The following is a 114,151-nucleotide window of genomic DNA, read 5'->3' on the forward strand; positions in this document are numbered from 1 at the left end:
AGGAGGATTGGGAGGCATGCGATCAGCTGCAGATGAACGGCTCCATCGCCGAACATGCGACGCTGCACGAAATCGGCGAAGTGGGCAGCCGCCTCTACCGGCGCGGCAGCGATCTGGCCAAACGGTTGGAAGTGCTGAGCGGCATCCCCACCTACTACTACCTCTACCGGGTGGGCGGGTTGAGCGCTGCCAAGGAGAAGGCGCGCCCCTGCCCCAGCTGTGGCGGTGAGTGGGCGTTGGCAGAGCCACTGCACGAGATCTTCGACTTCAAGTGCGACAGCTGCCGCCTGGTCTCCAACCTCTCCTGGGATTTCAAGGATTAAGCGCGTTCCCTGTACTCGATGCCATAAAAAAGAGCCTTGCCGCATGGCAAGGCTCTTTTCGTTCCGATGAGTAACCTTGGCTCGAACAGGTGCTATTGCGGCAACGTCTCAAGCCGTTCCAGAAACGCCGGTAAGGAGGGCGCCAACGTCAGACGGCGGCCGGAATCGAGCCACTCCAGCCACACCTGACCACTCTCGTTATCCAGCGAGATGAGCGTCATCTCGTTGCGGGTGGTGGCAATAAAGATGGAGGGGGTTCGTTTTAACTTGCGCAGCATCAGCAGGTGGCCGATGAGGTTCTCCCTGAGCAGGTCGAGATCCGCGTCGTTCCACGGCAAGATCAGTTCAAGGCGCAGCCCCTTGAAGAGGCAGGGGATAGGGCGACTGAACCAGTGGCCAAACAGGGCAATGGCGCTGGGATGAATTGTCAGCTCAAGGGCATCGGCCATGGCTGTAAAGTCGGCGGGCTCGGAGCGATGGTGAGGGCGCCAGGCCACCCGACCATCGGCGGGCTCACCAAGCTGGCAGGGGGAACGCCAGTCCGCCTCCCACTCGCACAGGGGCAGGCCTCGTCTGGCCTCGCCATCCCGTTGCCAGCGGGCAAAAAAGTGCTCTAGGGCAGACAAAACTTGATCCGACATCGAAAATCCCCACAATTGCTGGCAAAGTCCGCTATTGCACCACCAAACCCGGTAACAGACAAGGTTGCCAGCCGACCTTGCGACCCGGGAAACAGAACCCGGGATACAGAGAGGCCAACGCCCAAGCCAAGCGGCTGCAACCATCCGGCCCTGCAATGGCCCGTTTCATTCCACTCATCATGAGCACATTACGTGAGCAACCCTGTGAGCAAACAAGATAGATACGCCGGAGCCAGCGCCCTGACCGGCCTGAGCCTGGGCCAGCAATCCGATTACATCAGCCAGTACACCCCCTCCCTGCTGCAGCCGGTTCCCCGCAGCCTGAACCGGGATGATCTCCAGCTGGGCGATGACCTGCCCTTCACCGGTTGCGATGTCTGGACCCTCTATGAGCTCTCCTGGCTCAACGCCAAGGGCAAACCGATGGTGGCGGTGGGTGAAGTGACCATTCCTGCCACCAGTGCGAACCTGATCGAATCCAAATCCTTCAAGCTCTACCTCAACTCCTTCAACCAGACCCGTTGCGACTCTATCGAGGCAGTCGCCGCCATGCTGACCAAGGATCTGAGTGCCTGTGCGGGCGAGACCGTCAAAGTGACCCTGTTCCCCCTCGACAAGGCGCCGCACCAGATTGCCCAGCTGCCCGGCGAGTGCATCGACGAGCAGGATATCGAGGTAGACAATTACGAGTTTGATGCGTCCCTGCTGCAAGGTGCAGCCGGTAGCGAACAGGTAGAAGAGACCCTGCACAGCCACCTGCTCAAATCCAACTGTCTGGTGACCAGCCAGCCCGACTGGGGCTCTGTGGTGATCCGCTACAAGGGGCCGAAACTCGATCGGGAGAAGCTGCTGCGCTATCTCATCTCGTTTCGCCAGCACAACGAGTTCCACGAGCAGTGCATCGAGCGGATCTTTATCGACCTCAAGCACTATTGTCAGCCTGAGCAGTTGACCGTCTATGCCCGCTATACCCGCCGCGGCGGCCTCGACATCAACCCGTTCCGCTCCGATTTCGAAGCCGTGCCCGCCAACCTGCGTCTGATCCGCCAATAAAGTCGAGTTGCGACAGAGAGGGCAGTCGCACTGCCCTCCATGACTGGCAAAAAAGGTTTCAATCGATGCTTTACGCAGCAGGGATAAGGGTGCTGGATAATAAAATCCAGACGAAGCCCACTTGCCGGCCACCAGCAAACCACAGTAAACGCTGGACTCGCAGGGGGGGGCTTGGATAACATGCCAACACCTCTGCGCCGTCCTTAATCCAATGAATCAACTGTTTTTTCTGGCCATGATGATGTCCTCCCTGTCAGCTCCGAATCTGGATCTGGACAAGGAGCAACTCTCTATCGATCTGCAACAAGCGCAATCGATGGTACTGACCGATCCTGCCAGATGCGTCCAGATCACCACCGCCTTCCTGACGCGCGCAGCCAATAATCCCCAGCAAATCATCAGCAATCGCCAGGAGTTCGGTTATCGCGAACCAATCCTGAGTTACAGCACGGCAGCCCAGACCATAGGCGCCCATCTGCTCAAAGGGGAGTGTCTGCTGCAACTGGGCCAATATCAGGCCACCCAGCAAGCGCTCGACAAGGCGATGGCGCTGGCAGACAAAGAGCGGCAACCGGAACTCAAGGCCCACGGCCTCTATCTCAAGATCCGCAGTCAGGCCCTCAAACCGGATAACCAGAGCACCAGCCGCGCCCTGATGGATCAACTGGACGAGCAGCTGGCCGTCCCCACGCTCAAGCAGAGCCAGCTCCAGATTTATGGCCGCCTGCAACGCACCAGCTACGACATCGAGAACCAGCACTTCGATGATGCCAAGGCCCACTTGGCAGATGCGCGGATCTGGGCCGCCAAGACCCCCAATCCCCTCGCCAGTGCCTGGGTCAGCGCCATCAGCGGCGATCTTTATCGCGCGCTGCAGCAGCCGCAACTGGCGCTGGGGGAATATATCGATGCCCAGCAACAGGCCAAAAGCCTCAATGACCCGCTCTTTCTCGGCCTGCTGTCGAACCAGATAGTCAAACTCTACCAGCAGGAGCAGGAGCCACAGAAAGCGCTGCAGTATGCCAATGAGGCAGCCAACTACTTCCACTCCATCGGCAACCCCTCCTTGCTGTGTGACTCCCTGATGGTGCTGGCGCGACTCAACCGCGAGCAGGGCGACCTCAATATGGCGCTGGTCTACTTCTTCAATGCGCTGGATCTGCTCGATGAGGGGAGTAACCGACCGCAAGCCTCCCTGCTCAAATACGAAATCGGCAAGACCTACCTGCAAAGCGGCAACCTCTCGCTGGCCAGCAACTACCTCAATGCGGCCCGTCAGTCCCACGAGCTGAGCGATGCCAAAGAGCCGCTGATCGATACCCTGCTGCTGCTCGGCGAGCTCTATCTGAAGAAGCAGGAGGCCGCCATCGCCATTCTGCAGTTGGAGAACGCCCGCGCGCTGGCCAATCAGCTCGGTGATACCCGCCGTCAGTACGAGGTATTCCGCCTGTTGTCGCTTGCCTACGAGCAGAAGGGGTATCTGCGTCAGGCTCTCGACAGCTACAAGCGCTTCCACCGTCTTGGCGAGGAAGTGCGCCAGCAGGAGCAGGCTATGGAGCAGGCGGCGATCCGTGACAACTATGTCCAGGTCGAGCGGGTGCAACATATCAAGGAGCTGGAGCAGCGGCTTAACAACAGCCAGCATCAGCAGGAGCGCTATCTCTGGTCGAGCATCACCACCAGCCTGCTGCTGGCGCTCTTTATCTACCTCTTCTTCACCCTCTGGCTCAAGCTGCGTACTGCCCGCCTGCAACTGAAACGGACCAATGAGGCCCTGCTGATCGAGCCACGCTCGGGGCTAGCCAACTGGCAGCGACTGATGAACCGCTGGCCGCGGGAGATGGCAAAGCGCCAGCTGAAATCGGATCGCTGGTACCTCAGCGAACAGCCCTCCAGCGAGTTCGATGACAAGCTGCACTATCTGCTGTTCCGGGTGCCTTTCCTGGTCAACACGCTGGAGCGCCACGGCTATCAGGCCAGCAGAGAAATCGAGCAGGCCTTTGGTGCCTATATGGACACCCTGACCCCACAAGATGGCCGTATCTATGACTTGCGTGAAGGACACATGCTCTATGTGGTGCCACAACGCCACGTCACCAACCTGCATCAACTGGCGGGAGACCTGCTGACCGCCATCGCCGCCTTCCCTTGCAACTATCCGCTGGATCGCCAGATCAGCCTCGGGATTGTCAGTCACCCCTTCCTGCCGAAAGCGGCGACCGCGCTCGATCACAATGGCCTGTTTGACCTCTGCTATCTCGCCCTGTCGGGAGCCATTCAGCTCAGTGAAAAATGCCAACAAAACGCCTGGTTGGAGCTCGCGGCGATCGATTGCCAACAAGCGGCATTTTTTAATGGAGATGTGTGGCAATGCGGCCTGATGGCAATTGACAAGGGACTGGTAAAAGTCAATTCTTCTCATGAAAAGCAATGGGTTAATTGGCCCAGCCTTGCAAGGAAGCCGGCAGCCGATAACCACCAGGAAATAATGTAGATAACAGGCGAGGATCGAAACCAAGTTCGACCACTGTTGCTATCCAACACCAAAAACAATAATGACAACAGGGCGACCTGATAATGAATGACATCGCTGCCGTAGCAGGACAATTGGCAAGACTCAGGGAATCCCTTCAGCAGAAACAGCTGGAACTCGACGGCGTACTGTCGTTTTCCGATGCAGAGCGTGCCCGTGGTATTCAGTTTATCAACAAGTTGATGCTCTCCTGCCGTGGCTTCGACCGCGAGCTGGACAATCGCTTCGCCAAGCTCAAGCAGAAACTGGATAACAATCCCGCATTTACCGCGCTAGACGAGGATCTGCTGGCCATTGAAAAACTGCTGCAGCAGCACAGCAATGCGCTGGAAGAGTCGATCACCCTGACCCAGACCGCCATCGAACTTGGTTCCAAACAGCTGAAAAACATCAAGGGCTTCCCGGAAGAGACCCGCAAGTCCCTCAAGGAATTTCTGGCAAGTCCCGCCGGTTACGGCATTGCCGATCACCAGAAGAAGGTGATCAAGCTGCTGGAGTTCTACCAGCAGGCGATCAAGATCCAGCTGCTGCCAAGCCAACCCCTGTTGGCACCGTCAGGTGCAACTCAACAAGAAAGCGATACTGCCAGCAACGATGGCCAGCCCGATGTCGACCCGTTTGATCTCAAGGATCACGCCCGTATCGCCGATGAGCTGCAGCGGCTTATCACCGAACTCGACTTTGCCGGCGCCATCGGCGAGAGCCTGAGCGACATTCGCCGTCAGCTGCTGATCGGGATCAACCCTGCCCTGCTGGCGGAAACCTGCCTGCAGGTGATCGAGCTCATCATCGAAGGCACCCGTGAGGAGCGTAAAGCCTCCCGCGCCTTCCTCAGCTCCCTCAACGAGAGCCTGTCCGCGGTACATGTCGGCTTTACCGAATCCCTCGATGAGGGGCGTGCGCTGCAAAACGAAACCCGAGAGACCCGTGAGGCGCTGGTCAACGAGTTGCAGGCGATCGATCACTCCCTAGCCAGCCATAACTCCATCGATGCGCTCAAGCGCGCCATCTCCGGCCATATGGGCGCCATCAACCTGCTGCTGCAAGAGCGTGACAGCACGGCGGCGCGAGAGCGTCACCTGCTCACCCGCCTCTCCACCATGGAGTCCAAGCTGCGCTTGATGAAGGAGGAGACCGCCGAGTACAAGAAGCGGCTGACCATTCAAAAACACAAGCTGTTCCTCGACAGCCTGACCCAGGTACACAACCGGGCCGCTCTCGATGAACGGCTGGAGCAGGAGTACAAACGTTGGCTTCGTTACCGCACTCCGCTCTGCATGGCGATCATCGACATCGATCACTTCAAGAATATCAATGACAACTACGGCCATATGGCGGGTGACAAGGCGCTGAAAGTAGTCGCCAAAGCGCTGCAGAGCGCGCTGCGTGACACCGACTTCATCGCCCGTTTTGGTGGAGAAGAGTTCGTGGTGTTGCTGCCCAACATCAACCCGGACAAGTTCCAGAAGCCGCTGGAGACCCTGCGCCAGACCATCAAGAGCATCCCGTTCCGTTTTCGCGATGCCAAGGTGGAGATCACCATCTCCATCGGCGCAACCCTGTTCAAGGATGGGGACAACCCGTCAGATGTGTTCGAGCGGGCGGACAAGGCGCTCTACCACTCCAAGCACACAGGTCGGGATCAAGTGACACTGGCCTGACAAGCGGCTAAAAAAACAGCGAACAGTCGTCGCCCTATTTCCCTCTACCCTCTGTTACCACTACTATCGATCTCAGGGGATGCAACATAGCGTCCCCTTTTCTCCCCAGGGAAAAACACAACGATAACAAGTGAGTAAAGGGGAACCTATGATTACGCACATCAATCCCGTTGGCAGCATGGATTTGCTGTCACAGCTTGAGGTGGATCGCCTCAAGCAGACTGCCTCCAGCGATATCTATCAACTATTTCGCAACTGCTCGCTGGCAGTGCTCAATTCCGGCAGCCATACCGACAGCTCCAAGGAGATCCTGGAGCGCTTCAAATCGTTCGATATTCATGTGATCCGGCGCGAGCGCGGGGTCAAACTGGAACTGTTCAATGCCCCCGAGCACGCCTTTGTCGATGGCGAGATCATTCGCGGCATTCAGGAGCACCTCTTCTCTGTGCTGCGCGACATTCTCTATGTCTCCAATCAGCTCGAGTCCAACCGCCAGGTCAATCTGACCAACTCCACTCATATCTCCAACGTGGTGTTCGCCATTCTGCGCAACGCCAAGGTGATCCTGCCCGGCGCCGATCCCAACCTGATCGTCTGCTGGGGTGGCCACTCCATCAACGAGATCGAATACCAGTACACCCGCGCCGTGGGCAGCGAACTGGGCTTGCGTGAGCTGAACATCTGTACCGGCTGTGGCCCTGGCGCCATGGAGGGCCCGATGAAGGGGGCCGCCGTCGGCCATGCCAAACAGCGGGTAAGAAACGGCCGCTACATCGGCCTGACCGAACCCTCCATCATCGCGGCCGAACCGCCCAACCCCATCGTCAACGAGCTGGTGATCCTGCCGGATATCGAGAAACGGCTGGAAGCCTTCGTGCGCCTCGGCCATGGCATCATCATCTTCCCGGGCGGGGTCGGCACCGCCGAAGAGCTGCTCTATCTGCTCGGCATCATGATGCATCCGGCCAACGAGCGGCAGCCGATGCCCATCATCCTGACCGGCCCGAAAGAGAGTGCCGACTACTTCCGTGCCATCGACGACTTCATCAAGGCGACCCTCGGTGAACCTGCGACCAAACTCTACCGGATCATTGTCGGCGATGCGCCGGAAGTGGCCCGGGTGATGAAGGAGGCGATGCCGAAAATCCGCGAATATCGCAAATCAGTCGGCGATGCCTACTCTTTCAACTGGTCCCTCAAGATTGAGCCGGAGTTCCAGCTCCCCTTCGAGCCGGATCACGCCAGCATGGCCAGTCTGGATCTGCACCGCAACCAGCCGCCCCAGTTGCTGGCCGCCAACCTGCGTCGTGCCTTCTCCGGCATCGTCGCCGGCAACGTCAAGGAAGGGGGCATTCGCGCCATCGAGAAGAAGGGCCCCTTCAAGCTGCACGGCGACAAGGAGCTGATGCACCTGATGGACAAGCTGCTGGAGAGCTTCGTCAAACAGCAGCGGATGAAGCTGCCGGGCAGCCAGTATGTGCCCTGCTACGAAATCGTCCGCTAGGGTACAGATACATCATCGACAGAGGGGCGCATCGGCGCCCCTCTTTATTGGCGCTATGCCTTCCCGACCGCCATCAATCACCCATAAGGCGAGCGGTTTGTTACAATGGGGCGTCCCGACCGCCAAGAGTGCCCCATGTCAACTATCCGGCCACACCTGCTCATCATCGATGCCCTCAATCTCATTCGCCGTCTGCACGCGGTACAGGCCCAGCAGGCACTGACCCCTGCCCAGGCGCTGGTTGCAACCCGCGCCAACCTTATCAATACCTGCCGCAAGCTGCTGGCCAATAGCGAGCCGACCCATGTCATTGCCGTGTTTGATGGCGAGGTGCATAGCTGGCGCAAGGAGGTCTATCCGGCCTACAAGGAAGGGCGAACTCCCATGCCCCCCGAACTGCGTGAAGGGCTGGCGACCCTGCAGGATGCCTTTTGGGAGTGCGGGGTCGATGCCCTGCTCTCCGAGACCGATGAAGCAGATGACCTTATCGCCACTCTCGCCTGCGGCATCGCCAGCCATGGCCATCAGGCGACCATCATCTCCACCGACAAGGGCTTCTGCCAACTGATCTGCCCGCAGATCCGGGTGCGCGACTACTTCAACAAGCGCTGGCTGGATGCGGCCTTCGTCCAGCAGCAATATGGGGTAGCCCCTGCTCAGCTGGTCGACTTCTGGGCCCTGACCGGTATCAGCGGTTCCAATATCAAGGGGGTTCCGGGGATTGGCCCCAAGACCGCCACCCAGCTGTTGCAGAAATATGGCAATCTGGCAGCCATGCTCGAGACCTGCCAGCAAGAGGACGCCGCCAAGCCACTGATCAAGCTGCGCCAACATCAGGATGAGGCCCTGCTGGCCCAGCGGCTGGTGCGCTTGCAGCGGGATATTCCGCTGGGATTCAACCTGCGGGACATCCGCTACCCGCCCCAGCCAGACTAAAGTGCCGAACAAAAATGCAGGCAAGGGCGTGAACCATGACGAGACTCACCCTCGCTGTTGATAAAAGTGAGTAGAATGTAAAGGAATGTGGTTGGTTTGCTGAGTAAATGCTATAAAGCAGCCCCATCCTCCCCTATACCCTGGAAGTGGAACCCTCTCATGTCCAAAAGAAAAATTACCGTGATCCCCGGCGACGGCATCGGCCCCAGCATCATTGAATCAGCCATCCAGATCCTGACCCACGCAGGCTGTGACTTTGAGTACGAATACGCTGATGCGGGTCTGGTTGCCCTCGAGAAGCATGGCGAGCTGCTGCCCCAGGCTACCCTGGATCTGATTGAGAAGAACAAGGTGAGCCTGAAAGGGCCATTGACCACGCCGGTCGGCGGCGGTTTTACCTCCATCAACGTCTCCCTGCGCAAGAAGTTCAACCTCTACGCCAACGTGCGCCCGGTCATCTCCTTCAAGGGCACCAGAAGCCGTTACGACAACATCGACATCATCACAGTGCGCGAAAACACCGAAGGGATGTACTCGGGTGCAGGTCAGAAGCGCAGCGATGACAACAAGAGTGCCGAGGCGATGAGCATCATCACCCGCGAAGGGGCCGAGCGCATCGTCAAGTTTGCCTTCGAGCTGGCTCGTCAGGAAGGGCGCAAGAAGGTCACCATCATCCACAAGGCGAACATCCTCAAATCGACCTCCGGCCTGTTCCTCGAAGTGGCCCGTGAAATCGCCAGCCACTACCCGGATATCCAGAGCGAAGAGATGATCGTCGATGCCGCCTGCATGAACCTGGTGATGTACCCGGAGCGTTTCGATGTCATGGTCACCACCAACCTGTTCGGCGACATCCTCTCTGATCTTTGCGCCGGTCTGGTTGGCGGCCTTGGCATGGCGCCCGGCGCCAACATCGGCGATGGCGCGGCCATCTTCGAAGCGGTCCACGGCTCTGCCCCCGACATTGCAGGCAAGAACATTGCCAACCCGACCTCGGTGATCCTCGCCTCCATTCAGATGCTGGAGTACCTCGGCATGCAGGATAAGGCAGAGCGGATCCGCGAGGCGGTACGAGCCACCATCGAATCCGGTGATCGGGTCACCCGCGATCTGGGCGGCACGGCTTCCACCAGCGAATTCACCCAGGCTATCATCGATCGCCTGTGAGTTAATTCATTGATTTTAAAAGGGAGCTTCTGCTCCCTTTTTTATATTTCCGAATCCTTTGCCACTCCCCGAACAGCAACTATGTTCAATAGAGAAGAAGAACAGGGAGTGTTTTTCATGAAGGGATACGGGTGCTATCTGGTTTCGGGTCTGATGCTGGTGTGTGGTACTGCCAGTGCTTTCGAGCAGGATCAACAGACCCAAACCGCCAAACTGCCACAGCAGGAAAAACGGACTGCCACCGAGGTATGGCGCTCGAGCCTGAATACCAACGACCTGCTCAAGGCCCCCAAACCCCTGTCGTTTGGTATTGAAGTCTCCACCGACAACTTTGGTAATCAAAAGATCACCTCCTACCCGCAGCTCAATCTGACCCCGGAAAAGAGCGTCAGTCTGTCGGTCGAACGCTTCAGACCCAAGGTCAAGTTCAAGGCTGGCGGAATGAACACCGCCCTCAGGCTGAGAGGAGACGGGATAAAGATGCAATTCAATCCGGTCGACAAAACCATCCCGCTGCAGATAGAGATCAAGGTGACCGATGACGAATCCTCCCTTCGCCTCGATTACCGTTTCTGATATTTTCCGGCAGCCGAATAGCAAAAGGCCGACAGGTTTCCCTGTCGGCCTTGGTATTTATCGTACGGGCAGAACAGCTACATCACGCCTTGGGCTCGAGTTTGGAGACCCAGTACTTGTTGTAAACATGCACGGTGATCTCTTCTCGATCGTGATAGAGCTGCTTGGCCTGGATCACGAACGCGTTGTCGATCTCCTTGAGCATCTCGCGCAGCACTTCGATATTGTGTACCGACTCGGCATAACGCTTCTTCATCGGCAACTTGAGGTTGAACATCGCCTCCTGGCAGTCCCCCTCACGGAACCAGTCCGCAATCATGTGAACGACCCGAGCCGGTTTATCGACCATGTCGCACACCAGCCAGTAGGTGTTCTTCTTGCTCGGACGCCAGACGAAACCGTCATCCCGGATATGCTTGACCTGACCGGTATCCATCAGGGATTGGGCCATCATGCCGTTGTCGACCGCCGTCACCATCATGCCACGACGCACCAGCTGATAGGTCCAGCCACCCGGACAGGCTCCCAGATCCACCGCCTTCATGCCGGAGCAGAGACGCACATCCCACTCTTCCCGTGGTACAAACACGTAAAACGCCTCCTCCAGCTTGAGGCTGGAGCGGCTAGGTGCATCGGCCGGGAAGCGCAGGCGCGGGATCCCCATGTGGAATCCGGAGTTGTTGAACGAATAGGAGTAGCCCAGCAACACGTGATCATTGGCCATAAAGAAGGCGTGGAACACCGGACGGTTTGGCGTCTCCTTCTTGGTCAGGATCTCGTTGCTGCGCAGCGCCTGACGAAGCGGCACGGTGAACTTGCGGCAGAAGGCCGACAGCTCTTTCGCTTCGTTGGTATCCGCGGTTTCGACCCGCAGATCGCCGCAAATGGTGTAGTCACTCACCGCCTCAAGGATGGGGGAGATCCTGTCCGCGACATCCAGATCCTTCAGCTCATGGGTGACCACCAGCATCTGGCGGATGAAGATGAGCTCCCGGAACGGCAGCTTGCGAGCCAGCAGGTCCGCCTGCTCCTCGTCATACAGTTCGAAGATCACATAACCGCTGTCGTCCTTGACCCGGGCGAAACCGTAGCACTGCATGTTACCGGCACGCTCGGTGATCTCTGCAGCCGCCTCTTTCTCAAAACCGGGGCGGCAATAAAGCAGCAGATTATTCATTTTTTCCTCCAAGACGACAGCCAGCCCAGCAGAGGGCCGCCCATCCCAACATAAAACAGAGGCCACCGGCCGGAGTAATCAACCCCAGCCCCTTGCTGCCAAGCAGCACCATGGCGTAAATACTGCCGGAGAATCCGATGATCCCCAGCACAAAAGCGGTGCCAGCCAGGTGGATCACCCTGCTGCGCACACCACACCAGCCCAGAACCAGCAGGGCCAATGCGTGAAAAAACTGATATTGCACGGCGGTATTGAATGCCGCCAGACGCTCGGGCGTAATGCCGGTCGCCGCCAATCCATGGGCGCCATAAGCCCCCAGCATGGTGGCCGTCAACCCGAAGAGACCAGCCAGTATCAGCCAATGTCGATGGATCTGCATCCTCACTCTCCCTCTCTCATCACGGCTGGCAATCAAACCAACCCTCTCGTGCTATCCATGTCGAGCCACAAAATGGCTGATGGCCGCCGCTGCATGCTGCATATTCTCCTGCTCACTCACGCCACTGGCTTTACGCGGTTTGAAACCATGATCACCATCGGTCAACCAATGGACCGATACGGCGGGTGAGAAGGGGAAATCGGCCAGTTCGGCGCGACTACCGAAGGTATCGCGCTCCCCCTGCAACAGCAGGGTTGGTACTGCAATATGCTTGAGTACCTCGCCTCGCCAGCTGTCGGGCTTGGCCGGAGGGTGGAAAGGATACCCGAGAATGAGCAATCCTGCAGCATTCATCTCACCCTCGCCTTCGCTATAGAGTTCCGCCGCCATCCGCCCGCCCATCGACTTGCCCGCCAGAAACAGCCGTGGATGGGCAAACTCGCGGATCATGTCGCGCCAATGGGCGAGCAGTACAGGTGCTCTGTCCGGCGGGCGGCGCTTGCCATCCTGTGCACGCTTTGTCATGTAGGGAAAGTTGAAGCGCACCACTTCGATGTCGGGGCCAGCCAGCAGACGTGACAACTCGGTAAGAAAGGCATGATCCATCCCCGCGCCTGCCCCGTGGGCCAGCAAAATGCGAACGGGGGCATCAATTGCCCCCTCGCGGATCACCTCACGCATCGGCGAGCCTTGCCCTGCGACGCGCCTCTTCCTGCTCCACCAGCTCCAGCATCCAGTCGCGGAAGGCCACGATCTTGCCCTGATCCGACTGTTGTTCCTGGCACACCAGATAGAAAGCATTTTTGCTCACCAGCACCTGCTCGAACGGGCAGATAAGGCGGCCGGCCTCAATCTCGGGTTGTGCCAGCACGCTGTGGCCAAGCGCCACCCCCTGGCCGTGGATCGCCGCCTGGATCACCATGGTGGAGTGGCTGAAGATGGGCCCCTGATTGACGTTGGGTGCATCGATATCGAGCTGGCGGAACCAGGCCTTCCAGTCGCGGCGGGAGGTATCGTGCAGCAGGGTATGAAGAGTCAAATCTTGCGGCGTACGCAGTGGCTTGGGCCCGGTCAGCAGCAAGGGGGAGCAGACCGGGATCAGGTATTCGGTATGCAGCTTGTCCGAGCGCAGACCCGGCCAGTTGCCGCGCCCGTAATAGATAGCCACATCCACATCATCGGTAAGCGACCCTTCGTCGAGATCGACCGCCTTGATCCGCACGTCGATATCGGGGTGGCGCTCGCTGAACTTGACCAACCGCGGCACCAGCCACTGGATGGCGAAACTCGGCTGCAAACTGACAGTCAACGCCCCCTTGGCACTGCGGGCCAGCAGCTTGTCGGTCGCCTCTGAGATGGAGGCAAAGATGTCCTTGATATCCAGGAAATAACCCTGCCCCTCTTCGGTCAGCAACAAGGAGCGGTTTTTGCGGCGGAACAGCTTGATGCCAAGATACTCCTCCAGCGCCTTGATCTGGTGACTGATGGCAGCCTGAGTCACAAACAACTCTTCTGCTGCGCGGGTAAAGCTTAAGTGACGAGCCGCAGCTTCAAACGCCTTGAGGGCATTGAGCGGGGGTAAACGACGAGACATGACACCAGCCGACGATGAGTTTTTCTAATGGGGCGCATTATAATTTGTCGGTTGCGGGTCGACCAGTGAATAAACATAATTCGCCCAGCAATCAGTCGTCATATGGCTCACATTTTCTACTACGTGTTGGTTTACATGTGTTTTTAGTGAGTCTTTCGACTGCGATTGTGGTGTTGTGTTTCTTCCTCTGCGGGAAGAGGGGCTCAAATCTCACCGGTTTGACCCAGTCTGTCATCTGAATGTGTTTGGCGCCTCCAGCTGGATGGCGCCTTTTTTCATCCCTTCTATACCTTGAACTGCCCCACCAGCTGCTGCTGTTTATCCGCCAGCGCAGAGAGCTCGCGACCATTTTCGGCGGAGGTCGCCGCCTCGGCCCGGATGGTGTGGCTCACATCACGAATGTTGCTGACGTTGCGGTTGATCTCGTCCGCCACCCGGCTCTGCTCCTGCGCCGCCCGGGCAATCTGCTCGTTCATCTGATGGATGGTGGAGACCGACTGGATAATCTGCTCCAGCACCTGCACCGAGAGATCCACCTTGGCGAGCGTCTCGTCAGCCTGTTCGTGACCATCGCGGATCGCCTTGACCACGGCGCCGGTACCGGATTGCAGTTGGCTGATCAGGGTCTGGATCTCGACGATGGCATTCTGGGTGCGACCCGCCAGATTGCGCACCTCATCGGCCACCACGGCAAAGCCACGGCCCTGCTCACCAGCCCGCGCCGCTTCAATAGCCGCATTCAGCGCCAGCAAGTTGGTTTGCTCGGCAATCCCCTGGATCACGATGAGGATGTCATTGATGTTGTCGCTGTTGGCGGAGAGTCGCTCCACCACCGGCTGGGCATCGTTGATGATGGTCATCAGCTTGCGCATCGCCTCCTGGGTGTCGGCAACGACATATTTGCCCTCTTGCGCCGCGGCATCAGTGGTGTTGGCGGCTGCCACCGCCGAGCCGGCATTACCGGAGACCTGCAACGCCGTGGCGCTCAGCTCTTCAAATGCCGTTGCCACCAGATCGATCTCCTGATACTGGGCCTGCATGCCGCTGCTGGTGCGCTCGGCCACCTGCGCGGCTCGCTCGGCACTGTTGCGCGTACCGGAGACGGTATCAATCACCTGACTGATGGTGGATTGCAACTTGTTGAGGAAGCTGTTGAACCACTTGGCCAGTTCGCCGATCTCGTCTTGCCGCTGGATCTCGATACGCTGGGTCAAATCCCCCTCACCACTGGCGATATCCTTGAGGCGGGCAACCACGGCGCGGATGGGCGCCACAATCTGGCGCGCCATCAACCAGATAAAACTCAGGGCCACCAGCGAGATCAGCACCCCGATCGACAGTTGCGAGACCACGCTGCGATTGGCCTCACTGGCCAGCTCATCTTGCAGTTGCTGGGCCGAGGCCAGTACTACGGCCCGTGGCAATTCAATGTAGATGCCCCATTTACGGTCGGTGCCACGCATGGATACCGGGACAAAAGTCTGCAACAGGGAGCCATCGCTGCTCCAGCGAGTCAGCTCCTGACCCTGACTGAGCCAGCCTTTCAGCTCGCTGGCCAGCCCCTGATACTTCTGATCCAGCCCGCGTCCCATGGTCACATCGAACTCATCGGCTCCCGCCACGCGCCCCTCGTGACTGACCAGCAAGATTCTGCCCTTGCCCTCATAGAGCTCCTTGTCCATGATACTGACCAGACTCTGCAAGGTGGCCAGCGAGATATCGACCCCGACCATCCCCAGCAAGGTCTCCTGCTCCAGCAGCGGGACTGTCACCGAGGTCATCAATATCTGTTTATCGCCCACATCGTCCAGATAGGGCTCCAGCAGGCAGAGGGCACGTGTGCGAATGCTGCAGCGATACCACTCGTTTTCGATGCCACCAGCCTCGGTCGGGCTCTCATCGGCCAGTACATCCTCATTCTGCACTTCCGGCTCTATCTTGCCGTTGTCGTAGGCCCAGTAACTGGAAAAGCGCCCCTTGTCGTTGGAACCCAGCGCCGTTGAGCCCTGATAGTTGCTGTCTTCCCCATCCAGCTGGTCAGGCTCGAACACCGCATAGACACCAAGCAGATTGGTCGATGAGGCAACGGCATCGTGCAGTTGCTGATTGACGGCGCTGCGCAGCGCCTCCGAATGGACAAAGTTCTCGGCCGCATTCTTGCGCTGGAACAACACGCTCTCCGCCAGCAAACTGGCGCGGAAATAGGCCTCATCGAGATAGCTGGTCACCTTGGCCGCCTGCTCCGAGCCCATCGCCTTCATCCAGTTCTCGGCAGACTGCTGCGCCTCATGCATGGTGGCTTGGCGCACCTGCTGTTGCATCTTGTTCGCGTTGTAAATCGAAGAGGCAACCAGAGCGGCGGCTGTCACCAACAGACAGCAACCGGCGATCAGGGTAATCCGACCCTGGACAGAAAGAGCGCTCATGCCAATATTCCTACGTCATACAGATATGGATAGATTATCGACTTTATAAACAAAAACTTAACTCTCTCACAGCAAATCCAGCGAGAGTTGATTAACTTCACCCTCTTTTGGCAAACCCACCACCAAGCCCAGCAGGCGAACCGAACGCCCTTGCGCCCGCTGTAGCCCCTCTTTGAGCAGGGGAACGAACAAGGCTGGCTGATAGCCACCCTGACTGCGATAGACGGTAGTCTGGTGGAAATCGGCAAACTTGAGTTTAATCCCCTGCCCCATCACCTGCTCGGCAGGGCACGCCAGCTGAAATCGCCGCTCAAGCTCCGGCAACAGTTGCTGCAATACCGTCAGGCAGGCGGCTTCGTCACAAACATCGCTCGCCAGGGTGGTCTCCACCCCGATGGTTTTGCGGAGCCGGTGCGCCTGCACCGGCTGTTCATCCAGCCCCCAGATCCGGGTCGTCAACATCTCCCCCAGCTTGCCAAAACGGCTGCACAGCTCTTGTGCCGACAAGGCCCGCGCATCCTCACAGGTGTAAAGCCCCTGCGCCTCCAGCCGCTCGGCAGTCTTGCGCCCCACCCCGGGCAGTTTTCCGAGGGGCAACAGGCAGACAAATTCGGCCACTTCGTCGGGACGAATGACAAACAGACCATCGGGTTTGCGCTGCTCCGAGGCGAGCTTGGCGAGAAACTTGTTGGGGGCCACTCCGGCCGAGGCGGTCAATCCCAGTTCGGTGACGATGGCTTGCCGGATCTCTTGCGCCATCAGGGTGGCGCTGCCGCCACAACAGCGGCTGTGGGTCACGTCGAGGTAAGCCTCGTCCAGCGACAGTGGTTCAACCTGATCGGTATAGCGGAGGAAAATGCCTCTGAGCTGACGGGAGATATCCTTGTACACCGCCATTCGCCCAGGGATCAGTACCAACGGCGGGCAGAGTTTTTTCGCCAGGGCGCTCGGCATGGCGGAGCGCACCCCGAACCGGCGCGCCACATAGTTGCAGGTCGAGATGACGCCGCGCCGCTCGGAGGCCCCACCGATGGCGAGCGGCACCTCCCGCAACGCCGGATTGTCCCGCATCTCCACCGCGGCAAAAAAGCAGTCCATGTCGATATGGATGATCTTGCGCATACCACTGTATAAATAAACAGACATGGCACCATCTTACCCCAAGGATAATCGCAGCTCTATCTCTCTCGTTGCGGCTAAAATAGTAGACTCCAAGGAGACCTTTACTACCACAATGACAAGGAGCGTTCGGGATGAAATATCTTTGGTTGGGACTCTGTTTGCTGCCGTTGACCGGCATCGGCAAGAACAACCCGACGGCAGAGTGCCGCTGGCTGTACGACCGGATTGAGATACTGGAACAGGCTATCAAGAAAGGGGACAAGCTCGGCACAGAGCAAGAATTGGCACGCTGGAAAACTGAGTACAACAAAAAACAGTGCTCACAGTACGACTACTGAGCCGGACAAGATGGCGTGACCGACAACGGCAGATAACAAACGGGCCCCGATCAAGATGACCGGGGCCCATTTTTCAAAGCATGACCAGCTGGATTCTGCAGCAGAGTACGCTCAAGGCAGCACCATAGGGCCAGCGACAGTGGCCGCCACCTCATCCCCACGCAGCACCCGGACCAGTTCAAGGGCAAACTCGATGGCACTGCCCGGCCCCTGACTGGTGATAAGGCGATGAGCCTCATCCCTGACGACCCGCTCATGTGACAGCTGCGATGTCGGCAGTCGGGACTGAAAGCCGGGATGACAGGTGACGATGGCACCATCCAGCAGCGCGTGATGTTGCAACACCACCACAGGGGCGGCGCAGATGGCAGCGCGCCAGCGGCCAAGAGCGGCCTGCTCTTTGAGCAGATCGATGGCCAGCGGGGTATCGCGGATCACTTCGCTGCCGGGCAGACCACCGGGTACCACGATGGCTTCAAAGTCCCGACGGGTCAGCTCGTCGATATGACAATCGGCCACCAGCTGTACCCCGCGCGACGCTTTTACCTGCTGGGATCCGGCAGGGCAGCAAGAGGCCAGCACCACCTCGATGCTGGCGCGCACCATGGTATCGACAATCGCAACCGTCTCTATCTCTTCCGACCCGGGGGCCACCAGCACCAGTACACTCACGTTCGCCTCCTTGCAGCTTGCTCTGCCATATAAAAGATCAGACGGCCTGACTCTTCTCTTTAATCGCCTGATAGAGACCCTGATTGACCGGTACGGCAATGCCATGCCGGGCAGCCTTGGCCAACAGGAAGCCGGTGATGGCCTCAATCTCGGTCTCGCGTCCCAGCTCCATATCCTGATGCATGGAGGAGTAATTGTCTGCGGTCAGCTCCACCACTGTCATCACCCGGCGTTGCAACTCCTCTGCCGTGGTCGCAACTCCTTCGGCGCACATCACATCCGCCACTTCCACGCAGATCTGCTGCAGGGCATCGGCAAAACGGGGGCCTGCCAGTTCGCCATTTTTCAGCTTGTAGAGGGCCGTCAGGGGATTGATGGCACAGTTGATGGCCAGCTTTTGCCACTGGCGCGTCAATACCTGTTCATCCCAACCAGCCTGACCCAGTGCCAGCGCCAGCTCGTCCGCGAGCGCGGCATGGGCCTTGGCGGCATCGTTGATCGGGCCAAGCCAGGTTTCCCCCTTGCCAGTATGACGGAAGACAAAATGGCCGCACTGCATGGCACCATGACTGGTGACACCGGCAATCACCGGATTGTGCGGGAACATCTCGACCACCTGCTCGGCAATGCCCATCCCGTTGTGCAGCAGCACGATCGGCACGCCGGCATCCAACTTACCCACCAGCGGCGTCAGTGCGGCAATCACCTGACTGGCCTTGGTCATCACCAGCAGACGCTGGATCTTGCCGGGTTTGCTGACAAATCCGCGCTCGATATTGAGCAGCTGGACATGCCCCTCCAGCGAGGTGAAATCGATCCCCGGATGGAGCGTGGACTTATGATGTTCGCGCAACAAGACACGGGTGGATTGACCACTCTGGGTCAGCAGGGAGGCAAAAACGCCGCCGAGGGCGCCACAACCCAACAGTGACCACTTCGGAGTAACGGGTGGAATAACGGGCTGTCGGGAATTTTTTAATCCGCTTGGCATGGTGTGACTCTGTCAGGGTAAGGGTTGCAATCCTCTCAACCTGTTACCGGGGATAAGTGAAGATGTCGCTGGTGGACACTAACGGGTCCACCCGTCCTGTGCGCAGGGGATTCTAGCAGAGCAACCCCATCAAAATCAGCAAATTTGCCCGTTTTCTGGTAGATTTGCCCCCCGATAACGCAACATGAGGAGCTCCGGCTATGCCGTCATTCGATATTGTCTCTGAAGTCAAAATGAACGAGGTGTTGAACGCAGTCGACAACGCCAATCGTGAACTGGCCACCCGTTTCGATTTTCGTGGGGTAGAAGCCAGCTTCGAGTTGAACAAGGAAGAGGTAAAACTGGAAGCCGATGCCGATTTCCAGCTCAAGCAGATGGTCGAAATCCTGCGCGGTGCCCTGCTCAAGCGCAACATCGAAAACAGCTCCATGGAAGTGGGTGACTCAGTTCACTCCGGCAAACGCTTCCACCTGACCGTAAAATTCAAGCAGGGGATCGAGAAAGAGATCGCCAAGAAGCTGGTCAAGCTGATCAAGGACTCCAAGATCAAGGTACAGGTCGCCATCCAGGGTGATGAAGTACGTGTCACCGGCAAGAAGCGTGACGATCTGCAAGAGACCATGGCACTGGTCCGTGGCGCCGAACTGGGTCAACCGATGCAGTTCCAGAACTTCCGCGACTGATTTATCCACTCAGCCGTGGCGCACTTGATGACTCGCGCTACGCTATCTAAATCGCGGCCATAAAAAAACCGGAGCAGCTGCTCCGGTTTTTTGTACCCCAAGTTTATTAGAACTTGTAGGTAACAGAGAAGTAGTGGCCGAAACCGGTAGACTTGAACGCGTCAGAGTTGTCGATACCGTAGATTTCGTTGAAGTACTTCAGACCGTAGCCAACGGCATAACGGTCGGAATGCCAGTAGATACCGTGGAAGGTTCCCAGACCATCAGAATGACTGGTTTCTTTCATGCCCCAGGTGTAATCCAGATAACCTTGGTAAGAGACGAAGCTGCCATTGGAGAAGGTATAGAAAGGTTTGAACCAGTTCATGGAGAACTGTTGGCCGTTCCAGCCTTCGCCTTGACCACTGAAGGTTTCGTTAGCATGACGCTTGTACAGGTTCATACCAACTTTGCCAAACCACGGCACCATAACGTCAGCACCCAGACCTACAAATGCATCATTCAGGCCTTGTACACCACCGATGTTAAACAGGGTGGCAACGTAAACTTCTTGCACCGGACCAAAAGAGAGGTCTTGGCCAGTCAATGCATCCAGAGATACACGCGGAGCAAACTTCATGAAGAGGTTTTCTTGCTTGTGCTTGTCGCTGTGCTTGGAGTCAAAAATATCGAAGTAATCGACGTAACCATACAGGTCAAAAATGCCTGAACGACCACCAAACTCCATCTCAAAATAAGTATCGTTGTAACCATCCGGACCATGGGGCTTCTGATCGATGGTGTGCATGATATTGAACTGCATCCACTTGTAGTCATTCTTGTGGATATCACCGCTGTAGTCAGCAGCGAAGGCCGGGGTAGCGGCAGCAGCCAGCAGACCGGCAGCGATCAGAGTCTTGGTAAATTTGGCCATTTTATTGGTCTCTTGTGCGTTAGTTGAGGTTTTCCGTAGCCTGCCCACAAGGAGCGAGAGGGATTCTAATCAAATAAAATTGGGGGTGAAACAACTTCTCGGGAACTTTATCCGGAAGTGTGAATCTAATCACCCCCGATTCTACGCAAACGCTTGCTATTTGTCAGCCGTTGAGAGCAACTCACTCCCTTTTCTGGCGACAAGCACAATCAACAACAACACGGGCAAGCCCAGTAAACTGGTTCCGACAAAGAAGGCACTGTAGCCAATCTGCTCCACAACCTGCCCGGAAAAACCGGCAAGCAACTTGGGTAGCAGCAACATTACCGAGCTGAACAGGGCGTACTGAGTGGCCGAAAATGCCACATTGGTCAGGCTGGAGAGATAGGTCACGAAGGCTGCGGTCGCGATACCGGCACTGAGGTTATCCAGCGAGATGATCAGCGTCAGCAGTTCCAGGTTGTGACCAACCTGATTGAGCAGGGCAAACAACAGGTTGGTGCTGGCGGTGAGCAGCGCCCCCAAGAACAGGATGCGCAGCGTGCCGAAGCGCATCACCAGCACGCCCCCCAGCGCAGCGCCCACCAGCGTCATGATGACGCCAAACACCTTGGTAATGGTGGCAACCTCGGTCTTGCTGAACTGCATATCCACATAGAAGCTGTTGGACATCACCCCCATCACCACATCGGCAACCCGATAGCAGGCGATCAGAGCCAGGATCAGCAGCGCCGAGCTGCCATAGCGGCGAAAGAAGTCGGCAAATGGACACCAAACTGCCACATGGCACCAGCTTAGAAGAGACGCAATAAACAGATTATGCCCACGTGATAACAAGGACATTTTATAGATAACTTGCTCTGTATTTTGTTCAGCGGTATCAATTTTCGGCTCGTGGCAAAACAGCGTGGTGATAACCCCGAGTGACATCAGACCCGCCATCACCAGATAGGTAATCTGCCAGCCACGATAGTCATAGCCACTATTGCTGCCAAACCAGGCTGCCAGCGCCAGCGCACCGGCGCCCGCCATGATCATCGCCAGCCGGTAACCGGTCATGTAGGAGGCCGCCATCGCCGCCTGCAGCCGCTCGGGGGCGGATTCGATGCGATAGGCGTCGATAACGATATCCTGAGTCGCCGAGGCAAAGGCCACCAGCAGGGCAAACATCGCCAGCTGGACCAGCTCGGTCTTGGGATCACAGAACGCCATGCCGACCAGCGCGACGGCGATCAGCAACTGGGAGAAGAACATCCAGCTGCGGCGACGCCCCAGCAGCGTGGAGAGCAACGGCAGCGGCATGCGATCCACCAGCGGCGACCACAGCCATTTAAAGCCATAGGCGAGCGCCACCCAGCTCATATAGCCGATATCGGTCAGGCTGACATCGGCCTCGCGCAACCAGAATGAGAGGGTACCGAACACCAGCAGCAGCGGCAGACCCGATGAAAACCCCATGGCAAAGAGAATAAACACCCGAAATTCGAGATAGACGGCGAGGGACTCTCTCCAGCTTGGTTTGCGGATCATGTTCAACTACCTGACGACTTTGGAAAAGTGCGTCATTTTGGCAGGTTGATGGCAGATAGCCAAGGCGAGCAAAGAGATAGGCAAAAGAAGCCTGGCCAGAGAAAAGGCCCATCCCGAACGGGATGAGCCTTGTATTGTGGCCTGACGAGGACGAGGTGACGAACCGCGTCCGGCGAGAGTTACTTGCCCGCTTTCTTGTCGACTTTCTTGTCTGCCGGAGTTTCTGCCAGCAAGACCACCTTCTTCAGAATGATGGGACTGGTCGGCACATCATTGGCGCGCAAAATGGGGCTGTAACCTGTCTGTACCTGAGCAAGCTTGTCCAGCACCTCCATCCCCTGAACCACCTGACCGAACACGGTATAACCCGCAGAGCCACCGGCGTTGAGGTTATTGTTGTCGACCAGATTGAAGTAGAACTGGCGAGTAGCGCTGTCGACCGCCTGGGTGCGAGCCATAGCGATGGATCCACGCTTGTTGGGCAGACCGCCACGCGACTCGTTGACTACAGGCTCATAAGTCGGCAATTGCTGGAACTGCTGGTTGTAGCCCCCACCCTGCACCACGAAATCCTGGATCACCCGGTGGAAGATGCTGCCGTCATAGCTGCCATCAGCCACGTAGCGCAGGAAGTTCTTCACCGTCTGGGGCGCCTGCTTGGACGCCAGCTCCACCACGATATTACCGTGGTTGGTCTCCATTCTGACTTTCGGGCCAGCGAACGCCAGCGGGGCGATCAGCATGGCCAGCAACCAGAGTTTTTTCATCATCAGACCCCTGCACCGTTCGGTTGACCTTTCAGGTAACCGCGCAGCGCATCATCCGCCATGATCTGCTGCAGCACGCTACCCAGTTGCAGGTTCAGTGTAGACTCCAGATCGGCCATGCTTGGCTCGCTCGGGCTCTCCTTGCTGGAGGACATGTTGAACTGCTTGGTCAGACGGTTGCCCTGAAAATCGGCGATCACCTGCAGGCTGACGCGGGACTTGGTGACATAGGTAAAAGTCTTCTCTTCCACATTGACTGCGGCGTTGGAGATCACCAGCGTCAGGTTGGTGGTGCCACTGTTGCCCACTTCCAGACCCTGGCTGCGCAGACCTTCGGCCAGCCGCTCGGCCATCAGCAGGTTGAGCGGACGCTCGCTGTTGACCAACACGGGCGCTTTCTCTTTATGTTTGATGGAGAAGACGTAGGCAGCCTCACGCTTGTCTACCCCTTCCATGGTGATGCGATTGCCAGAGTAGTATTGCTGGTTGGCGGGGATCACCTGCGGATTGAGCAGCGCTGTCTCCGGCCAATGAGTGGCACACCCGCCCAGCATCAGGGCGGCCAGCAGCAAGAGTGACTTTTTCATCATGGTTTCCTTTGGCTTTAGCGTTTGATGGCTTTCAAAATAACGAATTTGCTGTTCGACGCAACGACTTGTGCGTTGGCAAACAAGCGCTTGAGTTTGTTGTGATAGTCCAGATGACGGTTGCCTACTATCCAGAGTTCACCCCCTTGAGGCAACACCCGGTGCGCATCGCTGAACATCTGCCAGGCGATATGATCGGTGATCGCCTGCAGCTGATGGAAAGGAGGGTTGCAGAGGATCCGATCCGCCGAGCCGACCGCCACCCCGTCGAGACAGTTATTGACCATAAAGTGGGCGCGCGGCAGTGCATTGGGCAGATTGTGCTCGACGTTGAGCTGTGCCGAGGCGACCGCCATATAGGATTCATCGATAAAGGTCACCTCCACCTCGCTGTCTTTGGCGAGCAGCGACAGACCCAGCACCCCGTTGCCACAGCCCAGATCGATCACCTTGCGGGCACTGTGGATGGGCAGGTTGTCCAGCATAAAGCGGGCACCAATATCGAGACTGGTGCGCGAGAAGACGTTGGCATGGTTGTGGATGAGCATGCCACTCCCCTCCAGCGGCCAGACAGTCGGGAAGGGGTTGGCCAGCTCGGGACGTTCTGCCTGCGGCTCGCAGTGAATGAGGCGCGCCTTCTTCCAGGCCAGCGAGGTACGGGTAGGCCCCAGATACTTCTCGAACAACTTGAGGGTGGAGGTATGAATATCCTTCGCCTTGCCGGCAGCGATAACGCGGGTTGCCGGTGTCACCACCTCCCGCAGCACCAGCAGTTGCTGCTCCAGCAGTGCCTGATATTTGGAGACCTTGATCACCACCAGCGCAGGGGCATCGGGCAGCGGCGCCAGCGCATCCTGCAAGCGGATACCACCCGCATCCAGTCCGTTTTCGGCCAGATTGGCCAGGGTCGCCCGTTCACTGATGTAGGAGTCGGTGACGCAGCAGGGGGAGTGCGGATGCAGATAGGCGGCGAGCGCGCCAAAACCGTCATTCATGATGATGACGGGGCCCGCCTGCTCGAGAGGAGACTCCGCCAGGGTGTTGATCAGGTATTCGTCAGCCGCATCCCAGGCTTGCAGGGTCTCCTGACTCTGGCGCGGATAGCGGTAGAGCGTGAGCTGGCAATGGGGAGTGTCGAGAAGGGTTTGCATAGGAAGAGTCCAACCTCGGCTTGATTCGTGTATACAGGCGCCAGGGGCGACGCAAAGTGGCGCTATTCTAGCGAGGAGCAGGAATTTCACCAGTTCGATGCGCATCAAGGGGGCAACTGACGGGTGATTTCCCTCTTACGGGGGCTTATTCCATCCCGCGACTGCCGATAGAATGGCCCGACATTCACTCTGGAAGCCGATCCGATGACCATCCAACAACTGATTGAAGCCAAGCTGACCGCCGCCCTCTCCCCCACCGTGCTGGAGGTGATCAACGAGAGCCACATGCACCGTGTGGAACCGGGATCTGAGAGCCACTTCAAGGTGGTGATCGTCAGCGAGCAATTTGCAGGGCAGCGGCTGCTGGCCCGTCATCGTCAGGTCAATTCGGTGCTGGCCGACGAGCTGGCCGGTGTCGTTCATGCACTGGCACTGCATACCTACACAGAGACCGAGTGGCAGGAAAAAGGCCACGCCCCGCGCACCCCGAGCTGCGTTGGCAAACCGTCACTCTCCTGAAACCGGTTGTACCACAGGATTCCCCTCGAGAACCTGCCAACAAAAATTAAACATATTTCCCCCATTGGCCCCGAAAAGGCTACATCCAAGGGGGTATATTTCGGCATCAAGGCTTTTTGCTGATAGTGGAGACAACGGCAAATACCCCCATCGAGGTATCGAAATAAAAAAACCTTTAAAACCACTACTTACAAGGTGTCAGGGGCTTATTCATTGCAGGTTAATTTTGTGATGGCACGGGGATTTTGCCCATTTGGCATGGCAGAAAATGCACCTTAAGTGGTAAACTCAAGCGCTTTTGAGTGAGCCTGCATGTTGAATAATTGTTGAGCCTGCCCACCTGGCACAACCACAACATCGACTCATTCAACCACCCGTCGTGATGTATTTCTCGGCGCTAACCAACCTCTCCCGTAACGGTAGTGCAAGTAAGTATGATTACAATCAAAAGAGGACTGGACATCCCCGTGCTGGGTGCGCCAGAGCAAGTAATCTACGATGGCCCCGCCATCACCCGTGTTGCGACACTGGGCGAGGAGTTTGTGGGGATGCGACCTACTATGTTCGTCAAAGTAGGTGATCGCGTCATCAAAGGTCAGGATCTTTTTGAAGACAAGAAGAATCCGGGCGTTAAATTCACAGCTCCTGCCACCGGTGTGGTTTCAGAGATCAACCGTGGTGCCAAACGTGTTCTCCAGTCTGTGGTCATCGACCTCGACGGTTCCGATGAACAGGTGACGTTTGAGCATTTTGCCTCTGCCGAGCTGGCCAAGCTCGAGCGCAGCAAGGTGCAAGAGATCCTAGTCGCCTCAGGTCAGTGGACTGCGTTGCGTACCCGTCCGTTCAGCAAAGTCCCCGCGGTAGCGTCTGCCCCGCGCGCCATCTTTGTGACTGCAATGGACACCAACCCGCTGGCAGCCGATGCCGAGCTGATTATCAAGGAACAGCCGCAGGCCTTCCTCGATGGTCTGGCCGTATTGACCCGCCTGACCGACGGCGCCGTCTACGTCTGTAAAGGCGAAGGCAGTCTGCCCCACTCTCCGCTGGCTCAGGTCAAGGAAGAGATCTTCGTTGGTCCGCACCCTGCCGGTCTGCCGGGTACCCATATCCACTTCCTGGATCCGGTCAGCAGCACCAAGGTGCAGTGGCACATCAACTATCAGGATGTGATCGCATTCGGCAAGCTGTTCACCACCGGTCAGATCTTCACTGACAAGGTGATCGCGCTGGCTGGCCCGAACGTGCTCAAGCCGCGTCTGCTGCGTACCCGTCTGGGCGCCTGCATCAGCCAGCTCACCAACAATGAGCTGCGTGCCGACGAAAACCGTATCATCTCCGGTTCTATCCTGAGTGGTGCCAAAGCCGAAGGTGTTCACGACTACCTGGGCCGCTACCACAATCAGGTTTGCGTGCTGGGTGAAGGTCGCGATAAAGAGTTCCTGGGCTGGATCAACCCCAGCGCCAACAAGTTCTCTATCACCCGTACCACCCTCTCTCATCTGATGAAGGGCCGGCTTATCAACTTCACCACCACTACCAACGGTAGTGACCGTTCCATGGTGCCTATCGGCAACTATGAGCGGGTGATGCCACTCGACATCCTGCCGACCCTGCTGCTGCGGGACATGGTCTCCGGCGATACCGACGGTGCGCAAGCACTGGGCTGCCTGGAGCTGGATGAGGAAGATTTGGCGCTCTGTACCTTTGTCTGCCCCGGCAAGACAGAGTACGGCCCGATCTTGCGTGAGTGCCTGACCAAGATTGAACTGGAAGGTTAAGCGATGAGTTTCAAGCAACTTCTTGAAAATATGGAACACCACTTCGAACCGGGTGGAAAGTACGCCAAGTACTATGCCCTGTTCGAAGCGGCGTACACCCTGTTCTACACCCCGGGTAGCGTTACCCGCAACGCCTCCCACGTTCGTGATGCGCTCGATCTGAAGCGCATGATGATCATGGTGTGGCTGGCCGTGTTCCCGGCCATGTTCTGGGGCATGTACAACGTTGGTAACCAGGCGATTGCCGCCATTGCCCACATGGGCTCGGCTGCTGGTGCCAGCAGCTGGCAATATGCCTTGGCTACCATGCTGGGCGCCTCCCTCGATCCGGCTGTTGCCGGTATCGGCAGCAAGATGCTGATTGGCGCCACCCACTTCTTCCCAATCTATATCACCGTCTTCTTTGTCGGTGGTTTCTGGGAAGTGCTGTTCGCCATGGTGCGCAAACACGAGATCAACGAAGGCTTCTTCGTAACCTCCATCCTGTTTGCCCTGATCGTGCCGCCCGAGCTGCCCCTGTGGCAAGCTGCACTGGGTATCACCTTCGGTGTGGTGATGGCCAAAGAGGTGTTCGGTGGTACCGGCAAGAACTTCCTGAACCCGGCGCTGGCTGGTCGTGCGTTCCTGTTCTTCGCCTACCCGGGCCAGATCTCCGGTGACGCCGTATGGGTTGCCGTTGACGGCTTCTCCGGCGCGACGGCCCTGAGCCAGTGGGCCCAAGGCGGCCAGATGGCGCTGATCAACGGTGCAACCGGCCAAGCTATCAGCTGGATGGACGCTTTCCTGGGTAACCTGCCGGGTTCCATCGGTGAAGTCTCTACCCTGATGATCCTGCTGGGTGCCGCCATGATCGTCTACATGCGCATCGCCTCCTGGCGTATCATCGCCGGCGTGATGATCGGTATGATCGCCACCTCCCTGCTGTTCAACGTCATCGGTTCCGATACCAACCCCATGTTCAACATGCCGTGGCACTGGCATCTGGTACTGGGTGGCTTCGCCTTCGGTATGGCCTTCATGGCGACCGACCCTGTCTCCGCCGCCTTTACCAACAAAGGCAAGTGGTGGTATGGCGCCCTGATCGGCGTAATGGTCGTGCTGGTTCGCGTGGTCAACCCTGCGTTCCCGGAAGGCATGATGCTGGCCATTCTGTTTGCGAACCTGTTTGCTCCCCTGTTTGACCACTTCGTCGCTCAGGCAAACATCAAGCGGAGGATTGCTCGTGGCGTTTAATAAAGATTCAACCCTCGGCACCGTCAGCGTGGTCACCGGCCTCTGTCTGGCCTGTTCCATCGTGGTATCCGTTGCCGCTGTGGGCCTGCGTTCCACCCAGCAGGAAAACAAGGCGCTGGACAAGCAGAGCAACATTCTCGCCGTAGCCGGTGTGGATGTAAGCGAAGTGGCCAAGCGCGACCTGGCCAAACTGTATGGCGAGAAGATCGAAGCGCGTCTGGTGGATCTGGCGACCGGTGACTTTGTTGACGGCGATGCCGACAACTTCGACACCAAACAGGCAGCCAAAGATCCGGCCCGCAGCATCCGTCTTGCCGCCGCTGACGACAAGGCCAGCCTGCGTCAGATCTCCAAGCAGATCCCGGTATTCTTCGCCAAGGATGCCGAAGGCAAGATCGACAGCATCATCCTGCCCATCTACGGTCAGGGTCTGTGGTCGACCATGTATGCCTTCGTCGCCGTTGCCGCTGATGGCCAGACCATCAAGGGCATCACCTACTATGACCACGGTGAAACCCCGGGTCTGGGTGGCGAGATCGAAAACCCGGCCTGGCAGGCGCTGTTCAAGGACAAGAAACTGTTCGACCAGAATGGCATGCCGGCGCTGCGCGTCATCAAGGGCCATGCTCCGGCGGGTTCCGAGCACGAGATCGATGGTCTCTCCGGTGCCACTCTGACCGGTAACGGCGTACAGCATACCTTCGACTTCTGGATGGGTCCCAAGGGCTTTGGTCCTTTCCTGGCCAAGGTTCGTGCAGGAGAAATCAACAATGGCTGACAAGAGCGAAATGAAGAAGTTGCTGTTGACGCCTGTGCTGGGCAACAACCCCATCGCCTTGCAGGTGCTGGGTGTCTGTTCTGCACTGGCGGTTACCAGCCAGATGAAAACTGCGTTTGTAATGACCCTCGCGGTCATGGCGGTCACCGCCTTCTCAAACCTGTTCATCTCCCTGATCCGCAACCAGATCCCGAACAGCGTCCGGATCATCGTGCAGATGGCGATCATCGCCTCACTGGTTATCGTGGTTGACCAGGTGCTCAAGGCGTACGCCTATGACATCTCCAAGCAACTGTCGGTCTTTGTGGGTCTGATCATCACCAACTGTATCGTAATGGGCCGCGCCGAAGCGTACGCCATGAAGAGTGCCCCGCTGCCCTCCTTCCTGGATGGTATCGGCAACGGTCTGGGCTATGGTGCCATTCTGCTGAGCGTCGCGACCGTGCGTGAACTGCTGGGCTCCGGCACCTGGTTCGGCATCGAGCTGCTGCCGCTGGTGAATAACGGTGGCTGGTACGTACCCAACGGCCTGCTGCTGCTGCCGCCGAGTGCATTCTTCATCATTGGTCTGATCATTTGGGGCGTGCGCACCAAGGATCCCAAGCAGGTGGAGGCGAAGGATTAAGGTATGGAACACTATCTGAGTCTGTTGATTAAATCGATCTTCATCGAAAACCTGGCACTCTCCTTCTTCCTGGGGATGTGTACCTTCCTGGCGGTGTCCAAGAAGGTAAAGACCTCCATGGGTCTGGGTATTGCCGTTATTGTGGTGCAGACCATCGCGGTTCCTGCCAACAACCTGATCTACAACTACGTGCTTAAAGATGGCGCTCTGGTATCCGGTCTGGATCTGAGCTTCCTGAGCTTCATCACCTTCATCGGTGTGATTGCAGCACTGGTACAGATCCTGGAGATGGCGCTGGACAAGTACTTCCCGGCACTCTACAACGCGCTGGGTATCTTCCTGCCGCTCATCACCGTGAACTGCGCCATCTTCGGTGGCGTCTCCTTCATGGTGCAGCGTGACTACAACTTCATGGAGTCTGTGGTCTACGGTGTGGGTTCAGGGGCAGGCTGGATGCTGGCGATCGTTGCGCTGGCTGGTATCCGCGAGAAGATGAAGTATTCCGATGTTCCGGAAGGCCTGCGCGGTCTGGGCATCACCTTCATCACCGCCGGTCTGATGGCGCTGGGCTTCATGTCCTTCTCTGGTATCTCCCTGTAATCGGCTTTCCTGCAATCAGAAAGGAACGATAGATGGAAATTATTTTGGGTGTGGTCATGTTTACCGTGATCCTGCTGGCACTGGTGGCAGTCATTCTGTTCGCCAAGTCCAAGCTGGTGACCGCGGGCGACGTGACAATCAGCATCAATGGTGACCCGGCCAAGGCTGTGACCAGCCCGGCCGGTGGCAAGCTGCTCGGCGTGCTGGCTGGCAGCGGTATCTTTGTCTCCTCCGCCTGTGGCGGCGGTGGCTCCTGCGGCCAGTGCAAGGTACGGGTGAAATCCGGTGGTGGCGACATTCTGCCGACCGAACTGGATCACATCAGCAAGGGCGAAGCCCGTCATGGCGAGCGTCTGGCCTGTCAGGTTACCGTTCGCTCCGACATGGATATCGAACTGCCGGAAGAGATCTTCGGGGTGAAGAAGTGGGAATGTACTGTTATCTCCAACGATAACAAGGCCACCTTCATCAAGGAACTCAAGCTGCAGATCCCCGATGGCGAGAGCGTGCCGTTCCGCGCCGGTGGTTATATCCAGATTGAAGCCCCGGCTCACCACGTGCACTACAAGAACTTCGATATTCCCGAGGAGTATCGCGGTGACTGGGATCGCTTCAAGATCTTTGAGCTGGAGTCCAAGGTCGATGAGCCAATCATCCGTGCCTACTCCATGGCCAACTATCCGGAAGAGTTCGGCATCATCATGCTGAACGTGCGTATCGCGACCCCGCCCCCGAGCAACTGGACTGCCCCTCCGGGACAGATGTCCTCCTACATCTTCAGCCTGAAGGCTGGCGACAAGGTGACTATCTCCGGTCCGTTCGGTGAGTTCTTCGCCAAAGACACCGATGCCGAAATGGTATTCATCGGTGGTGGTGCGGGTATGGCACCGATGCGTTCCCATATCTTCGACCAGCTGCGTCGCCTGAAGTCCAAGCGCAAGATGAGCTTCTGGTACGGTGCCCGTTCCAAGCGCGAAATGTTCTATGTCGAAGACTTTGACATGCTCGCCGCCGAGAACGAGAACTTCACCTGGAACGTCGCGCTGTCTGATCCGCAACCGGAAGACAACTGGGACGGCTACACCGGCTTCATCCACAACGTGCTCTACGAGAACTATCTCAAGAACCACGAAGCACCGGAAGATTGCGAGTTCTACATGTGTGGACCTCCGGTGATGAACGCTGCCGTCATCAACATGCTCAAAGACTTGGGCGTTGAAGACGAAAACATCCTGTTGGATGACTTTGGTGGTTAATCCATGCACAGTGTTGTAAAGACCTGGCTAGCCTTCGGGCTAGCCTTTTTCTTGACTGGGTGCGGTCAGGAGACGGTCCAATCCAAACCGGAGATCCACATCACCGGCAGCACCATGGGCACTTACTACTCCATCAAGGTGGCGGACAGCGCCATCAGCGATCCGGCCAAGCTTCAAGCTGAGGTGGATGTCTTGCTGGAGCGGGTCAACGATCAGATGTCGACCTATCGCCCCGATTCCGAGCTGTCGCGCTTCAACCAGAGCCGTGACAACAAACCGGTAGTGGTCTCCCGCGATACCGCACGGGTCGTGACAGAGGCCATTCACATTGGCCGTGAGAGCCAGGGGGCGCTGGACGTCACCGTTGGCCCCTTGGTCAATCTGTGGGGCTTTGGCCCGGACAAGAAGCCGACCAAGGTCCCTTCCGACGAGCTGATCACCCAGACTCGCCAGAAGACCGGTCTGGGCAACCTGCACGTCATCACCTCGGTGGATGCCGATACCCTGCAAAAAGATATTCCGGATCTCTACGTCGATCTCTCTGCCATCGCCAAGGGCTTTGGTGTGGACAAGGTAGCCGAGTATCTGGAGTCACTGGGTGCGCGTAACTATCTGGTGGAGATTGGCGGCGAGCTGCGGATCAATGGCGTCAACGGCAAGGGTCACCCCTGGCGCGTGGCCATCGAGAAGCCCACCGCAGGTACCGGCACGGTGCAAGAGGTGATCGTGCCCGGTGACAACGGGGTGGCCACCTCCGGCGATTACCGCAACTACTATGAACTGGATGGTCAGCGCTTCTCCCACACCATAGATCCGCGCAGCGGCAAGCCGATCCAGCACCGTCTGGTATCGGTCACCGTGATCCACCCCTCCTGCATGACCGCAGACGGGTTGGCCACCGTGTTTATGGTGATGGGGACCGAGAAAAGCCTGGCCTATGCCAACGAGCGCGGCCTGGCGATCTTCGTGGTCACCAAGACGGACAACGGCTTTGAAGAGGCTTACTCCGATGCCTTCAAGCCCTATCTGGTCAAGAAGTAAGAGGTAGAGATGCAGATTTTTCTGATCACCTTCGGGGTATTCATGCTGGTGATAGCCGCCATGGCTATCGGTTATATCTTCCAGAAGAAAACCATCTCCGGCTCCTGTGGCGGTCTGGGTAGCGTCGGCATCGAGAAAGAGTGCGATTGCCCGGAACCCTGCGACAACCGCAAGAAGAAGATGGCCAAGGAAGAGGCCCGTCGCAAGATGCTGGAAGAGAACCGCATCATCTGATGACTCTGGTTTTTCGGTAAACAAAAGCGCGCCATCGGCGCGCTTTTTACTGGCCGTTATCTTGCGTTAACGGTCAGGGCTGACGTTCGATATAGAGGATCACTTCACCCAGATGGATACCGAACTTGCTGATCTCGGCACGATTGATCAGACGATCTTCGTCCAGCAGGTACATCCAGTCATCGAAGCTCACCCGCACAACCTCGCCATCCGGTAGCGCCAGATCGAGCTGATAACGCCAGTTGAGGGCGAACCCTTCGCTTTTACCCACCGCCTCTTCCACCACATCGGAAGCTGTACCGCGCCAGTGACCATCATCGCCCTTGCTCAGATACCAGGTACGGGTCTGCTGACGGCCATCATCAAAGTAGAACTGCTCGAACAGCTCTCCCTTGCCATCCTTCCAACGACCCACCATCTCGACCCGAAAGCGACTGGTCACTTCGCCGCTGCGGTCGGTTACCAAGCCGTGAGCCACCAGTTTGCCGTTGAAGAAACGGGCGAGATCCCAGTTTGGCCCCTGCCCACGATAGTCATCGAGACTGGCACCACAGCCGCTCAGCAGCAAAAAGGGGAGCAACAGCAACCAGCGGTATGCACGATAGAAAGACATCAGAGACTCCATGTTCAGGGTTGGCCACGCAGGCGGCGGGTAAGAGCGGGATCGCGGCTGTTGTCAGCCAGCCAGATGGCGAGAAAAGCGGCCGAGAATTGCGGATCGGTCAGGGTGCCGAGGTTTTTTTCCTGCCACCAGAAGTGGCCTGCCCCACCCTTGTCGACATAGAAGGTGAGCTTGTCGCCTGCCTGCACATCGGGCCAGAGTGCAGCGAGCTGGCCGAGCCAGCGCTGACGTTCGGCGTCGGAGCCAAGACCGAGTCGCTGCCACTCGGCGGCAGTGGCGCTCAGCAGATCTTCCCGCTCAATGGATCTGGCATAGGTGAGGGTCAGGGCCTGCGGATAGTGACCGGGCTGATAGTGCCCGCTTTCACTGTAGAGGGTGGCATCGTAGAGCTTGAACCATAGCCAGTTCATCTCCCCCTGCCCGACCGGGCGCAGCTGCTGCCAGGGGGCGGAAGAAGCCTGCACCGCGGTTGCAGCAAAGAGCGTAAACGCCAGCAGCGGGTTAATTCCACCCCATATGCCAGTGGTTGGGGTCTTCCAGTTCATGCCAGTCCATCTCCTGTTCTTGCAGGGTGTTGATATCCTGCATTACCACCTGCACCAGCTGCCCCTGCGCATCCCGCTGGCAGGCAACCACCAGATAGAAGCGATCAGTCAGCTCATGCTGGCTCTCTTTGGTCCATTTGGAAAAAAGCAACGAGTCGGTCGAAAAGGTGTTTGTCATGACTCACCCTCCAGCTTGACCATTACCCACAGGAGTACGGGTAACCACCACATCCAGATCACTGCCAGCAGCGCCGTGCTGATCCAGATGCCCCAGGGTAAGTTTACTGCCCCCATGGCGGCCCCCGCCACATAGGAGGAAGCACCGCCAAATACGCCAAACAGCGCCTGCTGCCAGCGAGGCAAGCGCAGCAGCCAGCGCATACCGTGGGCCAGCGTCAGGGCAAAACCGAGCCAGAGCAGCACCAGCCAGAGGGGAAAACCGGACGGGAAACGGAACAGGCTGAGCTGCCAGAGCAGGGCATCCAGCAGACAGCCGACGACCGCGATGGGAAGCAGCCGCAAGTCACGCAGGCGGCTGGGTGAGAAGAGAAAGTGCAGCAGCAACATTGCCAGCAGCGGGCCCGGCTGCTGCCACTTCACCGCCAGCAACCAGTAGAGGTTGAACCCCAGCAGGTGAGCCCACTGCCACATGGTCAGTGAGCGCTTACTGGCACATCACCCGACCAGCCCGCCGGTCCCGGCTTGGCGGCCTCCAGCTGCACCAGACTGATGGTGCGCTCCCAGAATCCCCCCTCGCAATAGGCAAAGTAGAAGTGCCACAACCGGATGAAATCCTGGCTGTAACCGAGCTTGGGCAGCTCGGGCGCCAGCGCCAGAAAGCGATCGCACCAGTGAGCCAGGGTGCGGGCATAGTGATGGCCGTGATCGTGCAAGCGCACCAGCTGCATGTCGGTCTCCCGCGCCAGCAAACCCGCCATCTGGGAGACACTCGGCAGGCAGCCACCGGGGAAGATGTAGCGCTGGATGAAATCAACCCCGCGCAGATACTGGGCATGGCGCTGATCGGCGATGGTGATGGCCTGGATGAGCAGGCGACCACCGGGCTTGAGCAGCCGTGACAACTGGCGGAAATAGTCGGGCAGGAAGGCGTGGCCCACCGCCTCGATCATCTCGATGGAGACCAGCTTGTCATAGGTCCCCTCCAGCTTGCGGTAATCCTCCAGCAGCAAGGTGATGCGATCCCCCAGCCCCTCCCGCGCAATCCACTCCTTGGCGTAGTCATGCTGGGCCCGGGAGATGGTAGTGGTCGTCACCCGGCAGCCATAGTGGCGGGCGGCATAGACGGCCAGGCCGCCCCAGCCGGTACCGATCTCCAGCAGATGGTCGTCAGGCCCCAGCGCCAGTCGCTCGCAGATAGTGCGCAGCTTGGCCTGCTGCCCCTCTTCGAGAGTGGCCTCGGCGCTCGGATAGATGGCGCTAGAGTACTGCATATGGCTGTCGAGAAAACCCTGATAGAGGGTATTGCCGAGATCGTAGTGGGCGGCGATGTTGGAGCGCGAACCGGTCAGAGTATTGCGGTTGAGCCAGTGGCGCACCTTGTTGAACGGGAAGCTGAGCCAGCCAAGGCGCCGCTCAAGGGAGTCGAGCAGGGTCAGATTGCGGGCCAGCAGCCGCACCAGCGCCACCGGATCCGGGCTGGTCCAGAGCCCCTCCACCCAGGTTTCCCCAGCGGCAATGCTGCCCCCCAGCAACAGGCGACGATAGAAGGCCGGATCCTGCACCACCAGTTCGGCATGCAGATCGGTACCCGCGACGCCAAAGCTGTGGCGCTCACCGCCATCCCGCAGCAACAGCTGGCCATGTTCTAGGCGACCCAGCAGATTGAGCAGCAGTTGTCTGGCCCCCTTGTCGATGAAAGAGGCAGAGAGGGTTGATTGAGCAAGTTCCATTAGCGGCTCTCCGGATGGGTAAATATCGGGGTTCGTTTGATAAAAAGACGCAGGGCCTGCCAGTAGATCCCGAGCAGCACCTTCATGGTCATCCATGGCCAGCGGGCCAGCAGAGCCACCAGCCCCTTGCGCGACAGCGGTTCGCGAGTGAGCGCCAGGGTTGCGTCAAACAGCTTAGCTTCACCGGATACGGGATGACTCTCGATGTGGATCAGTGTCTCCTGCGCGGGCGGCCTGATCCGCCAGTGATAACGCATCGCCAGCCCCATAAAGGGGGAGACGTGAAAATCCTTGTCATGGGGTGCCAGCGCCGCCAGATCCAGCAGGTAGTAGTGACGCTCGTTCCAGGGAGTGTTCGACACCTCTGCCAGCAGATAGCGTGCCTCGCCCTGCCGGTAGCAGAAGTAGAAGTTGACCGGGCTGAAGTAGAAGCCCAGACAGCGCACATTGCCGAGCAGCAGTACCCGCCCCTCGGGCTCGGCATCGCCACCCAGCTCGCTCACCTTCTGCCACACCGCCTGCTTGAGGCTCCCCTCACTCCCCTTGAGATAGTCATGGCGGTGAAACGAGAGCAGCCCCGAGCGCTCCACACCGAACCAGCGTCCCTGATCGAGCTGCGGCAGCTCGTCGAGATCCAGTCCCAGCATAAAGAGGCTGTAGGAGAAGGCGTGGGGCCGCGGTGCGAAACGACGGTGGCGCACAGAGCCCTGCCAGATGGCGCTGGTGACGCCAGCCAGTTCGTCTGTACGCTCATGTTCGGTGGCCACGGTGGCGCCGTTCATAGCTCGGCTCCGAAGCGCCTGGCGACATCCAGCGCGCTGCGCACCCCATCCTCGTGGAAGCCGTTGTACCAGTAGGCGCCGCAGAAGTGGGTGTGCTGCTGGCCGCAGATCTCCGCGCGCCGCTGCTGGGCGGCAATAGAGGCCTGATTGAACACCGGATGGTGGTAGACGAAGCGGCGCAGCACCTTGCTCTCATCCACCTTGCCCTTGGGGTTGAGGCTGACGCAGAAGGGCTCCGGCGAGTTCACCCCCTGCAGGATGTTCATGTTGTAGCTCACCAGCGGCCGTGCCTCGTCGTCGCCATCGAGTTGATAGTTCCAGCTGGCCCATGCCTTGCGACGGGTAGGCAGGCAGCGCGCATCGGTATGGAGCCAGACATCGTTGGCCTGATAGGGCATGTCGCCGAGGATGGCCTGCTCCCGCTCGCCGGGATCCACCAGCAGCGCCAGCGCCTGATCGCTGTGGCAGGCGAAGATCACCTCGTCAAACCGCTCCTCACCGTAACTACTCTGGATCACCACACCGTCCGCGTCCCGCCGTACGCTCTGCACCGGACAGGCGAGGCGGATCTGCGACTGCCAACCCGCGGTAAGGGGGCCGATATATTCCCGCGAGCCACCCGGGATCACGTACCACTGGGGGCGATTGGCCACATCCAGCAGGCCATGGTTGGCAAAAAAGCGCAGGAAGAAGCCAAGGGGGAAGGCGCGCATATCGGCTAGGGTCGATGACCAGATCGCCGCTCCCATCGGCAAGATGTAGTGGCGGGCGAAGTAGTCACTAAACTCCCCCGCCAGCAAAAAATCCCCCAAGGTCAGCTCGGGGCCAGCACCCTGATGTTGACCATCCGCCAGCCAGGCCCGTGCCTCCCGGTTGAACCGCAAAATCTCGGCGACAAAGCCGTAGAAACGGGGGCTCAACAGATTGCTGCGCTGGGCAAACAGGGTGTCGAGGTTGTGACCGTTATACTCCAGCCCCTCCGGACTCTTTACCGAGAAGCTCATCTCGGCCGGTTGCCGCGCCATGCCAATCCGTGCCAGCAACTTCAAGAAGTTGGGGTAGGTGCGATCGTTGAAGACGATAAAGCCGGTGTCGATGGCATAGCTGCGGCCAGCCTGATTCACATCGACAGTCGCAGTGTGGCCGCCCAGGGTCGGCGCCGCCTCGAACAGGGTGATGTCATGGAGTTTGTGGAGCAGAAAACCGGCGGTGAGCCCCGAGATCCCTGAACCGACGATGGCGATCTTTTTCTTCATGAATGGCTTCCTTTCGATACGAGTGCGCGGCCAAGGCGCAGCCAGAGCCCCACCGGCAGCGCACCAAGCAGGCGCAGCAACCAGATGAAACGGCGGGGAAAGTGGATCTGGTGACGACCAGCGGTCAGCCCGTCCATGATGGCGCGGGAGGCCTGCTCCACCGTCACCAGACAGGGCATGGGAAAATCATTTTTGGCGGTGAGCGGCGTCTGGACAAAGCCGGGGCGGATCAGGGTCACCCCGATCCCTTTGCAGGCCAAATCGAGGCGCAAGGTATCCGCCAGATAGTCGAGGGCCGCCTTGGAGGCGCCATACGCCTCGGCTCGCGGCAGCGGCAGCCAGCTCACCGACGAGCTGACAATGGCCAGCCGTGACCCAGCCCCGAGCAACGGCAAGAAGGCGGCCAGCGCATGGCCGGTGGCTGTCAGATTGGTGTCGATGACACGGGCAAACAGCTCGCTGTCAAACCCCTCCGCCACATCCATGTACTCGCAGTTGCCTGCGTTGAGGATTATAAGATCGAGGGATGGAAGCGTAGCAGCCACCCCGCTCATTGCGGCAAGATCACGGGCATCGAACTGCAGCGGCGTGACGCCGTGCCGCCCCAGCTCCTGCAGCCGTTCACCATCGCGGCCACAACCCCACACCTGCCAGCCTGCCCGCCGGTAATCCAGCGCCAACTGGCGACCAATGCCGGAGGTCGCCCCGGTGATGAGCACCCGGCCGCTCATGCGCCAAGCCTCATCTTGATAGTGCGCACCACGGGCCCGAGCAGCGGCAACTGCTCGTAGAGCATGGCGCCCAGGTCAAAATAGTCCCTGTGCTGGCACACCTTGCCCGCCTCGTCGAATTCGAGGCGGGTGGCCCCCTCCACCGTCACCGGCTCACCACCACGCAATCTGGGGTGAGAGAAGGTCATGGTCCAGCCGAGCCAGGCCTGCTGCCCTTGTTGCTGCTGACTGGTGATGACGAAACGGCAGTAGGCGAGGCGCTGATAGAGGGCGGCAAAATAGTCGCCAAGGGCCGCCAGCCCCTCGATGCGGTGGGCCGGATCGGTAAAGACCACCTGTTCGGCATAGACCTCGGGCAAGCGGTGCAACTGCTGTTTGTCCAGTTGCTGATAGAGGCCAATAAAGCGGGCCAGCGGCTCGTTCATCCTATTTCTCCAGAGAGCGAAACATCTCGATGGCTCTCACCCGGGCAACGGCGTGATCCACCATGGGTGCCGGATAATCCTGTCGCCCCTTGAGTCGCAGCCAGTCGTGGGGCTGATGCACATAAGCGGCGGGAATATCGGCCAGTTCAGTTACCCAGGTACGGATAAACTCCCCTTGTGGATCAAATCGTTGCCCCTGAGTAGTGGGGTTGAAGACCCGAAAATAGGGCGCAGCATCGGCGCCGGTACCCGCTGCCCACTGCCAGCCGCCGTTGTTGGCCGCCAGATCCCCATCGATGAGCCGACTCATGAAGTAATCCTCCCCGAGCCGCCAGTGGATATGGAGATCCTTGGTGAGAAAGCTCGCCACTATCATTCTCAACCGGTTGTGCATCCAGCCGGTGGCGTTGAGGCAGCGCATCGCCGCATCGACGATGGGGTAGCCAGTGCGCCCCTCGCACCAGGCGGCGAAGGCATCCGGATCCCAGCTCCACGGCAAGGCGGCAGTCTCCGCCTTGAAGGGGCGATTCATGGAGAGAGTCGGGATCAGCACCAGCAGGTGGCGATAGAACTCGCGCCAGATGAGCTCATTAAGCCAGACAAAGCCGGGCTGGGCCTTGGACTGGGGCCGATAGCCAAGCCGCTGCTGGAGCGCCGCCACGCACTGACGGGGGCTGATGATGCCCGCCGCCAGATAGGGGGAGAGCACGGACGTGCCAGCGATGGCAGGAAAATCCCGGGTCTCGCCATAGTCGAGCACTGCCTGCTCCAGAAAAATGTTCAAACGACGCAGAGCTTCCGCCTCCCCCACTGGCCAACGCGGATCAACCGTCAGCTCGCCGAGAGCTTCATCAACCCACGCACGTTCGGCCAGCGGCTGCCACGGCAACGACTCGCCACGCGGTGTCGGCGCCCGATGAATGACAAACCCCTCCTCATCGAGTGCCTTGAGCCAGGCGCGGCTGAAGGGGGTGAACACCTTGAACATCTCACCCGAGCCGGTCAGCACCTTCCCCGGCGGCAATACGCAACAGCCGTTGAGCCAGTGACAGCTCACCGCCTGCTCAGCCAGCGCGGCGCTGACGGCGTGATCGCGGCGCTGCTCGTCGATCTCGATAGCCTGATTGGCATAGAGCTGGGTCACCCCCTGCTCGCGGCAGAGGTCTGCCAACGCAGCGGGCGCCTCGGCAAAAGTCTCCACTCGCAGCAGATGGAGCGGGATGCCGAGGGCCGCCAGCTCGCGGCCCAATTCATCTACCTGCGCCAACATAAAGCGCTGACGGATGGGGGCCATTTTGTGCTGCCGCCACTGGGTGGGGGAGATGATAAAGAGCGCGGCGACCGGCTCATCACCGGCGCAGGCGCTCTTTCCACAACAAGAGCGCAGCGCCGGGTTGTCGGCCAAACGCAAGTCGTTGCGAAACCAGACCAGTTTCATGGCTTTTTCCTCCCGCGTCCGCTGGTGCCAACAGCATCTGGGGCATCCGCCATCAGCTCGGCAAGGCTCGCCTGCCAGCCATGGGCTTTAAGCCACTCATCGTCGTAGAGGCGCCCCAGCTCACCAAACAGGCGTGTGCCTGCGGGCCACCCGGCGGCCAGCTCCTGCTTGCCGAACCCTGCCCCCAGCAGCACCAGCCAGGGGGTAACGGCACGCCCCTCCAGCAAGCTGGCATGGCGCGGCTCGACCGCCCCCAGCAGTTGCACCTCATAGCCCTGACCGATCAACTCGTAGGCAGCCCAGACCAGATCGAGGGGGCCGACTTGCCCCCAGCTCGCCAGCGTTATCGGCACGCCCTTCTCCTGCTCGATCAGGTGGCGGGCGAAGCGGGTATGGAGCCAGCCCAGCCACACCTGTTGCAGCAGCTCGCCATCGGGCCGCTCGCGCCACAGCCCCAGCAGCCGCTCCACCAGCGGTTGCAGTATCCGGCTGCGCACCAGCTCGAACGGGTAGCTCGCCAGCAGATCGTTGAGCTCGGCCTCCGCCTTGCGCTGGTTGAAGGCGAGCAGCGCCTGACTGAACTGCTCCAGGGTCTGCTGCCAGTGATCGCTCACCGGCTCGGAATGGGGTTCGCTCAGGAGCCCCTTCACCTGCCCGATACTCACCCCCCGCTCCAGCCAGCTCAGGATCTCGCCGATCTGGCGAATATCCTGCTCGCTGTAGAGGCGGTGGCCCTTTTCGGTGCGAGCCGGTTGCACCAACCCGTAGCGGCGCTGCCAGGCACGCAGGGTCACGGCGTTGACGCCGGTGAGGCGGGAGACCTCGCGAATGGGGTAGATCCCCTCATCAGCGAGAGGAGCAACTTCTTGCGATAAATCAGACATGACAACGTCCATCAAACAGAAGGGTGAAGTGCCCCAGCGCGAGGCCTGCACCGGGGCAACAGAACGGATTCAGAGCCCGTAACGCAATTTCAGCGTATCGGGGTGCGGATTGAGATAAACCTGCTCGGCGAGATAGGGATTGGGGTACTCGCGCAGGTAGTGACGGATCAGGGTGAGCGGCACCAGCAAGGGGAAGATGCCGGTGCGGTACTTGTCGATGGTATCGGCAAGCTCCTGCTTCTGGGCCGGGGTCAGCACCCGCTTGAAGTAGCCCTGCAGGTGCATCAGCACATTGGTGTGGCTGCGGCGGTTGGCTCGCAGGGTCAGCGCGGTCATCAATCCCTTGATGTAGTTGTCGGCCACCTCCTGCAAATTGGTGGACTTGCCCAGATTGCCGAGCAGCTTGCCGAGGATGCGGTAGTGGGTGGTGGCATGGGAGAGCACCAGATACTTGTAGCGGGAGTGGAAGCGGATCAGCGCAGAGGCGGTAATGCCGCGGGCGCAGAGTTGCTGCCAGTCGTGGTAGGCAAAGACCCGCAGCACGAAGTTCTCCCGCAGGATGGGGTCGCACAGGCGGCCATCCTCTTCCACCGGCAGCAGGGGGTTGGCCTCCATCAAGGCCTTGGCAAAGAGGCCAATCCCCTCCTTGGCGCTCCCCTCGTTGTTGGCGCCATAGACCTTGACCCGCTCCATGCCGCAGCTGGGTGATTTGGCACAGAGGATATAACCGGAGATAAAGTCGAGCTGGCGAGCTTTCTGCTCGCTGAAGGCGATCAGTTTTTCGGTGACATCAAAGCTGCCGTTGCTCGCCTCGGCGCGGATCTCGCCGTGACGCTTGACCAACCGGATGGCGGCACGGGGCGCCCCCAGGCCAATGGCCATCTCGGGACAGACGGGGTGATAGTCAAAGTGAGCGCCAAGATCCCGTTCACAGAAGCTGGAGCGCTTGTGGCCCCCATCGAAACGTACCTCTTGTCCCAGCAGGCAGGCACTGATACCGACTTTAATCTTGTACATAATGGCGCTCCTTGTATAAGCCTTGATTCAGTTATAGCAGTTATACAAAAAAATGAAAGTTGTATAACTATTTGCGACTGGTACGACACAAGGAGAAAAAAGGGATCACCGGAAAAAGAAAAAACCCATGGCGAACGCCATGGGTAAAAATCAAGACACTACGGACTACGGGAAGGAAAATTAGAAGCTGTACTTCACACCCAGGCTGGAGATGGAACCTTTTTGCAGATCCCAGTTGCGATAGGTGTAATCGGCAGTCAGTGCCCAATTCTGGTTGAGCTTGTAGGCACCGCCCACCTTGAAGTCGTGCATATCGTCGGTCATGTTGGCGTAGCGATAAGCGGTGGAGAGCTCGACATTGCCGATGTCGTAGCGCAGACCCACTTCACCGTACATGCTGCCGCTATCTTTGCGAGCAACAGCATCCCACCCTTTGTTAGCGATATCGCTGGCAAGTTCACGCTCCAGCATGTAGCCGGTCAAACCGGTTTCACCGTAGAGGTTCAGACCCGTGCTGAGCGGGGTAAATACACCGACACCGATGCTGGAGATCGACATGCTGTCGTTGCCATTGCTGCGAGAGGTGTATTCAGTGCTGCCGCGACCATAGAAATTGGAGCCGAAGCTCTTGGAGAGATCCAGGCTCAGACCGCCAAAATCACGGGTTCCTTTGCTGTCATTGCTGAAAGTACCGTTGAGATAGTCGGACTTGGTGTGAGCCCAGGTGGCGGAACCCTTGGCGTAGCTGAAGGCATCCTGCGCCATGACGGAAGTAGAGGCAAACCCGGCCAGAACCAGAAGAGAGACAGTTGCTTTTTTCATGATGATAACTCCATGTGATTGGGCCCGTTGCTAGCGAGCTGGTATGGAGTCATTTTGCGATCAGGTTTCCAGCTTGCCGAGCTGCAAGCTGTTGCAGAACCATGTCAGATGTAAGCAGATATTGCAGGGGGTGTCAGCGGCAACAAGTTGCCGGCCCAAACAGTTTGCATGGGCCGGATCCGCGAAAAAATTAGCGGAAGACCACCTCGTCAATTTCGACCCGCACCAGCGGCTGACCGGTCAATCCGGCAGGACGGGGGATCTCGAGGGCCAGCGACGGACGGGCTTGCCCCTTGCGCAGATAGGTCTCCGGCAGACGATTCTCGGCAACCCAGAAGCGTGCCTCTTGACGGCTCAGCTGCACCCCGTCAGCACTGAACAGGGTCACCATGCCACGCACCCCGACTACATTGCGGGTACCGGTATTGCTCACCATAAAGGTCAGCACCAGCGGGTCAGATCCCTCGATCTTGTCCAGCTTGACCACCACACCGTCACGCGCCATCTGGGCAAGCAGTTCCGGATTGGCCTTGGCCTGATCGGTCAGCACCGGAGCAGCGACGGCCACCACGGCCCCAGCCTTTCCATCAGCAGCCACGCCCTGTACGGGTTCGGCCGGTTTGACCATCAGATACTCCCAGGTGAAGTCGTCGTTGAGCTGAACCTGCCGACCATCGGGCAGCGTCACCTGAGAAAGAGGGGCAGCCTGCGCCAGTACGGGGGAGAGGCACAGGGCAATCAGCAGACGGGAGAAGGGTTTCATTGGGCGAAGCTCGGTAACGGGTGAAAGGGCGACAGTATAAACAGTCCCGTCGCCCCTTGCCTATGACGGCACTCACGTTCTGGCACCCGCATCGCTTGCCCGCAGGCTAGATGGCGAGATCGTGCCGCTCTTTCTGTGCCATATCCAGGGTCACCAGATCGAACTTGCTCCCCTTGAGGGCAGACAAAATATCCGATTGCATATCAAATGCCTGCGCACGCTGATGTTCTGGCAGACGCACCCGGGCTAGGGTGGTGGAGCAGTCACACAGGGTATGGAAAAAGACCTGTGCCTCGTCCAGCCCCATGTCGGCCAGCATCTGCTCGGCCTGATCCACCATTCGTAGATAACGCTGCTCAAGCTGCCGTGGATTGGTGAAGCGATTGCTAAGGCAACCGTTGCTCCCCTTGCCCCAGCGACCGAGCTGACGCTTGTTGAAGCCGTAACGATAATCGCGGCGCATCAATCCGTTGTCGGCAAAAAACCAGATTGAGTTGGCAGGCAGAGACCCGAACTGGGCAAGATAATCATCACGCTCCTCCACCGCTGCCGGAACCAGCAACGGCAGATGAGCCCACTCAGAACGAGTCTGCACATACTCACCAATGCGGCGAACCGGGTCGATCAGCCCTTCAATATTTGGCAGGCGATCGCAAAAGACGATCTCGTCACTCTTGATGACCCAGTGATCGATGCCATAACGCTGGCAATAACGGCGGGCACGGGCCACTTCGCTACGACTGCGGGTCGGATTATCGAGGGTAATTGCGTGGATTTTCACACCGGCAGCGCGGCACAGCTCGATGCTGTAGCAGGATTCCAACCGTCCCGAAAAAGAGACAACCAGCTCGTCAAAACTTGCCAGTCGCTCAATCAGCAGCTGTTCCCTGGCTTGAAAAGAGTGATCATATCCCTGATTCAGTACAACTACATTGGCACCCATTAAACAGCTCCGGATGATGAACAGGTGCAGTATTGTGCGGCAAACAAACTGAATAGACCCTTAAAGAGTCTGGTTAAAATTAAAACTTGATGATTATTTCCTGTGATTCTGCTGCTAAATCTTCATTTTGGGCGTCATAAATTCGTAATCTTGCTTGGTGAACCCGATGGGCTCGCAAGAAACCCTGCGCCTGATCCAGCGAGGTGAAGGTCAAGCGCCCTCCCTCACTGTCGGTCAGGCAGAGGCACTCCCCTTCTGCCTCAACACAGAGCTGATAACCGCTGCCATCCTTGCAGGCGATGATCAGGGTCGCCTCGGGATAGTGACTGAGCCAATTGCGAAACCGGCCATGCTCCATAGTGCTCCTAGAGGGGCATCACCCCCTGCCGGTGGCGGGCAAACAGCCCAGCTCACCCAGTTGCTGACGACAACTCGCCGCGTCGGTAAAGACGATCCCCCTGATACCGAGGGCCTCGGCGGCCGCGATGTTGGCGGGACTGTCATCGATGAAGAGACACTCTGCCGGTTTCAGATCGAACGACACCAGCAGATAGCGGTAGATATCCGGCTCCGGCTTCATCATCCGCACCCGCGCCGACACCACCTTGCCGCTAAAGAAGCGCCAGAAATCCTGATGCTGCTCCAGCCAATCGATGCTGGCATGACCCATGTTGGAGAGGGCATACAGGGTGTGCCCCGCCCCGTGCAGCTCGGCTATCAGGGTTAGCATAGCGGGATCTGGCAGCAGGGAAGCGGGAACTGCCTGTAAAATGGCCAGATTCTGTGCCGCCGAGAGGCCTGTGCGCGCTTGCGCTTCCCGGGCCATGGTGTGGAGCGACATGGTGCCTCTGTCTACCTCCAGCCAATCCGGGTGGTTAAAGAGCTGCTCGGCCAACTGTTCGGCCCCTTGCGGACCACGCACGGAACGCACTATGCCTACCGGATCCCAGCTCACCACCACCCGTCCCAGATCGAAAATAATCGCCATCGTCTTTACCTCCCCCACTGGGTTTCAGTCATAAAAACAGAGTCAATAGAACATCGCTCATACGCCATTTTCTTAACCGGATACCCTGCCCCCATCCCCGCCCGCGGGCAAGTTTTACTTGCATCAGACCGGCAAATCCCTTAATGGTTATGACGTTACTTCAAGGACACACCTATGCACGCACCATTCTTCTTTGCTTTCTCGTTTATCCGGCCCGCTTGAGGGAAGGCCTGTCGTCGTGTGAACAGAAAGCAAAGACGAATCGAGCCTCCCCTAGCGGAGGCTTTTTTTTGCATTAATATCAATCGATTACTTGGATAGGGAACAATCATGGCAACGCTCGACGAGATCAGACAAGACATCACCCGGTTGGATCAGGAGCTGCTTGCCCTGCTGGCGAAACGCAAGACCCTCAGCATCGAGGTCGCCCGTGCCAAGCAAGCCAACCCGCGCCCCATTCGTGACCACCAGCGGGAGCAGGAGCTGCTGGTCGCCCTGATCCAGAAAGGGCGCGTGCTTGGGTTGGATGCCCAGTACATCACTCGCATCTATCACACCATCATCGAAGACTCTGTGCTCTCCCAGCAGGCCTATCTGCAGAGCCTGCTCAACCCGGAGCAGCAGGAGCCGATGACCAGCGTCGCCTATCTGGGACCGCGCGGTTCCTACTCCAGCCTGGCCGCCCGCAAATATCTGGCGCGCTACAAGGATCAGGTGATCGAGGTGAACTGCCAGAACTTCCGCGAAGTGCTGGATGCCGTGGAGTCAGGCCGCGCCGCCTTCGGTGTGCTGCCCATCGAGAACACCAGCTCGGGCTCCATCAACGAAGTCTATGACGTGATGCAGCACACCAGCCTCTCCATCGTCGGCGAGCTCACCTACCCCATCGAGCACTGCATCCTCACCGCCGTACCGACCGAGCTTGGCCGCATCAAGACCTTCTATGCCCACCCGCAGGTGTTCCAGCAGTGCTCCCACTATCTGAGCAAGCTGGAAGGGGCGCGTCACGAGATCTGCGACTCCTCCTCCAGCGCCATGATGAAGGTGAGAGAGCTGGCCAGCCCGGAGGCCGCCGCCATCGGCAGCGCCGCCGGTGGCGAACTGTATGGCTTGGACGTGCTGGCCGAGCAGCTCGCCAACCAGAAAGAGAACTACAGCCGCTTTATCGTGGTGGCGCGAAAGCCCATCGACGTGGCGCCGCAGATCCCGGCCAAGACCACCCTAATCATGTCCACCTCCCAGAAGCCGGGTTCGCTGGTCGAGGCGCTGCTGGTACTGCGCAACCACGAGATCAACATGACCAAGCTCGAATCCCGTCCGGTGCAGGGCAACCCGTGGGAAGAGATGTTCTATCTGGATGTCTCCGCCAACCTGCAGACCCCAGCGATGCAGGCCGCACTGGTGGAACTGACCAAGATCACCCGCTATATCAAGGTGCTGGGCTGCTACCCGAGCGAGGATGTGAAACCCACCGCAGTGCCGCCGGTGCTGATGGGGAGCTAACCAGCCCACAACGACAAAAGGCGAGCACCCTGCTCGCCTTTTGTTTTGATGCCGGTTTTCACGGCAAGCCCATCAACTCAGAACTGACCGGCCATCAACTGATTGATGTTGTAGAGGGCACGGGTATCGAGCTCCATCTCGGTGGCATAGGTGTTGCCGCGCGGATAGGAGGCTACGACACGGGCACCACGCACCACACCAGCGACCGACACATCCAGCGAGTTGGAGGTCTGGGTCAGGTCACGGTAGCTGCTCTGACCGCGCACCTGCTGACCATTGAGCTGCTCTGCCAGCTCGCGATAAGCATCCATCTTGGAAGCGCGAATGGCTTGCAGCATCTTCTCCGACTGGGAGGGGCCAGGCTGGATGTCGATCACCGCATAGCCCACCGCCTTGAGCACCGGAAAATCATCGGGCTTGCCACCCTGGGTGTAATCCACCACCCGATTGTAGCTGCAACCGCTGAGCAAGAGTGCCAACAGGCAACCAAACAGGATCTTCATGACTCGCTCCTCACGGGGTCAGGTTGACCAGATGACCGCCCGGCCGGGCCTGACTGTCACGCATCAGATAACCGCGATTGATCGATGCCCGACCAAACGAATTGTTGGCACCGAACAGATATTTTTGCGGGATCAGGCTCTGGGCCGTGGTCTCCACCATCTTGGTGCGCATGTCGATAACGCGGGCGTTGACCAGGATCCCCTTGCTATTGCGGCTGAAGGTGCCGACCAGAATGCGGGAGATCGGCAAACGGGAAGAGAGCTCCTTGTAGTTGCGGCTCAGCACGAAGTCCCCCTGCGGCGTCACCTTGATGCTGCCGGTCAACTTGAAGTCCACCACCACCTCGCCGCGGCGGTTGAGCTCGTAGATAAAGCTCTCCTCAATCTGCTGCCCCATCCAGTTGGTATCCTGCAGGGTATCGAGATCGACGAAAGAGGCCACCGCGATGGGCTCGGTCAGGGTGGTCAGCGATTTGCGCTCCATCAGCTGATCGGTCATGCGCGCCACCAGCCAGTTGAGCTCCATCCCCTGCGCCGCCTGGCGGGGGTCACCCTGATCCCGATTGATAGGGTCGGAGCCACACCCGGTCAATGCCAAGGCAAGCGCCAACGCCGTGATGAGTTTGTTCATGGATACCTTTCCTGTATCTGCACCTGACTTATTATCGGACGCGCCGGACAAAGCTTGAGCCGGGAATGAGGCATGATTCTTGCTTTTTAATGGACATCGTCAGCGCCAACGTGCGCTGCCACTTGGAACGTGTTGTGAACGTGTTGTGATCCATGTCGGCCAGCCGAGCCATTTCCTCAAAATGGCTCGGCTGCCCGCCAACTCAAGGTATCTGCTATGAAATTACCGCTGCTGTTGACCCTGCTGCTGGCCAGCCTGAGCGCCCGCGCCGAGATTATCGAAGCGCAGGGCAGCGCCGCCATTCTGGGGGGCGATGAGGTCTATGCCCGCGAGCAGGCGACCCGCGACGCCCTGCGTCAGGCGCTGCTGGCCAGCGGCGCGGCCGTTTCCAGCGTCCAGCGTCTGGAAAATGGCAGCCTGCGATCCGAGCAGATCCAGATCCGTTCCGGCGGCGACATTCGCCAGTATCGGCTCAAGCGGGAAGAGGTGCGCAACGGCCGCATGTATATCACCCTGGTGGCCGACATTCAGGCCGAGCGCCAGATCTGCCAGACCCAGCACTTCGCCAAGGATTTGACACTGGTGAGGCTGCGGATGCGCTATCCGGACCAAGCCAGCTACGGCGCCATGGACGACATGCCGGAAAACCTCTCACGCCGGCTGTTCGAAACCCTCGCCAACGCGCCGCAAGGGGTCGCGGTGCGCCAGTGGCTGGATGAAAACCTGCGCATCGATCCGCTGCATCTGCAACAGGGGGATCGCAGTGCCCTCGAAGAGATCAAGGCGCTCAGCCTGCGTACCGACAGCCAGTATCTGGTGCTCGGCAGCATCGACGATCTCTCCATCGAGCCGCAGGGCAACCAGCTGACCAGCTGGTATGAGGATCCCGTACGCAACTTTCGCATGCAACTCTACCTGTTTGACGGCATCAACGGCAGCCTGGTCAACCGCAAGGTCTACGAAGGGCGTGCCACCTGGACCTTTGGCAAGCGGGAACAGGTGGGCAGCAGCAGCGGCCAGTTCTGGCAATCGAGCTACGGCCAGGAGGTCAACTACCAGTTGCAGCAGGCGGCTCAGGATCTGGTAGCCCAACTCACCTGCGCCCCGGTCACCGCCCGGGTAGTCGGCCAGAACGAACGCGGCCCCTACATCAATCTGGGGCGGCGCAACGGCGTCAAGCTTGGCGATCAGTTCCGCATCCAGCACAACGCCGACTTCATCGACCCCTACGGCAAGTCGCGCATGATGCGCAACCCGGCCGATGGTTTGTTCGAGGTGGTGCAGGTATTCGACGATGGCGCCATCATTAGCAGCCAGAACAAATATTCGCCGTTTAACATCCAGAATGGGGATTTGGCAGTATTGGAATAAGAATCAAGGGTTTAAAAGGGAGTTGCTTCTTGTATAATGCCCGCCACACAGCTCCCGTAGCTCAGCAGGATAGAGCGGTCCCCTCCTAAGGGACAGGCCACTGGTTCGACTCCAGTCGGGAGCGCCATACAAAACAAGGGGTTGGCATCTTCATGGTGCTAACCCCTTGGTCGTTTTTGGCAACAATGAATCCGACCATCCAACCGTAATGACCCTCTCCTTTCTGCGTTTAGAGCATGCGCTCTCTGATAGACTGCTTCTCTTCGGCTTGTCTTTGAGGCCAAGCCCTGTTTCATCTTGCAAAGGAGTGTTGGATGTCCGGATGTTCCTGGTGGGATAGATCCACCGGTTTTGCACTGCTGACCATTGTGCTGTGGGCCTCGCTGGCGGCGCTGACGTCACGGGTCACCAGCGTGTCACCACTGGTGCTGGTCGGGCTGGTGCTGTTTTTCTGCGGGGTCGGGGCCTTGCCGTTTTGGCGCCAATGGCGCGCTCGTCCTATTACCTGGCTGGTGACGGTTACGGCATTGCTGCTCTACCATCTGCTGCTCTTTATGAGCTTTCGCCATGCCCCGGTGCTGGAGGCCAACCTCATCAACTACCTCTGGCCGCTCTGCATCATTCTGTTCACCCCGCTGTTGTTGCCCGGCCATCCACTCCATGCCCGTCATCTGCTGGCTGGCGCCTTTGGTCTGGCGGGCTCCATGCTGGTGATGGTCAATGGCGAGCTGCAACTGCAGCAGACCTATCTGCCGGGATACCTGTTGGCGCTCGGTGCAGCTGTCGTCTGGGGGGCCTATTCGGTGCTATCACGCCGTCTGCCGCCAGCCCCCGCCGTGGCCACTGCGGCAGCCTGCCTGCCCGCAGGTTTGCTGGCGCTGCTGCTTGCCCGTCTGCTGGAGGGGCCCCTGCCGCTCGCGCAGCTCCCCACCAGTGACTGGTGGCTGATCATCGGGCTGGCGCTGGGGCCCATGGGGGCGGCCTTTGTGACCTGGTATCTTGCGCTGCGCGATGGGGACCCACGCCGGATCGGTGCCCTTGCCTACCTGACACCGCTGCTGAGTACTTTGCTGTTAGTGGCATTGAACGGAGAGGAGCTGACCTCGCGCCATCTACTGGCCGGGGCACTTATCATAGGAGGCGCCCTGCTCGGTATGCTGGGCCAACGCAACAGCGCTCAGGTATCCCCAGCCAGTTAAATCGGCAAAATGGGGCCACCTGACCATGCTGTCATAAAAACGCCATCATCCCTGTTTAGGCTCTGGCCACGCTCCCCCATGGTCTGTGCTGACAGGAATTACCCCGTGAAAATCGCCCATTACGCCACCCTCTCCTCCCTTGTTTTGTTACTGGTCGCGGGAGGACAGGCGCTGGCCCTCTACCACGGCTGGCAGCAGCTTGCCCGTACCAATCAGGCCCAGCATCAGCACGAGACGCTGCAACAACTGGTGACAGTGACCCTGCAAAACAGCCTGCGTGACTACCTCAACAGCGGCGATCCACAGCAACTGACCGCTGCGGAGAAGATCCGCCAGCAAGCGCTTTCCTCGCTGACCACTCAGGATGATGCCGTGGCGGCCCCGCTCAGGCAGCAACTCGAACAGATGGGGCAGCGCATCGCTCACGACTATCAGGCCGCAGGCAAGCTCTCGGGCAACAGCCAGCTGCTGCTGCAAAATGCGGAGAGTGAGCTGGGCAGCCAGGCCATGGCGCTGATCCGCTATGGGGAGCAAGGCGCCAGCACGGAACAATCTGCCGCAGCACAGCAATATCGCCGCGGTGCGGCCGAGATCCTGGCGGGCCTGCCGCGCCTCGCCCATTTGCGCCAAAGCTATATGGAGCAGGGCAATGAAAAGCTGCTCGAAGGGATCCGCTTTGAGCTGGAGGCACTGCAAAAACAGGCGCAAGCGCTGCAAGCCTTGCCGCTGCTCGGCCTGTATGAAGAGGCGCCCGCCGATGAGTTCACGCTGGGGGAGGCGGTACGCAAGGAGCTGGGAGATCAACCGCGCAGCGAATTACGCTCACTGCTGGGCCGCTATCCGCAGGAGCTGGCCAACAGCCGCACGGCGCTACAACAGCAACAGGCTGGCCGCCAGACCGTGCAGCAAGACATCATGGCCATGTTGCAAGCGACCAGACAGATGGGGGAACAACTTGCCCGCGAACGGCAAGCCGTCAATCAGGAGCTGGCCACCATCCTCGGCACACTGGCGCTCTGTCTGGTGATAGTCGCCCTGCTGTTTGCGCTGGTGCAACGACGCTGGCTGCTCACCCCCTTGTTACGACTGCGCCGTGCCTTTATGCTGCTCGATCAGACAGGGCTGGCCGAGCCGTTGCCTGCCGGACGTGATCGCAGCGAGCTGGCCGATATCGTTGTCAGCTACAACCGGCTGATCGGCCGCCTGCAACTGGATCAGCAACAGAAAGAGGAGCAGCTGTCAGCGGTATCCCTCAGCCTGCAAGGAATGGTCAGCCAGGTTGACGAGATCCATCACAGCACCCGCACCACCGAACAGGTGGTCGACGAGAGCGGCCAGATGATGGATGAGCTGAACCAGCTGGCCGGAGAGGTCCATCAGGTCGCCGCCGACATCGCCCAGCATGCCCACCATAACGAACAGGCGATGAGCCAGAGCGAAGATCTGGTGGGGAGCATGCTGCACGCCACTCATCAGACCGGACTGGCGATTGACGAGAGCGATGAGGCGCTGCAAGCCCTCACCCGCTCGGTTGCCGATGTGACGGCCATTGTCGATGTGATCGGTCATATCGCTCAGCAGACCAACTTGCTGGCCCTCAACGCTGCCATCGAAGCGGCCCGCGCAGGGGAACAGGGACGCGGTTTTGCCGTGGTTGCCGATGAAGTGCGCCACCTCTCGGCCAATACCCAGCAATCCCTCAACCAGATCACCGATATTCTGGGGCGTCTGACCCAATCCGGTGAACAGCTTGGCACTGTACTGAACCGGATCACCAGCGAATCAAGCCGCCAGCGGGCGCAGGCGGAACAACTGCGCCAGACCACCCAGGCAGTGCGGGAGATCGCCCGCAACACCGCAGTGATCGCCCTGCAGGGCGCCGACAACGCCAAAAGTCAGGAACACAAGCTGGCCAGTTTTGCCGATCTGATCACCCGTATCCATCAGCATGCCCGTCAGGTGAGTCAGCTCTCGGTGCAGGTCTCGTCCCATATCCACCATCAGGCGCAGCAGATCCCCCGCATCCTCGGCCAGCAAGGCTGAACCCTATTCGCCCCGCATCCTCACCAGATCACTTTCCCTCGACCAGAGGGAAAGTTTTTTTGTAGCACAAAATTATCTGTTATCGGCAGGTTAACTGACACCTCTTCCCCCGTACCGGATGAAAACCCGCACTGGCGCTGGCCGCAGCCTCAAGAAAACGCTCTCATCACCGTGATACCTGCCATGAGGCTGTTTACGACCTTGCCCATGATTATTTGCACTCGGTCATACTTTTGAAACGTTGAGGGAACTTTTCATTGATATTTCGCACCGCGAACGTACTCTTGGAGTTGTCCGATAGCCAAGAATCGGAACATAAAAAAACAACATGTGATGATCAGGACTGCCAACTACAGATGTGCCAAGACATCCGGGTTTGCAGGTAGCCAAGACAAGATTTTTTGCCCTTCGGGGTTTTGATTGCAATGCCAATACCGAGCGGTAGGCCCGATGCCAACTGCCGGAAAAAAAAGCTAAGTCCATAAAATCAGGAGCAATAAAAATGGAAAAAGTGATCTTCAAGCGCGCCGCTTTGAGTGCCGCTGTGGTAGCCGCTCTGGTCGCCCCCGGTATGGCGTTGGCAGCTCAGGATATGATGAGCCCGGAATACGGCCAGTCCTATGAAACCTTCGTTAAAGACTCCAAACTGACCGGCGGTCTGTTCTACTTCCAGCGTGATCGTCAGCGCATCGATGGTGACCCGACTGCAGCCAAGAAAGAAGGCAAATACCAGTCCAACCTGAGCCATTCCACCGTTCAAGCCGCTCTCAACTTCAACTCCGGTTATGCCTGGGACACCGTAGGTCTGGATCTGGGCGGCTTCGGTGCCTATGACCTGGCCGTTACCGAAAATCACCCGGTCAACCAGGAAAACGAATTCTCCTTCGCTGGCCGTTCTTGGGGCAACAACGCCAAAGATGGCTCCCCTGAAGGTGGTTTCAGCCTCTCCAACGCAGCGATGAAGCTGAAATTCCTGGACGGCGGCATCACTGCCAAGGGTGGTTATACCCAGCTGTATGTCCCTGGCCAAATCGGTGTTAACTGGTCTTATCAGCCGGGTACCTATCGTGGTGGTCAAGTTGAAGGTAACTTCGGTGGCCTCTACCTGACCTACGCCATCGCTGACGAGTACAAGGCCCCCTGGTACAAAGAGACTCAGGTCTTCTCCCGTGCCAAAGCGTGGATGGATCCGTTCGCTGATGAAAACGTCATCGACTACATCCACGGTATTGCAGCCCGTTACACCTTCGAAAATGGCACTGCTGTGACCGGTTCTTTCGGTCAGTCCGAAGGCTACATGGACAGCTACCACTTCAAACTGGCTCACAAGTTTGACGTACTGGGCGGCCTCTCCACCAGCTACCAGTTCTACGGTTCCGAGACCGAGACCTACACCAAGGGCGCTTCCCAGATCGAGACTTATGACGGTCTGGCATGGCAACAAGCTCTGACAGCTGCCTGGGGCATGGGCCCGTACGGCTTCCGTCTGGAAGGTCTGTGGACCAAGGCTGAAGGTGCGGAAGGCAACTACCTGCCCCGTCTGACCCGTGGCTACGCCAACTCTCAGGGTGCCAACGAAATTTGGTGGGACTCCCGCTCTGACTGGAACGCCAACAACGAGAAAGCGCTGTTCTTCGGCGTGACCCGTTCTCTGGATGATCTGGTTGGTGCTCCTGGCTGGTCCGTCGGTGTATCCGGTGCTTACGGTTGGGATATCGAAACCGGTCAAGGCAAGAAAGCAGCCAACGGTGAAGATACCGAATGGGCAGCCAACTTCGATGTCACCTATACCGTGCAGGATGGCAAGCTGAAAGGTACCCTGTTCAAACTGCACTACACCGACTACAACAACGACATCAGCCAAGGCGGCGGTTGGACCGATTACCCCAACATCTTCGCCTCCGAGCACGACGTCAAGTTCCACATCATCATGCCGCTTACCTTCATGTAATCAGGCAATACGATGTCAGCAAACCGGGCCACTTGGCCCGGTTTTCTTTTTACCGGTTGGCAGGCTAACATGCGAGCCGGATAAGGATTTTATCCGCTCACCAGCCCGCACGCTTTTGTCAGCAGTCACAAGGACGCCATCATGCCCCGTTTTGTTCTGATCACCGGTTGTTCCAGCGGTATTGGCCTCGCCGCCGCACAGGCGCTCGGGCAGCACGGTTTTACCGTGATCGCCTCGGCGCGCAAGGCGGAAGATGTGGCCCGTCTGCAGCAACAGGGATTGCTGGCAGTACAGCTGGATCTGGCGGATTCTGCCTCCATCGAGCTGGGTGCCAGTGCGGCACTCCATCTGGCGGGCGGGCGCCTCTATGGCCTGTTCAACAATGGCGCTTATGGCCAACCCGGGGCGCTGGAAGATCTGCCCACCGAAGCGCTCAGGGAGCAATTCAATACCAACCTGTTTGGCTGGCACCATCTGATCCGTCAGGTGCTGCCGCCGATGCTGGATGCCAAAGAGGGGAGGATAGTGCAGAACAGCTCGGTTCTGGGGCTGGTTGCCATGAAGTATCGCGGCGCCTACAACGCCAGCAAGTTTGCGCTGGAAGGTTATAGCGACACTCTGCGCCTTGAACTGGCGGGTAGCGGGGTACATATCAGCCTGATTGAACCGGGCCCCATCGATACCCGTTTTCGTGCCAATGCCCGCAGCGCCTTCTTGCGGCACATCGATCCGGCCCAGAGCCGTCATCAGTCGGCCTACCGCCAGACCCTGACGCGGCTGGAAAAAGAGGGGGCCACCAGCGGCTTTACCCTCCCAAGCGAAGCCTGCATCCCGCCGCTGCTCCATGCGCTGACCCACGCCCATCCCAAGGCGCGCTATCCGGTGACCACACCAACCCGGCTGTTTGCCTTCCTGCGACGGGTATTGCCCACTCGCTGGCTCGATAAACTGCTGGCCAAATCAGCCTGATCCCGTGATTGACGATAAGCATCCTGCCGCCCAAGTGGCGTTAGCCGGGTAGCGGCGTCACCCGTCCCGCCAACCTGGTTTGTCCCTCTCTTCAATAGTGCTCGCCATTGCTGTAGTAGGCGCTCTTGACCAAAGGAACCACCTGCACCACCACATAGGTCTGCTCCCCCAGCACCTGCTTCAAATGGCGCGTGATAAGGCGCGCGGCGGCGTCCTGCATCTCCTGCGGCCGTTCGAACCAGTGCAACTCGACAAACGGAAATCCCGCCTCTGGCTCGCCGTTACGGATCCAGCAGCTCTCCACCCGCTCCATGGTGACAAACTCCGGCTTGCTGCCGGTCAGCTCGCAAAGCTCGGCCAGCAGCGGGTCGCTCACCTGTTGCAGGGTATCGAGCGCCACGGCGCGAAAACGAAGATGGGGCATGGCAAACCTCTTGGTTATCTGAAATGAGGACTTATCATAGGGGTTATTGTCAGCAAGAGAAGTCACCCGGCGCACATTAAGGATCCCCATGAGATTTCATCGCACCCTCTTTGCCTTCCTGCTCTGCCTGCTGCTACCACTGCACGCCTTTGCCGATCCCGCGTTCTATCGGGTGAGCAAGGGCAACCAGCAACACTGGCTGCTGGGCTCCATCCATGCGGGCAAACCTTCCCTCTATCCTCTGCCCGAGCCGGTGGAGCGTGCCTGGCTGCAGAGTCGCGCACTGGTGATGGAGGTGGACATGAACAGCATCACGCCGGATCAGTGGCAACAGACCGGCTCCCTCACCCGACTGGTGGATGGCAAGCCGCTCAAGGATCATCTGCCTGCCGAGCTCTATCAACGCACCCTGATGGCGGGCGCCCGCTATGGCATCGACGAGGCTACCCTCGCCACCCTGCGCCCCTGGTTTGCCGCCATTACCCTGACCCAGGCCGCCATGGCCCGCTCCGACTTCAAGAGTGAACTCGGGATAGACAAGCACTTCGCTACCCGGGCCGCCAAAGAGGGCAAACCGGTAGTGGGTTTTGAAACCCTGCTGGAGCAGCTCGGTTATCTGGCCAGCGTGGGTGACAACCAGACCCTGATGCTCGCCAGCACCCTGGATGAGCTACCGATGCTGGAGAGTGGTTTCGCCGCCGTGATGAAGGCGTGGCAGCAGGGAGATGAGGCGACGCTAATCAATCTGCTCAAGGAGGAGATGGCCCCGCCCGCGCTACAAAGCTGGATGGAGCAGACCCTGCTGGCCGAGCGCAACCACAACTGGCTGAAGAAATGGTCCACCCTGCCCAACGAGAGCTTTATCGTGGTAGGCGCCCTGCACCTTTACGGCGAACAGGGGTTGCTGACGTTGCTGGAGCAGCAGGGGTGGCGCATTACCCCGCTCACCACACCGGGCCCTGTGCAGGCTCGGTCGCAAGGAGTCCAGTGAGAACGATCACAGATCGCACTGGTTATTAAACAACCTGCAAGGGAGTTGATCGGGATCATCCCGGACGGGGCAAAGAGGTATTTATCATGCCTGTCATCAACCGGGTGACAGGAGCAATAAAATGGACTTTTGGCTGGACCTGATGTTTGGCAACAGCGTGGGATTGATGTCGATGCTGGTGATTATCGGCACCTTCTTGCTCATCAGCTCTTACGCGGCCTACTTCATCTACAAGGTGATGCACTCGCAACCGCCTCATTCACAGCAACCCCATTCTCAACAACCCAAAGAGGGCAAATAATCCTCTGACCACAGGCGGCAGTTCACACTGACCGCCTGTGCTGTTTTATGGTTCGCGACTGTGATTCCCGGGCCAAGATGCACCAGTGTCCATGCTGGGCGCCCCTTATCCCCTCCCCCTTTCCCCGTTTTCTGTGCCGGTTGCGGCCGTTATAATGGCCCCCACTTTTTCTTATGGGGAGCCTGCCGTGTCTCATAACGACGAACTCTCGCTATTCATGAATGAAGTGGCCGACGTGCGGCCCATTCGCAGCGACAACATCCATCCCCATGCGGCCAAATCCGCCCCGACCGAGGCGCAGCTCGCTCGCCGTCAGGCTGCCACCGCCGAGCAACTCGCCCTCGACCACCTCACCATGGAGGCCATCGAGATGCTAGATCCGCACGAAATCGTCGGCTTCAAGCGTGATGGGGTGCAGGAGGGGGTCTACAAGAAGCTGCGGCTCGGCAAATACGAGCTGCAGGCCAGCCTGGACTTGCACCAGAAAACCCTTAACGAAGCGCGCCAGACGCTGGTGCAGTTCATTGCGGATTGTGAAGTCCGGGATATCCGCTGCCTGCTGATCCTGCACGGCAAGGGGGAGCGCAGCACCCCGCGCGCCCTGCTGAAAAGCTATGTGAGCGCCTGGTTGCCGCAACTGCCCGCCGTCATGGCGATCCACAGTGCCGAGCGTCGCCACGGCGGCAGCGGTGCCCTCTATGTGCTGCTGCGCAAAAGCGAACGCAAAAAAGCGGAAAACCGCGAGCGGCACCAGAAGCGGCTCGGCTAATCCGCGTTTCGCCCCACGCCTTTGGCCCGCCTGCATGATGGTGGTCAACGATGCTGCGGCGGTGTTAGCATCGAACGGCCCCGAGCATGCCAGGTACGGGGCGGCATACCATCAGGGACGATAACAAGGACAATCCCATGTCATATCAAAAGCTTGAACAACATCAGCAGCAGATCCACCGCTTTAGCCACCTCGCCGCCATCTGCGGCTGGGATCAGGCAGCCATGATGCCGGAAGGGGGCAACGATGCCCGCGCCGAAGCGATGGCAGAACTCGGTCTGCTGATCCACCAGAAGCGCACCGCTCCCGAGCTGGGCGACTGGATTGCCAAGGCCGAGAGCGAACCGCTCGATGAAGTACAACGTGCCAACCTCGGCGAGATCAAGCGCCAGTGGCAAGATGCCAGCCTGCTGCCCGGTGAGCTGGTCGAAGCGCTGTCACTCGCCGGCAGCAAGTGCGAGCATGCCTGGCGCAGCCAGCGCAAGAACAACGACTGGGCCGGTTTTTCCCCCAATCTCGAGGAGGTGGTGAAACTCTCCTGTGACGTGGCGCAGCTGCGGGCCGATGCGCTTGGCGTGCGCCCCTACGACGCCATGCTGGCGCTCTATGAGCCGGGCATGACCAGCGCACGGCTCGATCAAATCTTCGGCGATCTCGCCAGCTGGCTGCCGGCTCTTATCCAGACCGTGAGTGAACAGCAGAAGGGCGATGCCCTGCTGCTGCCGCAAGGCCCCTTCCCCATCCCGACCCAACAGGCACTCGGCCAGGAGGTAATGGGGCTGCTCGGCTTTGATTTCGCACACGGCCGCCTCGATGTGAGCAGTCACCCCTTCTGTGGCGGCGTGCCGACCGACGTGCGGATCACCACCCGCTATAACGAGCAGGAGTTTGTCTCCAGCCTGATGGGCATAGTGCACGAAACCGGTCACGCCCGTTACGAACAGGGGCTGCCGCGCCATCTGCTGGGTCAGCCGGTGGCCGAAGCGCGCTCCATGGCGATCCACGAGAGCCAGAGCCTGTTTTGCGAGATGCAGCTGGGCCATCATCCCGCCTTCCTCGCGCTGCTGGCGCCACGCATTCGTCACCACTTCGGCGAGCAGGCGGCATTTGCACCGGACAATCTGTCCAAGCTCTACAGCCGGGTCGAGCCGGGCTTTATCCGGGTCGATGCGGACGAGGTGACCTATCCGGCCCACGTGATCCTGCGCTACGAGCTGGAGCGCGATCTGGTGGAAGGGAAGATCGAGGTAGCCGACATACCCGAGCTGTGGGACACCAAGATGCAGCAGTGGCTGGGGCTCTCAACCAAGGGCAACTACCGCAATGGCTGCATGCAGGATATTCACTGGACCGACGGCTCGTTCGGCTACTTCCCGAGCTACACCCTGGGTGCCATGTATGCCGCCCAGCTGCGCTTTGCCCTCGAAAAAGAGCTGGGCAGCATGGGTGAGGTGATCGCGGCGGGACGCCTGCCGGAGATCTTCGGCTGGCTCGGACGCAACATCTGGTCACAGGGGAGCCTGCACAGCACCGACGAGCTGGTGCGCCGCGCCACCGGTGAAGCGCTCAACCCGCACTGGCTGCGCCAGCATCTGGAACAGCGCTACCTGAAGTAATGAGCGCAGTAAGCTAACAGCAGAACGGGGCCCTTTTTAGTTGACCACTACAGGGCCCCGTTTTTATGGCGGTGCATGGCATAGCACGCCGCCACCACCATGCTGTAAAAAGAGAAAATTCAGAGAGGATCAGGGGAACCCAGCAACTCGCGCAGTTGCAGGATATTGCCCTCAGGGTCGAAGGCGTTGCGCACCACAAAGCCGGGCCCCGTCCACTGCTGTGACAACAAACCGCCGCCGAGATCCGCCGCCTTCGCTTCTGCCCAGGCGAGGCTGGAGACGGTGAAGAACAGCTTGATGGCCCCCTCTTCCCGCAGTGCTGGCGGCCGCTTAATAACGACTTGCCCGGCATAAGGCTCGGGAATGGCGTGGATGAGCAGCTGGATATCGCTGTTTTCCAGCACTACCAGCTGCTCATCCTGACTGCAGACCACCATCTGCAGCAATGTACGATAAAAGTGGGTCAGCAGGCCCGGATCCTTGGCATAGATCAGGGCACCGGCGCGAGCGGGGCCTGGCATGGAGCTCTCCTCAACAGTGAACGGCTGGGTGGACAGATCTCCACCTTCTCACAGTTGCGCGCCCCGTTCGATCCTTTTCAGCGGCTCACCAGCCTCACTGCACAAAGTGCCACTGCCGCAGTGCCAGCGTCGGAGGTGGCCCCTGATCGTCCCCCAGATCTGCCATGCCCAGCGCCTCGTCATAGTGCACACCACCTGCACCACTCTCGGTCAGGTGTTTTGCCCGCACCGCCCCGTACAGACCGCCACTTCCGCTGATCTTCATCTCGGTCAGCGGGGCATAGAGAGCGGCATAGAGCGGCGTATTGCCCGACAGCTTGACCCCATCCTTGCCGCTATACGCGGAATAGAGGGAGATAGCAGGCGTACCGCCAGCGGTCAGCCCCTGTTTGGCTGCCGTCACCTCGGCACCGGCCCCGAGATCGACCTTGCCGCTGACGATCAGGGTCAGGCTGCTCCCCTCGCTCACCGTCAACTTGTTGCTGCCAGTCATGGTGAAATCCTTGTCGATCAGCAGAACCACATCCCCCTTGATGGTGAGTGTGGCATCGGCCCCCATATTGAGACTGTCGAGCTGATAAATGGTCTGATCCTTGCCAAACAGCTCCCCCTTGCCGGGTAGCGGCAGCCCGGGCTTGTGCTGGTTGCTGCTGGTGACCGAGCCAGTGGCAGGATCCGTGGTCAGCACCATCTGCTGGGTGGCGCCCAGAGTCAGCGGGCCATTGATGGGCAGTGTGGCAGGGGGGAACGATTTGGGCAGCGCGACCACATTGAGCGGGTCACACACCTGCCCGGCCACGGGTGGCAGCTTGGGGTGAGTGCGGTATTGGGGATCCAGATACTTCTGATGCTTGGCATCAAGGAATGCCCCCTTCCCACCATAGTTCAACTTGTCGCCAGCAATGCTTGTGCCATGACCCATAGAGACATCACCATTGATCGCAACAGCTCCGGCAATATGCCCCCCTTGCAAGGCAAAATTTCCACTCCCGTTCACGCTGCCCTCAACCCTGACAACCCCATCAGAGGGAGAAATGGTGATATCGCCGCCAGCAAGTACATTACCCGCAACAGGTGAAGAGCCGTTCAAGGTCACCGAGCCGGTCGCCCGCACATCACCCCAGATGGGGGAGTGCCCGGCGAGCACTACATTGGCCTTGTCGCTGACAGTCGCCACCTTGGCGTTTTGCCCCTGATTAAGAGTCTCGGAAACAGACTCCTTGTACGCCCCCTTGCGCGAGTCGTAGCTGTCGATAAAACCGCTACCGGAGAGGCTTAGCCCTTCGCATGCCACCACCGAATCCTGAAAGATGAGATTGCCGGGCTCACGCTTGAGGGCAAACAGGGCATTAAGGCTGGCATTTCCCTCCAGATAGCGGCCATGGCTCTGCAACGCCAGCTTGCTGCCAGCGGAGGCATCCAGCTGATCTATGCTGAAGCGGCTGCCCGCCATGGCCCCTTCGCCCTTGCTTGGCACCTTCTGCACCAGTTGAGCCCACTCTATCCGTGGTTCAGCGCCAAGGGCCTGATGCAGGGCTCGATAACTCTCGTTCATCCCCTGTTCGGCACTGAGCTGTGCATTGATCTTCTTGTGAAAATTGCCGCTCAGGCGAGTCTGCAACTGGTTCTCCTGAATGCTGGTAAACACCAGCAGACTCGACAGCAGGCTCACTACCAGCACCACCAGCAGTACGGCTCCCCGCTGCCCCTGCAATCCCTTGTTCATCCCGCTCCCCCTACTGTGGCGTTGGCACCGGATGTGGCCAACGCTGCTGCCCAGACCGCCTTGCGGCGGGCCACCTGCACCTCTACTCCCGGTGCCAGATAGCTAGGCAGCCCTTCGGGCAAGATGCGGATATTGACCAGTGCACCCTGCTGGCCGAATTCAAGATCCTGAAGATGGGTCAGCAACAGGCGCGGGCCATCCCCATCATCGCAACTGAGTACCGGCGGCGTGAAGCGGTACTGCTCGGTAAAATCGGCGGTTTTCTGGTGGCCAAGGCAGGAGAGCACCTGATTGCCCTCCTCTACCTTGAAGGCCAGCGTCAGGCGATCAGGGGTCACGTCTATCAGCTGATCCGCCTGCTTGATGCTGTTGGTAAAGGTGAGAGTGGCAAAGCGCAGCACTTCGTTCGCCTGCTCCAACGCCTTGCTCTGCTCGACCGTGCTCTTGATCGGTGCGTAACCGGCAAAAATCGCCAGCATCAGCATCAGACCGAGCACCATGGAGATCATCAGCTCGACGAGACTGACGCCTAGTTGCCGTGAAGGGACGCTCAGCATAAAGGCGGAAATCCTGCGTTCAGCTCCACTCGCTTGGCGCCGGAGATCCGCTCATCCTGCCACTCGATAGCGACCACAAAGTTGTCGCTATAACGGTTCGGCAGCACCAGCCGGTGACCCTCGTGCAGGGTGAAGCGGGCAAGAAAATCGGCCTGGGTGAACCGCTCGGGCTTGCGCTGCACTTCACACAGCGAACTCCAGATCTGCTCCACGCTGTTGCTCGCCTCGATCGTAGCCAGGGTGCTCTGCAAGCTGTAATGCGCCTGCTGCAACGAGACCACCTGCCCCTTGGCGAGACCGAGAAACACCATCACCGCCAACACCATGGAAACCATGATCTCCACCAGATTGAAGCCCTGCTGGCGGGCAAGTGCGGCGTTTCTCATGAGCAGCTCCCTTGCAGCAGCTGGCCGCTCGGGGCCACGCAGAGCACCCGCTGCTCACCGAGGCGATTGGCCAGAATGATCTCGGCGTGGCTGCTGCTGCCGGTTGGCGCGATCTGGATGGGGTCAAACGACTTGATCACCACGCCGCCACCGGGAGCTGATGCCTGACGCAACCGCTGGCTGTCGGCCATCACCTCCCAGCCACCGTTCTCGGTGCCCTGCAGTACCACCGGCAGGGTCAGCTTGACCGCTTCGCTGCGGGCAAAGCGGTAGGCTGAAGCGAGTTCGGTCGCGCTGCGATCGAGCCGTTCGGCCGCGAGGCGCTGACTCATGGAGGGCAACCCGACCAATAGCAAGATGGTGGCGATGCCGACCGTGATCATCAACTCAATCAGAGTAAATCCGCGCACATTCATCTTATGATCCCCAGCAGTCATGGCGATTGGCCGCGCGATAACCGGTCTGATCGAGGGTCAGAGTGCCGCACTCATCCTGTTGTCGCGTCGTTGGAATGGCTTTGAGCAGGTAGTCGCCAGCATCTTGCTGGCTGTAGCTGAACTGGTAGAAATCCGTGTTGGAAGGGGTGGCAAACGTGTTGGGATAACGGCCCTGCTGGGTATAAATACGCTCGAGGGCGAGCGCCTGCTCCAGCAATTGCTGCTGCGCTTCGTAACGACGTCCCTGTTGCAGATAACCCTGATACGCTGGCAACGCGATGGCCGCGAGAATGCTGACAACCGTCATGGCGATCAACAACTCGATCAGACTAAAGCCCCGGCAATGGCGCCATGCCTTACAGTCGTTCACTTATCATCCTTGGCAAGTGTTGTTGTTATTGGTCGGCCTAAGGCCGCAGATGTGATGACTTAATAATCATCAAAAATTAACTGACTCGATTGAACAACACAAAATCACCACACTCAATGTAAAAAAGATAGTTATGTGATCTGTTATTAATTTTTAAGCAGTTTTCACCGCCACTAATCTCGCCAAGCAAATAAAGCTAGGCCAATCGACATCCGTTATGCCCCCTTCTATCGAGCCGCGACATATGGACAACAACGGAGCGAAGAGTGAAACCCAACCGTGCAATAAAAGAGCAAAAAAACCTTTGGCCAATTTTTGCTATCCCTGTCCGTTTCTGGCTAGTCACGGCCTCCGCGCCCCCTTACTCTCTTGCCATCTATTCCAGCAAAGCTGCCAACACCATGAATGCAAAGCACAGCCCTGAGTCGTCACCGGATGAGGTGATCAACACCCTCAGCCGCGAGCAGTGTCACGCCGCACGGCTCGCCCGCGATGCTCGCTTCGATGGCCGCTTCTTTACCGGCGTGCTCTCGACCGGCATCTACTGCCGGCCTGTCTGCCCGGCACGGCCACCGCACGAGCACAATGTGCGCTACTTCCAAAGCGCCGCAGCTGCCGAGCAGTATGGGCTGCGTCCCTGCCTGCGCTGCCGCCCGGAGCTGGCCCCCGCAGCCCGTGGCGATCTGCCGGTTGAACTGGCTCGCCTGCTGGCGCGTATCGATCGCGGCGAGCTGGCAGACAGCACGCTCGCCGAACTGGCAGCGGAGAGCGGTATCAGTGAGCGCACCCTGCGCCGCCAGTTCGAGGCATACCTTGGCGCCTCACCAAAACAGGTGGAGCATACGCGCCGCCTGCTGCTCGCGAAACGGCTGCTGACTGAAACCGGGCTGCCCATTACCGACATCGCGTTTGCCGCCGGCTTTGCCAGTATCCGCCGCTTCAATGACGCCTGGCTCAACGCCTACGGACTGGCCCCGCGCTCCCTGCGCCAGCAGGAGCAGCACGCTGACGCGCCAGAGCACATGAGCGCGCAGCCGCGCGGCGCAACCCTGACACTGGAACTGCCCTACCACCCCCCATATGACGTGGCGGCCATGCTGGCGTTCTATCGGCTCCGGGCGATCCCCGGGCTGGAGCAGGTGGATGGTGAGGTGTATGAGCGGCGCTACCGGGTCGGTGATCAGGTCGCGTTGGTGCGTATCGCGCAGGGCAAGGGGCATAGCCTGCAGCTTACCGTCCATGATCTGCCGCTCGCAGCACTGCCCGATCTGCTCTATCGGGTGCGCCGGATGTGGGATCTCGATGCCGACATGCAGCGGATCGGTGATCTGCTCGGTCAGGACCCGCTGCTCGCCCGCTTGCAGGCGCGCTGGCCCGGTGTACGGCTGCCGGGTGGCTGGGACGAATACGAGGTGATGCTGCGCGCCATCGTCGGCCAGCAGGTGTCGGTCAAGGGAGCCATCACCATACTCGGGCGACTGGTGGCCCGCACCGAGGCGCAATTCGGGGTGGCGCAACTACCGACCCCCGCCCAGTTGTGCGAACTCGATCTCGACGGCATCGGCATGCCCGGCAGTCGCATTCGCACCCTGCGCGGCGTGGCACAGGCGCTGGCCAGTGGCGAGCTGACCCTCACGACAGCCAGTGACGAGCAGTTGCTGGCGCTGCCGGGCATAGGCCCCTGGACGGTCTCTTACTGGCGGCTGCGCTGCGGGCTAGATACCGATGCCTTCCCCGCCTCCGATCTGGTGCTGCAAAAGGCGCTCGGAGGCGGTGCCAAGCTGCCGGTGAAAGAGGTGTTGGCGCAAAGCGCCGCCTGGCAACCGTGGCGCAGCTATGCGGCCAGCTGGCTGTGGCACGCCATGAGCGAAGCGCCCGATTTGCTGCTCCGTGCCACTGGCAACGAACAACAGCCAGATACCCAACAACAGGAGATAACACCATGATCCGCTACGATATTCTGCCGACCCGCTGCGGCGATCTGCTGGTCGCCATCAATGAATCCGGTCTGGTGCACGTGGACTTTGTGGCGGGCCTGCGGGCACTGCCCGATATGAGTGGCTGGCAGCAAGATCACGAAGCGCTGGCTCCCTTCCTCGCCGAATTTGACGCCTATTTTGCCGGTCGCTTGCAGCGCTTCTCCCTGCCCCTTGCCGCCCGTGGCACCGCCTTTCAGCAGGCGGTATGGCAAGCGTTGTGCGACATCCCCTACGGCGAGACCCGCAGCTACAGCGATATCGCTCGCACCATCGGCAAACCCGATGCGGTGCGGGCAGTGGGCGCGGCGAATGGCCGCAATCCGCTCTCGATCATCGTCCCCTGCCATCGGGTGATCGGCCAAAACGGCAGCCTGACCGGCTATGCGGGGGGATTGGAGATTAAAAAAGCACTGCTGGCGCTGGAGAGGGGCAATTAAAGGAGTCTGAGTAGAGCACCTGCGATAAAAAATTGCCCCTTTTCCAGATGGAGAAAGGGGCTCATTGATCAGCGTTTCAGGCTGCCCATCACATGCATTTCGCAGCGGTTACAGTCAAAACGCAGGCGGAAGGAGTCTTTACCCATCTTGAGTTCCAGCGGCTCGGCCTTGAGACCTGGCACCTCGTTCGGACAGAGGTTCTGGCTGTAGCGGATGCAGTGCTTGGTGATCATCAGCACCACTTCCCGCTCCTCCTTGTTCGCCTCATAGGCGGGAGCAATCCGCTCCACCCCGTGTTCGCGGAAGAACTGCTCGGCCGCGCTGTTCAGCACATTGCCAAGGTAGGAGAGACGGTGCTGGGGATAGTTGATATCCCGCAGGGCGATACGTCGCTCGGGGCGCTGGTAGCTGGCCACGCGTGCGGCCTCCAGCGCAGCGATGCCATCCCGGCGCAAGCCATTGAGCTGTGATGCGGCGATAAATAGCGGGTGAGTGAATGCCAACTCAATCTTGCGCGCCACAAACAGGGTATTGCCGAGCTTGCCAAGTTGATCCCGCGCCTGTTGCAGCGCCCGCTCCGGATTGTCGGCAGGTTGTTTGTCACAGGGAAGCGTCACCACGGCACTGATGCCCTGCTCGTCGGTGAGCGTGAGGCTCACGCCCTCATCGCACTCTGCCAGCACCATATCGACCCGGATACGGCGATCCGCGCTCGCCTTCTCCAGCATCTTGCTGAACGCCTGATCGTGGTTGCGGTAGATTTCTGTCCCCACCTTCAGCCCCGGCATGCGTTCTGACAGGAGTAACTGCTTACCTTCGACTTTGTTGAGACGCATCCCCACCAGCTCGTTATTCGGCTTGAAGAAGCCCAAACCGTCGCCGTTGTTGAGGGTGACCTGTTTGCCATCAATCTCGATGCCGTCACGGGTCACCTTGGTGACACGCCCCAGCGGTTCGCCCACATATTTCGGGCTTTTGGTGGAGTCGATCCCCTGCTGGCGACCATGGAGGAAGTAATCGGTGCTGCCGCGGTTGAAGCTCTTTTTGGGGTCAGGCGTGAAGCTGTAGCTGCAACGGCCAGCAGAGGCAGCCACCAGATCGGAGCGACTATCGAGAATGGCGTCCAGCTTCTGGCGATACCAGGCGGTAACGTTTTTGACGTAGTCGAGCCCCTTGAGTCGCCCTTCAATCTTGAAGGAGCGGATCCCCGCCTCGATCAAGGCCTCCAGGTTGTCTGTCTGATCCATATCCTTGAGCGACAGCAGGTGGCTGTCGGCCACCAGCACTTCACCGTCCGGCTTTTGCAGCGAGCAGGGCAGACGGCAGAGCTGGGCACACTCGCCACGGTTGGCGCTGCGGCCGGTACGGGCATGGCTGATATTGCACTGGCCGCTGTAGGAGACACAGAGCGCGCCGTGGATAAAGAACTCCAGCTGCACATTGGTCGCCGCGCTGATCTCGCGGATCTGCGCAAGAGACAGTTCGCGCGCCAGCACCACCTGAGAGAAACCCACATCCTGCAGAAACTTCACCTTCTCCGGCGTGCGGTTGTCGGTCTGGGTACTGGCATGAAGCGCGATGGGTGGCAAATCCAGCGCCAGCAGCCCCATATCCTGCACGATGAGCGCATCTGCTCCTGCTTCATAGATTTGGTGGGTCAGCCGCCGGGCCTGCTCCAGCTCATGATCGTGCAGCAGGGTGTTGAAGGCGACAAAGACCTGGGCGCCGAAACGGTGGGCGTGGCGCGCCAGCGCCTCGATATCCTCGATGGAGTTGCCCGCCGCACTGCGGGCGCCAAAGGCCGGCCCCCCCATGTAGACGGCATCGGCACCATGGTTGATGGCTTCGATGCCGTAGGCGAGGTTCTTGGCCGGAGCCAGCAGCTCCAACCGGTTGTTGTTACTTAACGGGTGCTTGTTCTGGTGCATGGTCTCGGGATCAGGGCGGACAGCAAATGGGCGCTACTCTAGCCCATTCACCACCCGCATGCCTTGATCCCGCTTAAGGTATCCACAAAATGCAGGATTAGATAACCACCTTGAGTGCCAGTCCCAGCAGCACCAAGCCACTCACCTTATCGATCACAAAGGATTTGGCTTTGAGCCACGCCAGTACGGGACCACGAGAGAGCACCAGCGCCACCAGCACGTACCAGACGGCATCGATCCCGCCAGCGGTGAGCATCATGATGCCCCCTTCGCTCCAGCCGGTATCGGCCCGCACAAACTGGCTGAACAGAGCGATGAAGAACACCGCCAGCTGGGGGTTAAGGAAGGCCACCATAAAACCTTCAAAGGCCCCCTGCCGACCGCGCAGTTGATGCACCTCTTCATTCCCTTCGTCACTGGTTGGTTTTGCCAGCAGGGCTTTCACCCCGAGCCAGGCAAGAAATGCGGCGCCGCCGTAGCGGATCAGATCAAACAGGATAGGGGTCTGGGTGATCAGGATGGAGAGGCCGAGCGCCGTGACCAGCGCATAAATACCAACCCCGAGACCGTGGCCGAGCGCGGTGGCGACGCCGTGCCCCTGCCCGCCCTGCACCGTGTTGCGAATGATCAGCGCCAGACTCGGCCCCGGGCTGATGGCCCCCATCACGCAGATTGAGGCCAGTGCCAGCCAACTCGTCAGTTCCATGCTTTTCCTCTTTTGCGCTCGATATAATGACCTGCACTCAGGGTACGGGCTGAGCCATTATGCCAGTAGTGAAAGTTATGAATAGAACCCATAACCCATGGCTATAGCGCCACACAACTGACTGGGGCTAACCACCGAGATCGAGCTGCTTGCGACTCTCGCCGACGGTACGTTGCAGGTGATCCCGCAGGAATGGGTAGGCCAGCTCGCGAAACCAGCGGTGGGCCGGATCCTGATGGTGGCGCTGATGCCACAGCAGATGATACTGCTGGTCGCGGGTAGCAAATGGCAGATCGACAAAGGTGAGCTCATGGCCGCAGGAGAGCTGCCAGGCGATATGGGCCGGGGTTGTCATCAGACAATCCGTACGCAGCAACACCTCCACTGCGGCCTGGAAGAATGGGACTCGGGCAAACCAGCGCCGACGCAGTCCCTGCGGCGCCAACACCTGCTCAACCGGACTGTCTTTGTCGCCTCCCCCGCTAACCTGCAGGTGAGGCCAGGCGAGATAGTCATCGAGACTCAGCGCCTTGCCCGCTAGCGGGTGATGACGTCCCATCAACACAGCCAGCCGATCTTCCCCCTGATGCAGACCACGGATCTGATCCGGTACCTGCTCGGTGATGGTGGAGACCAGATCTAGCTCGGACTGCCACAACAACGGCAACTGGCGCTTGTCCCACAGGCTGTACTCCAGCGCCGCCAACGGCGCCTCTTTGGCGAGCGCGGCGCAGATATCTGGCAGAATATGCTGGGCAACATAATCAGAAGAGGCGAGCCGAAATACCCGCTCGCAGCGGCTCGGGTCAAACCCGGGCGCCTCGTAGAGCCGCTCCAGCGCACCGAGAGAATCCGCAAGCTGGGCGGCCAGCGCTTCGGCCCGTGGCGTCAGCAGCCAGCGTTGCCCCTCCCGCACCAGCAACTCGTCGTCAAACTCGCTGCGCAACTGGGCAAGCTGCTTGCTGATGGAGGGCTGGCTCAGGTGCAGCAGCTCGGCGGCGCGGCTGATATTGCGGGTTTCCAGCAGCACCTTGAGGGTCGGCAACAAGTTGAGATTGGCTCTGAGCAAGGAGATCCCCTCATCGGTGGCGAAATGCCTATCTTAGGGCAGAGGAGTCCCGCGTTTTAAGCAAAATTTCCTGCCATGTTCAGCACGTTGCAGCCCTTTGCGACCAGATGGCACAGCGGATCCCCCCGCACATAACCATGACCACAAGATGACAGTGGTTGTCTCGTACGGCATAATTGCACGATTTTCCGCCCGCGGGCGATCCACTTTGAGAAGCGGTAACAAGATGAAATACGCCAATATCACCGGCTGGGGCAAATGCCTGCCTCCCTCCGTGCTGACCAACGATGACCTCAGCACCATCATGGATACGTCAGACGAGTGGATCTATCCGCGCACCGGCATCAAGGCCCGCCGGATCTCCCATGTCAGCACCTCGGATCTCGCCACCCTGGCCGGTCGCCGTGCACTGGCCTGCGCAGGTCTGGAAGCGAGCGACCTCGATGGCATCATCCTGGCCACCGCCACCCCGGACAACCTGCTGCCAAGTGCCGCCTCTGCGGTGCAGAAGAAGCTCGGTGCCGTCAATGCCGCCGTGTTTGATCTCAATGCTGCCTGCACCGGTTTCGTCTATTCCCTCTCCGTCGCAACCTCGCTGGTGCAGACCGGCATGATGAAGAAGGTGCTGGTGATCGGCGCCGAGCGCCTCACCTACCTGCTGGACTGGGCGCGCCGCGATACTGCCGTGCTGTTTGGCGATGGTGCCGGTGCCGTGGTGATCGAGGCAAGCGAACAGGAGTGTGGCCTGATCGCCAACAAGCTGGGCTGTGACAGCGAAGCCCGGGAGATCCTGCACGTACCGAACTTCGGTACCGATCGGGTGCGTTTTGCCGATATCGATGGGCTGTTCACCTTCAACTTCGAAGGCCCGGAGATCTTCAAACGCGCCGTGCGCGGCATGGGTGAAGCCACCAGCACTGTGCTAGCACAGGCCGGTATTGCGCCGGAGCAGGTCGACCTGATCGTTCCCCATCAGGCCAATATCCGCATCATCGAGACCCTCGCCAAACGGATGAATGCGCCGATGGAGAAGGTGATGGTCAACATCGAAAACTATGGCAACACCTCCGCCGCCACTGTGCCCATCGCCCTTTGCGAAGCGCTGGAGCAGGGCCGCGTCAAGCCGAACTCCTATCTGCTGACCGCCGCTTTCGGTGCCGGCCTGACCTGGGGGGCCGCCATCATCAAGTGGGGCGATCGCGTCACCCCTATCAAGGCGTGCGATGCCGAACTGCCCCCGTGTGACAAGAGCGCGCTGGAACTGATTGCCCACGCCGTGGAAGGTTGCCAGAAGGCTCACGCCAACGAGGCGTGATCCTCATCAGGAGCCTGAATCCTCAGGCTCCTTCTCTCCTTTTCATCCCCACCTAGCTCTGCCCCCCCACCTCGCAAGCCGCTTGATACGGCAATCGCTGATACAAACAACTCCGATTTGCAGCCAATTAATTTTTTTCCGCTAACCTTATTGTGCCAACTATAAATAAAGAAAAGAGCGTCAAGGGGCTCCATGACTGTTTCGGTCCTGCGCCTTTACCTCTTACCAAATAATTGCACAGGGATAAGCTACGTATGGCACAACACAAAAGTGGCGTGAACACACCGCTTTGGGAACCGGTTTGCTGGATTTGCTGCATCGGGCTTGCTCTGCTGAGCTGCCTGTTGCTGCAGCTTGCCGATGCGCTGTCACCTCTCTATCTGCTGCTCAATGTGCTGGTTGCCATTGCAGCCGCGCTCTGGACATCGAGTCACTTCCACCAGCACACACACCGACATCGTGCCGGAGAGGAACAAACCGTCGCAACCGATCCTCTCGCCCACTCCATCATCGGGCTCGAACAGGTGTGCGAGAAGGCACTCCCCATCTGGTCCCAGCAAATTGAAAGCTCTCGTCAACAAACCGAAGCCGCGATGATTGACCTGACCCAACGCTTCAACGGCTTGGCCAACAAGCTGGAGGAAGCAGTCAATGCTTCTCATCTGGCAGCCGGAGAACTGGGTGATGCCAATTCCGGTGGCATGGCAGGAGTCTTGAGCGAGAGCCAGCAGCAGCTCAATGAGGTAGTGGCCATCCTGCACTCCGCCCAGGCCAATCGGGACGCCATGCTGGGTGAGATAAAAAGCCTGACCACCTACACCATAGAGCTCAACACCATGGCCATGGATGTGGCCAAAATCGCCTCCCAGACCAACCTGCTGGCCCTCAACGCAGCCATTGAAGCGGCTCGTGCAGGGGAAGCAGGCCGTGGCTTTGCTGTGGTCGCTGATGAAGTGCGCAACCTCTCCCGCCTCTCCAGCGAAACCGCCCAGAAGATGACCGACAAGGTAGACACCATCAATACTGCTATCGGCCGCGCATTCCAGATTGCCGAAAATGCTGCCGCACGGGATCACGCCTCGGCGCTCAACTCGGAGCAGACAATCGAACAGGTACTGGCCCGTTTTCGCCATGCCACTGACAGCCTGGCAGAATCCGCCTCCTTGCTGCAAAACGAGAGCACCGATATCCATCGCGAAATCTCCAGTGTCATTGTCTCGCTGCAATTTCAAGACAGGGTCAGCCAGATCCTCAGCCACGTCAGACAAAACATGGAGAGCCTCTCCAGCCATCTGGTTGCTTCGGAGCAGAGCAGCAATGCGACAGGGCCAATCCAGATCGATGCCAATCGCTGGCTGGCAGAGATGGAACTCTCATACGCCACCGACGAACAGCGCAATATTCACCATGGTCGCACCACCCGTTCTGTCAACGCGCAACCAAGCAGCGCCGACATCACATTTTTCTAGGAGAGAGATATGGGCAAAACGATCCTGATCGTGGATGACTCGGCAACTATTCGCCAAGTCGTGGGCATGACCCTCAAGGGCGCCGGTTATGAGGTCATGGAAGCCTCTGACGGCAAAGATGCGCTCAACAAACTTGATGGCAAGAAGATCAACCTGATCATCAGTGACGTCAACATGCCGAACATGGATGGCATCACCTTCGTCAAAGAGGCCAAAAAGCTGGCCAACTACAAATTTACCCCTGTCATCATGCTGACCACCGAGTCTCAGGACAGCAAGAAGCAGGAGGGACAAGCCGCGGGAGCCAAAGCCTGGGTGGTCAAACCCTTCCAGCCCGAACAGATGCTGGCCGCAGTCGCCAAGCTCATCATGCCGTGATCCGGAGCGCATCATGCAACTACAGAGTGAGCTACTCGACAACAAGGTAGTGGTGACCATGCCGGACGAGATCACCATTTATACAGTCAGCGAGCTGAAAGATGCCCTCTCGCCCTTATTGCATCAGGGGAACGAACTGGAGCTGAATTTGGCGGCGGTATCCGAGATAGACAGCGCAGGGCTGCAACTGCTGCTGGCAGCGAAGAAAACCGCTCTGCAGCAAGGCTCCTCCTTGGCGCTGGTCTGGCACAGCCATGTTGTGCTTGAACTGCTGGAGCTCTGCCAGCTCTCGGCCTTTTTTGGCGACCCCACCCTCATCACCCATGGCGAACGGCCCTGAGCCACCATGACAAGGAGTCACCGTGAGCATCGATCTTGATCAGGCTTTACAAACCTATATCGCCGAGGCACGCGAGTTGCTTGAAGAGATGGAGTCAGCCCTTCTATCACTGGAATCTGACCCTGACAATAGCGAGCTGATTGGTGCCATCTTCCGTGCTGCTCATACCATCAAGGGGTCGGCTGGCCTGTTTGGTCTGCAACCCATCGTCGGGTTTACCCATATCGTCGAGGATCTGCTAGACCAGATCCGCAATAAGCAGCTCACCGTCACCTCTCCTCTGATTAAGGATCTGCTGGAGAGCTGTGACCATATCCAGACGCTCATCAGTGTCGTTGCAGAACAGGGCAGCACGTTAAGCGAGGGCGATGCCAACCAGGATGAACGGCTGAGGCTCACCCTCACCCGTCATCAGTGCGTCCCCCATGCCACGCTGCCAGATACTGTGCATACGCCGGAACCCAAGATCGAAAAAGAGGGAGGAATTACCAGCTCCGCCTCCCTGTGGCATATCTCCCTGCGTTTTGGCCCCGATGTGCTGCGCAATGGCATGGATCCGGCCGCATTTCTGCGCTATCTCGGCACCCTCGGAACCATATGTTCAGTGGAGACCATCCATCAGGCGCTACCGGATTGGGAACAGTTCGATCCGGAGAATTGCTACCTCGGCTACGAGATAGACTTCGACTCGCAGGCAGACAAGGCGGCCATCAGCGATGTCTTTGAATTTGTCAGAGATGACTGCCAGATCACCATCTTGCCACCCCACAGCAAGATCGCCGAGTTCATCAACCTGATCGAGTCGCTGCCGGAAGATAGCGCCATGCTGGGGCAGTTGTTGGTCAACACCGGCGCCCTGACTGCAGAGGAGTTAGCCAGCGGTCTGCAGGCACAACAAGCGACCCCGGCAGAACAAGCGCCCAAACTCGGAGAAATCCTGATTGCGCAGGGTGCCGTCAACGAAGCCGTCGTCGATGCCGCCCTGAAAAAACAGAATCAGACCAAGGAGAGCAAGAGCAAAGAGGGCCGTTACGTCAGGGTACATGCCGACAAGCTGGACGATCTAATCAATCTGGTCGGGGAGCTGGTAGTCGCCAGTTCAGGAGCCAATCTGCTGGCCCAACGTACCCGCGAAAGCCAACTGCAGGAAGCCACCTCAGTCATTGCCATGCTGGTGGAAGAGATCCGCGACAGTGCACTGCGCCTGCGAATGGTGCCTATCGGCGATACCTTCAACCGCTTCCAGCGGGTGGTGCGCGATGTCAGTCAGGAACTGAACAAGGATATCACTCTGGTAATCTCCGGAGCCGAGACTGAACTGGACAAGTCGGTGGTAGAGAAGATCGGCGATCCGCTGATGCATCTGGTCAGAAACTCGATGGATCATGGCATCGAATCGGCAGAGCAACGGCTGCTGGCAGGCAAACCCCCCCGTGGCACCCTGAATCTCAATGCCTATCACGACTCCAACAGTATCGTCATCGAAATTCGGGATGACGGCGCAGGTCTCAACAAAGCCAGGATCCAGCAAAAAGCCATCGAGCGCGGTCTGATCAGCCCAACCACCACGCTGACGGATCAGGAGATATACAACCTGATCTTCGAGCCGGGGTTCTCTACCGCCGAGGCGATAACCAACCTCTCCGGTCGCGGGGTGGGCATGGATGTCGTCAAACGCAACATCACTGCCCTGCGCGGCACGGTCGATCTGGACAGCATCCCGGGAAAAGGAACCCGTGTGCAGATCCGCCTGCCGCTCACCCTTGCCATCATCGACGGCTTCCTGGTGCGAGTCTGCGACACCCACTACGTCATTCCACTCGATATGGTGATCGAGTGCGTTGAATTGACCCAGAGTGCACTGGCCGATACCCAGGGTCGTAATTACATCAATTTGCGTGGCGAGGTGCTGCCCTTTATCCGCCTGCAACACTACTTCGATACCAATGGCAGCAAGGGGCGGCGCGAGAACATTGTCGTGGTCAGCCACGCAGGCAAAAAATCCGGACTGGTGGTGGATGAACTGCTGGGAGAATTCCAGACCGTCATCAAACCGTTGGGAAAATTGTTCCAGCGCCTGCAGGGCATCAGTGGCTCAACCATTCTGGGGGGGGGAGAGGTCGCCCTGATCCTCGACATTCCTTCGCTGATCCAGCACGCAATCACTCAGGAATCCTGTCAGCTCAACAGGTTGACAGTGTCGCGCAACCTGCCTCAATCCAGCATCAACTGAGGGGACCATCATGTTAAAAAATTCCACCATCAAATTGCGTCTTATCGTACTGCTCTGCATGCTCTGCCTGCTGCTGCTGGCCGTTGGCAGCCTCGGGTTATACAACATGCAGAGCAGCAATACCGGGTTGCAGCGCGTTTACAACGACAGGGTGGTTCCCCTCAAGCAGCTGAAGACCATCTCCGACAGCTATGCCGTCTCGATCATCGACAACCTCAACAAGGCCAATGCGGGGCTGATCCCGGCAGAAGAGGCTTTGAAACAGATACAACAGGCACAGCAGACAATCAAAAACGAGTGGCATCACTACCAGTCCACCACTCTCACACCAGATGAACAGCGTTTGTCAGCCGAGGCGACAACCCTGTTCAACGCGGCCGATACCGATATTGGCAAGCTGGAGAAATACCTCGCCACCCAGCACGGCATGATTACTGGCATGCTGAACACTTTTGACGGTGCCCTCTATGGCTCCATCGACCCGATAGGCAACAAAATCACCGAGCTGGTCAACCTGCAGCTCAATGTGGCCAAGTCGGAATATACCGCAGCGCAATCCTGGTATGACGTGATGCTGATAACCATGGCGGTGGTTATCGTGGTCGGCATTGCACTCGCAGCCTGGTTTGGCACCCTGCTGATCAAAAGCATCATCACCCCCATCGAACAGGCTCTGCGCGTGGCCAATAGTCTGGCCGATGGCAATCTGGATGTATCGATCCAGATAGAGTCCAACGATGAAGCGGGTCAGCTCTTGATGGCGATGGATAACATGGTCAAGAAACTGGGAGCCTTGATCACGGATATCGAAACGCTGGTCACTGCCGCTGTCGAACAGGGCGACTTCAGCCACAAGATTGCGCTGGAGGATCGTCAAGGATATATCAAACGGGTATCCGAGCTGCTGAATCGCCTCTCCCATGTGACAGATACCAGCCTGGAAGATGTGATGCGCATTGCCACCGCGCTCTCCAAGGGGGACCTGACCCAACGGATCGATGAGCCCTACCCAGGAATTTTTGGCCAGACCAAAGACGGCCTAAACCGGACCATCACTGCGCTGACCAATATCATCGAAGAGGTACGTAACGCCGCCGACAACCTGACCAATGCCTCCAATCAGGTGAGCAATACGGCGCAGGCATTGAGCCAGGCCACCAGCGAGCAAGCGGCCAGCGTTGAAGAGACCAGCGCCTCTATCGAGCAGATGAGCGCCAGCATCAATCAGAACACCGAGAACGCCAAGATCACCGACAGCATGGCCAGCAACTCGGTGCTGGAGGCAACCGAAGGGGGCCAATCCGTTCAACAGACGGTGACCGCCATGCAGCAAATCGCCAAGAAAGTCAGCATCATCGACGACATTGCCTACCAAACCAACCTGCTTGCCCTCAACGCCGCCATCGAGGCGGCTCGCGCCGGAGAGCATGGCAAAGGCTTCGCGGTGGTTGCTGCCGAGGTGAGAAAACTGGCAGAGCGCAGCCAGATCGCAGCGCAGGAGATTGGCGAGCTCTCCTCCGACAGCGTAAGCAAGGCAGAGCGGGCTGGCAACCTGCTGGAGAGGATCGTTCCCTCCATTCGCAAAACCTCTGATCTGGTACAAGAGATCAATGCTGCTTCCGGGGAACAGGCCAGCGCAGCCAACCAGATCAGTCTGGCCATGAACCAGCTTAATCAGGTGACACAGCAGAATGCGGCCAGCAGCGAGGAGCTGGCGGCCACGGCCGAAGAGATGAGCTCGCAAGCCAGCGAACTGCAGCAAACCATGGCCTTTTTTGCTCTGGAGAAAAGTGCGCAGCTCAACACCAGGCCCAATGAAACCGGCCACAAGGGCATGCCTCCCAGAGGCAGTTTCATCGCCCCCCCACAACGGGCCAGCCAGCCCAATCAACCATCATCCCATTCCATTGATGACGCGGATTTTGTCCGCTTTTAACCGGAGGCGACCATGCATACATCCACCGACATCACGGTGCCATCAGCGGCCGCTGACGAGAGCAGTGGCGATGCCCAGTACCTGACATTTCTGATCAACAACGAGATGTTCGCCATCAATATTCTGGGGGTCAAAGAGATCATCGAATACGGCAATATCACTCCGGTTCCGATGATGCCGGGTTTTATTCGCGGCGTAATCAACCTCAGAGGAGCAGTAGTGTCGGTCGTAGACTTGAATGCCCGTTTTGGCAATGCTCCTTCGGTCATCACTCGCCGCAGTTGCATCGTCATTATTGAGGGGATGGCCCCGCAGGGCGATGAACCTGTAGGTCAGGATATTGGCGTTGTGGTGGATTCCGTATCGGAAGTACTGGGTATCCCACAAGCAGATATCGAGCCCCCACCCAGTTTTGGTGCCCGCATCCGGGCCGATTTCATCAGTGGCATGGGCAAGGTCAACGGCAAATTCGTCATCCTCATCGATACCGGGAAAGTGTTGTCACTCGATGAGATGGCTCAACTCAACGAACTGGCCCAGCCACAGGCAAGGTTGCCACAAGGCAACCTGCAACCCTCCTGAACAGGCCTCCATACTCCACGACATGCAGCATAAGGAAACGCTCATGACCCAATCACTCTTAGGAAAACTCTTCGGAGACAATGCCACCGAAGTGAGGCAGCGGACCCTGTTACTCGACGCAATCGGCCAGCTGCAACACGCAGTCCTGGCAGAGCAGGTTCCAGCATCACTCGATCTTTCCGGTATGGACAGTCCCTTTCGTGAAGTAGGACATGCCATCAACGAGGTGGTCACCTTGCTCAGCGACAAGCTGGAACAGAGCCGCAACGACATTAAAAAGAATCAGATTTTGCTCCATGAGAACCAGCTGGTTCGCAAAGCACTCGACTGCGCCAGCACCAACGTGATGATTGCCGATACCAACCTCGACATTATCTATATGAATGAGGCAGTGACCGGCATGCTCAATCAGGCTGAGACCGACATCAAGAAAGAGCTATACAGCTTCAACGCCAATCAGCTGATGGGCGCCAACATCGACAGCTTTCATAAAAATCCCGGCCATCAGCGCGCCATGCTGGCCAAACTCAACAGCACCTACCGTACCCAGATCCAGCTGGGGGGGCGCACCTTCTCCCTGATCGCCAATCCGGTCTTCAACGATACCGGAGAACGGTTGGGATCCGTGGTCGAATGGGCCGACAGAACCAAGGAGGTAATGATAGAGAAAGAGATGTCCGACATTGTGCAGGCCGTGATCAATGGCGAGCTGCACCGCAGGATGGAACTTGCTGGCAAGAGCGGCTTCTTTCAGGCGATGGGAGAAGGGATCAACCAGATTGCCGAAGTGATCGACAGCACCCTCAACGACGTCATCCGGGTCGTGCAATGTCTGGCAAAAGGTGACCTGACCCAACAGATTGAGGCGGACTACCCCGGCGTGTTTGGCACCACCAAGGATGCGCTCAACAAGACCATCGCTTCGCTCACCAACATCGTCACCGAAGTGCGCGGCGCCTCTGACAACCTCTCCAGTGCCGCCGAGCAGGTAAGCGCGACCGCCCAGTCGATCAGCCAATCCAGCAGTGAACAGGCCTCCAGCATGGAGGAGACCAGCGCCTCCATCGAACAGATGAGCGCCAGCATCAACCAGAATACCGACAATGCCCAGGTCACCGATGGCATGGCCAGCAAGGCAGCCAAAGAGGCCGTAGAGGGAGGAGAAGCGGTCAAACTAACAGTGGATGCCATGAAGCAGATCGCCAGACGGATTGGCATCATCGATGACATCGCCTACCAGACCAATCTGTTGGCACTCAACGCAGCTATCGAAGCGGCGCGGGCTGGCGATCACGGCAAAGGCTTTGCTGTAGTGGCGGCGGAGGTGCGCAAACTGGCCGAACGCAGCCAGGTGGCAGCACAGGAGATTGGTGAGCTGGCCTCCAGCAGTGTCGAGATGGCAGAAAAAGCAGGTCGTTTGCTGGATCAGATGGTTCCTTCAATCAACAAGACCTCGGATCTGGTGCAGGAGATCAGTGCCGCTTCGGTTGAGCAATCCACAGGTGTCAGCCAGATCAATCAGGCCATGAACCAGCTGAGTCAGGTTACCCAGCAGAACGCCTCTTGCAGCGAAGAGCTGGCTGCCACGGCAGAAGAGATGAGCAGCCAGGCGGAACAGCTACAGCTGGCCATGGAGTTCTTTACCCTGGAGGCCCATGCCAAAGAAGGTAAAGCAGCCACCTCGCATCTTCACCCCAATACCCGAGGTCGCTTTATGAACGAGAGCAATGCCAACAGTCGGGAACGAGCCGCCACAGTCCAACGCCCCATCGGCGATGGCGATTTTGTCCGGTTCTAGTCACGGGAGAGGCGTTGCCTCTCCCATCTCCGACAACACAGGTAGAGGGACTGTTTTTTGTATCAAACCCAGCTGCATGATGATGAGTTCTCCCGTTTCCAACGCTGGCTTCATCAAACGGCGGGGATAGAGCTGTCTCCAGCCAAGAAGGCGCTGGTAGCCAGCCGCCTGGCGAAACGGCTCTGCCACTATGAGCTGGACAGTTATGACGACTATTTCCAGCTCATCATGAACGATCGCAGCAGCGAACTGCAGCTGGCGCTTGATCTGCTTACCACCAACGAAACCTACTTTTTCAGGGAGCCCAAACACTTCGAGTTTCTGACGCGGGAGATAGTCTCAGCGCTCCCGCCCGAGCAACCACTACGGGTCTGGAGCGCTGCCAGCTCATCCGGCGAGGAGCCCTACAGTCTGGCCATGACCCTCGCGGAAAAACGCAGCACCTTCAACTGGGAGATCCTGGCCTCCGATATCTCGTCCCGGGTGCTGGAACAGGCGATGAGCGGGCGCTACCCCATCGAGCGGGCGCAAAATATTCCACTGCCCTTTTTGATGAAATATTGCCTCAAGGGTGTGGGCCTGCAGGAGGGCATCTTCATCATCGATCGCAAGTTGCGGGACAAGGTGCAGTTCATGCAGATCAACCTCAATCAGGATCTGCCGGACATCGGCATGTTTGACGTCATCTTCATCAGAAACGTGATGATCTACTTCAACAAGGAGACCAAAGGGCAAGTATTGCAGCGGCTGGTACCCAGACTCAAACCCGGTGGCTACCTGCTGGTGAGCCACGCCGAGAGCCTGCATGGCCTGCACCACGGCCTGCAGCTTGTCTCGCCTTCCATCTATCAGAAGAGATAAGTCATGACTCGGGAGGTGATCCTGCAACCGGGAGAGCTCTTTTTTGGCAAGGAGGATGTGGTGGTCAGAACCGTACTGGGCTCCTGTATTGCCATCACCTTGTGGCATCCGGAGCAGAAACAGGGAGGAATGTGTCACTACATGCTGCCAAGTCGGCGCAATCCCTCAACCAAGCTGGATGGGCGCTATGCCGATGAGGCCCTCGCCTTGCTGCTGCAAGCGGCCAGTCACTATCCCGCCCCCATCCATGAATATGAGGCCAAGTTGTTCGGGGGTGGCAACATGTTTACCGAGCCTCAATACGCACAGAGCGACAACAATGTCGCCGCCAAAAATATTCAGGCAGCCTGGCAGCTGACCCGACACCTTGGCCTTGATATCAAGGCTCATCATCTTGGCCATAGCGGCCACCGAAGCTTGCTCTTTGAGCTCAGCAACGGCAGTGTCTGGCTCCGCCATCATCGTCTGCCACATCAACGGGAGTCGCGAGAATGAAGCAGATCCGGGTCATGCTGGTGGATGATTCCGCCGTGGTCAGACAGGTATTGCAAGCGGTACTGGAGCAGGAGCCTGATATCCGGGTGATCGCCACAGCATCGGATCCCCTGTTTGCGCAGGAAAAACTGAAGAAAGAGTGGCCTGACGTCATCGTGCTCGATGTGGAGATGCCCCGTATGGATGGCATCACCTTTCTCACCAAGATCATGGCAGAGCATCCAACCCCGGTGGTGATCTGCTCCTCCCTCACCGAAAAGGGGGCCGAGACCACCTTGCAGGCAATGGCTGCCGGCGCGGTGGACATCATAACCAAACCGACCATGGGGATAAAAAGCTTTCTGCAAGAATCTGCCCACGACCTGGCCATGGCGGTACGTGCCGCGGCCCAGGCCAACCTCAAGCGCGTGGGCAAGCCCTCCTCTGTACCAGTCAGCACCAAGCTCAACGCGGATGCCATGCTGGCGCCCAACCAGCACGCCATGGCACAAACCACCGAGCGCCTCATCGCCATCGGCACCTCGACCGGCGGCACCCAGGCGCTGGAAGCCGTGCTGACTGCCTTGCCCCGGGTCAGCCCCGGCATCGTCATCGTGCAGCACATGCCGGAGAAATTTACCGCCATGTTTGCCGAGCGGTTGAACGGGGTCTGCCAGATAGAAGTGCGGGAGGCGAGAAACAATGACCGGGTGATCCCGGGGCTGGCACTGATTGCCCCCGGAGGCAAGCATATGCTGCTCAAACGCAGCGGTGCCTACTATCACGTCGAGGTAGTCGACGGGCCGCTTATCAACCGCCATCGCCCCTCGGTGGATGTGCTGTTTCGCTCCGTCGCCAAATATGCCGGCAAGAATGCCACCGGCATCATCATGACCGGCATGGGGGATGACGGTGCCCGGGGATTGCGCGAGATGCTGGATGCGGGTGCCAACACCTATGCCCAGGATGAGGCATCCTGCGTGGTCTTCGGCATGCCAAAGGAGGCGATCAAGCTGGGAGCTGCCCGCCATGTGCTTCCCTTGCAAGAGATGCAATACGCCATCCTCGGCAAGTAATCCCTTATCGCGCGTTTTGACCATAAAAAAGTCCAGCTCCCATTGGGGAGCCGGACTTTTAACATCAACCTGAACCGATCCGGTATCAGGCGAGCAGATTACTCTGCAGCAGGCGCTTCTTCAGCGGCCGGAGCGGCGTCAGCAGCAGGTGCAGTTGCTTCGGTCGGAGCGTTCGCTTCCTTGATGGAGAGACGTACGCGGCCCTGACGGTCCACTTCCAGTACCTTCACCTTGACCACGTCACCGATGGTCAGGTGGTCAGCCACGTTCTGCACGCGAGCGTCGGTGATCTGGGAGATGTGTACCAGACCATCTTTGCCCGGCAGAATGTTGACGAATGCACCGAAATCGGCCAGACGAACAACTTTACCTTCATAGATGCGGTTCACTTCGATCTCGGCGGTGATAGCCTCGATGCGACGGATCGCTTCCATGGCTGCTTCGTTAGCCACGGCGGAGATACGTACAGTACCGTCATCATCCAGCTCGATGTTGGTGCCGGTCTCTTCGGTCAGCGCACGGATCACGGAACCACCCTTACCAATCACATCCTTGATCTTCTCGGGATTGATCTTGATGGTGTGGATACGCGGTGCAAAATCGGAGATCTGGGCACGCGGAGCCTGGATAGCTTCGTCCATCACTTTCAGGATGTGCAGACGAGCGCCACGAGCTTGCTTCAGAGCAATCTCCATGATCTCTTTGGTGATGCCTTCGATCTTGATGTCCATCTGCAGCGCGGTCACACCTTCGGTGGTACCGGCAACTTTGAAGTCCATGTCGCCCAGGTGATCTTCGTCACCCAAGATGTCGGACAGCACGACGAAACCTTCTTCTTCCTTCACCAGACCCATGGCGATACCGGCAACGGAGGCCTTGATCGGCACACCGGCATCCATCAGCGCCAGAGAGGAACCACAGACAGACGCCATGGATGAGGAACCGTTGGATTCGGTAATTTCAGAGACCACGCGCACCACGTACGGGAACTCGGCGGCGCTCGGCATCACGGCAGCAACGCCGCGCTTGGCCAGACGGCCGTGACCGATTTCACGACGCTTCGGGCTACCCATCATGCCGGTCTCACCGACGCAGTATGGCGGGAAGTTGTAGTGCAGCATGAAGCGATCGGCACGGTTACCGGTCAGCTCGTCGATGTTCTGGGCGTCGCGCTCGGTCCCCAGAGTGGCGACCACGATGGCCTGAGTTTCACCACGGGTGAACAGGGCAGAACCGTGGGCACGGGGCAGAATACCGGTACCTACGCTCAGGGCGCGGATCATTTCCGGATCGCGACCATCGATACGCGGCTCACCACGTACTACGCGACCACGAACGATGCGGCTTTCTAGGCTGTGGAACTCTTCGCCGATCTTCTTGGCATCTTCTTCCACGCCGGAAGCGATAACTTGCTCAACCACACGGCCCTTGATGGCCGCGATGGTTTCGTAACGAACTGCCTTCTCGGTGATGCGATAGGCTTCACCCAGTTCGGCGCTCGCCAGCTCGGCAACCTTGGCTTTCAGCGCTTCGTTGACGGCAGGCGGAGTCCAGTCCCACGGCTTGGTGCCGACGGCAGCGGCAAACTCGTTGATTGCATTGATCACGGTCTGCATCTGCTCGTGACCGTACACCACGGCACCCAGCATTACCTCTTCGGAGAGGATGGCCGCTTCGGACTCAACCATCAGTACCGCGTTGGCAGTACCGGCAACCACCAGATCCAGATCGCTCTGCGGCAGTTCGGTGGTGGTCGGGTTCAGCACATACTGACCGTTCATGTAACCCACGCGAGCAGCACCGATCGGGCCACCAAACGGGATACCGGAGATGGCCAGTGCAGCAGAGGCACCGATCATGGCAACGATGTCGGGGGATACAGCCGGATTCACGGACATTACGGTCGCAACGACCTGAACCTCATTGAGGAAGCCTTCCGGGAACAGCGGACGAATAGGACGGTCGATCAGACGGGAGATGAGGGTCTCGCCTTCGCTCGGACGGCCTTCACGACGGAAGAAACCACCCGGGATACGACCAGCAGCATAGGTACGCTCCTGGTAGTTGACGGTCAGCGGGAAGAAATCACGGCCATGATCGGCCTCTTTCTTGCCGACTACGGTCACAAATACGCAGGTATCGTCCATGCTGACCATAACGGCCGCAGTGGCTTGACGGGCCATCACACCGGTTTCCAGAGTGACGGTGTGTTGACCGTACTGGAATGACTTTACAATAGGATTCACGTGAATTTCCTTTTTACAATTTGGCTCTTTAAATTCGCGCACAAGTATACTTGATTCGATGCAAAAGGTAAGCGGCGACGCAAATTCTGTGAGGCAGGCAACGGCTTGAAGAGCAATAAAAAAGGGGAACCTGACGGTTCCCCTTTTTCGCGAAATCTGATGGTCGATTAACGACGCAGACCCAGCTTGGCGATCAGAGCAGCATAACGCTCGGAATCTTTACGCTTCAGGTAGTCCAGCAGCTTACGACGCTGGGAAACCATGCGCAGCAGACCGCGACGACCGTGGTGGTCCTTGGAGTGCTCTTTGAAGTGACCTTGCAGATGGTTGATCTGGGCAGTCAGCAGGGCAACTTGCACTTCGGGGGAACCGGTGTCGTTGGCGCAACGAGCGTTGTCAGCAACGATTTGAGCTTTGATCTCAGCATTTAGAGACATGGTAATACTCCAGTAGAGTGTTTAAAGGTTCACAGCCAATCTCTAATTCAGCCGTGAAATGAGGGCGGTATCATAATCGTCCCCGCCCCTTTTCGCAACGATAAAGAGGCGAAACGGGAAAGACGCGCTGATACCGCCTGAGGATCACTCCTCGTCGTGATAACGCACCAGTCGCTTGGGAGCGACGCGGCCATCATCATCAATCTCGCCAACCCCGATGAACTCGCGCTCCGGACCGACAGTCATGCGAACCTGACCGCTTTGCGGCGCACCCGCTACCTGCACGGCCTGGCCCTGATTCACATAGGCAGCCACAACCGCCAGCATGTTCACCTCGGGCAAGCTTGCCACGGCGGTGTCCATCGGCAGCAACAAAGGATCCAGCTGCTCGCGCGGCGGGATGCTCTCGGCCTTGGCCTGCTCGAAGATGCACTCGAGTTGCTCCAGAGTCAGCATCCGCTCGTACGGATAGCTGGCCACCTGGGTACGGCGCAACTGAGTCACGTGGGCACCACAGCCCAGCACTTCACCCAGATCATCCACCAGAGAGCGGATGTAGGTGCCTTTGCTGCAGTGCACTTCAAGGCGCACTTCATCACCTTCAAAGCTCAGCAGTTTGAGCTCGAATACGGTGATGGGACGGGCTTCTCGCTCGATCTCGATGCCTTCGCGGGCATATTCGTAGAGCGGACGGCCGTTGTGCTTGAGCGCGGAGTACATGGAGGGCACCTGCATGATGGGGCCACGGAACTGGTCCAGCGCCTCGATCAGGGTACCGACAGCCACGTTCACCGGACGGGTGGAGACCACCTCACCGTCGGAGTCGCTGGTGTTGGTGCGCTCGCCCAGTTTGGCGGTCACCTCATAGCGTTTGTCCGCTTCCAGCAGATACTGGGAGAACTTGGTGGCCTCGCCGAGGCAGATCGGCAGCATGCCGGTCGCCAGCGGATCCAGTGCGCCGGTGTGACCGGCCTTGGCGGCATTGTAGATGCGCTTGACCTTCTGCAACACATCGTTGGAGGTCAGGCCGGTCGGCTTGTCCAGCAGCAGAATGCCGTGCACATCACGGCCCTTGAAACGACGTCTTCGGGTCATCTCAGGCTTTATCCTCAGTCGTGTCATCCGGTGCGGATTCAGCTTCTTCGTCACGGCCGGATTCGGCCATGCGACGCTTGTCTTCACGCACAGTGTTGGTCACCAGGTTGGAGAGACGCATCCCCTCGACCAGAGTCTGGTCGTAGTAGAAACGCAGCTCGGGCACCACGCGCAGACGCATGGCACTGCCCAGCAGACTACGGATATATCCGGCTGCTTCGGTCAGACCCTGCAAGCCTTCCTTGATGCGCTCGGCATCATTTTCCAGCTGCAAGAAGGTGACGTAAATCTTGGCATAGTTGAGGTCACGGGACACTTCCACATCGGAAACGGTCACCATGCCGATGCGCGGGTCTTTCACCTCGCGCTGCAGGATCAGCGCAATTTCACGCTGGATCTGCTGTCCGACCCGACGGGTCCGGCTGAATTCTCTGGCCATATTCTATCCTGCGATAAAAGGGGGCCGCGGCCCCCTATTTTGTCTAACTCTCGGCTTACAGAGTCCGTTGGATTTCAACAGTCTCGTAAACTTCGATCTGGTCGCCTTCGCGCACGTCGTTGTAGTTCTTGACCGCGATACCACACTCGTAGCCGTTGCGAACTTCGTTGACGTCATCCTTGAAGCGGCGCAGGGATTCCAGCTCGCCTTCATAGATAACCACGTTGTCACGCAGAACGCGGATACGGTTGGAACGCTTGACCACACCTTCGGTAACCATACAGCCGGCAACGGCGCCGAACTTCGGAGACTTGAAGACGCTACGCACTTCAGCCAGACCGATGATTTCCTGACGATACTCAGGGGCCAGCTTGCCGCTCATGGCCTGCTTCACTTCGTCGATCAGGTCATAGATGACGGAGTAGTAACGCAGATCCAGGCTCTCGGATTCGATGACCTTGCGCGCAGATGCGTCGGCACGGACGTTGAAACCAACCAGGATGGCGCTGGAAGCAGCAGCCAGGGTCGCGTCGGTTTCGGTGATACCACCTACGCCGGAACCCACGATCTTCACCTTCACTTCGTCGGTGGAGAGTTTAACCAGCGCATCGCAGATCGCTTCCACAGAACCTTGTACGTCGGCCTTGATCACCACGTTCACTTCGGACACTTCGCCCTCGGTCATGTTGGCGAACATGTTTTCCAGCTTGGCCTTCTGCTGGCGAGCCAGCTTGACTTCGCGGAACTTGCCCTGACGATAGAGCGCCACTTCACGGGCTTTCTTCTCGTCACGGACAACGGTGGCTTCGTCACCGGCAGAGGGAACGCCGGACAGACCCAGAATTTCCACCGGCAGGGACGGACCCGCTTCCTTGATCTCGCGACCCAGTTCGTCACGCATGGCGCGAACACGGCCGTACTCGAGACCACACAGAACGATGTCGCCCTGACGCAGAGTACCTTCTTGTACCAGTACGGTAGCAACCGGACCACGACCTTTATCCAGGAAGGATTCGATCACGACGCCGTTGGCCATGCCGTCAACCACCGCTTTCAGCTCCAGTACTTCAGCCTGGATCAGGATGGCTTCCAGCAGGTCGTCGATGCCTTCGCCAGACTTGGCGGACACGTGCACGAACTGGCAGTCTCCACCCCAATCTTCGGACATGACGTTGTAACGGGCCAGTTCGGTCTTGACGCGATCCGGATCCGCTTCAGGCTTGTCGATCTTGTTGACCGCAACAACCAGCGGTACACCGGCAGCCTTGGCGTGCTGGATAGCTTCGATGGTTTGCGGCATCACGCCGTCGTCAGCTGCAACAACCAGAACAACGATATCGGTCGCCTTGGCACCACGAGCACGCATGGAGGTAAACGCCGCGTGACCCGGAGTATCCAGGAAGGTGATCATGCCACTGTCAGTCTGGACGTGGTAAGCACCGATATGCTGGGTAATACCACCGGCTTCGCCAGCAGCAACCTTGGCTTTACGAATGTAGTCGAGCAGCGAGGTCTTACCATGGTCAACGTGACCCATGATGGTCACGACCGGTGCGCGCGGCTTGGCTTCGGAGGTCTCGTCACGATCGGACAGTACCGCCTCTTCCAGCTCGTTCTCACGACGCAGCACAACCTTGTGACCCATCTCCTCGGCGACCAGCTGAGCGGTCTCCTGGTCGATCACCTGGTTGATGGTGGCCATGGCACCCATCTTCATCATCACCTTGATGACTTCAACGCCCTTGACGGCCATCTTGTTGGCCAGCTCGGCCACGGTGATCGTCTCGCCGATGACGACATCGCGGTTCACCACGGCAGCCGGCTTGTTGAAACCGTGCTTCATGGCGTTCGGCATGGCAACCTTGCCGCGCTTGCCTTTACGGGCACGCGGGTTACGAGAGTCGCGATCATCTTCACGACGACCGGCTTTCTTCGGTGCCTTGGCAGCTGCGGCAGTGCGGCGGCTGGTCTCTTCTTTCCGATCCAACTCGTCTTCTGCGGCTTGCGCATGCTTGTTGGTGGTCAGATGGTAGTCGCTGCTCTCTTTGGCGCGAGCGGCCTCTTCTTCAGCCCAGCGGGCTGCGTTCTGTTCCGCCATGAGACGAGCCTCTTCGGCTTTCTTCGCGGCGAGTTCTTCAGCTTTTTTCAAAGCTGTTTGTTCCTGTTGGCGCTTCAGTTCTTCTGCTTCGCGCTTGGCCATCTTTTCTGCCTCTTGCTGAGCTGTGCTACTGGCTGCTTTGGCGGGCTGTGAAGCCTGTCGAGCCTTTGATTGTGCCTCGATCCGCGCCTTTTCCTCAGCTTCACGACGAGCTTGCTCAGCCTCACGGCGAGCCTTCTCTTCAGCTTCGAGGCGAGCCTTCTCTTCGGCCTCGCGACGAGCTTTTTCTTCTGCTTCCAAACGCGCTGTTTCCTCGGCTTCCGCCTGACGCTGTTCATCTTCCAGCGCCGAGCGTCTTACATAGGTGCGAGACTTGCGCACTTCTACCTGCACTTCCTTGTTCTTGCCGCCAGTACCCTGAACACTGATGGTGCTCTTGGTCTTGCGCTGCAAGGTCATGCGGGCAGGAGCGGCGACCTCGTCACCTCCATGCTGTTTCTTCAGGTGTGCCAGCAGAGCCTGTTTCTCAGACTCGCTGACCATGTCGTCGGCCTTGCTCTTGCTGATACCGGCATCGACAAACTGCTGGAGAAGACGATCAACCGGTGTGTCGATGTCAGTGGCAAGTTGTTTGACTGATACTTCTGCCATTCATTTTCCTCCGTTTGATCTTACTCGGACTGCTCTTCTCCGAACCAACAGATATTGCGAGCAGCCATAATGAGCTCACCTGCCTTCTCGGCAGTCAGCCCTTCAATATCAGCAAGGTCATCGATACCTTGCTCAGCCAAATCTTCCAGGGTGCCCACGCCACGGCCCGCCAGAGCGTAAGCCAGTTCGCGGCTCAGACCGTTCAGATTGAGCAGCTCTTCGGACGGCTCAACGCCATCGAAAGACTCTTCTTTGGCCAGTGCCTTGGTAGTCAGGGCATCTTTGGCGCGCTTGCGCAGCTCTTCGACCATGTCTTCATCCAGACCGTCGATAGCCAGCAGCTCGTTGACCGGTACAAAGGCGATCTCTTCCAGGGTAGAGAAGCCCTCTTCCATCAGCAGACCGGCGAAATCGTCGTCGATATCCAGAGTGCTGGTGAACAGGTTCATGATGCGGTCGTTTTCGGCCTGGTGCTTGGCACGCATGTCCTCAACGGTCATCACGTTCAGCTCCCAACCGGTCAGCTGGGAGGCCAGACGCACGTTCTGACCATTGCGACCGATGGCCTGAGCCAGGTTGGCAGCTTCCACGGCGATATCCATGGTGTGGTTGTCTTCATCAACGATGATGGAGGCCACATCGGCAGGTGCCATGGCATTGATCACGTACTGGGCCGGGTTGTCATCGTACAGCACGATGTCGGCGCGCTCACCGCTCAGCTCGGCGGAGACAGCTTGCACACGGGCGCCACGCATACCGATACAGGCACCGATCGGGTCGATACGACGATCGTTGGTCTTCACCGCGATCTTGGCGCGGGAACCCGGATCACGGGCAGCGCCCATGATTTCGATCATCTCTTCACCGATCTCCGGTACTTCGATACGGAACAGCTCTTTCAGGAAGTCCGGGCTGGAACGGCTGACAAACAGCTGGGAACCACGGGCTTCCGGGCGTACTGCGTAGAGCAGGCCACGAACACGGTCGCCCGGGCGGAAGGTTTCACGCGGCAGCATGTCATCACGGAAGATCACGGCTTCAGCATTGCTGCCCAGATCCAGGATGACGTTGTCGCGGTTGCTCTTCTTGACCACACCACTGATGATGGTGCCTTCTTTATCTTTAAACTGATCAACTACTTGTGAACGCTCGGCTTCGCGCACTTTCTGCACGATAACCTGCTTGGCGGTCTGGGTAGTGATACGGTCGAAGGTCACAGAGTCAATCTGGTCTTCAACATACTCACCGATCTGGATTTCCGGCTGATCGATCTGCGCCGCTTCCAGGGTGATTTCCGCGTAGGGGTTCTCCATCGCGGCTTGATCCGCAATGACTACCCAGCGGCGATAAGTGTCGTAGTCACCGGTCTTGCGATCGATTTCGACCCGAACTTCAATCTCGCCTTCATATTTCTTCTTGGTCGCAGTCGCCAGCGCGGTTTCCAGAGCCTGGAAGATCTTCTCGCGGGGTACCGCTTTCTCGTTGGATACTGCGTCAACGACCAGCAAAATCTCTTTATTCATATCCGATAGCCTCGTTAACCAAAGTTCGGCACTATGTTCGCTTTTTGGATATTGGTGAAAGCCAACACGTCGTCCTTACCATCTACTGTCAGGGTGATCATGTCGCCTTGCACAGCTTTGATTACGCCTTTGAACTTGCGGCGGTTGTTTGTTGCCATCCGAAGCGTTACCGCCGCCTCTTGGCCAACGTATTTTTCGAAATGGGCAACCTTGAACAGGGGACGATCCAGGCCTGGGGAGGACACCTCGAGGTAGTACTCCTCGGTGATGGGATCTTCGACGTCCATGATGGCGCCAACCTGATGGCTGACCTCAGCACAGTTCTCGACAGTCACACCCTGCTCGCCGTCGATATAGACACGCAAGGTGGAGTGTTTACCCGCACGGATAAACTCAATACCCCAAAGTTCAAAACCCAAGGCAACGACCGGAGCCTCGAGCAGATCGGTCAAACGTTGTTCCAACGTAGCCAAAGTCACCCTCCGAAAAACAAAAAAAGGGCATAAAGCCCAGATAGATATCGATTCAGAGTAAATTGCACATAACAAAAAGCCCCGATGTCAAATCGGGGCTTGGCGCTTTACCCTGATTGTCGCCTCGCAGCGACCGCCTTCCTGAGCGTAGGAAATGCGTGAAATTTGGTTGCGGGGGCCGGATTTGAACCGACGACCTTCGGGTTATGAGCCCGACGAGCTACCATGCTGCTCCACCCCGCGTCCGAAATCGTGCGAGATTATAGCCACTTCACTCTCTCGATACAAGACTGACTGGCTATAATACACTCGGCTTCCCGAGCTCACTGCTTAATTGGTGCCGTGGGCGGGACTCGAACCCGCACACCCTAGAGCACTACCCCCTCAAGATAGCGTGTCTACCAATTCCACCACCACGGCAAAACTCTTACTCGGGAACGTCAGTATCTTTCTTCACTGGCGCTTTGGTCTGCTCAACCTGTTGGGTTTGTTGCAGATTTTCCCATTCACTACCCTGCTTGACCTTGTTGCTGGACATAGATCCGAGCACCAAGCTGATAACAAAAAACAGAGTAGCCAAAATTGCTGTTGTTCGGGTCAGGAAACTGCCTGAACCACCGGAGCCGAATACTGTGTTCGATGCCCCTGCGCCGAAGGAGGCGCCCATATCAGCCCCTTTACCTTGCTGAATCATCACCAGACCAATCAGAGCCAGTGAAACCAGCAGATAAACGACTAAAAGAATCTCGTACATTTAACTTGCACCCTTTGCCGCTTCAACAATTCCTAAAAACGTATCGCTATCGAGGCTTGCTCCGCCAATCAGTCCGCCATCAATGTCGGGCTGTGCAAACAAATCTCTCGCGTTGCTCGGCGTTACGCTCCCACCATAGATGATTCTAACTTTCTCACCTATTACCGGAGTATCCTCCGCCAAGCGACCACGTATAAAGGAATGAACCTCTTGTGCCTGCTCGGGTGTGGCGCATTTACCTGTACCTACAGCCCAAATCGGCTCGTAGGCGATGATAGCATTATCGAAAGCCATCGCGCCATTTTTCTCTATGACGATATCCAGCTCTTCAGAGATTACCTCGAAGGCTCTTCTCGCCTGCCTAGCCGCACCTGATTCACCTAAACAGAGGATGGGAATCAAGCCTGCCGCTCTGGCTGCCGCAAACTTCTCTGCGACGATAAAACTGGTCTCACCAAAGAGACGCCTGCGCTCGGAGTGCCCTACCAATACGTAACGACACCCTGCCTCGACCAGCATCTGACACGAGATTTCTCCAGTGTAAGCGCCAGTAGCATGCTGACTCACATTCTGAGCCCCTAACTTTATTACTTTCTGCTCATTGAGCAGTGAAGCGCTAAAGTCGAGATGCACATGGGAAGGACAGAGAACCACATCTACTTTTCCGTCAACGCTGTTTAGACACTGACTCGTAAACTGCTCTAACTGCGACCTACTACCGTGCAGCTTCCAGTTGGCTGCTACAAACGGCTTGCGATGTCCCATCGGCAACTCCCTTGCGAAAGCGGGGCTGATAATATCCAGTGGATGCTCAGCTGACAAGTGCTATTTTTAAATTTTTGAATCGTTTGAACAAGATACAACCAGGACGGCTAAAAAGCCGCCCTGGTTGTTCATTAAAACGCCGACTCAACCTGCTTGGCGATGCGCTGAGCCATGTCACGCACCTGCTGTTCATGCTCCCCTTCGACCATGACCCGGATCAGCGGTTCGGTACCTGATTTACGCAACAGTACGCGACCACGACCAGCCAGCTCCTGTTCCACCTTGGCAACCTCAGCCATGACAGCATCAGCGGCCAGCGGATCCTTGCCTTCGGCAAAACGAACATTCACCAGCACCTGCGGGAACTTGCTCATGCCGGAGCGCAGCTTGGCCAGCGGCATCTCGGCACTGCGCATAGCGGTAAGCACCTGCAAGGCGGCTACGATGCCATCACCCGTAGTGGTTTGATCCAGACAGATGATGTGGCCGGAGTTCTCGCCACCGATGCGCCAGCCCTTCTCTTCCATCATCTCCAGCACATAGCGGTCACCCACCTTGGCACGGGCAAACGGAATACCCAGGGTTTGCAGCGCCAGCTCCAGACCCATGTTGGCCATCAGGGTGCCGACGACACCGCCTTTGAGGCGACCATTGCGCAGGGCATCGCGCGCGATGATATAGAGCACTTCATCACCGTCGATGAGATAGCCGGTATGGTCGACCATGATCAGACGGTCACCATCACCATCAAAGGCAACCCCCAGATCGGCCTTGCACTCCAGTACCTTGGCAACCAGAGCGTCAGGCGCAGTCGAACCGACACCATCGTTGATATTGAGACCATCCGGGGCACAGCCCATGGTGATCACTTCAGCGCCCAGCTCGCGGAAAACCGACGGCGCAATGTGGTAAGTGGCGCCGTGGCCACAGTCGACCACCATTTTCACCCCATCCAGATTCATGTGGGAGGGGAAGGTGCTCTTGCAAAATTCGATATAGCGACCGGCAGCATCATCAATGCGCACCGCTTTGCCAAGTTCGGCCGACTCGACACACTTGAGCTCGTGATCCAGCTCGGCTTCGATAGCCAGCTCGACATCATCGGGCAGCTTGGTGCCGTCGGCGGAGAAGAACTTGATGCCGTTGTCGTAGAAGGGATTGTGGGAAGCGCTGATGACGATACCAGCTTCGGCACGGAAAGTGCGAGTCAGGTAGGCAACCGCCGGCGTGGGCATGGGCCCCATCAGAATGGCTTTAAGGCCTGCCGCAGAGAGCCCCGCTTCCAGCGCGGATTCCAGCATGTAACCGGAAATGCGGGTATCTTTGCCAATCAGCACCTTTTTGGTGCCCTTCTTGGAGAGCACCTTGCCGGCAGCCCAACCCAATTTCATTACAAAATCAGGAGTGATCGGGTATTCGCCAACCTTGCCGCGCACACCATCGGTACCGAAATACTTTCTTGCCATTGTCTGTTCTCTTTATTATCTGGAAATAAAATCTTGTCCCGTCATTGCCAGCCAACCGACGCGCAATGCGTCCATGGTCTCCCGTACATCGTGTACCCTGATGATGCGGGCCCCATGCTGCATGCCGATAAGGGCGCATGCCAGACTGCCCGCCAGACGCTCATCCACCGGACGGCCCAGCAGGTTGCCTATCATAGACTTTCGCGACATCCCCACCAATAGCGGCAAGCCATAATCAAGCAGTTCCTTTTGAGCCGCTAACAGCTGATAGTTGTGTGCAAGGGTCTTGCCAAAGCCATATCCCGGATCCAGCAACAGCTCTTCACGACGGATCCCGACCGCCAGACAAGCCGCAATGCGTTCATCAAAAAAGGCGCGTACCTCTCCGACCAGGTCGTCATAGTGTGGCTGGACTTGCATGGTTCTCGGCTGCCCTTGCATATGCATCAGACAGACCGGAACCCGCGCTTCGGCCGCGGCTTGCAGTGATCCAGGTTCTTGCAGTGCCCGCACATCGTTGATCAGATGGGCACCCACCTTGCAACCCTCCCGCATCACAGCCGCTTTGGAGGTATCGAGGGAGATCATCACATCCAGCTCACGAACCATCTGCTCCACAACAGGAATGACCCTGTCCAGCTCCTCCTGCTCGTTCACATCGGGCGCACCAGGGCGGGTTGACTCGCCACCGATGTCGATGAGGGTCGCACCGTCAGAGACCATCTGGCGCGCATGGGCCATTGCCCGTTCAAACTGGTTGAAATTACCGCCATCGGAGAAGGAGTCGGGCGTCACATTGAGGATCCCCATCACATGGGGACGATCGAGGGAGAGGCTGAGCCCCTTGCTGGTTAACTGCATTTTCACGTCCATCTGATAAAGAAAAACCCCGGGCAAGCCCGGGGTTTGGAGAGTCACGATTATTTGGCCGGAGCGTCGTTGGCTTTGTCGATAGTGACATCCGCCACCGGTGCAGCCTCATCGGCAGGCTTGGCCTCGGCAGCCACGGTGGAACCGCCTTGCGGGGTATCACCGTGCTCGTCATGCCAGTTGCTCGGAGCACGAACCTCGCGACGCGCCATCAGATCATCGATCTGTTTGGCGTCGATGGTTTCATACTTCATCAACGCATCTTTCATGCTGTGCAGTACATCCATGTTATCCAGCAGGATCTGCTTGGCGCGGTCGTAGTTGCGATCAATGACCTGCTTCACCTCGGCATCGATGATGCGCGCAGTGTCGTCGGACATGTGCTTGGCCTTGGCCATGCTGCGACCGAGGAACACCTCACCATCTTCTTCCGCGTAGAGCATTGGGCCGAGACGCTCGGACATACCCCACTGGGTCACCATCTTGCGTGCAATGTCGGTCGCCCGCTCGATATCGTTGGACGCGCCGGTCGATACCTTCTCGGCACCGTAGATCAGCTCTTCTGCCAGACGACCACCATACAGACTGGAGATCATCGACTCCAGATGCTGCTTGGAATGGCTCCAGCGATCCTGCTCCGGCAGATACATGGTCACACCCAGCGCACGACCGCGCGGAATGATGGATACTTTGTAAACCGGGTCATGATCCGGAACCAGACGACCAATGATGGCGTGACCGGCTTCATGATACGCAGTCATCTCTTTTTCGGACTCTTTCATCACCATGGAGCGACGTTCCGCACCCATCATGATCTTGTCCTTGGCCTTCTCGAACTCGGCCATGGAGACCACTCGGCGGCTCTCACGGGCAGAGAAGAGGGCTGCTTCGTTGACCAGGTTGGCCAAGTCCGCACCGGAGAAACCGGGGGTACCACGGGCAATCAGCGCCGGATTCACGTCATCCGCCAACGGAACTTTGCGCATGTGCACTTTCAGGATCTGCTCGCGACCACGGACATCCGGCAGACCGACCACAACCTGACGGTCGAAACGGCCCGGACGCAGCAGTGCCGGATCCAGTACGTCAGGACGGTTGGTGGCAGCGATGACGATAATGCCTTCATTACCTTCAAAGCCATCCATCTCGACCAGCATCTGGTTAAGGGTCTGCTCACGTTCATCGTGACCACCACCCAGACCGGCGCCACGCTGGCGACCGACCGCATCAATTTCATCGATGAAGATGATGCAGGGGGAAGATTTCTTGGCCTGTTCGAACATGTCACGCACCCGGGAGGCACCAACACCGACGAACATCTCCACGAAATCGGAACCAGAGATGGTGAAGAACGGCACCTTGGCCTCGCCCGCAATGGCCTTGGCCAGCAAGGTCTTACCGGTACCGGGAGGACCAACCAGCAGCACACCTGTCGGGATCTTGCCACCCAGTTTCTGGAATTTGCTCGGGTCGCGCAGATAGTCGACCAACTCCTTCACCTCTTCCTTGGCTTCATCACAACCTGCAACGTCAGCAAAGGTAGTCTTGATCTGATCTTCGCTCATCAGGCGAGCCTTGCTCTTGCCGAACGACATGGCACCTTTGCCACCGCCGCCCTGCATCTGACGCATGAAGAAGACCCAGACACCGATCAGCAGCAGCATCGGGAACCAGGAGATGAAGATAGAGGTCAACAGAGACGGCTCTTCCGGCTTCTCGCCCATCACTTTGACATTGTGATTGAGCATGTCGTTGAGCAGCTGGGGATCCGGCGCCGGGATGATGGTGGTGAATCGTTCACCAGTACGCTTGACGCCATTAATGACCTTACCGTCCATCCGCACTTCACGGATCTGCTCTTGGGTCACCTCTTTAACGAAGCTGGAATAGTCCAGCTGGCGACTGGTGGTATCGCTGGGGCTGAAGCTATTGAACACCGACATCAAAACGACGGCGATGACCAGCCACAGGATTAAGTTTTTCGCCATGTCACTCAAATCAGTAACCTCGCAGACTGACAGTTAACGATGAAGGTTAGGGTACTACAGTTTAAAACCGGTAGCCACAATGTAGACTTCCCGTGATCTGGCGCGGGATGAGTCTGGTTTACGAATTTTGACAGCGGAGAAAAGTTTACGAATTTCATTGAGATAGGCATCAAAGCCCTCTCCCTGAAACACCTTCACTACGAAACTGCCGTCACTACGCAATACCTGATTGCACATGTCCAGTGCCAGCTCGACCAGATACATGGCGCGAGCCTGATCCACCTGCTGGGTACCGCTCATGTTGGGCGCCATATCAGACATCACGACATCGACCTTGTCGGGACCCACTCGCTCCAGCAAAGCGCCGAGTACAGTTTCCTCCCGAAAGTCCCCTTGCAGGAAATCGACACCAGCAATGGGATCCATCGGCAAAATGTCACATGCGATGACGCGACCCGAATCACCAACCTGTTCAACCGCGAACTGGGACCAACCACCGGGGGCTGCACCCAAATCCACTACGGTCATGCCATGTTTCAGCAAGCGATCCTTGCCCTGGATCTCGTCAATCTTGAAAACAGCACGAGAACGCAGGCCCATTTTCTGGGCTTTTTTGACGTATTGATCGTCGAAATGTTCTTTTAACCAGCGAGTTGAACTGGGGGAACGTTTTTTCTGGGTCATGATAATCGACTTTAAAAAACCACAAGGGTTATTAGTATTAAGGGCTAAGTGGGGGTAGAATACGCCCCTTTCAACCCTGACTTATGAAGAAATTGCGATGATTCTCAACAATAAACAGAAACAGTACCTCAAGGGCCTTGCCCATAGCCTCAAGCCTGTCGTCCTGCTGGGTCAGCATGGTCTGACCGAAGGTGTACTGGCCGAGATCGATCTGGCACTGAACCATCACGAGCTGATCAAGGTTAAGGTTGCCTCTGAAGATCGCGAAATGAAACAACTGGTTATGGATGCTATCGTCCGTGAAACCGGTTCAATCAAGGTGCAAAGCATGGGTCATGTGCTGACCATTTATCGTCAAGCCAACGAACCCAAAATCCAGCTGCCCCGCAAGTAAAAGGAAAGAGCATCGCTCTTTCCTTATTCCACTTCTTCCCGAGTCGCTTGCCAAAGTAGTCGCAAAGCCCTTAACCTGCGATGAATACTTCCGGACACGCATTATGGCTCACCATCCTATTCTGACCGACGATGAGCTGGCCATGCTGCGGGACTTGGGGAGCAATCAGGACACCCATGTTCTGAGTGGTCACCTCGATGCCCCCATGCTTGGCTTGCTGCAAAAAGCCGAACACCTTGTACTCGAAGCCCGCTTCGCAGGCCATCAGCTGCGTTTTCCCCTGAGCTTTACCCAAGGGGAAGATGGCTTCGTCGAACCCCGCTTATCTGCACCGGTCATCAGGGAGCTGGGATTTGCGCAACCGCGCGCCTGGCGTCTCACCCAAAAAGCCAAGCTATGCAGCGAACTGGGCCTGTTTCAGGTACTCAGCCTCTCCCTCAATGGCCTCATCGTGGAAAATTTGCCAACCGACATGGTGGCCGATACCCCCATCAACGGCGAGCTCTGCATCGAGCAAGAGGCCCCTCTTCCACTGCAGGGACGACTGGTAAGGCGCATCAAAGCCAATGCCGACCATGCCACCTGGGCACTGAGCTTTCAAATGAGCGAGAGCAACATCGAACGGCTGCGCCATTGGTTGTTTCAGCGTCATCAGGACGCCTTTACCGAGGCGTATCTGTCCTGATTTTTATCAATAATCATATAGATAAAGACAAACAGGGGAGCGCCAGCCCCCCTGTTTCATCGTCTATAGCATTCGCTTAGATATAAGCGACTTCCAGTACTTCGTATTCCACATCGCCAGCAGGGGTCTTGACGATTGCAACATCGTCCACTTCCTTGCCAATCAGGGCGCGGGCAATCGGGGAGTTGACAGAGATGAGGTTCTGTTTGATATCAGCCTCATCGTCACCCACGATGCGGTAAACCACCTCTTCCTCTGTCTCGCTCTTGAGCAGAGTCACAGTCGCGCCAAAAATAACGCGGCCGTTGTTGGTCATCTTGGTGACATCGATCACCTGCGCATTGGAGAGCTTGGCTTCAATCTCCTGAATGCGACCTTCACAGAACCCCTGCTGCTCGCGAGCGGCATGGTATTCGGCGTTTTCCTTCAGATCGCCGTGCTCACGGGCATCGGCAATCGCTTCGATAATCTGGGGACGAAGCTCGGTCTTGAGATAATCGAGCTCTTCGCGCAGCTTCTCAGCGCCGCGAACAGTCATCGGAGTATGATTCATAGTCGAAACCTGGGTTGCTTGAAAATAGAAACTGCGGCCATCTGCAAGGAGGCCGCAGCGATCGGTTCGGATGAGGCATCTTAATATGAAGCCAACACAAAATCCACGTCAGCCCCCTGATGCAGATCCCACTTGCGTCATCGACATTCCCCTCGCTTACTTCCCTTCCGGTACGGAAATGGGGGAAGAAACGGTCGGTTTGCCCTGCATGATGGCGATCTCCACCCGCCGGTTCATCCGACGATTTTCCGGGGTGGTATTGGGCACCAATGGCTGGGAATCCGCCATCCCCTGCACCACCAGTCGCCCCTGATCAAAACCGGGGACCTTCAGCATCTGGTGCGCCACAGCCACTGCCCGTTGCGACGACAGCTCCCAGTTGGACTGGAACAGCTCATCTTCGGTCGCGACGTTGTCGGTGTGACCGGAGATGGTGATTTCACCCGGCACATCCTTGAGCAGGGTCGCGACCTTGCGAATAACCGGCCAGAACTGGGGCTGCAGAAACGCCGAACCGGCCGGGAACGACGCTTTTTCCCTGATCCGGATGATGATCTGCTGGCCCAGCGCCTCAATTTCGATGGCACCGTCCTGGATCTGATCTTTCATCTGCTCGGCGAGGGCTTTGGCCAGGGTATTGGACTGTTCTTGTGCCTTCTTCGCATCCTGCGCGGTATCGCCCCCCGTCTGCTTGCCATCACTATTGTCCTGACCACCGGCCTGATCCGCCTCGCCGGGCAGAAACTCCAGTTCGGTCTGGGTCATATCGATGGTCTGCTGCATCACAGTATCAATCGGCGTGGGCTCAGGGCGACCGGGCCTGAACTCCTGGGCAATCACCGAGGTTCCCTTGGGAATATCTTTCACCTCAAGGATGTTCTGCACTCCGAAAGCATTCTTCATAGAGCCCGCGATCTGCTTGAACTTGAGTACGTCCATCTCGGCAAAGGAGAGCAGCAGCACGAAGAAGCACATCAGCAGCGACATCAGGTCGGCAAAGGTGCCCATATAGGCAGGAAGACCGGGGGGGGGACATTTGCAATCAGACATGGTGCTTACTCCGCGCCGGTATTGCGTTTGGACTGGCTCAGATAGTTCTGCAGCATGGACTGGATCACCCGCGGGTTCTGGCCATCCTGAATCCCCATAATGGCATCAAGGATCAGGGTACGACTGAGCTTCTCCTCCCCGCTGCGCAGCTCCAGCTTGTCAGCAATAGGAATAGCGATCATGTTGGCCTCAATCGCTCCGTACAGGGTGGTAAGCAAGGCCACCGCCATTGCCGGACCGATCGACTTGGGGTCACTCATATTTGACAACATGGCCACCAGGCCCACCAACGTACCTATCATCCCCATGGCAGGGCCCAGATCCCCAAGGGTACGGAAGACCTTGATGGCAATGACATGGCGCTCGGCTGTCAGGTCGATATCCTTTTCCATCACGGCGCGCACCACTTCGGCATCGTGACCATCCACCAGCATGTCGATCCCTTTTTTCATAAATGCATTGGGGATCTCTGCGGCTTCCAGCGCCAGAAAGCCCCCTTTGCGAGCCGCGTCAGCCAGTTCAACGGCTTTGGTAATCAGGTCGTCGAGCTTGTCGCCCTTATACATAAAGGCTTTGCCCGCCACCTTGAAAGCCAGAAAAAACTGCCCGATATTGAACTTCATCATGGCGATGAAGATTGAGCCAAGAATAGTGATATAGACCGATGGCATATCGATAAACATGCTCAACGAGCCACCAAGGATCATGCCGTAAATCACGACACCGAATCCTAAAACGATACCTAACAAGCTCCCTAGATCCACGTCCCTACTCCTGTCACCGGTTCTTATGCCTAATTATAGTTTGTTGAATTTTCTGCTATTGCGACCCTAGCGGCAAGCATCCATCCACTGAGAATGATGGCTCATTATCGGCCAGTTTAGCGAGAGTTTGAGGGGGCAATGCTTTTCTGCCTCCCCCCTGTGGACGGTCGATGTTAATATAAGCCGTTTTTTTCAATCCCCGAGGATGGACATGGCCAGTAAAAAAATCGACCGTCTGAGTTTTGATGCCACTCTGGAAGAGCTGGAAACCATCGTTCATCAGCTGGAACAAGGTTCCCTACCCCTGGAAGAGGCACTCAAGCAGTTCGAGCAGGGCGTTCATCTGGTTCGGGCCGGTCAGCAGAAGCTGGAACTGGCCGAACAGAAGATCCAGATCCTGCTCAGTCAAGCCGATGGCAGTGACCAGCTCGCCCCCTTCCAGCCAGAACAAGGAGAGGAGTGAGTGGCGCTGGACCATTTTTCCCGTCTGCATCGTCAGCGTATTGACGACTGTCTGTCAGCACAACTTGAATCCTTGCCCGCCATGGCGCCGCGCCTGCGCGATGCCATGAGTTATGGCTTGCTGCTGGGCGGCAAGCGGGTTCGCCCGTTTCTGGTCTACGCGGTCGGCGAGATGCTGGGCGTCAAGAGCGAACTGCTGGATGGCCCTGCGGCTGCAGTGGAGTGCATCCACGCCTACTCCCTGCTGCACGATGACCTGCCCGCCATGGATAACGACGACCTGCGTCGTGGTCAGCCAACCGTTCACAAGGCGTTTGACGAAGGAACCGCCATTCTGGCCGGTGATGCGCTGCAGACCCTGGCGTTCTCCATTCTGGCCGATCACCCCATGCCCGATACCTTGATGGCCAACCGGGTGCGGATGCTGAGTACCCTCGCCCGCGCCTCCGGCTATCTCGGTATGTGTGGCGGTCAAGCGCTGGACCTGCAGGCCGAAGGGCGCCAGATCACGCTTGCCGAACTGGAGCAGGTACACCGCCACAAGACCGGTGCGCTGATTGAATGCGCCGTGGCGCTCGGCGCCCTGTGCAAAGCCGATGTCGATGACGCCACGCTGGCTGCACTGCAAACCTACGCAGCCGCGATTGGCCTCGCCTTTCAGGTGCAGGATGACATCCTCGACATCACAGGTGATACCGCCACCCTGGGCAAGCCGCAAGGTTCTGACCTGGCGCTGGAGAAAAGTACCTATCCGGCCCTGCTCGGACTCGAAAATGCCCGTGAGCTGGCTCGCGAACTGCATGGGAAAGCCTTAACAGCCCTGCAATCCTTGCCCTACAATACCGACATTCTGGAAGCGTTTGCCGATTACATCATCGAGCGAACCCACTAAACGCTGGATAACAGTAACAATATGAGCGTTGATATTAGCAATTTCCCCAACCTGGCCCTCGCGGACACTCCGGTCGAGCTGCGTTCATTGCCCAAAGATCGGCTGCCGGTGCTGTGCAACGAGCTGCGCGAATATCTGCTGCGCTCAGTCAGCCGCTCCAGCGGACACTTTGCCTCCGGTCTCGGCACGGTCGAACTGACCGTGGCCCTGCACTACGTCTACAACACCCCGTTCGATCGGCTGATCTGGGATGTAGGCCATCAGGCCTATCCCCACAAGATCCTGACCGGGCGCCGTGATCAGATCCACACCATCCGGCAGAAGGATGGTCTGCACCCCTTCCCCTGGCGTGGCGAGAGTGAATACGACGTGCTCTCCGTCGGCCACTCCAGCACCTCCATCGGTGCGGCGCTCGGTATGGCGGTCGCCGCCGAGAGCGAAGGGCTGGGTCGCAAGGTCGTTGCCGTGATCGGTGACGGCGCCATTACCGCTGGGATGGCCTTTGAAGCGCTCAATCACGCCGGCGATGTCCATAAAGACATGCTGGTGATCCTCAACGACAACGAGATGTCCATCTCCGAGAATGTCGGGGCGCTGAACAACCATCTGGCCCGGGTCATGTCCGGCAAGCTCTACACCACCATCCGCGAAGGCGGCAAGAAGGTGCTGGCGGGGCTGCCGCCGGTCAAGGAGCTGGCCAAACGGGCCGAAGAGCACCTCAAGGGGATGGTGGTGCCCGGCACCCTGTTCGAGGAGTTCGGCTTCAACTATATCGGCCCCATCGACGGTCACGATATCGAGGCACTGGTCGAGACCCTGCGCAACATGCGCAATCTCAAAGGCCCGCAACTGCTGCACGTCAAAACCAAGAAGGGCAAGGGTTACGAGCCAGCAGAGAAAGATCCCATCGGCTATCACGCCGTGCCCAAGTTTAATCCGGACGAATGTTCCCTACCCAAGGCAAGCGGTGCCAAACCCACCTTCTCCGCCATCTTTGGCCAGTGGCTGTGCGACATGGCTGCCAAAGACGAGAAGCTGGTTGGCATCACCCCCGCCATGCGCGAAGGTTCCGGGCTGGTGAAATTCAGCCAGCAGTATCCGGATCGCTACTTCGATGTGGCCATTGCCGAGCAGCATGCAGTCACGTTCGCCGCGGGTCTTGCCATCGCCGACAAGAAGCCGGTGGTGGCCATCTATTCGAGCTTCCTGCAGCGCGCCTACGATCAGGTGATCCACGACGTAGCGCTGCAAGATCTGCCGGTGCTATTTGCCATCGACCGGGCCGGTCTGGTGGGCGCCGATGGCCCGACCCATCAGGGGGCGTTCGATATCAGCTTCCTGCGCACCGTGCCCAACATGGTGGTGATGACGCCATCTGACGAGAACGAGTGCCGCCAGATGCTCTATACCGGCTATATCCATCAGGGCCCTGCCGCAGTACGCTATCCCCGCGGCAGCAGCCTGAGCGACGCCCCCATCTCGTCAGAGATGCAGGCACTGGAGCTTGGCAAGGGACGCATTATTCGAGAGGGCAAAGGCACCGCCATTCTGGCGTTTGGCACCTTGCTGCAACACGCCAAAACGGCCGCCGAAGCGCTGGATACCACTCTGGTGGACATGCGCTTCGTCAAACCGATGGATGAGGCGCTGGTGCTGTCGCTGGCGGCCAGCCACGATCACTTCGTCACCATCGAAGACAACGCCATCATGGGCGGTGCCGGTTCGGCGGTGAACGAGTTGCTGATGCGCAGCAAACAGTGCAAGCCGGTGCTCAACCTTGGCTTACCGGACCGCTTCGTGGAACAGGGTACCCAGCAGGAGATCTATGCCCTGCTCGGTCTGGACGATGCAGGCATCCAGCGCAGTATCGAAACCTGGCTGCAAACCTGAGTAGATCGCCATCGCATCTAACTGGGGGGGGGCCGAGCCCCCTTTTCTTTGCTGAACAGAACAATGGGTGACTGCAATGTAATTGCCCTGATGACTCAACCTGAGCCACATTTAACGCCCCTGTGAAAAATATTAAAATCTGAAAGCAATCTATTGGTTTCAGATTTTTTCACATCAGATAAATCAGTTCATGACCTCCTAAGGGCTCAACATTAATGGCGACATGGCCCTTTTTTGTTATCCTTGCGCCCCTCAAATTTGTCGGAGGCCAAGGTGAACCGTTTTGCTCTCGCCCGCCGGGAAGCAGCTTTCTGCCTGCTGCTGACCCTGCTCTACTTCTTTGCCTGGTATGGCACCGCCTATTTTATCCCGCTCCAGCTGGAGTTGTGGGGGCTGCCGTTGTGGTTCCTGCTCAGCTGCATGGTGATGCCGCTGCTGTTCATTCTGCTCTGCGCCCTGATGGTGAACCGGCTGTTTGTGGAGATCCCCCTCGATACCCACTCCCCTTCCGGCAAGGAGTCATCCCATGAATCTTGAGTTGATGCTGCCGCTCGTCATCTATCTGGTGCTGGTGCTGGGGGTGGGTTTCTGGGCCAGCCGCCATCGCGCGCAAGGCAACTTCGTGCAGGAGTACTTCATTGGCAACCGCAGCATGGGCGGGCTGGTGCTGGCGATGACGCTAGTGGCCACCTACACCTCGGCCTCCTCCTTTATCGGCGGACCGGGAGCGGCCTACAAGATCGGTCTGGGCTGGGTGTTGCTGGCGATGATCCAGCTGCCCACCGTCTGGCTCACTCTGGGGGTACTGGGCAAGAAGTTCGCCATCATCGCCCGCCGGGTCAATGCGGTGACCATCAACGACATGCTGTGGGCCCGCTATCAGAGCAAGGCGGTGGTGATCCTCGGCTCCGTTACTATCATCCTCGCCTTTATCGCGACCATGGTGGTGCAGTTTATCGGTGGCGCTCGCCTGCTGGAGACCGCCACCGGCCTCTCCTACCAGCAGGGGTTGATGCTGTTTGCCAGCTGCGTACTGCTCTACACCATCATCGGCGGCTTCCGCGCCGTGGTGATGACCGATGCCCTGCAGGGGATCATCATGCTGATCGGCACCGGCGCCCTGCTGGCGGGGATTTTGATTGCCGGTGACGGCCTGCCGAACCTCATCCACCAGCTCAGGGAGATCGACCCCAAGCTGGTGAGCCCGCAGGGGGCCGGCGACATGTTGACCCAGCCCTTTATGCTGAGCTTCTGGATCCTGGTCTGTGTCGGGGTGGTGGGGCTGCCCCACTCGGCGCTGCGCTGCTTTGGTTATCGCGACAGCAAGGCGCTCCATCGCGGCATTCTGATCGGCACAGTGGTCAGCGCCCTGCTGATGTTCGGCATGCATCTGGCGGGCGCCCTCGGCCGCGCCATCCTGCCGGGCATGGACAGCCCGGACAAGATCATGCCCTCCCTGATGATGGAAGTGCTGCCCCCCTGGCTGGCCGGGGTCTTTCTGGCGGCACCGATGGCGGCCATCATGTCCACCATCGACTCCCAGCTGATCCAGGCCTCCGCCACTCTGGTGAAGGATCTCTACCTCAACTATCTCAATCCGAAACAGGAGAAGCTGGAGGTGCGCATTCCGCGCCTCTCCCTGCTCTGTACCCTGATCCTCGGCACCCTGGTGCTGCTGGCGGCGTTGCAGCCGCCCGAGATGATCATCTGGCTCAACCTGCTCGCCTTCGGCGGCCTGCAGGCGGTGTTCCTCTGGCCACTGGTGCTCGGTCTCTACTGGTCGCGGGCCAATGGCCCGGGCGCGCTGGCCAGCATGGTCAGCGGCATCGTCAGCTATGGGGTACTCAGTCAGTGGGGGATCAAGCTGGCTGGCCTGCACGCCATCGTGCCAAGCCTCACGCTGGCGCTGGTGGTCTTTATCACGGTCAGCCTGCTGACGGCACCGCCCTCGCGGGAAGTGCGCGAGCTTTTCGGGCAGAAATAATAAAAATATAAATTAGGGGTTCCAAAACTATCCCCAAATAGGTGTTTTCCGGTTAAACTGTGCGCCAAGTCACAGAACGTAGCCGCTGTATGCCCGTTAAAGCCACTCGACAAGTCGTTACTCAAGCCCTGCAGCGGCTCGGTTATGCCCTGCTGCTGCCCGTCTCCATCCTGCCGATGGCGGCGCTGATATACCGGCTTGGTCAACCCGACGTGCTCGATTTGGCGGTGCTCTCCCTCACCGGTCAGGCGATCTTCAGCCAGATGCCGCTTATCTATGCGGTGGCGATCGCCTTTGGCCTGAGTCGGCAGGAACTGGGTGGGCAGACGCTGGCGGGTGCAGTCAACTTCCTGCTGCTCAGCACCGCTTTCAATACGCTGGCCCCCAACCTGCACGCCGACATGATCTGCGGTCTGCTGGCGGGGCTCACCACCGCCATCATCTACCCTTGGGTACACCAGCAAACCCTGCCCCGCTGGCTGCAGATCGCCAGGGGGGAGTTTCCCAGCCTGCTGGTGTCGGCCTTGGCCTGCTTGCTGATAGCCATCCCCCTCTCGCTGCTGTGGCCGCCACTGGAGCGCGGGCTGACCCTGCTCACCTCCGAGCTGCTCACCACGCCGTTTGGCGCCTTCTGCTACGGCACCCTCAACCGACTGCTGATCCCGCTCGGGCTCCATCAGGTATTGGGCAGCGTCATCGGCCTTGGCGAGAGCAACCTGCAGGCGCTGGCCACCGCCCAACCCCTTCATGAAGGGTATGTGGCCGGTCTTTACCCCATCATCATGTTCGGCCTGCCGGGCGCCTGTTTTGCCATCTGGCTGCACCGCCAGCGGATGCAGCGGCTGCCACAGGGCGGGCTGCTGCTCACCCTGGCGCTCACCTCGGCACTGGTGGGTATCACAGAGCCTATCGAATTTCTGTTCGCCTTTACCGCCCCCTGGCTGTTTCTCGCCCACGCCCTGTTGACCGGGCTATCGCTCGCTGTCTGTAGCGGGCTGGGGATCAAGGTGGGCAGTTACTTCTCCGCCGGTCTGCTGGATCTGGTGCTGAGCTATCAGGCAGGGGAGCACAGCTTCTGGCTCATCCCGGTCGGTATCCTGTTCTTCGTTGCCTACACCCTGCTGTTCTATCAACTGCTGGAGCGCGCCCCCCTCAGCATGCCGAGCAAGCCCATCGCAGTGGAGCATCCGCGCCTTGCCAGCGTTGCCCCCTCAGACCCGCAGATGCTGGCGATCCAGTACCTCAAGGTGCTGGGCGGGATGGACAATCTGGTGGCGATGAGCGTCTGCATCACCCGCCTCAGCCTGCGGGTGCGTGATATTTCACTGGTGGATGAATCCCGCCTGCTGGGCCTGGGCTGCCTCTCCTGGATCCAGCTCAACGACCACCAGCTGGTGCTGGTGCTGGGCCCCAGCGCCAGCCTGATTGAAGGGCAGATCCGCATGCTGGCGGAGCGCCAGTCGGTCCCCCTCGGCCTCAAACCCAATCAGGAGTCGGCCAGCCAGAGCAGTTGGTAACTCAGGCAAACGGCAACCGCTCGGCCACGAAATCCATCAGGGTGCGCAGAGCGGGGGCCAGATGCTCCCGACTCGGATAGATTAGGTAGATCGGGTTGGCCGGAATGGGCTGATCCGGCAACACCTTCTGCAGCCGCCCCGCCGCCAAATCCCCTTCACATACATGGTGGGGCAACAGGGCAATCCCCCCGTCATGGAGTGCCATCTCCCGCAGCGCCAGCAAGCTGTTGCTGACACAGGCCCCCTGTGGCCGCCAGCCACCCTCCTGCAATGGCCACACCTGCATGGCCGAGTGCACCAGACAGGCATAACGGCCCAGCTCGCTCAACTGCTGCGGCATGCCGTGGGCCGCCAGATAGGCGGGCGCTGCCACCAGATGACGCGCCACCTGACCGATACGCCGACAGATAAGGCTGGAGTCTTTCAGCGGCGCCGCCCGCAGCGCCAAATCATAACCTTCCCCCACCAGATCGAGCTGATCGTCACTCAGGGTCAGCTCCAGCACCACTTCGGGATAGAGGGCGCGAAACTCGGCGAGGATCCGGCCAAGCAGCAGGGTGCCGGTCGCCTCGGGGGCGGTGATCCGCACCCGCCCCGCCGGGGCCGAGCGCAGCCGTGCCATCGCCAGATTGGCACTGCGGGCCAGTGCCAGCAGCCCCTGACAGTGCTCCACATAGAGCTCCCCCTGCGGGGTCAGGCTCAACCTGCGGGTGGTGCGCTGCAACAGCCGCACCCCGAGCTGGGATTCGAGCCGCGAGATCTTCTGGCTCACCGATGACTTGGGCATACCAAGCAGCTCGGCGGCCCGGGTAAAGCTTCCCTGCTCCACCACGGTGGCAAACAGTCCCATCAACTCCAGATCGACATTGTTCATATATTCAAACAGTCTTTACCGATTACCCATCTTAATCTTGATAATCAACCAGACTAGAGTGAGTGGCAATCCCGAGCACAGCGATTTGAAAGGAAAAACCATGAAAGCCATTGCCCTGACTCACTATCTGCCAAGCGATCACCCCGACTGCTTTATCGCAGCCAACCTGCCCGATCCAGTTCCGGGCCCGCGGGATCTGCTGGTGCGGGTCACCGCCACCTCCGTCAATCCGGTGGATACCAAGGTGCGCTCGCCCAAGGCCAAAATTGAAAGCTCGCCCCGGGTACTGGGTTGGGATGCGGTGGGGGAAGTGATCGCCACCGGCAGCGAAGTGACCCTGTTCAAGGCGGGCGACCGGGTCTGGTATGCCGGCGATATCAGCCGCCCGGGCAGCAACAGCGCCCTACAACTGGTGGATGAGCGCATCGCCGCGATCGCCCCCACCAGCTTGAGCAATGTGGAGGCCGCCGCCCTGCCGCTCACCGCCATCACCGCCTGGGAGACCCTGTTCGAGCGCTTCGCTCTTACCCGCGAAAGTCGTGGCAAACTGCTGCTCATCGGCGGCGCCGGTGGCGTGGGCTCCATCGCCATCCAGCTGGCCCGCCAGCTCACCGGTATGGAGGTGATTGCTACCGCCTCCCGCCCCGAGAGCCGCGAGTGGTGCCTCGAGATGGGCGCCCATCAGGTCGTAAACCACCACAAGTTGCAGGAGGAGCTGACCGCCCTTGGCATCACTCAGGTCGATGCCATCTTCTGCACCAACGCTACCGCTGAGCACTGGGCCACCATGGCAGGGCTGATCCGCCCGTTTGGCCATATCTGCACCATCGCCGAATCGAGCGAGCCGTGGGCTCTCTCTCTGCTCAAGAGCAAGAGCGTCACCTTCAGCCAGGAGTTCATGTTCACCCGCTCCCTGTTCCAGACGCCGGACATGATCGAGCAGCACCGCCTGCTCGGCCGGGTGGCGGCACTGGTCGATGAAGGGGTATTGCAGACCACCCTGACCAGAACCATCCCGTCACTGACCCCGGTCACGCTGGCTCAGGCCCATGCCGAGGTGGAGGCGGGCCGCATGGTAGGCAAGCTGGTGATCGACATGAGCGGCTTTGCCAACTAAGCCCTCCAACGCACCATGATGGGATAAGTTCACCAAGGAGATGCCCCAAACGGGCACAATCAGCGGCACTCATGACAGCCTGTGGCAGGCCAACGTCCGACAATCAGCCAAAAAAGAGGCCATTTCGCGAGAAATGGCCTGAATACCTGAACATTGGGGTAACAATCACACACATATCCTTATGCAGGACATATTCGTCTTTGCATCTGGCGTGCCAACAGCAGCATGAATGCGCCAAAACGGCGTCAGCCCGTCCTTGAGCAAGGTGCCGACCTTGCTCTTTTTTTGTCTGGCAGACTGTTTACCAGGCAAACAAGTGCAGATAAAAAAATGCCACCCGAGGGTGGCAGTGAAAGATGACGGAACTTGAGCAAAGCGTTCAGCGAAAACCGGTCGTCTTCGCCTGCATAGTGCAATACAGGAACCGTGCCAATCTGGCAAAAGCCCCCGTATCCCTCCACGTCATGGGCAAACCACGACAGCACTGCCCCATGATGGTAGAATCTCGCGGTTTCACATTTATGAAGAGTCGACGCCATGCCCTGGATACAAATTCGAATCAACGCCACTGCCAAGACCGCAGACAAGGTGAGCAACATGCTGCTGGGGCGTGGAGCCCAGGCGGTGACCTTTATGGATGCCAAGGATGTGCCCGTCTACGAACCCATGCCCGGTGAAACTCCGCTCTGGGGTGAGACCGAAGTGATGGGGCTGTTCGATGCCGAAACCGATCCGGCCCCCACTATCGCCTTCTTCCAGCAGATCTTCGGCGAAAATGTCGGCTACAAGGTCGAGCAGCTGGAAGACAAGGACTGGGTGCGAGAGTGGATGGATCACTTCCACCCCATGCAGTTTGGCGAGCGCCTCTGGATCTGCCCGAGCTGGCGCGATGTGCCGAACCCCGATGCGGTCAACGTCATGCTGGATCCGGGTCTGGCCTTCGGTACCGGTACCCACCCCACCACCGCCCTCTGCCTGCAGTGGCTGGACGGGCTGGATCTGACCGGTAAAACCGTGGTCGATTTTGGTTGCGGCTCCGGCATTCTCGGCATCGCCGCCCTGAAACTGGGTGCCGCCCGCGTCATCGGCATCGACATCGACCCGCAGGCCATTCAGGCCAGCCGTGACAACGCCGCGCGCAACGGCGTTGCCGACCAGATTGAGCTCTATCTGCCGGCCGACCAGCCGCAAGATGTCGAAGCGGACGTGGTGGTCGCCAACATCCTGGCCGGCCCGCTGCGCGAACTGGCACCGCTGATCGCCGGTCACGGCAAAGCGGGCAGCCTGATGGCCCTCTCCGGCGTGCTGGAAAGTCAGGCCCCGGAACTGGAAACTATCTACGGCCAGTGGTTCGAGATGGATCCGACAGCCGTCAAGGAGGAGTGGTGCCGCCTCTCCGGCCGCAAGCACGGCTAAACATAGCTCCCGCTCTCAAGGCGGAAAGTCAGCATCTTTATCAAACAAGAGCACCCGCGGGTGCTCTTGTTGTTTCTCCCCCTTTCCCACTCTGGGGGACGGTTCACGCTTCTCTGGCCAATGAGGGATTAACATCGTTCTTCCACATCATTGAGGCCCTGCCATGAGCGAATACCAGAAGATGATTTGCAGCCAACCGTACAACTGCATGGCACCCGAGCTGGCCCAGTTGCGCCGGGAGGCGGCACGGCGCTATCGCCGTTTCAATCAGGCGGAAGATGAGGCTGAGCAGCGGGCACTACTGGCGGAACTGATTGGCGGACTGGCAGAAAATGCCTTTATCTGCCCGCCCCTCTACTGCACCTATGGCCGCCACATCCACCTGGGCAAGGACTCCTACATCAATATGGGAGCGACCCTGCTGGACAATGCCCCCATTCGCATCGGCGCCCATGTGATGATTGGGCCAAACGTGCAGATCTATACCGCAGCCCATGCACTGGAGGCCGACGAACGGATTCAGGGCACAGAGACGGCGCTGCCGGTCACCATTGAAGACAAGGTCTGGATTGGGGGCGGCGCCATCTTGCTGCCCGGCGTCACCATAGGGCGGGAGGCGATCATCGGCGCGGGTGCCGTAGTCACCAAAGATGTACCGGCCGCTACTCGGGTAGTCGGCAACCAGCCCCGGATCCTGCCAGCCAAAAACCGGTCATAAGGCTGCCAACCGGGCTGCATCTTGATGCCGCCATCAACTCACAACAACCCTGACACCCCATAAAAAAATAAAGCCCAATGTCACGAAGACATTGGGCTGTTAAAAGGTGCTACGGAATTGCGACTCTCATCGCAGAAAAATTAGAAGGAGTGCCCTTCTAAACTGGCAGGGAGATATTAGCGAATGCGCAAACGTTTTACATAGTGAAATACAACAGGATTGCGAGGTACATCGCACTATTTAAATAATTACCTGCTATGGCGCGCGAAGCCTCTTTGAGCCATTTATTTTCCCCAATTTCTCTGGTTACTATTCACGGTTAAACAGAAAAGCCCGGATTTCTCGAGGCTTTGCTTCTCTCAACCGCAACGTGGCCGAAAAGTCAGAAACGGCGGACAAACTCATCGAGCGGCAGTTCGCGCAGTTTACGCGCTTCCAGCATGGGGGTGCCGAGGTAGAGGAAACCCACCAGCTGATCCTCTGCCGCCAGTCCCAATCCCTTGTTGATCTGCTCATCGAAGATAAACCAGCCGGAGCGCCAGATACCGTTGAAGCCCTGTGCCTGCGCCGCCATCTGCATCGCCATCAGGGCACAACCGGCAGAGAGCTCCTGCTCCAGTTTCGGCACCTTGGGGTGATCCTGATAACGGGTTGCCACGGCGACGACCAAGGGTGCCCGCAGCGGCGCTTCGTTGCACTTCTTGATGCTCTCTTCATCTTCGCCACGGGCACGGGCGGCGTCCGCCAACAGCTTGCCCAGCCGCTCGCGCCCCTCCCCTTCAAACAGAATGAACTGCCAGGGGGTCAGGGTGCCGTGATCCGGCGCGCGCAGGCCCGCCTTGAGGATATTGTCGAGCACCTCACCGCTCGGGGCAGGATCGGCGAGACGGCCACAGGAGTGGCGATTGAGCAACAGGGTGAGGGCATCCATGGGCAATTCCTTCTCTGGGGCAATGATGGCGCTACCTTAGCACAGCACCGAATGAAGAAAACCCCTGAGGCTCAGGGGTTTATCGCACTAAAAAGGGCAAGAGGACGCGGCTTGCTAGATGATCGCAGCCAGCTCGGCCCCTTGCCGGATGGCACGTTTGGCATCCAGCTCGGCAGCCACGTCGGCTCCGCCGATGATATGCACCGGCTTGCCTGCCGCCTGCAACCCGGCCTGCAGCTCCTTGAGGGGCTCCTGCCCGGCGCAGACGATCACCTGATCCACCGGCAGACACTGCTTGCTCTCGCCCACCTGAATGTGCAAGCCCTGGTCATCGATCCCCAGATATTGCACCCCGGAGAGCATCTGCACCTTGCGGTTCTTGAGCACGGTACGGTGGATCCAGCCGGTGGTTTTGCCAAGGCCGTCACCCACCTTGCTCTCCTTGCGCTGGAGCAGCCAGATCTGGCGCTCGGGGGCGTCGATTTCAGGAACCGTGAGGCCACCGCGCTCGCCAAGCTGTTTGTCGATGCCCCACTCCTTGAGCCAGTGATCACGGTGCCCATCGGCATCCATCTCCACCTTCTTCTCTACCCTTTTCTCCACAAGGAATTCGGCCACATCGAAACCGATGCCGCCGGCACCGATCACCGCC

At 58.5% G+C, this 114,151-nt stretch carries 115 protein-coding genes, 3 tRNA genes and 1 other annotated feature (2 of these 119 cut by a window edge); of the genes, 54 read left to right on the plus strand and 64 right to left on the minus strand.

All coding sequences use genetic code 11. The features are described 5' to 3' along the window. On the plus strand, nt 1-323 hold the 3' end of the coding sequence (locus ACB042_RS08325) for a Zn-ribbon-containing protein (protein WP_371178219.1). Its footprint begins 463 nt before the window's first position; only the last 323 of its 786 coding nucleotides appear in the window; its start codon lies beyond the left edge, outside the window; the stop codon is at nt 321-323. A gap of 92 nt (nt 324-415) precedes the next feature. Here ACB042_RS08325 and syd read toward each other — a convergent pair whose 3' ends face one another. Further along, the gene (gene syd / locus ACB042_RS08330) at nt 416-964 is read right to left on the minus strand and encodes a SecY-interacting protein (RefSeq protein ID WP_058058265.1); all 549 of its coding nucleotides are present in this window, start codon (nt 962-964) and stop codon (nt 416-418) included. Between the two features lie 204 nt (nt 965-1,168). Here syd and queF point away from each other — a divergent pair, with 204 nt between their 5' ends. From queF to ACB042_RS08365, 7 genes are all read left to right on the plus strand, one after another. Continuing rightward, nucleotides 1,169-2,017: an NADPH-dependent 7-cyano-7-deazaguanine reductase QueF gene (queF, locus tag ACB042_RS08335; RefSeq protein ID WP_371178220.1), complete on the plus strand. Its 849-nt coding sequence runs from the start codon at nt 1,169-1,171 to the stop codon at nt 2,015-2,017. Nucleotides 2,018-2,228: 211 nt separating this feature from the next. Beyond that, on the plus strand, nt 2,229-4,511 hold the full coding sequence (locus tag ACB042_RS08340; RefSeq protein ID WP_005338609.1) for a hypothetical protein: 2,283 nt from the start codon (nt 2,229-2,231) through the stop codon (nt 4,509-4,511). A gap of 83 nt (nt 4,512-4,594) precedes the next feature. Beyond that, nucleotides 4,595-6,211, plus strand: coding sequence for a diguanylate cyclase (locus ACB042_RS08345; protein ID WP_040068492.1), 1,617 nt, complete (start codon nt 4,595-4,597; stop codon nt 6,209-6,211). A gap of 148 nt (nt 6,212-6,359) precedes the next feature. Continuing rightward, nucleotides 6,360-7,715 carry a nucleotide 5'-monophosphate nucleosidase PpnN gene (gene ppnN / locus ACB042_RS08350; RefSeq protein ID WP_005338611.1) on the plus strand — a complete coding sequence of 452 codons (1,356 nt, stop codon included), beginning with the start codon at nt 6,360-6,362 and terminating at the stop codon, nt 7,713-7,715. A gap of 135 nt (nt 7,716-7,850) precedes the next feature. Further along, on the plus strand, nt 7,851-8,651 hold the full coding sequence (gene xni / locus ACB042_RS08355) for a flap endonuclease Xni (RefSeq protein ID WP_129504575.1): 801 nt from the start codon (nt 7,851-7,853) through the stop codon (nt 8,649-8,651). Between the two features lie 159 nt (nt 8,652-8,810). Then, nucleotides 8,811-9,818, plus strand: coding sequence for an isocitrate dehydrogenase (locus tag ACB042_RS08360; protein WP_005349723.1), 1,008 nt, complete (start codon nt 8,811-8,813; stop codon nt 9,816-9,818). A 117-nt stretch (nt 9,819-9,935) separates the two neighbouring features. After that, the gene (locus tag ACB042_RS08365; protein WP_005349721.1) at nt 9,936-10,394 is read left to right on the plus strand and encodes a hypothetical protein; all 459 of its coding nucleotides are present in this window, start codon (nt 9,936-9,938) and stop codon (nt 10,392-10,394) included. A gap of 82 nt (nt 10,395-10,476) precedes the next feature. Here the strand turns inward: ACB042_RS08365 and rlmM are convergent, their stop codons facing one another. The 6 genes from rlmM to dinB all read right to left on the minus strand — a co-directional run bounded on the left by rlmM (nt 10,477) and on the right by dinB (nt 17,092). Beyond that, entirely contained in the window at nt 10,477-11,571 is a 1,095-nt protein-coding gene (gene rlmM / locus ACB042_RS08370; RefSeq protein ID WP_005338617.1) for a 23S rRNA (cytidine(2498)-2'-O)-methyltransferase RlmM, read from the minus strand. Then, a complete protein-coding gene (locus tag ACB042_RS08375; RefSeq protein WP_019445902.1) occupies nt 11,564-11,950 on the minus strand; it encodes a DUF423 domain-containing protein in 387 nt (128 codons plus the stop codon). Before ACB042_RS08375 ends, rlmM begins: the two co-directional genes overlap by 8 nt. A 51-nt stretch (nt 11,951-12,001) precedes the next feature. After that, nucleotides 12,002-12,631 (minus strand): alpha/beta family hydrolase, encoded by a 630-nt coding sequence (locus ACB042_RS08380; protein WP_075115001.1) that lies wholly within the window; start codon nt 12,629-12,631, stop codon nt 12,002-12,004. Beyond that, nucleotides 12,624-13,544 carry a transcriptional regulator GcvA gene (locus ACB042_RS08385; protein ID WP_005338622.1) on the minus strand — a complete coding sequence of 307 codons (921 nt, stop codon included), beginning with the start codon at nt 13,542-13,544 and terminating at the stop codon, nt 12,624-12,626. Before ACB042_RS08385 ends, ACB042_RS08380 begins: the two co-directional genes overlap by 8 nt. A gap of 284 nt (nt 13,545-13,828) precedes the next feature. Further along, complete coding sequence (locus tag ACB042_RS08390; protein ID WP_371178221.1) at nt 13,829-15,970, minus strand: methyl-accepting chemotaxis protein; 2,142 nt, start codon at nt 15,968-15,970, stop codon at nt 13,829-13,831. A 66-nt stretch (nt 15,971-16,036) separates the two neighbouring features. Continuing rightward, nucleotides 16,037-17,092 carry a DNA polymerase IV gene (gene dinB / locus ACB042_RS08395; protein WP_323929767.1) on the minus strand — a complete coding sequence of 352 codons (1,056 nt, stop codon included), beginning with the start codon at nt 17,090-17,092 and terminating at the stop codon, nt 16,037-16,039. A 131-nt stretch (nt 17,093-17,223) separates the two neighbouring features. On the opposite strand from dinB, the gene ACB042_RS08400 reads away from it, so the two are divergent. Continuing rightward, complete coding sequence (locus ACB042_RS08400) at nt 17,224-17,430, plus strand: hypothetical protein (protein WP_005338629.1); 207 nt, start codon at nt 17,224-17,226, stop codon at nt 17,428-17,430. Nucleotides 17,431-17,541: 111 nt separating this feature from the next. Here the strand turns inward: ACB042_RS08400 and ACB042_RS08405 are convergent, their stop codons facing one another. Both ACB042_RS08405 and ACB042_RS08410 read right to left on the minus strand, forming a co-directional pair. After that, nucleotides 17,542-18,102 carry a DJ-1 family glyoxalase III gene (locus ACB042_RS08405; protein ID WP_371178222.1) on the minus strand — a complete coding sequence of 187 codons (561 nt, stop codon included), beginning with the start codon at nt 18,100-18,102 and terminating at the stop codon, nt 17,542-17,544. Between the two features lie 37 nt (nt 18,103-18,139). Continuing rightward, nucleotides 18,140-19,093 (minus strand): ketopantoate reductase family protein, encoded by a 954-nt coding sequence (locus tag ACB042_RS08410; protein WP_103251868.1) that lies wholly within the window; start codon nt 19,091-19,093, stop codon nt 18,140-18,142. 200 nt (nt 19,094-19,293) lie between these two features. Here ACB042_RS08410 and ACB042_RS08415 point away from each other — a divergent pair, with 200 nt between their 5' ends. Further along, on the plus strand, nt 19,294-19,776 hold the full coding sequence (locus tag ACB042_RS08415; protein WP_005338634.1) for a YajQ family cyclic di-GMP-binding protein: 483 nt from the start codon (nt 19,294-19,296) through the stop codon (nt 19,774-19,776). 106 nt (nt 19,777-19,882) lie between these two features. On the opposite strand, the gene ACB042_RS08420 is transcribed toward ACB042_RS08415, so the two are convergent. The 5 genes from ACB042_RS08420 to ACB042_RS08440 all read right to left on the minus strand — a co-directional run bounded on the left by ACB042_RS08420 (nt 19,883) and on the right by ACB042_RS08440 (nt 24,724). Further along, on the minus strand, nt 19,883-20,689 hold the full coding sequence (locus tag ACB042_RS08420) for an outer membrane protein OmpK (RefSeq protein ID WP_005349699.1): 807 nt from the start codon (nt 20,687-20,689) through the stop codon (nt 19,883-19,885). 156 nt (nt 20,690-20,845) lie between these two features. Beyond that, a complete protein-coding gene (locus ACB042_RS08425) occupies nt 20,846-22,225 on the minus strand; it encodes an MFS transporter (protein ID WP_371178223.1) in 1,380 nt (459 codons plus the stop codon). A 173-nt stretch (nt 22,226-22,398) separates the two neighbouring features. Continuing rightward, a complete protein-coding gene (locus ACB042_RS08430; RefSeq protein WP_042053243.1) occupies nt 22,399-22,986 on the minus strand; it encodes a peptidylprolyl isomerase in 588 nt (195 codons plus the stop codon). 2 nt (nt 22,987-22,988) lie between these two features. Further along, nucleotides 22,989-23,573 carry a YajG family lipoprotein gene (locus tag ACB042_RS08435; protein ID WP_005349692.1) on the minus strand — a complete coding sequence of 195 codons (585 nt, stop codon included), beginning with the start codon at nt 23,571-23,573 and terminating at the stop codon, nt 22,989-22,991. A gap of 17 nt (nt 23,574-23,590) precedes the next feature. Further along, nucleotides 23,591-24,724, minus strand: coding sequence for a methyltransferase (locus tag ACB042_RS08440; RefSeq protein ID WP_371178224.1), 1,134 nt, complete (start codon nt 24,722-24,724; stop codon nt 23,591-23,593). 204 nt (nt 24,725-24,928) lie between these two features. Between ACB042_RS08440 and ACB042_RS08445 the strand changes: the two genes are divergently transcribed. The 9 genes from ACB042_RS08445 (at nt 24,929) to nqrM (ending at nt 32,788) form a co-directional block, all read left to right on the plus strand. After that, entirely contained in the window at nt 24,929-25,243 is a 315-nt protein-coding gene (locus ACB042_RS08445; protein WP_371178225.1) for a BolA family protein, read from the plus strand. Nucleotides 25,244-25,677: 434 nt separating this feature from the next. After that, entirely contained in the window at nt 25,678-27,021 is a 1,344-nt protein-coding gene (locus ACB042_RS08450) for a Na(+)-translocating NADH-quinone reductase subunit A (RefSeq protein ID WP_371178226.1), read from the plus strand. 3 nt (nt 27,022-27,024) lie between these two features. After that, a complete protein-coding gene (locus ACB042_RS08455) occupies nt 27,025-28,254 on the plus strand; it encodes an NADH:ubiquinone reductase (Na(+)-transporting) subunit B (protein WP_005338642.1) in 1,230 nt (409 codons plus the stop codon). Then, a complete protein-coding gene (locus ACB042_RS08460; protein WP_005338643.1) occupies nt 28,244-29,032 on the plus strand; it encodes a Na(+)-translocating NADH-quinone reductase subunit C in 789 nt (262 codons plus the stop codon). Before ACB042_RS08455 ends, ACB042_RS08460 begins: the two co-directional genes overlap by 11 nt. After that, nucleotides 29,025-29,657, plus strand: a complete 633-nt coding sequence (locus ACB042_RS08465; protein ID WP_005338644.1) for an NADH:ubiquinone reductase (Na(+)-transporting) subunit D — start codon at nt 29,025-29,027, stop codon at nt 29,655-29,657. Before ACB042_RS08460 ends, ACB042_RS08465 begins: the two co-directional genes overlap by 8 nt. A 3-nt stretch (nt 29,658-29,660) precedes the next feature. Then, on the plus strand, nt 29,661-30,257 hold the full coding sequence (nqrE, locus tag ACB042_RS08470) for an NADH:ubiquinone reductase (Na(+)-transporting) subunit E (protein WP_005338645.1): 597 nt from the start codon (nt 29,661-29,663) through the stop codon (nt 30,255-30,257). 32 nt (nt 30,258-30,289) lie between these two features. Beyond that, nucleotides 30,290-31,513 carry an NADH:ubiquinone reductase (Na(+)-transporting) subunit F gene (gene nqrF, locus ACB042_RS08475; protein WP_005338656.1) on the plus strand — a complete coding sequence of 408 codons (1,224 nt, stop codon included), beginning with the start codon at nt 30,290-30,292 and terminating at the stop codon, nt 31,511-31,513. 3 nt (nt 31,514-31,516) lie between these two features. Further along, nucleotides 31,517-32,554, plus strand: coding sequence for an FAD:protein FMN transferase (locus ACB042_RS08480; RefSeq protein ID WP_106842349.1), 1,038 nt, complete (start codon nt 31,517-31,519; stop codon nt 32,552-32,554). Nucleotides 32,555-32,563: 9 nt separating this feature from the next. Next, nucleotides 32,564-32,788 (plus strand): (Na+)-NQR maturation NqrM, encoded by a 225-nt coding sequence (nqrM, locus tag ACB042_RS08485; protein ID WP_005338668.1) that lies wholly within the window; start codon nt 32,564-32,566, stop codon nt 32,786-32,788. A gap of 73 nt (nt 32,789-32,861) precedes the next feature. Here the strand turns inward: nqrM and ACB042_RS08490 are convergent, their stop codons facing one another. The 17 genes from ACB042_RS08490 to ACB042_RS08570 form a co-directional block, all read right to left on the minus strand. Then, complete coding sequence (locus ACB042_RS08490) at nt 32,862-33,401, minus strand: DUF3833 domain-containing protein (RefSeq protein WP_371178227.1); 540 nt, start codon at nt 33,399-33,401, stop codon at nt 32,862-32,864. Between the two features lie 14 nt (nt 33,402-33,415). Then, nucleotides 33,416-33,955 (minus strand): chalcone isomerase family protein, encoded by a 540-nt coding sequence (locus tag ACB042_RS08495; RefSeq protein WP_371178228.1) that lies wholly within the window; start codon nt 33,953-33,955, stop codon nt 33,416-33,418. After that, nucleotides 33,912-34,133 (minus strand): TIGR02450 family Trp-rich protein, encoded by a 222-nt coding sequence (locus tag ACB042_RS08500; RefSeq protein WP_005338671.1) that lies wholly within the window; start codon nt 34,131-34,133, stop codon nt 33,912-33,914. Before ACB042_RS08500 ends, ACB042_RS08495 begins: the two co-directional genes overlap by 44 nt. Further along, on the minus strand, nt 34,130-34,606 hold the full coding sequence (locus ACB042_RS08505; protein ID WP_371178229.1) for a DUF2878 domain-containing protein: 477 nt from the start codon (nt 34,604-34,606) through the stop codon (nt 34,130-34,132). Before ACB042_RS08505 ends, ACB042_RS08500 begins: the two co-directional genes overlap by 4 nt. A 2-nt stretch (nt 34,607-34,608) precedes the next feature. Next, nucleotides 34,609-35,865, minus strand: coding sequence for a class I SAM-dependent methyltransferase (locus ACB042_RS08510; protein ID WP_371178230.1), 1,257 nt, complete (start codon nt 35,863-35,865; stop codon nt 34,609-34,611). Continuing rightward, entirely contained in the window at nt 35,865-36,647 is a 783-nt protein-coding gene (locus tag ACB042_RS08515) for a DUF1365 domain-containing protein (RefSeq protein WP_139463033.1), read from the minus strand. Before ACB042_RS08515 ends, ACB042_RS08510 begins: the two co-directional genes overlap by 1 nt. Then, complete coding sequence (locus tag ACB042_RS08520) at nt 36,644-37,903, minus strand: NAD(P)/FAD-dependent oxidoreductase (protein WP_371178231.1); 1,260 nt, start codon at nt 37,901-37,903, stop codon at nt 36,644-36,646. The genes ACB042_RS08515 and ACB042_RS08520 overlap by 4 nt, the downstream gene beginning before the upstream one ends. Continuing rightward, entirely contained in the window at nt 37,900-38,634 is a 735-nt protein-coding gene (locus ACB042_RS08525) for an SDR family NAD(P)-dependent oxidoreductase (protein ID WP_371178232.1), read from the minus strand. The genes ACB042_RS08520 and ACB042_RS08525 overlap by 4 nt, the downstream gene beginning before the upstream one ends. After that, on the minus strand, nt 38,631-39,059 hold the full coding sequence (locus ACB042_RS08530) for a nuclear transport factor 2 family protein (RefSeq protein ID WP_005343652.1): 429 nt from the start codon (nt 39,057-39,059) through the stop codon (nt 38,631-38,633). The genes ACB042_RS08525 and ACB042_RS08530 overlap by 4 nt, the downstream gene beginning before the upstream one ends. Nucleotide 39,060: 1 nt before the next feature. Further along, nucleotides 39,061-40,497, minus strand: coding sequence for a deoxyribodipyrimidine photo-lyase (gene phrB, locus ACB042_RS08535; RefSeq protein ID WP_371178233.1), 1,437 nt, complete (start codon nt 40,495-40,497; stop codon nt 39,061-39,063). Further along, nucleotides 40,494-41,381 carry a MerR family transcriptional regulator gene (locus tag ACB042_RS08540; RefSeq protein WP_371178234.1) on the minus strand — a complete coding sequence of 296 codons (888 nt, stop codon included), beginning with the start codon at nt 41,379-41,381 and terminating at the stop codon, nt 40,494-40,496. The genes phrB and ACB042_RS08540 overlap by 4 nt, the downstream gene beginning before the upstream one ends. Before the next feature lie 69 nt (nt 41,382-41,450). Beyond that, the gene (locus ACB042_RS08545) at nt 41,451-42,398 is read right to left on the minus strand and encodes a DUF523 and DUF1722 domain-containing protein (protein ID WP_040096502.1); all 948 of its coding nucleotides are present in this window, start codon (nt 42,396-42,398) and stop codon (nt 41,451-41,453) included. 180 nt (nt 42,399-42,578) lie between these two features. Continuing rightward, entirely contained in the window at nt 42,579-43,220 is a 642-nt protein-coding gene (locus tag ACB042_RS08550) for an outer membrane beta-barrel protein (RefSeq protein ID WP_139433737.1), read from the minus strand. A gap of 190 nt (nt 43,221-43,410) precedes the next feature. Next, on the minus strand, nt 43,411-43,983 hold the full coding sequence (locus tag ACB042_RS08555) for a DUF3157 family protein (protein WP_274160210.1): 573 nt from the start codon (nt 43,981-43,983) through the stop codon (nt 43,411-43,413). A 106-nt stretch (nt 43,984-44,089) separates the two neighbouring features. Then, nucleotides 44,090-44,926, minus strand: a complete 837-nt coding sequence (locus tag ACB042_RS08560) for a hypothetical protein (protein WP_042054408.1) — start codon at nt 44,924-44,926, stop codon at nt 44,090-44,092. Between the two features lie 79 nt (nt 44,927-45,005). Further along, the gene (locus ACB042_RS08565; RefSeq protein WP_005338699.1) at nt 45,006-45,284 is read right to left on the minus strand and encodes a DUF6482 family protein; all 279 of its coding nucleotides are present in this window, start codon (nt 45,282-45,284) and stop codon (nt 45,006-45,008) included. 18 nt (nt 45,285-45,302) lie between these two features. Next, nucleotides 45,303-45,914 carry an HAD family phosphatase gene (locus tag ACB042_RS08570; protein WP_040068548.1) on the minus strand — a complete coding sequence of 204 codons (612 nt, stop codon included), beginning with the start codon at nt 45,912-45,914 and terminating at the stop codon, nt 45,303-45,305. 170 nt (nt 45,915-46,084) lie between these two features. Beyond that, nucleotides 46,085-46,206: a sequence feature (Phe leader region), on the plus strand. Between the two features lie 38 nt (nt 46,207-46,244). Here ACB042_RS08570 and pheA point away from each other — a divergent pair. After that, entirely contained in the window at nt 46,245-47,417 is a 1,173-nt protein-coding gene (gene pheA, locus ACB042_RS08575) for a prephenate dehydratase (RefSeq protein ID WP_371178235.1), read from the plus strand. 77 nt (nt 47,418-47,494) lie between these two features. On the opposite strand, the gene ACB042_RS08580 is transcribed toward pheA, so the two are convergent. Both ACB042_RS08580 and ACB042_RS08585 read right to left on the minus strand, forming a co-directional pair. Next, entirely contained in the window at nt 47,495-47,920 is a 426-nt protein-coding gene (locus ACB042_RS08580; protein WP_042058298.1) for an LPP20 family lipoprotein, read from the minus strand. 10 nt (nt 47,921-47,930) lie between these two features. Then, nucleotides 47,931-48,551, minus strand: coding sequence for a FlgO family outer membrane protein (locus ACB042_RS08585; RefSeq protein WP_005338718.1), 621 nt, complete (start codon nt 48,549-48,551; stop codon nt 47,931-47,933). A gap of 216 nt (nt 48,552-48,767) precedes the next feature. Between ACB042_RS08585 and ACB042_RS08590 the strand changes: the two genes are divergently transcribed. From ACB042_RS08590 to ACB042_RS08615, 6 genes are all read left to right on the plus strand, one after another. After that, nucleotides 48,768-49,922 (plus strand): flagellar assembly protein FlgT, encoded by a 1,155-nt coding sequence (locus tag ACB042_RS08590; protein ID WP_371178236.1) that lies wholly within the window; start codon nt 48,768-48,770, stop codon nt 49,920-49,922. Nucleotides 49,923-49,972: 50 nt separating this feature from the next. Then, a tRNA-Arg gene (locus ACB042_RS08595) sits at nt 49,973-50,049 on the plus strand. A 187-nt stretch (nt 50,050-50,236) separates the two neighbouring features. Further along, nucleotides 50,237-51,121 carry a DMT family transporter gene (locus tag ACB042_RS08600; RefSeq protein ID WP_371178237.1) on the plus strand — a complete coding sequence of 295 codons (885 nt, stop codon included), beginning with the start codon at nt 50,237-50,239 and terminating at the stop codon, nt 51,119-51,121. Between the two features lie 105 nt (nt 51,122-51,226). Next, complete coding sequence (locus ACB042_RS08605) at nt 51,227-53,164, plus strand: methyl-accepting chemotaxis protein (RefSeq protein ID WP_371178238.1); 1,938 nt, start codon at nt 51,227-51,229, stop codon at nt 53,162-53,164. A 502-nt stretch (nt 53,165-53,666) separates the two neighbouring features. Next, on the plus strand, nt 53,667-55,115 hold the full coding sequence (locus tag ACB042_RS08610) for an OprD family outer membrane porin (RefSeq protein WP_005338723.1): 1,449 nt from the start codon (nt 53,667-53,669) through the stop codon (nt 55,113-55,115). A gap of 141 nt (nt 55,116-55,256) precedes the next feature. After that, complete coding sequence (locus tag ACB042_RS08615; RefSeq protein WP_371178239.1) at nt 55,257-56,084, plus strand: SDR family oxidoreductase; 828 nt, start codon at nt 55,257-55,259, stop codon at nt 56,082-56,084. A gap of 91 nt (nt 56,085-56,175) precedes the next feature. Here ACB042_RS08615 and ACB042_RS08620 read toward each other — a convergent pair whose 3' ends face one another. Beyond that, complete coding sequence (locus ACB042_RS08620; protein ID WP_371178240.1) at nt 56,176-56,508, minus strand: DUF1904 family protein; 333 nt, start codon at nt 56,506-56,508, stop codon at nt 56,176-56,178. Between the two features lie 88 nt (nt 56,509-56,596). On the opposite strand from ACB042_RS08620, the gene ACB042_RS08625 reads away from it, so the two are divergent. From ACB042_RS08625 to ACB042_RS08640, 4 genes are all read left to right on the plus strand, one after another. Continuing rightward, on the plus strand, nt 56,597-57,499 hold the full coding sequence (locus ACB042_RS08625) for a TraB/GumN family protein (RefSeq protein ID WP_371178241.1): 903 nt from the start codon (nt 56,597-56,599) through the stop codon (nt 57,497-57,499). A 121-nt stretch (nt 57,500-57,620) separates the two neighbouring features. Further along, nucleotides 57,621-57,800 carry a DUF3149 domain-containing protein gene (locus tag ACB042_RS08630; RefSeq protein ID WP_005338733.1) on the plus strand — a complete coding sequence of 60 codons (180 nt, stop codon included), beginning with the start codon at nt 57,621-57,623 and terminating at the stop codon, nt 57,798-57,800. A gap of 187 nt (nt 57,801-57,987) precedes the next feature. Beyond that, on the plus strand, nt 57,988-58,569 hold the full coding sequence (gene smrA / locus ACB042_RS08635; RefSeq protein ID WP_042080672.1) for a DNA endonuclease SmrA: 582 nt from the start codon (nt 57,988-57,990) through the stop codon (nt 58,567-58,569). Nucleotides 58,570-58,706: 137 nt separating this feature from the next. Further along, on the plus strand, nt 58,707-60,185 hold the full coding sequence (locus ACB042_RS08640) for a carboxypeptidase M32 (protein WP_371178242.1): 1,479 nt from the start codon (nt 58,707-58,709) through the stop codon (nt 60,183-60,185). A 119-nt stretch (nt 60,186-60,304) separates the two neighbouring features. On the opposite strand, the gene ACB042_RS08645 is transcribed toward ACB042_RS08640, so the two are convergent. The 6 genes from ACB042_RS08645 to ACB042_RS08670 all read right to left on the minus strand — a co-directional run bounded on the left by ACB042_RS08645 (nt 60,305) and on the right by ACB042_RS08670 (nt 64,182). Continuing rightward, the gene (locus ACB042_RS08645; RefSeq protein ID WP_106842329.1) at nt 60,305-60,706 is read right to left on the minus strand and encodes a VOC family protein; all 402 of its coding nucleotides are present in this window, start codon (nt 60,704-60,706) and stop codon (nt 60,305-60,307) included. 94 nt (nt 60,707-60,800) lie between these two features. After that, nucleotides 60,801-62,432, minus strand: coding sequence for a hypothetical protein (locus ACB042_RS08650; RefSeq protein WP_323935488.1), 1,632 nt, complete (start codon nt 62,430-62,432; stop codon nt 60,801-60,803). Continuing rightward, a complete protein-coding gene (locus ACB042_RS08655; protein ID WP_323935487.1) occupies nt 62,429-62,989 on the minus strand; it encodes a prepilin-type N-terminal cleavage/methylation domain-containing protein in 561 nt (186 codons plus the stop codon). Before ACB042_RS08655 ends, ACB042_RS08650 begins: the two co-directional genes overlap by 4 nt. Beyond that, nucleotides 62,983-63,375 carry a prepilin-type N-terminal cleavage/methylation domain-containing protein gene (locus ACB042_RS08660; protein ID WP_323935485.1) on the minus strand — a complete coding sequence of 131 codons (393 nt, stop codon included), beginning with the start codon at nt 63,373-63,375 and terminating at the stop codon, nt 62,983-62,985. Before ACB042_RS08660 ends, ACB042_RS08655 begins: the two co-directional genes overlap by 7 nt. Next, nucleotides 63,372-63,791 (minus strand): GspH/FimT family pseudopilin, encoded by a 420-nt coding sequence (locus ACB042_RS08665; RefSeq protein WP_371178243.1) that lies wholly within the window; start codon nt 63,789-63,791, stop codon nt 63,372-63,374. The genes ACB042_RS08660 and ACB042_RS08665 overlap by 4 nt, the downstream gene beginning before the upstream one ends. Before the next feature lies 1 nt (nt 63,792). Then, the gene (locus ACB042_RS08670) at nt 63,793-64,182 is read right to left on the minus strand and encodes a type IV pilin protein (RefSeq protein WP_323935482.1); all 390 of its coding nucleotides are present in this window, start codon (nt 64,180-64,182) and stop codon (nt 63,793-63,795) included. Nucleotides 64,183-64,583: 401 nt separating this feature from the next. Here ACB042_RS08670 and ACB042_RS08675 point away from each other — a divergent pair, with 401 nt between their 5' ends. Together ACB042_RS08675 and ACB042_RS08680 are read left to right on the plus strand one after the other, a co-directional pair. Further along, complete coding sequence (locus ACB042_RS08675) at nt 64,584-66,128, plus strand: AlkA N-terminal domain-containing protein (RefSeq protein WP_323935480.1); 1,545 nt, start codon at nt 64,584-64,586, stop codon at nt 66,126-66,128. Further along, the gene (locus tag ACB042_RS08680; protein ID WP_139461154.1) at nt 66,125-66,598 is read left to right on the plus strand and encodes a methylated-DNA--[protein]-cysteine S-methyltransferase; all 474 of its coding nucleotides are present in this window, start codon (nt 66,125-66,127) and stop codon (nt 66,596-66,598) included. Before ACB042_RS08675 ends, ACB042_RS08680 begins: the two co-directional genes overlap by 4 nt. A 68-nt stretch (nt 66,599-66,666) precedes the next feature. Here the strand turns inward: ACB042_RS08680 and ACB042_RS08685 are convergent, their stop codons facing one another. The 3 genes from ACB042_RS08685 to ACB042_RS08695 all read right to left on the minus strand — a co-directional run bounded on the left by ACB042_RS08685 (nt 66,667) and on the right by ACB042_RS08695 (nt 70,301). Then, a complete protein-coding gene (locus ACB042_RS08685; protein WP_371178244.1) occupies nt 66,667-68,526 on the minus strand; it encodes a U32 family peptidase in 1,860 nt (619 codons plus the stop codon). Between the two features lie 97 nt (nt 68,527-68,623). Beyond that, nucleotides 68,624-69,232, minus strand: a complete 609-nt coding sequence (locus ACB042_RS08690; RefSeq protein WP_106842322.1) for a LysE family translocator — start codon at nt 69,230-69,232, stop codon at nt 68,624-68,626. A 127-nt stretch (nt 69,233-69,359) separates the two neighbouring features. Next, on the minus strand, nt 69,360-70,301 hold the full coding sequence (locus ACB042_RS08695) for a LysR family transcriptional regulator (RefSeq protein ID WP_106842321.1): 942 nt from the start codon (nt 70,299-70,301) through the stop codon (nt 69,360-69,362). 226 nt (nt 70,302-70,527) lie between these two features. Here ACB042_RS08695 and ACB042_RS08700 point away from each other — a divergent pair, with 226 nt between their 5' ends. From ACB042_RS08700 to ACB042_RS08750, 11 genes are all read left to right on the plus strand, one after another. Then, nucleotides 70,528-71,616, plus strand: a complete 1,089-nt coding sequence (locus ACB042_RS08700; protein WP_021230362.1) for a ketoacyl-ACP synthase III — start codon at nt 70,528-70,530, stop codon at nt 71,614-71,616. Nucleotides 71,617-71,870: 254 nt separating this feature from the next. Then, nucleotides 71,871-73,085 (plus strand): methyl-accepting chemotaxis protein, encoded by a 1,215-nt coding sequence (locus ACB042_RS08705; RefSeq protein ID WP_371178245.1) that lies wholly within the window; start codon nt 71,871-71,873, stop codon nt 73,083-73,085. Nucleotides 73,086-73,094: 9 nt separating this feature from the next. Next, entirely contained in the window at nt 73,095-73,463 is a 369-nt protein-coding gene (locus ACB042_RS08710) for a response regulator (RefSeq protein WP_005338778.1), read from the plus strand. A gap of 13 nt (nt 73,464-73,476) precedes the next feature. Then, the gene (locus ACB042_RS08715; protein ID WP_005358513.1) at nt 73,477-73,803 is read left to right on the plus strand and encodes an STAS domain-containing protein; all 327 of its coding nucleotides are present in this window, start codon (nt 73,477-73,479) and stop codon (nt 73,801-73,803) included. A 22-nt stretch (nt 73,804-73,825) separates the two neighbouring features. Beyond that, nucleotides 73,826-76,036, plus strand: a complete 2,211-nt coding sequence (locus tag ACB042_RS08720; protein WP_144713845.1) for a chemotaxis protein CheA — start codon at nt 73,826-73,828, stop codon at nt 76,034-76,036. A gap of 10 nt (nt 76,037-76,046) precedes the next feature. Continuing rightward, nucleotides 76,047-77,972, plus strand: coding sequence for a methyl-accepting chemotaxis protein (locus ACB042_RS08725; RefSeq protein ID WP_371178246.1), 1,926 nt, complete (start codon nt 76,047-76,049; stop codon nt 77,970-77,972). 12 nt (nt 77,973-77,984) lie between these two features. Next, nucleotides 77,985-78,554 (plus strand): chemotaxis protein CheW, encoded by a 570-nt coding sequence (locus ACB042_RS08730; RefSeq protein WP_043822812.1) that lies wholly within the window; start codon nt 77,985-77,987, stop codon nt 78,552-78,554. 43 nt (nt 78,555-78,597) lie between these two features. Further along, a complete protein-coding gene (locus ACB042_RS08735) occupies nt 78,598-80,352 on the plus strand; it encodes a methyl-accepting chemotaxis protein (RefSeq protein WP_371178247.1) in 1,755 nt (584 codons plus the stop codon). A 57-nt stretch (nt 80,353-80,409) separates the two neighbouring features. After that, entirely contained in the window at nt 80,410-81,213 is an 804-nt protein-coding gene (locus ACB042_RS08740) for a protein-glutamate O-methyltransferase CheR (RefSeq protein WP_040068586.1), read from the plus strand. Nucleotides 81,214-81,216: 3 nt separating this feature from the next. Next, nucleotides 81,217-81,708, plus strand: a complete 492-nt coding sequence (gene cheD / locus ACB042_RS08745; RefSeq protein WP_005349556.1) for a chemoreceptor glutamine deamidase CheD — start codon at nt 81,217-81,219, stop codon at nt 81,706-81,708. Further along, nucleotides 81,705-82,763 carry a chemotaxis response regulator protein-glutamate methylesterase gene (locus tag ACB042_RS08750; protein WP_005338795.1) on the plus strand — a complete coding sequence of 353 codons (1,059 nt, stop codon included), beginning with the start codon at nt 81,705-81,707 and terminating at the stop codon, nt 82,761-82,763. Before cheD ends, ACB042_RS08750 begins: the two co-directional genes overlap by 4 nt. A gap of 98 nt (nt 82,764-82,861) precedes the next feature. On the opposite strand, the gene pnp is transcribed toward ACB042_RS08750, so the two are convergent. From pnp to rlmE, 15 genes are all read right to left on the minus strand, one after another. Continuing rightward, entirely contained in the window at nt 82,862-85,009 is a 2,148-nt protein-coding gene (pnp, locus tag ACB042_RS08755) for a polyribonucleotide nucleotidyltransferase (RefSeq protein WP_042080647.1), read from the minus strand. Between the two features lie 167 nt (nt 85,010-85,176). After that, nucleotides 85,177-85,446, minus strand: coding sequence for a 30S ribosomal protein S15 (gene rpsO / locus ACB042_RS08760; protein ID WP_005338797.1), 270 nt, complete (start codon nt 85,444-85,446; stop codon nt 85,177-85,179). Between the two features lie 144 nt (nt 85,447-85,590). Further along, complete coding sequence (truB, locus tag ACB042_RS08765; protein ID WP_005338798.1) at nt 85,591-86,541, minus strand: tRNA pseudouridine(55) synthase TruB; 951 nt, start codon at nt 86,539-86,541, stop codon at nt 85,591-85,593. Nucleotide 86,542: 1 nt separating this feature from the next. After that, complete coding sequence (gene rbfA, locus ACB042_RS08770) at nt 86,543-86,980, minus strand: 30S ribosome-binding factor RbfA (RefSeq protein WP_005338799.1); 438 nt, start codon at nt 86,978-86,980, stop codon at nt 86,543-86,545. 55 nt (nt 86,981-87,035) lie between these two features. After that, a complete protein-coding gene (gene infB / locus ACB042_RS08775) occupies nt 87,036-89,729 on the minus strand; it encodes a translation initiation factor IF-2 (RefSeq protein WP_005338806.1) in 2,694 nt (897 codons plus the stop codon). Between the two features lie 20 nt (nt 89,730-89,749). Next, nucleotides 89,750-91,252, minus strand: a complete 1,503-nt coding sequence (nusA, locus tag ACB042_RS08780) for a transcription termination factor NusA (RefSeq protein ID WP_005338808.1) — start codon at nt 91,250-91,252, stop codon at nt 89,750-89,752. A gap of 14 nt (nt 91,253-91,266) precedes the next feature. Then, on the minus strand, nt 91,267-91,725 hold the full coding sequence (gene rimP, locus ACB042_RS08785; RefSeq protein ID WP_005338809.1) for a ribosome maturation factor RimP: 459 nt from the start codon (nt 91,723-91,725) through the stop codon (nt 91,267-91,269). A 166-nt stretch (nt 91,726-91,891) separates the two neighbouring features. Beyond that, nucleotides 91,892-91,968 (minus strand) — tRNA-Met (locus ACB042_RS08790). A gap of 92 nt (nt 91,969-92,060) precedes the next feature. Further along, nucleotides 92,061-92,145: transfer RNA gene (locus ACB042_RS08795), tRNA-Leu, on the minus strand. A 7-nt stretch (nt 92,146-92,152) separates the two neighbouring features. Beyond that, entirely contained in the window at nt 92,153-92,479 is a 327-nt protein-coding gene (gene secG / locus ACB042_RS08800) for a preprotein translocase subunit SecG (protein ID WP_005338811.1), read from the minus strand. Then, the gene (gene tpiA / locus ACB042_RS08805) at nt 92,480-93,244 is read right to left on the minus strand and encodes a triose-phosphate isomerase (protein ID WP_371178248.1); all 765 of its coding nucleotides are present in this window, start codon (nt 93,242-93,244) and stop codon (nt 92,480-92,482) included. 131 nt (nt 93,245-93,375) lie between these two features. After that, nucleotides 93,376-94,710: a phosphoglucosamine mutase gene (gene glmM / locus ACB042_RS08810; RefSeq protein ID WP_005338823.1), complete on the minus strand. Its 1,335-nt coding sequence runs from the start codon at nt 94,708-94,710 to the stop codon at nt 93,376-93,378. Between the two features lie 15 nt (nt 94,711-94,725). After that, a complete protein-coding gene (folP, locus tag ACB042_RS08815; protein WP_216951948.1) occupies nt 94,726-95,571 on the minus strand; it encodes a dihydropteroate synthase in 846 nt (281 codons plus the stop codon). A 59-nt stretch (nt 95,572-95,630) separates the two neighbouring features. Beyond that, nucleotides 95,631-97,577: an ATP-dependent zinc metalloprotease FtsH gene (ftsH, locus tag ACB042_RS08820; RefSeq protein WP_335838151.1), complete on the minus strand. Its 1,947-nt coding sequence runs from the start codon at nt 97,575-97,577 to the stop codon at nt 95,631-95,633. A 45-nt stretch (nt 97,578-97,622) separates the two neighbouring features. Then, nucleotides 97,623-98,252: a 23S rRNA (uridine(2552)-2'-O)-methyltransferase RlmE gene (rlmE, locus tag ACB042_RS08825; RefSeq protein WP_005338828.1), complete on the minus strand. Its 630-nt coding sequence runs from the start codon at nt 98,250-98,252 to the stop codon at nt 97,623-97,625. Nucleotides 98,253-98,349: 97 nt separating this feature from the next. Here rlmE and yhbY point away from each other — a divergent pair, with 97 nt between their 5' ends. Continuing rightward, nucleotides 98,350-98,646 (plus strand): ribosome assembly RNA-binding protein YhbY, encoded by a 297-nt coding sequence (gene yhbY, locus ACB042_RS08830; protein ID WP_005338829.1) that lies wholly within the window; start codon nt 98,350-98,352, stop codon nt 98,644-98,646. A 103-nt stretch (nt 98,647-98,749) separates the two neighbouring features. Next, on the plus strand, nt 98,750-99,331 hold the full coding sequence (locus ACB042_RS08835; RefSeq protein WP_043822834.1) for a hypothetical protein: 582 nt from the start codon (nt 98,750-98,752) through the stop codon (nt 99,329-99,331). Between the two features lie 76 nt (nt 99,332-99,407). Here ACB042_RS08835 and greA read toward each other — a convergent pair whose 3' ends face one another. The 3 genes from greA to pomA all read right to left on the minus strand — a co-directional run bounded on the left by greA (nt 99,408) and on the right by pomA (nt 101,698). Beyond that, nucleotides 99,408-99,884: a transcription elongation factor GreA gene (gene greA / locus ACB042_RS08840; RefSeq protein ID WP_005343528.1), complete on the minus strand. Its 477-nt coding sequence runs from the start codon at nt 99,882-99,884 to the stop codon at nt 99,408-99,410. Nucleotides 99,885-100,040: 156 nt separating this feature from the next. Next, complete coding sequence (locus tag ACB042_RS08845; protein ID WP_371178249.1) at nt 100,041-100,934, minus strand: flagellar motor protein MotB; 894 nt, start codon at nt 100,932-100,934, stop codon at nt 100,041-100,043. Nucleotides 100,935-100,939: 5 nt separating this feature from the next. Further along, nucleotides 100,940-101,698, minus strand: coding sequence for a flagellar motor protein PomA (pomA, locus tag ACB042_RS08850; RefSeq protein WP_371178250.1), 759 nt, complete (start codon nt 101,696-101,698; stop codon nt 100,940-100,942). Nucleotides 101,699-101,909: 211 nt separating this feature from the next. Between pomA and xseB the strand changes: the two genes are divergently transcribed. The 6 genes from xseB to ACB042_RS08880 all read left to right on the plus strand — a co-directional run bounded on the left by xseB (nt 101,910) and on the right by ACB042_RS08880 (nt 108,443). Beyond that, nucleotides 101,910-102,161: an exodeoxyribonuclease VII small subunit gene (gene xseB, locus ACB042_RS08855; RefSeq protein WP_005338838.1), complete on the plus strand. Its 252-nt coding sequence runs from the start codon at nt 101,910-101,912 to the stop codon at nt 102,159-102,161. Continuing rightward, nucleotides 102,162-103,052, plus strand: a complete 891-nt coding sequence (gene ispA / locus ACB042_RS08860) for a (2E,6E)-farnesyl diphosphate synthase (RefSeq protein WP_042080637.1) — start codon at nt 102,162-102,164, stop codon at nt 103,050-103,052. It begins immediately after the preceding gene. Between the two features lie 21 nt (nt 103,053-103,073). Then, nucleotides 103,074-104,942, plus strand: coding sequence for a 1-deoxy-D-xylulose-5-phosphate synthase (gene dxs / locus ACB042_RS08865; protein WP_371178251.1), 1,869 nt, complete (start codon nt 103,074-103,076; stop codon nt 104,940-104,942). Nucleotides 104,943-105,215: 273 nt separating this feature from the next. Next, nucleotides 105,216-105,479 (plus strand): YhdT family protein, encoded by a 264-nt coding sequence (locus ACB042_RS08870; protein ID WP_005338912.1) that lies wholly within the window; start codon nt 105,216-105,218, stop codon nt 105,477-105,479. Continuing rightward, nucleotides 105,469-106,926, plus strand: coding sequence for a sodium/pantothenate symporter (gene panF, locus ACB042_RS08875; RefSeq protein WP_139735764.1), 1,458 nt, complete (start codon nt 105,469-105,471; stop codon nt 106,924-106,926). The genes ACB042_RS08870 and panF overlap by 11 nt, the downstream gene beginning before the upstream one ends. An 89-nt stretch (nt 106,927-107,015) precedes the next feature. Beyond that, nucleotides 107,016-108,443, plus strand: a complete 1,428-nt coding sequence (locus tag ACB042_RS08880) for a PTS transporter subunit EIIC (RefSeq protein ID WP_042080616.1) — start codon at nt 107,016-107,018, stop codon at nt 108,441-108,443. A 1-nt stretch (nt 108,444) separates the two neighbouring features. On the opposite strand, the gene ACB042_RS08885 is transcribed toward ACB042_RS08880, so the two are convergent. Beyond that, nucleotides 108,445-109,317, minus strand: coding sequence for a LysR family transcriptional regulator (locus ACB042_RS08885; protein ID WP_371178252.1), 873 nt, complete (start codon nt 109,315-109,317; stop codon nt 108,445-108,447). Nucleotides 109,318-109,417: 100 nt separating this feature from the next. Between ACB042_RS08885 and ACB042_RS08890 the strand changes: the two genes are divergently transcribed. From ACB042_RS08890 to ACB042_RS08900, 3 genes are all read left to right on the plus strand, one after another. Beyond that, nucleotides 109,418-110,434, plus strand: a complete 1,017-nt coding sequence (locus tag ACB042_RS08890; RefSeq protein WP_371178253.1) for a zinc-binding alcohol dehydrogenase family protein — start codon at nt 109,418-109,420, stop codon at nt 110,432-110,434. A gap of 537 nt (nt 110,435-110,971) precedes the next feature. Further along, a complete protein-coding gene (gene prmA / locus ACB042_RS08895; protein WP_005338919.1) occupies nt 110,972-111,850 on the plus strand; it encodes a 50S ribosomal protein L11 methyltransferase in 879 nt (292 codons plus the stop codon). Between the two features lie 163 nt (nt 111,851-112,013). Further along, complete coding sequence (locus tag ACB042_RS08900; protein WP_371178254.1) at nt 112,014-112,568, plus strand: sugar O-acetyltransferase; 555 nt, start codon at nt 112,014-112,016, stop codon at nt 112,566-112,568. 382 nt (nt 112,569-112,950) lie between these two features. On the opposite strand, the gene ACB042_RS08905 is transcribed toward ACB042_RS08900, so the two are convergent. Next, nucleotides 112,951-113,499, minus strand: a complete 549-nt coding sequence (locus tag ACB042_RS08905) for an NAD(P)H nitroreductase (RefSeq protein ID WP_236284857.1) — start codon at nt 113,497-113,499, stop codon at nt 112,951-112,953. A 114-nt stretch (nt 113,500-113,613) separates the two neighbouring features. Beyond that, a protein-coding gene (locus tag ACB042_RS08910) for an FAD-dependent oxidoreductase (RefSeq protein ID WP_371178255.1) crosses the window boundary here: on the minus strand, nt 113,614-114,151 show its 3' portion. 1,502 nt of this gene lie beyond the right edge of the window; 538 of the gene's 2,040 nt are visible here — the last part of the coding sequence; its start codon lies beyond the right edge, outside the window; its stop codon occupies nt 113,614-113,616.

Origin of the sequence: Aeromonas sp. S13(2024) (assembly GCF_041402405.1) — a bacterium.
Lineage (GTDB): Bacteria > Pseudomonadota > Gammaproteobacteria > Enterobacterales > Aeromonadaceae > Aeromonas > Aeromonas veronii.

Bases quoted from the DNA above. Each gene is read 5' to 3' on its own strand.
- ACB042_RS08690 (WP_106842322.1), bottom strand. From the start codon at position 69,232: ATGGAACTGACGAGTTGGCTGGCACTGGCCTCAATCTGCGTGATGGGG.
- xni (WP_129504575.1), top strand. From the start codon at position 7,851: ATGTCAACTATCCGGCCACACCTGCTCATCATCGATGCCCTCAATCTC.
- ACB042_RS08410 (WP_103251868.1), bottom strand. From the start codon at position 19,093: ATGCCAAGCGGATTAAAAAATTCCCGACAGCCCGTTATTCCACCCGTT.
- rlmM (WP_005338617.1), bottom strand. From the start codon at position 11,571: ATGAATAATCTGCTGCTTTATTGCCGCCCCGGTTTTGAGAAAGAGGCG.
- infB (WP_005338806.1), bottom strand. From the start codon at position 89,729: ATGGCAGAAGTATCAGTCAAACAACTTGCCACTGACATCGACACACCG.
- ACB042_RS08885 (WP_371178252.1), bottom strand. From the start codon at position 109,317: ATGAACAATGTCGATCTGGAGTTGATGGGACTGTTTGCCACCGTGGTG.
- ppnN (WP_005338611.1), top strand. From the start codon at position 6,360: ATGATTACGCACATCAATCCCGTTGGCAGCATGGATTTGCTGTCACAG.
- ACB042_RS08845 (WP_371178249.1), bottom strand. From the start codon at position 100,934: ATGTCTGATTGCAAATGTCCCCCCCCCGGTCTTCCTGCCTATATGGGC.
- ACB042_RS08550 (WP_139433737.1), bottom strand. From the start codon at position 43,220: ATGAAAAAAGCAACTGTCTCTCTTCTGGTTCTGGCCGGGTTTGCCTCT.
- truB (WP_005338798.1), bottom strand. From the start codon at position 86,541: ATGACCCGAAGACGTCGTTTCAAGGGCCGTGATGTGCACGGCATTCTG.
- ACB042_RS08515 (WP_139463033.1), bottom strand. From the start codon at position 36,647: ATGAACGGCGCCACCGTGGCCACCGAACATGAGCGTACAGACGAACTG.
- ACB042_RS08445 (WP_371178225.1), top strand. From the start codon at position 24,929: ATGACCATCCAACAACTGATTGAAGCCAAGCTGACCGCCGCCCTCTCC.
- ACB042_RS08530 (WP_005343652.1), bottom strand. From the start codon at position 39,059: ATGAACGAGCCGCTGGCCCGCTTTATTGGCCTCTATCAGCAACTGGAC.
- ACB042_RS08735 (WP_371178247.1), top strand. From the start codon at position 78,598: ATGACCCAATCACTCTTAGGAAAACTCTTCGGAGACAATGCCACCGAA.
- ACB042_RS08615 (WP_371178239.1), top strand. From the start codon at position 55,257: ATGCCCCGTTTTGTTCTGATCACCGGTTGTTCCAGCGGTATTGGCCTC.
- folP (WP_216951948.1), bottom strand. From the start codon at position 95,571: ATGCAGTTAACCAGCAAGGGGCTCAGCCTCTCCCTCGATCGTCCCCAT.
- ACB042_RS08390 (WP_371178221.1), bottom strand. From the start codon at position 15,970: ATGAGCGCTCTTTCTGTCCAGGGTCGGATTACCCTGATCGCCGGTTGC.
- ACB042_RS08385 (WP_005338622.1), bottom strand. From the start codon at position 13,544: ATGTCTCGTCGTTTACCCCCGCTCAATGCCCTCAAGGCGTTTGAAGCT.
- ACB042_RS08585 (WP_005338718.1), bottom strand. From the start codon at position 48,551: ATGAACAAACTCATCACGGCGTTGGCGCTTGCCTTGGCATTGACCGGG.
- ACB042_RS08360 (WP_005349723.1), top strand. From the start codon at position 8,811: ATGTCCAAAAGAAAAATTACCGTGATCCCCGGCGACGGCATCGGCCCC.
- rlmE (WP_005338828.1), bottom strand. From the start codon at position 98,252: ATGACCCAGAAAAAACGTTCCCCCAGTTCAACTCGCTGGTTAAAAGAA.
- ACB042_RS08500 (WP_005338671.1), bottom strand. From the start codon at position 34,133: ATGACAAACACCTTTTCGACCGACTCGTTGCTTTTTTCCAAATGGACC.
- xseB (WP_005338838.1), top strand. From the start codon at position 101,910: ATGGCCAGTAAAAAAATCGACCGTCTGAGTTTTGATGCCACTCTGGAA.
- pheA (WP_371178235.1), top strand. From the start codon at position 46,245: ATGGCAACGCTCGACGAGATCAGACAAGACATCACCCGGTTGGATCAG.
- rbfA (WP_005338799.1), bottom strand. From the start codon at position 86,980: ATGGCCAGAGAATTCAGCCGGACCCGTCGGGTCGGACAGCAGATCCAG.
- syd (WP_058058265.1), bottom strand. From the start codon at position 964: ATGTCGGATCAAGTTTTGTCTGCCCTAGAGCACTTTTTTGCCCGCTGG.
- ACB042_RS08455 (WP_005338642.1), top strand. From the start codon at position 27,025: ATGAGTTTCAAGCAACTTCTTGAAAATATGGAACACCACTTCGAACCG.
- phrB (WP_371178233.1), bottom strand. From the start codon at position 40,497: ATGAAACTGGTCTGGTTTCGCAACGACTTGCGTTTGGCCGACAACCCG.
- ACB042_RS08835 (WP_043822834.1), top strand. From the start codon at position 98,750: ATGGCTCACCATCCTATTCTGACCGACGATGAGCTGGCCATGCTGCGG.
- ACB042_RS08375 (WP_019445902.1), bottom strand. From the start codon at position 11,950: ATGCAGATCCATCGACATTGGCTGATACTGGCTGGTCTCTTCGGGTTG.
- ACB042_RS08610 (WP_005338723.1), top strand. From the start codon at position 53,667: ATGGAAAAAGTGATCTTCAAGCGCGCCGCTTTGAGTGCCGCTGTGGTA.
- ACB042_RS08435 (WP_005349692.1), bottom strand. From the start codon at position 23,573: ATGAAAAAGTCACTCTTGCTGCTGGCCGCCCTGATGCTGGGCGGGTGT.
- ACB042_RS08730 (WP_043822812.1), top strand. From the start codon at position 77,985: ATGCATACATCCACCGACATCACGGTGCCATCAGCGGCCGCTGACGAG.
- cheD (WP_005349556.1), top strand. From the start codon at position 81,217: ATGACTCGGGAGGTGATCCTGCAACCGGGAGAGCTCTTTTTTGGCAAG.
- ACB042_RS08600 (WP_371178237.1), top strand. From the start codon at position 50,237: ATGTCCGGATGTTCCTGGTGGGATAGATCCACCGGTTTTGCACTGCTG.
- ACB042_RS08590 (WP_371178236.1), top strand. From the start codon at position 48,768: ATGAAATTACCGCTGCTGTTGACCCTGCTGCTGGCCAGCCTGAGCGCC.
- ACB042_RS08495 (WP_371178228.1), bottom strand. From the start codon at position 33,955: ATGAACTGGAAGACCCCAACCACTGGCATATGGGGTGGAATTAACCCG.
- ACB042_RS08490 (WP_371178227.1), bottom strand. From the start codon at position 33,401: ATGTCTTTCTATCGTGCATACCGCTGGTTGCTGTTGCTCCCCTTTTTG.
- ACB042_RS08450 (WP_371178226.1), top strand. From the start codon at position 25,678: ATGATTACAATCAAAAGAGGACTGGACATCCCCGTGCTGGGTGCGCCA.
- ACB042_RS08705 (WP_371178245.1), top strand. From the start codon at position 71,871: ATGGCACAACACAAAAGTGGCGTGAACACACCGCTTTGGGAACCGGTT.
- dxs (WP_371178251.1), top strand. From the start codon at position 103,074: ATGAGCGTTGATATTAGCAATTTCCCCAACCTGGCCCTCGCGGACACT.
- ACB042_RS08420 (WP_005349699.1), bottom strand. From the start codon at position 20,689: ATGGCCAAATTTACCAAGACTCTGATCGCTGCCGGTCTGCTGGCTGCT.
- ACB042_RS08340 (WP_005338609.1), top strand. From the start codon at position 2,229: ATGAATCAACTGTTTTTTCTGGCCATGATGATGTCCTCCCTGTCAGCT.
- nusA (WP_005338808.1), bottom strand. From the start codon at position 91,252: ATGAATAAAGAGATTTTGCTGGTCGTTGACGCAGTATCCAACGAGAAA.
- ACB042_RS08715 (WP_005358513.1), top strand. From the start codon at position 73,477: ATGCAACTACAGAGTGAGCTACTCGACAACAAGGTAGTGGTGACCATG.
- nqrE (WP_005338645.1), top strand. From the start codon at position 29,661: ATGGAACACTATCTGAGTCTGTTGATTAAATCGATCTTCATCGAAAAC.
- ACB042_RS08345 (WP_040068492.1), top strand. From the start codon at position 4,595: ATGAATGACATCGCTGCCGTAGCAGGACAATTGGCAAGACTCAGGGAA.
- ACB042_RS08625 (WP_371178241.1), top strand. From the start codon at position 56,597: ATGAGATTTCATCGCACCCTCTTTGCCTTCCTGCTCTGCCTGCTGCTA.
- ACB042_RS08725 (WP_371178246.1), top strand. From the start codon at position 76,047: ATGTTAAAAAATTCCACCATCAAATTGCGTCTTATCGTACTGCTCTGC.
- ACB042_RS08480 (WP_106842349.1), top strand. From the start codon at position 31,517: ATGCACAGTGTTGTAAAGACCTGGCTAGCCTTCGGGCTAGCCTTTTTC.
- ACB042_RS08630 (WP_005338733.1), top strand. From the start codon at position 57,621: ATGGACTTTTGGCTGGACCTGATGTTTGGCAACAGCGTGGGATTGATG.
- ACB042_RS08665 (WP_371178243.1), bottom strand. From the start codon at position 63,791: ATGAATGTGCGCGGATTTACTCTGATTGAGTTGATGATCACGGTCGGC.
- ACB042_RS08440 (WP_371178224.1), bottom strand. From the start codon at position 24,724: ATGCAAACCCTTCTCGACACTCCCCATTGCCAGCTCACGCTCTACCGC.
- ACB042_RS08465 (WP_005338644.1), top strand. From the start codon at position 29,025: ATGGCTGACAAGAGCGAAATGAAGAAGTTGCTGTTGACGCCTGTGCTG.
- ACB042_RS08560 (WP_042054408.1), bottom strand. From the start codon at position 44,926: ATGGGTGCCAATGTAGTTGTACTGAATCAGGGATATGATCACTCTTTT.
- dinB (WP_323929767.1), bottom strand. From the start codon at position 17,092: ATGCGCAAGATCATCCATATCGACATGGACTGCTTTTTTGCCGCGGTG.
- ACB042_RS08890 (WP_371178253.1), top strand. From the start codon at position 109,418: ATGAAAGCCATTGCCCTGACTCACTATCTGCCAAGCGATCACCCCGAC.
- ACB042_RS08505 (WP_371178229.1), bottom strand. From the start codon at position 34,606: ATGTGGCAGTGGGCTCACCTGCTGGGGTTCAACCTCTACTGGTTGCTG.
- ACB042_RS08430 (WP_042053243.1), bottom strand. From the start codon at position 22,986: ATGAAAAAACTCTGGTTGCTGGCCATGCTGATCGCCCCGCTGGCGTTC.
- ACB042_RS08700 (WP_021230362.1), top strand. From the start codon at position 70,528: ATGAAATACGCCAATATCACCGGCTGGGGCAAATGCCTGCCTCCCTCC.
- ACB042_RS08880 (WP_042080616.1), top strand. From the start codon at position 107,016: ATGCCCGTTAAAGCCACTCGACAAGTCGTTACTCAAGCCCTGCAGCGG.
- ACB042_RS08640 (WP_371178242.1), top strand. From the start codon at position 58,707: ATGTCATATCAAAAGCTTGAACAACATCAGCAGCAGATCCACCGCTTT.
- ACB042_RS08525 (WP_371178232.1), bottom strand. From the start codon at position 38,634: ATGAGCGGCCGGGTGCTCATCACCGGGGCGACCTCCGGCATTGGTCGC.
- ACB042_RS08620 (WP_371178240.1), bottom strand. From the start codon at position 56,508: ATGCCCCATCTTCGTTTTCGCGCCGTGGCGCTCGATACCCTGCAACAG.
- prmA (WP_005338919.1), top strand. From the start codon at position 110,972: ATGCCCTGGATACAAATTCGAATCAACGCCACTGCCAAGACCGCAGAC.
- yhbY (WP_005338829.1), top strand. From the start codon at position 98,350: ATGATTCTCAACAATAAACAGAAACAGTACCTCAAGGGCCTTGCCCAT.
- ACB042_RS08545 (WP_040096502.1), bottom strand. From the start codon at position 42,398: ATGTACAAGATTAAAGTCGGTATCAGTGCCTGCCTGCTGGGACAAGAG.
- ACB042_RS08710 (WP_005338778.1), top strand. From the start codon at position 73,095: ATGGGCAAAACGATCCTGATCGTGGATGACTCGGCAACTATTCGCCAA.
- ACB042_RS08905 (WP_236284857.1), bottom strand. From the start codon at position 113,499: ATGGATGCCCTCACCCTGTTGCTCAATCGCCACTCCTGTGGCCGTCTC.
- greA (WP_005343528.1), bottom strand. From the start codon at position 99,884: ATGAATCATACTCCGATGACTGTTCGCGGCGCTGAGAAGCTGCGCGAA.
- ACB042_RS08685 (WP_371178244.1), bottom strand. From the start codon at position 68,526: ATGCACCAGAACAAGCACCCGTTAAGTAACAACAACCGGTTGGAGCTG.
- ACB042_RS08365 (WP_005349721.1), top strand. From the start codon at position 9,936: ATGAAGGGATACGGGTGCTATCTGGTTTCGGGTCTGATGCTGGTGTGT.
- ACB042_RS08565 (WP_005338699.1), bottom strand. From the start codon at position 45,284: ATGGAGCATGGCCGGTTTCGCAATTGGCTCAGTCACTATCCCGAGGCG.
- ACB042_RS08510 (WP_371178230.1), bottom strand. From the start codon at position 35,865: ATGGAACTTGCTCAATCAACCCTCTCTGCCTCTTTCATCGACAAGGGG.
- ACB042_RS08540 (WP_371178234.1), bottom strand. From the start codon at position 41,381: ATGTCTGATTTATCGCAAGAAGTTGCTCCTCTCGCTGATGAGGGGATC.
- ACB042_RS08555 (WP_274160210.1), bottom strand. From the start codon at position 43,983: ATGAAACCCTTCTCCCGTCTGCTGATTGCCCTGTGCCTCTCCCCCGTA.
- nqrM (WP_005338668.1), top strand. From the start codon at position 32,564: ATGCAGATTTTTCTGATCACCTTCGGGGTATTCATGCTGGTGATAGCC.
- ACB042_RS08900 (WP_371178254.1), top strand. From the start codon at position 112,014: ATGAGCGAATACCAGAAGATGATTTGCAGCCAACCGTACAACTGCATG.
- ACB042_RS08645 (WP_106842329.1), bottom strand. From the start codon at position 60,706: ATGCCAGGCCCCGCTCGCGCCGGTGCCCTGATCTATGCCAAGGATCCG.
- ACB042_RS08675 (WP_323935480.1), top strand. From the start codon at position 64,584: ATGAATGCAAAGCACAGCCCTGAGTCGTCACCGGATGAGGTGATCAAC.
- ACB042_RS08415 (WP_005338634.1), top strand. From the start codon at position 19,294: ATGCCGTCATTCGATATTGTCTCTGAAGTCAAAATGAACGAGGTGTTG.
- ACB042_RS08380 (WP_075115001.1), bottom strand. From the start codon at position 12,631: ATGCGTGAGGTGATCCGCGAGGGGGCAATTGATGCCCCCGTTCGCATT.
- glmM (WP_005338823.1), bottom strand. From the start codon at position 94,710: ATGGCAAGAAAGTATTTCGGTACCGATGGTGTGCGCGGCAAGGTTGGC.
- ACB042_RS08650 (WP_323935488.1), bottom strand. From the start codon at position 62,432: ATGAACAAGGGATTGCAGGGGCAGCGGGGAGCCGTACTGCTGGTGGTG.
- ACB042_RS08660 (WP_323935485.1), bottom strand. From the start codon at position 63,375: ATGAGAAACGCCGCACTTGCCCGCCAGCAGGGCTTCAATCTGGTGGAG.
- panF (WP_139735764.1), top strand. From the start codon at position 105,469: ATGAATCTTGAGTTGATGCTGCCGCTCGTCATCTATCTGGTGCTGGTG.
- nqrF (WP_005338656.1), top strand. From the start codon at position 30,290: ATGGAAATTATTTTGGGTGTGGTCATGTTTACCGTGATCCTGCTGGCA.
- ACB042_RS08655 (WP_323935487.1), bottom strand. From the start codon at position 62,989: ATGCTGAGCGTCCCTTCACGGCAACTAGGCGTCAGTCTCGTCGAGCTG.
- ACB042_RS08400 (WP_005338629.1), top strand. From the start codon at position 17,224: ATGAAATATCTTTGGTTGGGACTCTGTTTGCTGCCGTTGACCGGCATC.
- tpiA (WP_371178248.1), bottom strand. From the start codon at position 93,244: ATGGGACATCGCAAGCCGTTTGTAGCAGCCAACTGGAAGCTGCACGGT.
- ACB042_RS08570 (WP_040068548.1), bottom strand. From the start codon at position 45,914: ATGGCGATTATTTTCGATCTGGGACGGGTGGTGGTGAGCTGGGATCCG.
- ACB042_RS08680 (WP_139461154.1), top strand. From the start codon at position 66,125: ATGATCCGCTACGATATTCTGCCGACCCGCTGCGGCGATCTGCTGGTC.
- ACB042_RS08750 (WP_005338795.1), top strand. From the start codon at position 81,705: ATGAAGCAGATCCGGGTCATGCTGGTGGATGATTCCGCCGTGGTCAGA.
- rpsO (WP_005338797.1), bottom strand. From the start codon at position 85,446: ATGTCTCTAAATGCTGAGATCAAAGCTCAAATCGTTGCTGACAACGCT.
- ACB042_RS08520 (WP_371178231.1), bottom strand. From the start codon at position 37,903: ATGAAGAAAAAGATCGCCATCGTCGGTTCAGGGATCTCGGGGCTCACC.
- secG (WP_005338811.1), bottom strand. From the start codon at position 92,479: ATGTACGAGATTCTTTTAGTCGTTTATCTGCTGGTTTCACTGGCTCTG.
- ACB042_RS08580 (WP_042058298.1), bottom strand. From the start codon at position 47,920: ATGAAGATCCTGTTTGGTTGCCTGTTGGCACTCTTGCTCAGCGGTTGC.